Origin of the sequence: Nocardia sp. 2TAF39 (assembly GCF_052114905.1) — a bacterium.
Taxonomy (GTDB): Bacteria; Actinomycetota; Actinomycetes; order Mycobacteriales; family Mycobacteriaceae; genus Nocardia.
On record NZ_JBFRFQ010000008.1, the window covers coordinates 57,672 to 161,734 of the forward strand.

The 104,063-nt window shown below is 65.7% G+C and carries 64 protein-coding genes and 2 pseudogenes (1 of these 66 only partly in view); 30 read left to right on the forward strand and 36 right to left on the reverse strand.

Going from position 1 to position 104,063, the window contains the following annotated elements:
* Positions 1-302 carry the 5' end (the start) of an IclR family transcriptional regulator gene (locus AB4Z47_RS07265; RefSeq protein WP_441948916.1) on the reverse strand. Its footprint begins 478 nt before the window's first position, so the window shows 302 of its 780 coding nt (coding positions 1-302); the start codon lies at positions 300-302; the stop codon falls past the left edge of the window.
* A 263-nt stretch (positions 303-565) separates the two neighbouring features.
* Here AB4Z47_RS07265 and AB4Z47_RS07270 point away from each other — a divergent pair, with 263 nt between their 5' ends.
* On the forward strand, positions 566-1,759 hold the full coding sequence (locus AB4Z47_RS07270) for a 4-hydroxybenzoate 3-monooxygenase (protein WP_441948918.1): 1,194 nt from the start codon (positions 566-568) through the stop codon (positions 1,757-1,759).
* Between the two features lie 197 nt (positions 1,760-1,956).
* Here AB4Z47_RS07270 and AB4Z47_RS07275 read toward each other — a convergent pair whose 3' ends face one another.
* Positions 1,957-2,724 carry an MHYT domain-containing protein gene (locus tag AB4Z47_RS07275; protein ID WP_441948920.1) on the reverse strand — a complete coding sequence of 256 codons (768 nt, stop codon included), beginning with the start codon at positions 2,722-2,724 and terminating at the stop codon, positions 1,957-1,959.
* Positions 2,725-4,552: 1,828 nt separating this feature from the next.
* Here AB4Z47_RS07275 and AB4Z47_RS07280 point away from each other — a divergent pair.
* Positions 4,553-29,029 (forward strand): non-ribosomal peptide synthase/polyketide synthase, encoded by a 24,477-nt coding sequence (locus AB4Z47_RS07280; RefSeq protein WP_441948921.1) that lies wholly within the window; start codon positions 4,553-4,555, stop codon positions 29,027-29,029.
* A gap of 190 nt (positions 29,030-29,219) precedes the next feature.
* Here AB4Z47_RS07280 and AB4Z47_RS07285 read toward each other — a convergent pair whose 3' ends face one another.
* From AB4Z47_RS07285 to AB4Z47_RS07295, 3 genes are all read right to left on the reverse strand, one after another.
* Positions 29,220-30,218, reverse strand: a complete 999-nt coding sequence (locus AB4Z47_RS07285; RefSeq protein WP_441948923.1) for a DUF4185 domain-containing protein — start codon at positions 30,216-30,218, stop codon at positions 29,220-29,222.
* Positions 30,219-30,473: 255 nt separating this feature from the next.
* Positions 30,474-31,784 carry an FAD-dependent oxidoreductase gene (locus tag AB4Z47_RS07290; protein WP_441948925.1) on the reverse strand — a complete coding sequence of 437 codons (1,311 nt, stop codon included), beginning with the start codon at positions 31,782-31,784 and terminating at the stop codon, positions 30,474-30,476.
* Positions 31,785-31,817: 33 nt separating this feature from the next.
* A complete protein-coding gene (locus tag AB4Z47_RS07295; protein WP_441948927.1) occupies positions 31,818-32,303 on the reverse strand; it encodes a MarR family winged helix-turn-helix transcriptional regulator in 486 nt (161 codons plus the stop codon).
* Positions 32,304-32,832: 529 nt separating this feature from the next.
* Here AB4Z47_RS07295 and AB4Z47_RS07300 point away from each other — a divergent pair.
* Together AB4Z47_RS07300 and AB4Z47_RS07305 are read left to right on the forward strand one after the other, a co-directional pair.
* Positions 32,833-33,030: a three-helix bundle dimerization domain-containing protein gene (locus AB4Z47_RS07300; RefSeq protein WP_441948928.1), complete on the forward strand. Its 198-nt coding sequence runs from the start codon at positions 32,833-32,835 to the stop codon at positions 33,028-33,030.
* A 12-nt stretch (positions 33,031-33,042) separates the two neighbouring features.
* Entirely contained in the window at positions 33,043-33,300 is a 258-nt protein-coding gene (locus AB4Z47_RS07305; protein WP_441948929.1) for a hypothetical protein, read from the forward strand.
* A 168-nt stretch (positions 33,301-33,468) separates the two neighbouring features.
* On the opposite strand, the gene AB4Z47_RS07310 is transcribed toward AB4Z47_RS07305, so the two are convergent.
* The 4 genes from AB4Z47_RS07310 to AB4Z47_RS07325 form a co-directional block, all read right to left on the reverse strand.
* A complete protein-coding gene (locus tag AB4Z47_RS07310; protein ID WP_441948931.1) occupies positions 33,469-34,320 on the reverse strand; it encodes a serine/threonine-protein kinase in 852 nt (283 codons plus the stop codon).
* A 98-nt stretch (positions 34,321-34,418) separates the two neighbouring features.
* Positions 34,419-34,817 (reverse strand): rhodanese-like domain-containing protein, encoded by a 399-nt coding sequence (locus AB4Z47_RS07315; protein WP_441948932.1) that lies wholly within the window; start codon positions 34,815-34,817, stop codon positions 34,419-34,421.
* Between the two features lie 348 nt (positions 34,818-35,165).
* Positions 35,166-35,690, reverse strand: coding sequence for a cysteine dioxygenase (locus AB4Z47_RS07320; protein ID WP_441948934.1), 525 nt, complete (start codon positions 35,688-35,690; stop codon positions 35,166-35,168).
* Positions 35,691-36,221: 531 nt separating this feature from the next.
* Entirely contained in the window at positions 36,222-36,947 is a 726-nt protein-coding gene (locus AB4Z47_RS07325) for a L,D-transpeptidase family protein (protein ID WP_441948936.1), read from the reverse strand.
* 157 nt (positions 36,948-37,104) lie between these two features.
* Between AB4Z47_RS07325 and AB4Z47_RS07330 the strand changes: the two genes are divergently transcribed.
* The gene (locus tag AB4Z47_RS07330; RefSeq protein ID WP_441948937.1) at positions 37,105-37,548 is read left to right on the forward strand and encodes a hypothetical protein; all 444 of its coding nucleotides are present in this window, start codon (positions 37,105-37,107) and stop codon (positions 37,546-37,548) included.
* Between the two features lie 316 nt (positions 37,549-37,864).
* Here the strand turns inward: AB4Z47_RS07330 and AB4Z47_RS07335 are convergent, their stop codons facing one another.
* Positions 37,865-38,626, reverse strand: coding sequence for a PP2C family protein-serine/threonine phosphatase (locus AB4Z47_RS07335; RefSeq protein WP_441948939.1), 762 nt, complete (start codon positions 38,624-38,626; stop codon positions 37,865-37,867).
* A gap of 449 nt (positions 38,627-39,075) precedes the next feature.
* On the opposite strand from AB4Z47_RS07335, the gene AB4Z47_RS07340 reads away from it, so the two are divergent.
* The gene (locus AB4Z47_RS07340) at positions 39,076-40,725 is read left to right on the forward strand and encodes a sulfatase-like hydrolase/transferase (protein ID WP_441948941.1); all 1,650 of its coding nucleotides are present in this window, start codon (positions 39,076-39,078) and stop codon (positions 40,723-40,725) included.
* 189 nt (positions 40,726-40,914) lie between these two features.
* Here the strand turns inward: AB4Z47_RS07340 and AB4Z47_RS07345 are convergent, their stop codons facing one another.
* The gene (locus AB4Z47_RS07345; protein WP_441948943.1) at positions 40,915-41,451 is read right to left on the reverse strand and encodes an SMI1/KNR4 family protein; all 537 of its coding nucleotides are present in this window, start codon (positions 41,449-41,451) and stop codon (positions 40,915-40,917) included.
* Positions 41,452-42,054: 603 nt separating this feature from the next.
* Here AB4Z47_RS07345 and AB4Z47_RS07350 point away from each other — a divergent pair.
* From AB4Z47_RS07350 to AB4Z47_RS07380, 7 genes and pseudogenes are all read left to right on the forward strand, one after another.
* Positions 42,055-43,281, forward strand: coding sequence for a hypothetical protein (locus AB4Z47_RS07350; RefSeq protein ID WP_441948944.1), 1,227 nt, complete (start codon positions 42,055-42,057; stop codon positions 43,279-43,281).
* A gap of 105 nt (positions 43,282-43,386) precedes the next feature.
* Entirely contained in the window at positions 43,387-44,367 is a 981-nt protein-coding gene (locus AB4Z47_RS07355) for a glutamate ABC transporter substrate-binding protein (protein ID WP_441948945.1), read from the forward strand.
* 229 nt (positions 44,368-44,596) lie between these two features.
* Positions 44,597-46,831 carry a tetratricopeptide repeat protein gene (locus AB4Z47_RS07360; protein WP_441949020.1) on the forward strand — a complete coding sequence of 745 codons (2,235 nt, stop codon included), beginning with the start codon at positions 44,597-44,599 and terminating at the stop codon, positions 46,829-46,831.
* A pseudogene (locus AB4Z47_RS07365) lies at positions 46,828-47,001 on the forward strand (double zinc ribbon domain-containing protein); the annotation flags it as partial. The gene AB4Z47_RS07360 and the pseudogene AB4Z47_RS07365, both read left to right, overlap by 4 nt.
* 63 nt (positions 47,002-47,064) lie before the next feature.
* Positions 47,065-47,853: a PP2C family protein-serine/threonine phosphatase gene (locus tag AB4Z47_RS07370; protein WP_441949024.1), complete on the forward strand. Its 789-nt coding sequence runs from the start codon at positions 47,065-47,067 to the stop codon at positions 47,851-47,853.
* Positions 47,854-47,877: 24 nt separating this feature from the next.
* The gene (locus AB4Z47_RS07375; RefSeq protein ID WP_441948946.1) at positions 47,878-49,215 is read left to right on the forward strand and encodes a VWA domain-containing protein; all 1,338 of its coding nucleotides are present in this window, start codon (positions 47,878-47,880) and stop codon (positions 49,213-49,215) included.
* A 77-nt stretch (positions 49,216-49,292) separates the two neighbouring features.
* Positions 49,293-50,009, forward strand: coding sequence for an FHA domain-containing protein (locus AB4Z47_RS07380; RefSeq protein ID WP_441948948.1), 717 nt, complete (start codon positions 49,293-49,295; stop codon positions 50,007-50,009).
* A gap of 252 nt (positions 50,010-50,261) precedes the next feature.
* On the opposite strand, the gene AB4Z47_RS07385 is transcribed toward AB4Z47_RS07380, so the two are convergent.
* On the reverse strand, positions 50,262-50,462 hold the full coding sequence (locus AB4Z47_RS07385; protein WP_441948949.1) for a hypothetical protein: 201 nt from the start codon (positions 50,460-50,462) through the stop codon (positions 50,262-50,264).
* A gap of 1,108 nt (positions 50,463-51,570) precedes the next feature.
* Between AB4Z47_RS07385 and AB4Z47_RS07390 the strand changes: the two genes are divergently transcribed.
* Together AB4Z47_RS07390 and AB4Z47_RS07395 are read left to right on the forward strand one after the other, a co-directional pair.
* Positions 51,571-52,725, forward strand: a complete 1,155-nt coding sequence (locus AB4Z47_RS07390; RefSeq protein WP_441948951.1) for an FIST signal transduction protein — start codon at positions 51,571-51,573, stop codon at positions 52,723-52,725.
* The gene (locus tag AB4Z47_RS07395) at positions 52,722-53,471 is read left to right on the forward strand and encodes a Mut7-C RNAse domain-containing protein (protein ID WP_441948953.1); all 750 of its coding nucleotides are present in this window, start codon (positions 52,722-52,724) and stop codon (positions 53,469-53,471) included. Before AB4Z47_RS07390 ends, AB4Z47_RS07395 begins: the two co-directional genes overlap by 4 nt.
* A gap of 342 nt (positions 53,472-53,813) precedes the next feature.
* Here AB4Z47_RS07395 and AB4Z47_RS07400 read toward each other — a convergent pair whose 3' ends face one another.
* Both AB4Z47_RS07400 and AB4Z47_RS07405 read right to left on the reverse strand, forming a co-directional pair.
* A complete protein-coding gene (locus AB4Z47_RS07400) occupies positions 53,814-55,073 on the reverse strand; it encodes a hypothetical protein (RefSeq protein ID WP_441948954.1) in 1,260 nt (419 codons plus the stop codon).
* 736 nt (positions 55,074-55,809) lie between these two features.
* Positions 55,810-56,778 (reverse strand): TIGR03557 family F420-dependent LLM class oxidoreductase, encoded by a 969-nt coding sequence (locus AB4Z47_RS07405; RefSeq protein WP_441948956.1) that lies wholly within the window; start codon positions 56,776-56,778, stop codon positions 55,810-55,812.
* 736 nt (positions 56,779-57,514) lie between these two features.
* On the opposite strand from AB4Z47_RS07405, the gene AB4Z47_RS07410 reads away from it, so the two are divergent.
* Both AB4Z47_RS07410 and AB4Z47_RS07415 read left to right on the forward strand, forming a co-directional pair.
* A complete protein-coding gene (locus AB4Z47_RS07410; RefSeq protein ID WP_441948958.1) occupies positions 57,515-58,066 on the forward strand; it encodes a hypothetical protein in 552 nt (183 codons plus the stop codon).
* 29 nt (positions 58,067-58,095) lie between these two features.
* Positions 58,096-59,658: an MFS transporter gene (locus tag AB4Z47_RS07415; protein WP_441948960.1), complete on the forward strand. Its 1,563-nt coding sequence runs from the start codon at positions 58,096-58,098 to the stop codon at positions 59,656-59,658.
* A 229-nt stretch (positions 59,659-59,887) separates the two neighbouring features.
* Here AB4Z47_RS07415 and AB4Z47_RS07420 read toward each other — a convergent pair whose 3' ends face one another.
* Positions 59,888-60,478: a hypothetical protein gene (locus AB4Z47_RS07420; RefSeq protein ID WP_441948962.1), complete on the reverse strand. Its 591-nt coding sequence runs from the start codon at positions 60,476-60,478 to the stop codon at positions 59,888-59,890.
* Between the two features lie 446 nt (positions 60,479-60,924).
* Here AB4Z47_RS07420 and AB4Z47_RS07425 point away from each other — a divergent pair, with 446 nt between their 5' ends.
* The 6 genes from AB4Z47_RS07425 (at position 60,925) to AB4Z47_RS07450 (ending at position 66,503) form a co-directional block, all read left to right on the forward strand.
* Positions 60,925-61,482: a CAP family protein gene (locus AB4Z47_RS07425; protein ID WP_441948964.1), complete on the forward strand. Its 558-nt coding sequence runs from the start codon at positions 60,925-60,927 to the stop codon at positions 61,480-61,482.
* A 170-nt stretch (positions 61,483-61,652) separates the two neighbouring features.
* Positions 61,653-63,278 carry a hypothetical protein gene (locus AB4Z47_RS07430; protein ID WP_441948965.1) on the forward strand — a complete coding sequence of 542 codons (1,626 nt, stop codon included), beginning with the start codon at positions 61,653-61,655 and terminating at the stop codon, positions 63,276-63,278.
* A 74-nt stretch (positions 63,279-63,352) separates the two neighbouring features.
* Positions 63,353-63,718: a hypothetical protein gene (locus AB4Z47_RS07435; protein ID WP_441948967.1), complete on the forward strand. Its 366-nt coding sequence runs from the start codon at positions 63,353-63,355 to the stop codon at positions 63,716-63,718.
* Between the two features lie 66 nt (positions 63,719-63,784).
* On the forward strand, positions 63,785-64,948 hold the full coding sequence (locus AB4Z47_RS07440; RefSeq protein WP_441948969.1) for a hypothetical protein: 1,164 nt from the start codon (positions 63,785-63,787) through the stop codon (positions 64,946-64,948).
* Positions 64,945-65,490, forward strand: coding sequence for a hypothetical protein (locus AB4Z47_RS07445; RefSeq protein ID WP_441948970.1), 546 nt, complete (start codon positions 64,945-64,947; stop codon positions 65,488-65,490). The genes AB4Z47_RS07440 and AB4Z47_RS07445 overlap by 4 nt, the downstream gene beginning before the upstream one ends.
* Before the next feature lie 392 nt (positions 65,491-65,882).
* On the forward strand, positions 65,883-66,503 hold the full coding sequence (locus AB4Z47_RS07450) for a hypothetical protein (RefSeq protein WP_441948972.1): 621 nt from the start codon (positions 65,883-65,885) through the stop codon (positions 66,501-66,503).
* Positions 66,504-66,902: 399 nt separating this feature from the next.
* Here AB4Z47_RS07450 and AB4Z47_RS07455 read toward each other — a convergent pair whose 3' ends face one another.
* The 15 genes from AB4Z47_RS07455 to AB4Z47_RS07525 form a co-directional block, all read right to left on the reverse strand.
* Positions 66,903-68,060 (reverse strand): CHAP domain-containing protein, encoded by a 1,158-nt coding sequence (locus AB4Z47_RS07455; RefSeq protein ID WP_441948974.1) that lies wholly within the window; start codon positions 68,058-68,060, stop codon positions 66,903-66,905.
* 492 nt (positions 68,061-68,552) lie between these two features.
* Positions 68,553-69,002 carry an ASCH domain-containing protein gene (locus AB4Z47_RS07460; RefSeq protein WP_441948976.1) on the reverse strand — a complete coding sequence of 150 codons (450 nt, stop codon included), beginning with the start codon at positions 69,000-69,002 and terminating at the stop codon, positions 68,553-68,555.
* Positions 69,003-69,251: 249 nt separating this feature from the next.
* The gene (locus AB4Z47_RS07465) at positions 69,252-70,004 is read right to left on the reverse strand and encodes a FadR/GntR family transcriptional regulator (protein ID WP_441948978.1); all 753 of its coding nucleotides are present in this window, start codon (positions 70,002-70,004) and stop codon (positions 69,252-69,254) included.
* A gap of 5 nt (positions 70,005-70,009) precedes the next feature.
* Positions 70,010-71,053 (reverse strand): D-erythronate dehydrogenase, encoded by a 1,044-nt coding sequence (denD, locus tag AB4Z47_RS07470; protein ID WP_441948980.1) that lies wholly within the window; start codon positions 71,051-71,053, stop codon positions 70,010-70,012.
* Positions 71,050-71,853, reverse strand: coding sequence for a 2-oxo-tetronate isomerase (gene otnI / locus AB4Z47_RS07475; protein WP_441948982.1), 804 nt, complete (start codon positions 71,851-71,853; stop codon positions 71,050-71,052). Before otnI ends, denD begins: the two co-directional genes overlap by 4 nt.
* 33 nt (positions 71,854-71,886) lie before the next feature.
* Positions 71,887-73,194 (reverse strand): MFS transporter, encoded by a 1,308-nt coding sequence (locus AB4Z47_RS07480; RefSeq protein WP_441948983.1) that lies wholly within the window; start codon positions 73,192-73,194, stop codon positions 71,887-71,889.
* Between the two features lie 75 nt (positions 73,195-73,269).
* The gene (locus AB4Z47_RS07485) at positions 73,270-73,944 is read right to left on the reverse strand and encodes a class II aldolase/adducin family protein (protein ID WP_441948985.1); all 675 of its coding nucleotides are present in this window, start codon (positions 73,942-73,944) and stop codon (positions 73,270-73,272) included.
* Positions 73,941-75,224: a 3-oxo-tetronate kinase gene (otnK, locus tag AB4Z47_RS07490; protein ID WP_441948987.1), complete on the reverse strand. Its 1,284-nt coding sequence runs from the start codon at positions 75,222-75,224 to the stop codon at positions 73,941-73,943. Before otnK ends, AB4Z47_RS07485 begins: the two co-directional genes overlap by 4 nt.
* A 1-nt stretch (position 75,225) precedes the next feature.
* Positions 75,226-76,155, reverse strand: a complete 930-nt coding sequence (ltnD, locus tag AB4Z47_RS07495) for an L-threonate dehydrogenase (protein ID WP_441948989.1) — start codon at positions 76,153-76,155, stop codon at positions 75,226-75,228.
* Between the two features lie 341 nt (positions 76,156-76,496).
* A complete protein-coding gene (locus AB4Z47_RS07500; RefSeq protein WP_441948990.1) occupies positions 76,497-77,879 on the reverse strand; it encodes a PepSY-associated TM helix domain-containing protein in 1,383 nt (460 codons plus the stop codon).
* Positions 77,880-78,008: 129 nt separating this feature from the next.
* Positions 78,009-78,398: a D-ribose pyranase gene (gene rbsD, locus AB4Z47_RS07505; RefSeq protein WP_441948992.1), complete on the reverse strand. Its 390-nt coding sequence runs from the start codon at positions 78,396-78,398 to the stop codon at positions 78,009-78,011.
* A gap of 27 nt (positions 78,399-78,425) precedes the next feature.
* Complete coding sequence (locus AB4Z47_RS07510) at positions 78,426-79,370, reverse strand: ribokinase (protein WP_441948993.1); 945 nt, start codon at positions 79,368-79,370, stop codon at positions 78,426-78,428.
* Positions 79,367-80,137, reverse strand: coding sequence for an ATP-binding cassette domain-containing protein (locus AB4Z47_RS07515; RefSeq protein ID WP_441948995.1), 771 nt, complete (start codon positions 80,135-80,137; stop codon positions 79,367-79,369). Before AB4Z47_RS07515 ends, AB4Z47_RS07510 begins: the two co-directional genes overlap by 4 nt.
* A gap of 9 nt (positions 80,138-80,146) precedes the next feature.
* Entirely contained in the window at positions 80,147-81,124 is a 978-nt protein-coding gene (locus AB4Z47_RS07520) for an ABC transporter permease (protein WP_441948997.1), read from the reverse strand.
* A complete protein-coding gene (locus AB4Z47_RS07525) occupies positions 81,121-82,116 on the reverse strand; it encodes a sugar ABC transporter substrate-binding protein (protein WP_441948999.1) in 996 nt (331 codons plus the stop codon). Before AB4Z47_RS07525 ends, AB4Z47_RS07520 begins: the two co-directional genes overlap by 4 nt.
* A gap of 165 nt (positions 82,117-82,281) precedes the next feature.
* Here AB4Z47_RS07525 and AB4Z47_RS07530 point away from each other — a divergent pair, with 165 nt between their 5' ends.
* A complete protein-coding gene (locus AB4Z47_RS07530; RefSeq protein ID WP_441949000.1) occupies positions 82,282-83,286 on the forward strand; it encodes a LacI family DNA-binding transcriptional regulator in 1,005 nt (334 codons plus the stop codon).
* A 113-nt stretch (positions 83,287-83,399) separates the two neighbouring features.
* Here AB4Z47_RS07530 and AB4Z47_RS07535 read toward each other — a convergent pair whose 3' ends face one another.
* The 3 genes from AB4Z47_RS07535 to AB4Z47_RS07545 form a co-directional block, all read right to left on the reverse strand.
* Positions 83,400-84,668, reverse strand: coding sequence for a cytochrome P450 (locus AB4Z47_RS07535; RefSeq protein ID WP_441949021.1), 1,269 nt, complete (start codon positions 84,666-84,668; stop codon positions 83,400-83,402).
* Positions 84,669-85,319: 651 nt separating this feature from the next.
* On the reverse strand, positions 85,320-85,499 hold the full coding sequence (locus tag AB4Z47_RS07540) for a hypothetical protein (protein ID WP_441949002.1): 180 nt from the start codon (positions 85,497-85,499) through the stop codon (positions 85,320-85,322).
* Entirely contained in the window at positions 85,496-85,954 is a 459-nt protein-coding gene (locus AB4Z47_RS07545; RefSeq protein WP_441949004.1) for a hypothetical protein, read from the reverse strand. The genes AB4Z47_RS07540 and AB4Z47_RS07545 overlap by 4 nt, the downstream gene beginning before the upstream one ends.
* A gap of 592 nt (positions 85,955-86,546) precedes the next feature.
* Here AB4Z47_RS07545 and AB4Z47_RS07550 point away from each other — a divergent pair.
* From AB4Z47_RS07550 to AB4Z47_RS07560, 3 genes are all read left to right on the forward strand, one after another.
* Positions 86,547-87,119: a GNAT family N-acetyltransferase gene (locus AB4Z47_RS07550; protein ID WP_441949023.1), complete on the forward strand. Its 573-nt coding sequence runs from the start codon at positions 86,547-86,549 to the stop codon at positions 87,117-87,119.
* Positions 87,120-87,193: 74 nt separating this feature from the next.
* Entirely contained in the window at positions 87,194-93,610 is a 6,417-nt protein-coding gene (locus tag AB4Z47_RS07555) for a type I polyketide synthase (protein WP_441949005.1), read from the forward strand.
* Complete coding sequence (locus AB4Z47_RS07560; protein WP_441949006.1) at positions 93,607-94,989, forward strand: aminotransferase class I/II-fold pyridoxal phosphate-dependent enzyme; 1,383 nt, start codon at positions 93,607-93,609, stop codon at positions 94,987-94,989. The genes AB4Z47_RS07555 and AB4Z47_RS07560 overlap by 4 nt, the downstream gene beginning before the upstream one ends.
* A 366-nt stretch (positions 94,990-95,355) precedes the next feature.
* On the opposite strand, the gene AB4Z47_RS07565 is transcribed toward AB4Z47_RS07560, so the two are convergent.
* From AB4Z47_RS07565 to AB4Z47_RS07575, 3 genes are all read right to left on the reverse strand, one after another.
* Positions 95,356-95,682: a hypothetical protein gene (locus tag AB4Z47_RS07565; RefSeq protein ID WP_441949008.1), complete on the reverse strand. Its 327-nt coding sequence runs from the start codon at positions 95,680-95,682 to the stop codon at positions 95,356-95,358.
* Between the two features lie 1,094 nt (positions 95,683-96,776).
* The gene (locus tag AB4Z47_RS07570) at positions 96,777-97,955 is read right to left on the reverse strand and encodes a serpin family protein (RefSeq protein ID WP_441949009.1); all 1,179 of its coding nucleotides are present in this window, start codon (positions 97,953-97,955) and stop codon (positions 96,777-96,779) included.
* Between the two features lie 124 nt (positions 97,956-98,079).
* Positions 98,080-98,967: an MHYT domain-containing protein gene (locus AB4Z47_RS07575; protein WP_441949011.1), complete on the reverse strand. Its 888-nt coding sequence runs from the start codon at positions 98,965-98,967 to the stop codon at positions 98,080-98,082.
* A 466-nt stretch (positions 98,968-99,433) separates the two neighbouring features.
* Between AB4Z47_RS07575 and AB4Z47_RS07580 the strand changes: the two genes are divergently transcribed.
* From AB4Z47_RS07580 to AB4Z47_RS07590, 3 genes and pseudogenes are all read left to right on the forward strand, one after another.
* On the forward strand, positions 99,434-99,634 hold the full coding sequence (locus AB4Z47_RS07580) for a hypothetical protein (protein WP_441949013.1): 201 nt from the start codon (positions 99,434-99,436) through the stop codon (positions 99,632-99,634).
* A 1,779-nt stretch (positions 99,635-101,413) separates the two neighbouring features.
* Positions 101,414-102,217 carry a hypothetical protein gene (locus tag AB4Z47_RS07585; RefSeq protein WP_441949014.1) on the forward strand — a complete coding sequence of 268 codons (804 nt, stop codon included), beginning with the start codon at positions 101,414-101,416 and terminating at the stop codon, positions 102,215-102,217.
* A gap of 119 nt (positions 102,218-102,336) precedes the next feature.
* Positions 102,337-104,063, forward strand: a pseudogene (locus tag AB4Z47_RS07590) (type I polyketide synthase); the annotation flags it as partial.

Below are 104,063 nucleotides of genomic sequence, written 5' to 3' on the forward strand. Positions count from 1 at the left end.
GTTGCCGCGTAAATGTCGTGCAGGAACGGCGAGGCGATCTGGCCCAGCTCGGTCTGTACCGGGGCGAGCAGGCCGAGATTCCAGATCTTTCGGCCGATCACATACTCGCCGTTACTGTTTCGCGTGAGCGCTCCGCCGTCGACCAGTTCCTTCACTTGCCGATACGCAGTTGCCGTCGGAAGGCCGGCGCGATCGGCTAGTTCGGTCAGGGTGAGGCTGCGATGGCGGTCGTCGAACGCGGACAGCAGTGCGAGCGCGCGGGAGATCACACTCGCACCCGGCTGCCCGGTATTCCCGGCCATCGTTCCCTCCATGGATTTCGCTGAGTGAAATCCTACGCTGGACCCGACCGCAACATCATCAATACGGTCCACCACATGAGTGTCCGCCGGCCAGCTGTATCCCGTCCACGTCGGCACCACGGGACATCTCCGCCGCGGCCGCCTTGCGCAACGGCCGCACGCATCTACCGCGGCGTCCCGGCCGCAAATCACGGTTTCGCGCTGGCGCACCGATTCTGGCAACCGACAACCAGATCTGATCATCGACCGAAGGAACCCTCGCCATGGCTCAGCCCAGTGTCGTCCGGACCGCCGTCGGCATCGTCGGGGCCGGTCCAGCCGGACTGATGCTGTCGCACCTGCTCGCCCTGTCCGGCATCGACTCGATCGCGGTCGACACCCGCGCTCGTTCCGAGATCGAACACACACATCGCGCCGGCATCCTCGAATGGGACAGCGTCCGAATGCTGGTGGACAGCGGCGTCTCCGACCGTGTTCTCACCGAGGGGCACGAACACAGAGGAATCGACCTGCGCTTCGGTGGAACCAGTTACCGCATCGACTTCCAATCCCTCGTTGGCGCATCGACGTGGCTCTACCCCCAAACGGACGTCTTCATCGATCTGGCCAACGCGCGACACCGCGACGAAGGCGACATTCGGTTCGGCGTGACTGATACCCAAGTCATCGACATCACGAGCTCCATGCCGGGTATCCGGTTCACCGACGAAGACGGCGGCAGGCGAGAGATTCGTTGCGATTATCTCGTGGGCGCGGACGGCTCCCGCGGAATCTGTCGCCATGAAGTACCGGAAGTCCAACGGCGGCAATACTTTCGGGAATACCCATTCGCGTGGTTCGGAATACTCGCCCAAGCGCCGCACAGCGCGGATGAACTCATCTACGCACGTTCTGACCGCGGATTCGCCCTGATCAGTCAACGCACTGACACGGTGCAGCGGATGTATTTCCAGTGCGACGCAACCGAAGACATCGAGCGATGGTCGGACGACCGAATTTGGAACGAACTGCAGCACAGGCTCGCCGGTGAAGACGGGCTCTGCTTGGCCGAAGGCCCGATCATCGAGAAGACGGTGCTGCCCTTCCGCAGCTTCGTTCAGGAACCGATGAGGCACGGACGCATGCTGCTCGCCGGCGACGCCGCTCACACCGTCCCGCCGACCGGCGCCAAAGGCCTGAACCTTGCCCTCGCCGACGTACGCGTGCTCGCCGAGACGCTGGAGTGCGCGATCTCGAAGAACGATGTCGACGCCCTGGATCAGTACACCGCGCGCGCACTCGAACGAGTCTGGAAGGCGCAGCACTTCTCGTACTGGATGACCACCATGTTGCACCGGCTCGACAACGCCGACGACTTCGACACCCGGCGTCAACTGGGCGAACTACGCTCCGTGGTCGGATCGGAAGCAGGCTCGCGCTACCTCGCCGAGGCTTACACCGGATGGCCGGCTCGATGACGCGCTCGATTGTCGATGCGAGCCCGGTCGCCGTGAATGTCGTCGTCGGCGGGCCGCATGAGGGGCCGCCCATCGTCTCGAGCGGTTCACTGGGCAGCGATCTGCGGATATGGGAGCCGCAGCCGGCCGCCGGCTATCGCGTGATGCGCTACGACCACCGCGTTCCCCGCGGCTCGCTGGTGCCGCCGGGGCCCGATTCACCGAGTCGGCCAATAGGGGACAGAGCCTGGTTCGGGCGCGGGGGCGGCGGGCCGATCCTCGACGTCGGTGATGCCGATGTGCAGGAGCAGCAGCATGGTGACCATGCTGACGCCGACCATGAGCGGGGTAAGCAACTGTGCCGCGCCTGCTCCCACGGGCGAGTGTGCGTGCCCAGGCATCTGCGCGTGCATCGCGAACATACCTGTGTAGTGCATCCCGCACACGGCAATACCCATCACCAATGCCGCGCAGATGGTGACGAAGACGCCCCGAACATGCAGAGCGAACCACAGTGCGGCCGTCGCCGCGACCACTGCGATCACCAATGACAGCGCCACCACTCGACCGTCGTAGTCGATGATCGCGTCCGACTTCATCGCGTACATGCCCGCATAGTGCATGGCAGCCACCCCGAGTCCGGTGATCGCGCCACCGGCGGGTAGGGCGAGTGGGCGCCACGTCGTATTGTTCGCGACGAACAGGCCCAACCAGACCACCGCCATCGCGAGAACCGCGCTCATCAGGGTGATCGGAACGTTGTAGCGAATTGATGCGCCGTGGATGGAGAACCCGAGCATCGCGATGAAATGCATGACCCAGATGCCGGTACCACCGATGGCGACCGCCGCGGCGAGGAGCCATCCGCGGCTCCCTGCTTCCGCCCGGGCGGCACAGCGAAGCCCGAGCAGCGAACCGGTGACGGACATGATGTAGGCGATGGCAGGTGTTAGCCAGCCATAGCTGAAGTGGTCGACTTCTAGCATGCGAACTCCACGATCGAGGGTCTTCAGCGAGCGTTGAGCACGGAGGCTACAGAGATACCAGCAGGTAGGCAATTAAGAGCACAGTTATCCGAGAAATTCGCAGGACGCACCGGATCTCGATCGCTCGATGCGTCGGCCGCTGCTGGCGAGTAGCGGCGGACGGATCGCACGACTCGATCGATCTGGAGGGTGGGAAACCGTCAGTACTGCCAGAAGACCCTCGGCTCACATGCCGAACCGGCCAACGCGCGCTTCGTCGTTACCTGGGCCGACTGCATTGCCCCCGCGGACGTGGTCCGCTCGGGCCGACTGGCACGAAAGGCGGGCCCGAAGCCGTCGATCAAGTCGCGGAAGTCCAGCATGCGCAGAGCCGGACGTGCCCGCCGAACTCCCGCAACCGGGAAGTGAGCGCAGGCAAAGGCGAAACATCTCCGCGCGATCCAGTCGTCCACAGGAGTACGCGCATCGAAACTTCTCCTGGCTACCAAAACTTCAGACGCGGCCGGGCTGAAAACTGTACCGCGCGGGACCGTCTCGCCTCGGGTCACGGCTCAGGCCTGCGATTATCGACACCGTTGGAGGCTTGTCGCAAGTGCGCCCCGGCCAACTTCGCCCAAGTGGGAATGTAATTGGCCGGCATCATTCGACCCGCTCCCGCCTGTCTGGATTGATCGCCTGCCGTGTCACGCATCCATGGGGGTCTGTTTCGTGATCTCGAACGCCTTTGTTCGTAAGTCTCTGTAGGTGGTCCCGGTGGCGGTGTGACACCGCCGGGGCCTTCGGCCGAACCATTCGATCGGTCCAAAAGTGTCGTAGAAACACTGTCCCCCAACGTGGTTGGGCAATGCGCGGCTGATCTACGCGGCGCGTGACGTCCGGTTGTCGCCTGGATCGCACGGGGGGCACCGCCGGTGGTAAATCGCACGACTGTCCCGTTGAAAATGAAACCTCGAACGCATCCGGCCCGAAATTGCCCACTCCATCGTTCCGTCGAATCGGGCCAGTCCCGATCACGTCGCAAGGGATGGTCGGATATCTGGAGAAGATATCCGATGAATTATTGTCGACTAAGCATGGCACACGTCGGTTTCGACGACGGGCATGGCGGTGTCGAATTCACTTCGCGCCCTTGTAGGAATGGGTAACAATTCCTGATTCAGATGACGTAGTTTGCAATTGCCATGCCATTGCCATGCTTCTCTATAGGAACACCTGGGAGGTGGCGCGGCGTGCCTGCGGCCGCCGAAACGTCTGGCGTCGACGGGTGAGCCTGCAGCCGTCTGTAGCCGGATCAGCACCGTAGCCGAGGATGTCCTGCGCATCATCGATGTGTCCAGTTCGGGCAGTTTGCACCGAATCCCTTCGATGGCAGGAACTTTTGCGGAGTTCTCGGCATCCGTGTGACAGGATCGAGCGCGGTCCACGCGGCCGCTTCCTGCGAACCAAAGATCGAAACGCCCGCCTTCCGCAGAGGTTTGAGGGTTTGGTGTGTCTAGACTGAGCGCGAATGCTGTTAGATAGCTGATCGTACGTGGACCTGGACGCTCATCCGCAGTCCAAAAGTCCTGCTTTTCGGATTTGAGATGTTGGAAAACATCGGTAAATGAGAGGTGGGTGGTCGCCGTACAAGGCCGGTCGGCGCTCGGTTCGGCTTCCGGGGCGCGGACGGAGTGGGTTACACGCGGTACATGATCGGCGCGTTCGGGAGCAGGGGTTCGCGCCGCTTCGACGTAGACGAAGTGCATATAACGGCAAATGTCGGACACGGGCAGGGTGGCGTTGTACCGCCGTGCCTCCGTGCCTCCGAGTCTGAATGAGGGGTCATAGGATGAATCTGCAGTCAGCCGGAACCGGCGACCACGATCTGGGTCTGATTCCGCTCTCGAGGGCGCAGTACGGCATGTGGTTCGCGGACAACATGCCCGGCGGACCGGCTGTCAACATCGCGCAGTACGTCGAGATCGAAGGCCCGGTAGACCTCGATGCATTCAGCCGGGCGGTGAACAAGGCCGGGCATGAGACCGAATCCCTGGTGGTACGGGTAGTCGAGTCCGACGGTCGCCCATACCAATTCGTCGACCGCAGCATCGTCTACGACGAGTCTGTGCTGGATGTCAGTGGTGCGGACGATCCGTTCGCGGCGGCGATGGATTGGATGCGCCACGACTACAACACCAAGGCTGTCGACCTCAGCCGTGACCGCCTCACCGCGATGCGGCTCATCCGGCTCGCCGAAAACCGGTACCTCTGGTACGGGCGTGCCCATCACCTCGTGATCGACGGTTACGGCGCGTTCAATGTCGTGAGCCGGATGGCCGAGCACTACAACGCTATCGTCGAGAACAGGCCCCCTGCCCGGTTGGTGGCGGCCGGCTTACGCGACGTCATCGAAGCGGAGCGCGCATATCGCGCCAGCTCCCGGTTCGAAAACGACAAGGCGTACTGGCTCGACAAGGTTGCCGACCTTCCTACGCCGGTGAGTCTGTCCGGCCGCACCGCGCGCGCGAGCAAAGTCGACCGCGTAGCCGGCAATCAGCTTCCGTCGCGGTTGTCCGAACTGCTCGATCGCTTCGCTGACGACCTGGGAGCATCGCCGGCGCAGGTCGTGGTCGCCGCGTTCGGGGCGTTCCTCGCCCGGATGACACGTACCGACGATGTGGTGCTGTCGATGCCGGTGAGCGGGCGAGTAACGAAGCGCCTGCGCAATGCCGCCGCGATGTTGGCGAATATGGTGCCGATTCGATTCACCATCGATGCGACCACGACCGTCGAGGAGTTGGTTCGCGCTTCGGTGTCCGAACTCGTCTCGGCGATGCGGCACCAGCTCTACCGGTTCGAGGATCTGCGCCGCGACTCGAACGCGCTGGACGCGGCAGCGAACTCATTCGGTCCGATCGTCAATATCCTGTTCTTCGACTCGGAGATTCGCCTCGGGTCGGCCGTCGGCCGATACCGGGCACTGACTTCGGGGGCGCTCGACGACCTGCAGCTGAACTTGTACCGCTCCGGTGCCGATGCGCCGCTGCTGATCGAACTGCACGGCAACTCGAATCTGTACGGCCAGGAAGAACTCGAATCGCACGCAGACCGGTTCATCGAGTTCCTGCAGCGGATGATGGTCTCGCCCAGAGAAACCCCTATCGTCGACATCCAGCTCCTCGACCCCGTCGAGCAGCTGCGAATCGTCGAGGAACTCGCAGGCCACGACGGCGAATCGCCCTCCGAGACACTGGTGGATCTGCTCACGCGACAGGCTGCGGCTACACCGTCCGCGGTAGCCGTCACATCGGGCGCGACTGCCCTCACCTACCGTCAGCTGGACGAGCGGTCCAACCGGTTCGCACGCAGGCTCATCGCCCTCGGCGCGGGGCCGGATTCACTGGTAGCCATCGCGATGCCACGGGATGCCGATCTGATCGTCGTCGTGCTGGCCGTGCTGAAGGCGGGCGCAGGGTATCTGCCGTTGGACGCGGCTCATCCGGCCGATCGGCTCGAATACGTCCTGAACGATGCCGATCCGGTCGTTGTCGTGACGAACCGGAGCATGCGCGAGCACGTGCCGGGCGATCGCCGCCGCGTGGTGCTGTTCGACGATGTTATCGCTGACGACCGCGAGGATGCCTCGGGTCCGATCACTGATGCCGATCGGACCGCCTCGCTGGGTTCCGACAACCTCGCCTACGTCATCTACACGTCGGGATCGACCGGTCGACCGAAGGGGGTGTCGATACCCCATCGCGCTGTCGCCAGCTACTTGGTGAACGCGTGTGCCGAGATCGGAGTCCGATCCGACGACGTCTGGACGTTCTTCCATTCGATCGCGTTCGACTATTCGGTGTGGGAAATATTCGGCGCGTTGGTCACTGGTGGCCGTGTCGTCGTCGTGGACAGCCTCACCACGCGTTCACCCGACGACCTCGTGCGCCTCGTGGCCCGCGAGAAGGTGACCCACTTCAACCAGACGCCCTCGGCATTCAATCAATTCGCCTCCGCACAGCAGCGGTACGTGCAGGCAGGCGAGCCCGATGGCGAACTCGTCCTTCGCCTGGTCTACCTCTCGGGCGAAGCTCTCAACCCGGCGGCATTGGCGGACTGGTATGAACACAACCCGAACCTGCCCATGCTGGCCAACAGCTACGGGATCACCGAAACCACGGTCATCCTCACCTATCTCGGCCTGACACCGGACATCGCCGTGCCGGGTGCGCCGAGCACGATCGGCCCGCCATTGCCGGGTGTGCGGATATATGTCCTCGATGAGCAGTTGCGCCCGGCTCCGCTGGGAGCCTGGGGCGAGATCTATGTCGCGGGAGGCCAACTCGCCCGCGGCTATCTCAACCGACCTTCGTTGACCGCGGGACGCTTCGTCGCCGACCCGTTCGGCAAGCCGGGCGAGCGCCTCTATCGCAGCGGCGATGTCGCACGATGGAATCACCGCGGCGAGCTGGAATACCGCGGCCGCGCCGACCAGCAGGTGCAGCTGCGCGGGTTCCGCATCGAGTTGGACGAGATCCGCAACGCGCTGTTGACGCACAGCGCTGTCTCGGCGGCGGTCGTTGTCGTGCATCTCCCTGGCACGGAGGCGGCACGGCTCGTCGGATACGTCGTGCCCGCCGGCGACATGGACTGTGCTGCCGACTCCCTTCGCGCCCACGTCGGAACACTGCTGCCGGAATACATGGTGCCGGCGAGCATTGTCGTGTTGTCGGCGTTGCCGCTGACAGTCAACGGCAAATTGGACCTGCGTGCGCTGCCGGAACCGGTGTTCGATTCGGCCGCGGCGTATGTGGCTCCGCGTACGGTGGTCGAGGAGTCGATCGCCGACGTCTTCGCCGAGGTTCTGGGTACGGAGCGGGTAGGCGTGCTGGACAGTTTCTTCGAACTGGGCGGTAATTCGCTGACCGCGACCAGTGCCGCCGTGCGCATCGCCGAGGTGACCCGATGCGACGTGTCGGTCCGCGATCTGTTCGGTAGACCGACTGTCGCCGAACTCGCCGCGCATATCGAGGATGGGCACCGCCCCAACCGGCCCGCGCTCAGGGCGGCCCAGCGGGTCGAGCCGCTGCTACTGTCGCCCGCGCAGAACAGGATGTGGTTGGTCAATCAGGCCGACCCGGCGTCCGCGGCGTACAACATTCCGCTGGTGGTGCAGTTGACCGGACGCCTCAACGCCGCGGCGTTGCGTGCGTCCCTGACGGACGTGATCGATCGGCACGAGTCGCTGCGCACGTTCTATCCTGCCGTGGACGGGGAAGGGACACAGGTCATTCTGTCGGCCGAGCAGGTTGTCGCCGAACTCGATCTGACCCCGAAGCCGACCGACAGCGACGATATCGTGAACCGGATTCGCGAGCTGGCGTCGATCGGGACCGACGTGCGCGAGCGTCCGCCGATCCGGGTCGCGCTGCTGGCGACAGCCGACCGTCTGCGTCATGTTTTGGTCGTCGTCCTGCACCATATCTGCTGCGACGGATCATCCCTCCGACCACTCGCGGCCGATGTCGCGACCGCCTACGGGGCGAGGTCAGAAGGAAAAACGCTGGACTGGCAGCCATTGACGGTGCAATACGCCGACTACAGCATCTGGCATCGCAGCCTGCTCGGCGACGAGAACGATCCGGACTCGCTCGCGTCACGTCAGTTGCGTTACTGGGCAGAGCAGCTGGCGGGAATGCCGCCGGTGCTGGAACTTCCGGCCGACCGTCCGCGTCCAGCCCGCCAGTCCATGCGCGGCGACGTCGCGGACACCGTGATCCCGGCCGACACCTTCGCGGGGATCGAGCGATTGGCTCGCACGACGCATGTCACGACCTTCATGGTCGTCCATGCCGCGCTGGCTGTTCTGCTTTCTCGCCTGTCGGGCTCATCGGACATCACCATCGGCACGCCGGTCGCGGGGCGGGGCGAACGCGCGCTCGAACCGCTTATCGGTATGTTCGTCAACACTGTGCCACTGCGCACCGAGGTCCGTGTCGACGAATCGTTCACCGCGTTCCTGGCTCGGGTCAAAGAGATCGATGCCGATGCCTTCGCCTGCAGCGACCTGCCGTACGAACGCGTCGTGGAGGAACTCGATCCGAAACGGTCCATGGCGTACGCACCGCTGTGCCAGGTGTATCTCGCTTTCGAGAACATGGACCGCGCGAGCTTGGAGCTGCCTGAACTCACGGTCGAGATTCTGGATCCAGGGCCAGAGCCGGCGAAGGTGGACATCATCGTCACTGTCGCCGAAAACGCCGCCGCCGGTGGCGATGTCGCACTGCGGATCAACTATGCGACGGATCTGTTCGACCGGGGGACGGTCGTGGAGCTTGCCGCCCGATTGAATCGGATCCTCGAGGCGTTCGTGGCAAACCCGCAGGCACCGGTGGGTGGTGCGGACTTGTTGTCGGTGGGTGAGCTGCTGGCGTTGGTGCCTGCGTCAGGTGGTGCGGCGGAGAGCCCGCGGGTGTTGGCGGAGTTGTTGTCGGTGGGGGATCCAGGGGCGACGGCCGTGGTGTCGGGTGAGCACGTGGTGTCGTACGGGGAGTTGGATGCCTGGTCGAATCGTGTGGCGCGGGTCTTGATCGAGAGGGGCGTGGGCCCCGGTGATCAGGTCGCGCTGGCTATGGCGCGGTCGGTGGAGTTCGTGGTCGGATTGTGGGCGGTAACCAAGGCGGGCGCCGCATTCGTGCCGGTCGATCCTCGGAATCCGACCGAGCGGGTCGCGCATATGATCGCGGACGCCGATGTGCGGTTCGCGATCACGGTCGAAGCATCGCGGAACCTGCTTCCTGACCAGGTCCAACAGTTGGTTCTCGATGACCTGGACACCGAGGGCTTTATCGCGGCGCGCTCCTCGGCGGTGGTGACGGATGCGGACCGGGTGCGGGCATGCTATGTCTCGGACACTGCGTATGTGGTGTACACGTCCGGGTCTACAGGCACCCCCAAGGGTGTTGCGGTCACGCACGAGGGGCTGGCGAACTTCGCGGCTGAGCAGCGCGAACGCTACCGGGTCGTGAGTTCCTCGCGGGTGTTGCAGTTGGCGGCCCCGGGCTTCGACGCGGTGGTACTGGAGTTGCTGCTGTCCCATGCGAACGGTGCCGCGTTGGTCGTGTCGCCGCCGGAGGTCTTCGCCGGCGCGAAGTTGGCGGAGTTGATTCGCACACAGCGGGTGTCGCATGCATTCGTGACACCGAGTGTGTTGGCGACGATGTCGCCTGCCGGATTGGCTTCGTTGCAGGTGCTGGTAGCCGGTGGGGAGGCGGTATCGCCGGAGACCGTCGCGGTGTGGGCGCCGGAACGTCGGTTGTTCAATGGATACGGACCGACCGAAACCACGATCATGGTCGCGATCAGTGACCCGCTGCGAGTCGGCGACCCGGTCACGATCGGTGGTCCGATCCGCGGTGTCGAGGCTGTCGTGTTGGATGCTCGGCTGCGGCCGGTCCCGGTCGGGGTGACGGGGGAGCTTTGCTTCTCGGGTACGCAACTGGCCCGTGGATACCTCAACCAACCCGCCGCCACAGCCGCCACGTTCGTCGCCAATCCTTACGGTCCTGCCGGTACTCGCATGTACCGCACCGGTGACCTGGCACGCTGGACACCCGATCACACCCTGGAATACCTCGGGCGCACCGACTTCCAAGTGAAAATCCGCGGTCAACGTATCGAGCTCGGCGAAATCGAAGCCGTCCTCGCCGGTCACCCCGATGTGTCGGCAGCGGTGGCAGTGGGCGTGGCGACGGACGGCGGATCGAGACTGGCCGCGTACGTGGTGCCCGCGAACGGCGCCATCGACAACGGGGAGCTGTTGAACTACGCCGCGCAACGCTTGCCGTCGCACATGGTCCCGGACGCGGTCATGGTGCTCGATACGCTGCCGCTGTCATCGGTGGGCAAGGTCGACCGTGCGGCGTTGCCGGAACCGGTGTTCGCCACCACCACCACAGAGTTCGTCGCGCCGCGTGACGCGGCCGAGCAGGTCGTCGCGGATATCTACGCGGGAGTTCTGGGAATCGAACGAGTCGGCGTGCTCGACAGCTTCTTCGATCTCGGCGGCAACTCGCTATCTGCTACCCGGGCCGCAGCGCGACTGAGCGCCGCCTTCGGCGTCGATGTTCCATTGCGCGCGGTATTCGAGGCGCCGACCATCGCGGCGTTGGCGGAGAATCTTCGGACCGCCAACGCGGTCGAGCGGGAACCTCTTGTGCCGCAGGAGCGCCCGGACCGGATTCCGCTGTCGCCCGCTCAGGCGCGCATGTGGTTCCTCAACCAGTTCGACACCAGCTCGCCGGTGTACAACGTTCCGCTGGTCGTACGCATGTCGGGAAATCTCGAGGTGGCTGCCATGCACGCGGCAATCGCCGATGTGCTCGACCGACATGAATCACTCCGGACCATCTACCCGGACAGCGACACCGGACCGCACCAAATGATCGTCCCGGTGGAAGCGGCCTTGCCCCGGTTGGCCCCGGTCGTGGTCGCGGAGAGCAACGTCGAGGCGTGCATCGCCGCCGAAGTGGCGGTCGGATTCGACGTCACATCCGAGGTTCCGTGTCGGATCACATTGCTGAGCAGCGCACCGGGTGACCACATCCTGATTCTCGTCGTTCATCACATCAGCATCGACGGGTCGTCGCTCGCACCGCTCGCCGCAGACCTGATGACCGCGTACCAGGCCCGCGCTCGGCAGCGGGCGCCGCAGTGGGCGCCGTTGCCGGTGCAATACGCGGATTACGCATTGTGGCAACGAAAGTTGCTGGGCACCGAGGACGACCCGCATAGCCCGACCGTCGCCCAGACCGGGTATTGGCGGGCGGCTCTCGCCGACCTGCCCGAAGTGCTCGACCTGCCCACGGACCGTCCACGGCCGGTGAAGCAGTCGTTCCGCGGCGCGACAGTGTCGGCGGCACTGCCTGCCGATCTCCACCGTGACGTGGTCGCGCTGGCCCGGCGCCACGACGCGACAGTCTTCATGGTGACGCACGCGGCGTTCGCGATCTTGCTCGCGCGGCTGTCGGGGACCGGTGACATCGCGGTCGGCACGCCGATCGCGGGTCGCGGTGAGCCCGGGCTCGACGGCCTGATCGGAATGTTCGTCAACACGCTGGTCCTGAGGTCGCAGATCGAGCCGGGCGCCTCGTTCCTCCACGTTCTGGATCAAGTCCGGGCTGCCGATCTGGCCGCGTTCGAGAACGCCGACATTCCGTTCGAGCGCCTCGTCGAGGTGCTGAATCCGCCGCGCACGACTGCACACGCACCGTTGACGCAGGTGGGATTCTCGTTCCAGAACATCGAGATCCCCACCGTCGAGTTCGATGGCCTGACGGTTTCGGCCCACATGGCCGACCCGAGCGTGGCCAAATACGACCTGCATTTGAATCTCGTCGATGCCACCGAGCCGGGCGGTGAACCCGGCGACATGGCAGTCGAATTCAGTTACGCGACAGACCTGTTCGATGAGGCCACGATCATCTCGATGTTCGACCGCTACCTGCTGCTGTTGCGCGCGGCCGTCACCGATCCCGCGCGCGCCATCGGTGATATGGACCTGCTGACCGCACACGAGGCGCGTGAGCTCACCGCGCGATCGACAGGTGTGACGACCCGAGCGTCGGCCTCGACGATCGCGGACTTGTTCGCCGCGCAGGCAGCGGCGACGCCCGAGAGCACGGCCGTGCTCGACGAGGAGAACGGCGCCCGGCACAGTTACCGTGAGTTTGCGGCGCGGGTGAATTCGCTGGCCAGAGTGTTGATCGGACGCGGGGTAGGCCCGGAAACCGTTGTGGCCGTGGCGATGCGGCGCTCTGTCGACCTGCTGACGACGCTGTACGCGATCCATGCCGCAGGTGCGGCCTATCTGCCCCTGGATCCGGACCACCCGGTCGATCGAGTGCGTGCCGTCCTCGCTGCCGCGCAGCCGACCGCGGTCCTCACTCGCCTGGTCGACATGGCAAATCTGCCCGACAACGTGCCGGTGTGGGTGCTCGAGGAGCTCGACGCCGGGCACGCGGATGCGTCGATGGTGACGGATGCCGATCGGACTCGGCCGCTGCATGCGGATGACCTGGCCTACGTCATCTATACCTCCGGCTCGACAGGTGTGCCGAAGGGCGTGGCGATGCCGCACGCCGCCGTGGTGAATCAACTCCGGTGGATGCGCGATCACTACCGGCTCGCCGACGACGACGTCATGATGCTGCGAACGCCGGTCACCTTCGACCTTTCGGTCTGGGAACTGTTCTCCGCGTTGACATGTGGTGCATCGTTGGTTGTCGCGGGTCCCGACGCGCACAGCGATCCGAGCGCTGTCGCCCGGCTGATGGCCGAGTATCGGGTGACCACAGCGGATTTCGTGCCGTCATTGCTCTCGGCATTTCTCGAGGTGGCCGCCTCTCGCGAGTTCCCGAACCTTCGGCGTGTGATGTGCATCGGCGAGGCGCTTCCCGCCGACACTGTCCGCCGGTTCCGGGACCTCAGCGATGCGCGCATCGACAACCTCTATGGGCCGACCGAGGCCGCGGTCAGCGTGACCGCACACCGAATCGACGCGCTCGACGGCATCGCGGTGCCGATCGGCGTCCCTGAGACGAACGTGGTCGTCCATGTGTTGGATTCGCGGCTGCATCCCGTGCCTATCGGAGTCACTGGTGAGTTGTATCTGGGGGGAGTCCAGCTCGCCCGCGGATACCACGAACATCCCGGTCTGACGGCGGCGGCGTTCGTCGCCGACCCCTTCGGTGGTGCGGCCGGTTCTCGCCTGTATCGCACCGGCGACCTGGTTCGCTGGGACGAGGACGGAAGCCTGCGATATGTCAGCCGCGCCGACTCGCAGGTGAAGGTTCGCGGCCTGCGGATCGAACTCGGCGACATCGAAGCCGCGCTGCTCGCACACGAGCAGGTGAGTGCGGCCGTCGCGCAGGTGCGCACCGATCGCGGCGAGCAGCGCCTGATCGCCTACGTGGTGGCCGAAGAGGCACTCGATGCCAAGCAGGTTCGGGGCTTTCTGCTGGAACGACTGCCTGCCTATATGGTGCCGTCACCGGTGGTCCGGGTCGACTCGATCCCACTCACGGCCAACGGCAAGGTCGACTACAGAGCGTTGCCCGTGCCGGATCCGAGCACCCAGGAGTCGGAGTATCGAGCGCCGCGGGGGCTCGTCGAGCAGACCATCGCCGGGGTTTTCGGCGAGCTGTTCGGTCTGCCCGAGATCGGCGCGGACGACAACTTCTTCGACCTGGGCGGAAATTCGCTCATCGCGACTCGCGCTCTGAGCCGCGTCGGCGACGTCCTCGACGTGTCCATACCGGTGCGAGTGATATTCGAGGCCCCCACCGTCGCCGAGCTGGCCGAGCGTATCTCGCAGTTGCGAGCGGTGCCGAGTCTTCCCGCGCCGACCCGGAATCCGCGGCCCGATCGCCTTCCGCTGTCGCAGGCACAGACCCGGATGTGGTTCCTCAACCAGTTCGATCCCGACTCGGCCGGATACGTTGTGCCGCTCGCGATTCGGCTCGACGGTGTCCTCGAAATCGATGTACTGGCAGCGGCGGTCGGTGATGTCATCGAGCGGCACGAGAGCTTGCGCACCGTCTATCCGGCAGTCGACGGCACGCCCACGCAGGTCGTGCTGGACGCGGCCGACGTCGTCGCGACGTGCGATCTCACGCCGCAGCCGATCGGTGAGCGCGAGCTGACCCGCCGGTTGGCCGAGTTCACGAGCCTCGGATTCGATGTGTCGAAGGGCGTGCCACTGCGCACAGCGCTGTATCAGCTGTCCGACACGACGTGGACAGTGGCGTTGGCCGTGCATCACATCAGTTGCGATGGCTATTCGGTGGCGCCGCTGGCCGCCGATATCGTGACCGCTTATCGGGCGCGGTCCAGCGGGAACCCCCCGGACTGGGCGCCGCTGCCGGTGCAATTCGCCGATTACGCTCTCTGGCAGCGCGAGGTGCTCGGCTCGGCGGACGACCCGGATTCGCACGTGGCCCGCGACATCGCCTACTGGCGAACCCAACTCGCGGGCATACCCGATCTGCTCGAGCTGCCGACCGATCGGCCGCGGCCGATCGAGCAGACCCAACACGGCGCAGTGTTGCACGTCACAATCCCAGGTGAGCTGCAGGGACGGGTGGAGTCGCTGGCGCGTCGAGCCGGCTCCACGACGTTCATGGTGGTGCACACGGCTCTGGCCGTGTTGCTGTCGAGGCTGTCGGGCAGCGACGACATCGCCATCGGTGTGCCCCATGCGGGACGCGGCGACAGATCGCTCGACAACCTCGTCGGAATGTTCGTCAACACCTTGGTGATGCGCACCCGGATCACGCCCGAGCAGACATTCATGAGCTTGCTGAATGAGGTGCGGCGCACCGACATCGAGGCATTCGACCATGCCACCGTTCCGTTCGAGCAGTTGGTGGATGCGCTGAATCCCGCGCGGTCGACAGCGCACACGCCGTTGTTCCAGGTACTGCTCGCCTACCAGAACATGGCGCAGGCTCGCGTCGAACTTCCGAATCTCACCGTGGAGAACGTGGACCCGGGTGACAGCGCCGCGATCTACGACCTGATGCTCATGATGACGGAGGGACACGGCACACACAACGAGCCGACCGGCATGACGCTGCGCCTGACATATGCCACGGACCTGTTCGACGAGGACTCCGTACGGCGCTTCGCCGATCAATTCGTCCGCGTTCTGCATGCCGCCGTGGCCGATGCCGATTCGGCCGTCGGTGAGCTCGAGCTGCTCGATGCCGCAGAGCGGCATCAGGTGCTCGAGCGATGGAACGACACCGCAGGCCCCGCGGTGCAAGGTCGCACCCTTGTCGACGCCTTCGACGAACAGGTCGCACGCACCCCGGACGGTGCAGCGATCCGCTTTCCGGACGGCAGCACGTTGACCTACCAGGATTTCGACACCCGCGTCAATCGTGTGGCCCGGTGGCTCATCGCGCGCGGTGCGGGACCGGACACCGTTGTGGCGGTGGCGATCCGCCGATCGGCCGAGCTCATCACGACGCTCTACGCGGTAGTGAAGGCAGGCGCCGCGTTCCTTCCGATCGACCCGGATCATCCGAGCGTGCGGATCGCCCGCGTGCTGCGCGCGGCGCGGCCGCTGATGGTACTCACGACATCCGCGGACGGCGAGGAACTGCCAGGTGGATTCGAGTCCGCTCGGATCGATCAACTGGACGTGACGGGTCTGTCCGGTGCCCCGATTGCGGATGCGGAACGCCGGACACCGCTTCGGTCCGACAACCTCGCCTACGTCCTGTTCACCTCCGGCTCCACCGGCGTCCCCAAGGGGGTCGCCCTGACCCATTCCGCGACCGTGAGTCAGTTGGCGTGGGCGCAGCAGCAATGGCCGCACGGCGCGTCCGACGCGGTGCTGTACAAGACTCCGATCACGTTCGACATCGCCGTGTGGGAGTTGTTCTGGCCACTGCAGACCGGTGCGCACATCGTCGTCGCCGAACCCGACGGACACCGCGACCCGGTGTACATGGCAGGCGTTATCGCAAGTCATGAGGTCACCACGGTGCACTTCGTCCCGTCGATGCTCGATGTTCTCCTCGAATCCACCGGTGGTGCACAGCTGCCGTCGATCCGGCGGGTATTCGTCGCGGGTGAGGCGCTCGCGCAGCGCACTGTCGATGCTGCGGCGCGCGTGTTCGGGAATGCGGATCTGGTGAACTGGTACGGCCCTGCGGAGGCGGAGGTCGTGACAGCTCAGCGATGCCTGACGGGTGTGACGACCCCCGCGACCGTCCCGATCGGTGCACCGGTGTCCGGCATGAAGGTCTACGTGCTGGACCCGCGGCTGCGACCGGCGCCGGTCGGTGTCGTCGGCGAACTGTACGTGTCGGGTGTCCAGCTGGCGCGCGGTTATCAGGCGCGTGCCGACCTCACCTCTGGTGCCTTTGTCGCGCACCCGTTCGGTGCGCCGGGCGAACGCCTGTATCGCACCGGTGACCTGGTCCGGTGGACGAAAACCGGGGAGCTGGAGTTCGTGGGCCGCAGTGACTTCCAGGTCAAGGTGCGCGGTCAGCGAGTGGAACCGGGTGACGTCGAAGCGGCGCTGTACGCGGTTGCGCACGTCGCGCGTGCTGTGGCTGTCGTGTCGGCGGAACGAATCGTCGGATATGTGACGCTTGTGCCGGGCGCGGTGACCGATGGCCGCGCGATTCGCGACCAGCTCACTCGCTCGCTGCCGTCGTACCTGGTTCCGGCCGGTGTGCAGGTGCTCGATTCGATGCCGCTCACCGCGAACGGCAAGCTCGATCGGGCCGCGTTGCCGCAGCCGGTGTTCGATGACGGCAAGGAATTCGTGTCGCCTCGCACCGATCGCGAAGTGGCACTTGCGAATGTGGTTGCCGAGATCACGGGCGCCGATCGGGTGAGCGTGACGGCGAACGTTTTCGAGATCGGTGTGAACTCGCTTTCCGCCGCGCAGATCGCGGCGCGGGCCGAGGCAGCTCTCGGTGTCGAGGTCGGCATCCGTGACATCTTCGACGAGCCGACAATTGCCGGATTGGCCGAACGGATCGCGATGCGAACCCGTTCTACGGTGAATTCGCTGGCACCGCGTCCACGCCCCGCAGCTGTCCCATTGGCGGCGGCTCAACGCCGGATGTGGTTCCTCAACCAATTCGACACCGCATCGGCGGCATACAACATTTGTTTCGCGGCCCGGTTGACCGGCTCGCTGGACGTCGATGCGTTGCGCGCGGCGTTCCTCGACGTGGTGAACCGGCACGAACCATTGCGGACGGTATATCCCGCTGTCGACGGGGAACCGTGTCAGGTAGTCCAGGATGGCGCGGCGATAGCGGCTGACCTGGTGTTGGATCCAGAGCCGGTCGTCGACGAGACGGAGCTGGCCGACCGGATCCGGAATGCCGTCGGGGCAGGTTTCGATATCGCCGAATCGGCGCCTGTGCGGGCGCGGCTGTATCAGACCGGCGCCCACGATCATGTGCTGGTGCTCGTGGTCCACCACATCGCGGCGGACGGCTCGTCGATGGCGCCGCTCGCCCGCGATGTATTCGCCGCGTACCGGGCTCGTGCGAATGGTCTTGCACCGCAGTGGGAACCGTTGGAAGTCCAGTATGCGGACTACGCGATGTGGCAGCAGGAGATGCTCGGTTCCGAAGACGATCCGACGTCAGTGACCGCGCGGCAGATCGCGTACTGGACCGAGGTGCTCGGCGATGCCCCGGAACTGCTCGGCCTGCCGACCGATCGGCCCCGGCCCGCCACGATGTCGATGGCCGGTGGCAACGTTCGCTTCGGCATGCCGGCGCGGCTGCACGACGACATCGTGCGGCTGGCCCACCGTTCGGGCGTCACTGTGTTCGTCGTGCTGCATGCGGCGTTGGCGATCCTGTTGGCTCGCACCGCGCACAGCGAGGATGTCTCGGTCGGAACCCCCGTCGCCGGTCGTGGCAGGCGGGAGTTGGACGATCTGGTCGGCATGTTCGTCAACACCGTGGTGTTGCGTACGCAGGTCCGCGACGACCGGTCGTTCGCGGAACTTTTGGCGGAGGTGCGCGGCGTCGACCTGGAGGCGCTCGCACACGCGGATGTGCCCTATGAACGGCTGGTCGACGTCCTCGGTCGTCCACGATCGACCGCGTATTCGCCGCTGTTTCAGGTGATGTTCGGCTTGCAGAACACGCGCGCCGCACGGTTCGAGCTGCCCGGTGTCGGTGTCGAAATCCTCGACCCCGGCATTGCGCAAGCCAAGACCGACCTCACCGTGTTGGTGAGCGAACGCATGGACGGCGATCGGCCCGCCGGAATCGACGGCGAGATCATCTACGCCACAGATCTGTTCGTCGAATCGACCGCCGAATCGCTCGCCGAGCGGTTTATCCGCGTCCTCGAAGCGGTCACCTCCGATCCGACCCGGCCGGTAGGGGACATCGGGCTGCTCAGCGCCGAGGAGGCCGAACGCCTGCTTCCGGCACGCGGCGGCGACACCATGCGTCCGTGTCTGCTTCCCGATCTGCTGGCGTCGACCGTGGCAGCAGACCCCTCCGCGATCGCCCTGATCGGGGACACCGAGACCATCACGTACGGGGAGCTCGACCGTCGAGCCAACCAGCTGGCCCGTCACCTGCTCGCCGGGGAGGTCGGACCGGGAGCGTTTGTTGCGCTGGCCGTGCCGCGGTCGGTCGACTATCACGTCGCCATGTGGGCGATAGCGAAGACCGGCGCCACGTTCGTCCCGGTGGATCTGCGGTATCCCGCGGAGCGGATCGCGCACATGGTGAACGATTCCGGTGTCGAAGTCGGGATTACGCTCGCGGCTGCCCGCACATCGCTGCCGGGCGGTGTCCGATGGCTTGTGCTCGACGACCCGCGTTCGGCCGCCGGGACCGCAGCCCATCCCGGCGGCACGGTCACGGATGCGGATCGCCCACGCGCACTGCAGATACAGGATGCGGCGTATGTGGTGTACACGTCCGGATCGACCGGAACCCCGAAGGGTGTCGTGGTCACGCACGAGGGGCTGGCGAACTTCGCGGCCGAGCAGCGTGATCATTATCGGGTGGACCGCACATCGCGTGTGCTGCAAGTAGCGGCGCCCGCCTTCGATGCGGTCCTGCTCGAGGCGTTGATGGCGCATGCGGCCTGCGCGTCGTTGGTGGTGTCGCCACCGGACGTGTTCGGCGGCCAGGAGCTGGCCGAGTTGATTCGGACGCATCAGGTGTCGCATGCGTTCCTGACACCGAGTGTGTTGGCGACGATGTCGCCGGCCGACCTCGAGTCGGTGCGGATGCTCGCCGTCGGCGGCGAAATGGTGGCTCCGGATCTCGTCGCCGCCTGGGCACCGGGCCGGCGGTTGCACAATATCTACGGCCCGACGGAGACGACGATCGTGATCACGATGAGTGATCCGGTCGAGGCCACCGACGTGATCACGATCGGCGGTCCGATCCGCGGTGCGGAGGCTATGGTCCTGGACGGCCGGTTGCGGCCGGTCCCGGTCGGAACAGCGGGCGAACTGTACCTGTCGGGTGCCCAGTTGGCGCGCGGGTACCTGAATCGGCCTGCGACGACCGCAGGTGCGTTCGTGGCGAATCCATACGGTGGTCCGGGTTCCCGGATGTACCGTACCGGCGACATCGTCCGCTGGACCGCAGAGCGCACGCTCGAATACATCGGTCGTATCGATTTCCAGGTCAAGATTCGTGGCCAGCGGATCGAACTCGGCGAGATCGACGCCGCGCTGCTCGCGCATCCGAGGGTGGCCTCCGCTGTGACGGTGAGTCGCAGCGGACCGGGCGGGCAACCTGTGCTCGCCGCGTACATCGTGCCGGAACTCGGAACGGTCGTCGAACCGAGCACCGTACTCGATCATGTGGCTGCCGTGTTGCCCACGCACATGGTGCCCTCCACAATCACGGTGCTCGACCGCATGCCGCTCTCCTCGACCGGCAAGGTGGATCGAAAAGCGCTGCCGGAACCCGTCTTCGAGATCGCCGGAGATGATGCCGTCGCGCCGTCGACCGACCTGGAACGCACTATCGCCACCGTCTTCGCGGACGTACTCGGAATTACGTCGGTCGGCGCGACAACCTCGTTCTTCGCCCTCGGCGGTGATTCCATCATGTCGATCCAGTTGGCGTCCCGACTGAAGTCCGCAGGTGTCATCGTCACTGCTCGGGACATCTTCGAGCGCAAGACCGTTCGCGGGCTGGCGCGAGTGGCCGAAGCCGCTGAACGGGTGTCGCTCGAGGAGTTGCCCGGGGGTGGTGTCGGCGAAATCCCGTTGACGCCGATCGTGTCCTTCTTCACCGATCGACTCGGGGCCGCCGATCGGTTCGCCCAGTCGATGCTGGTGCGCTTGCCGCGGGCCGCGCGAGTCGAGGACGTGACCGCGACTGTGCAGGCGATCCTCGAACGGCACGGCATGCTGCGCTCGAGGCTGCGTGAACGACGGCTGGACGTGCTGCCCGAAAGCGCCGCCGATGCCGCGGGTTCGGTGTCGAGCCGCACATTCCGTGCGGACCAGGTTCCAGGCAGCGACGGTTTCACCGCCGTGGTGGAAGCGGCATTGGCCGAGGCATCCGACCGTCTCGATCCAGCCGAGGGCCGAATGCTGCAGGTCGTGTGTCTGCTTCCCGGATCGGGCGTCGATGCCGATGCCCGTGCCCTCATCGTGATTCATCACCTGGCTGTCGACGGTGTGTCATGGCGAATCCTGATCCCCGACTTCGTGGCCGCCTGGCAGCAGATCACGCAGGGGCGACCGGTGGAGTTGCCCGCGGAGGGCACATCCATGCGCCGGTGGGCGCACGCGTTGGCGACTGCCGCTGCGGGTCGCGTGGACGAGTTCGAGCTGTGGCATCGGATGAGCGCGGGGGCCGATCCACTGCTCGGCCGTGCGGTGTTGGATCCCGCCGTCGACACCCAGTCGACTGTGCGGCATCTGGCGGTGTCCATCCCGCCGGAGGTGACCTCGGCGTTGCTCGTCGCGCTGCCCGACGCTGTTCGCGGCAGCGTCGACGATGCGCTACTGGCCGGTCTCGCCGTGGCGGTGACACGCTGGCGCAGGCGGCGCGGTGTCGCACATGCGGGCGTGAAAGTCATGCTCGAGGGCCATGGCCGTGAGGAGCAGATTGCCGCGGGAGCAGACGTCTCACGCACCGTGGGTTGGTTCACCAACGCGTATCCGGTTGCGCTCGACCTGAGCGGAATCGAGGACGCTGACCTGTGCGCGGCGGTGAAGTCTGTGAAAGACCAGTTGCGCGACATCCCCGACAAGGGGATTGGTTACGGTCTGCTGCGCTATCTGAACACCGACACGGCCGACCGGCTCGCAGCGTCGCCGGAGCCGCAGATCAGCTTCAACAATCTCGGCCGCGTCGGTGTCGATCTCACAACGCTGTCGGATGTCGCGTGGATTCCGACCGACGAGCAGTTCGATCGACGGGCGGCATTCGATCCGGAAATGCCTGCGGCAGCCGCCATCACGATCGACGTGAACCTCGTGGACGCGGAGGCCGGACCTGAGCTGTCGGCGCACGTGGGCTACGCCTCGCGGTTGCTCGACCACGATGACGTGGCCGAACTCGTCGGCGAATGGGTAGACGCCGTGACCGGGATCGCCACAGCGGCCCGCGCGAACGATGACTGGGGACTCTCCCGAGCAGACGTTCCGCTCGTCGATGTCACCCAGTCCGACCTGGACGCGTTCGCCGACCGGTACGGACCGCTGTCCGACGTGTGGTCGCTGGCGCCGTTGCAGGCGGGGCTGCTGTTCCACGCCGAACTCGCCGCAGGCGAACTCGACGTTTACACGGCACAATCGGTGCTGGCCCTGGCCGGCGAAGTCGACGAGAGCCGGTTCGAGCGTTCTGCGACAGCCTTGCTCGAGCGCCATCTCAACCTGCGCGCCGCCTTCACCCGCACGGCCGACGGCGTTCCTGTGCAGGTTGTTCCCGCCGACACCGCCGTGTGCTGGCGCAGCGTCGATTTGACCGACAGCCCGATGGAACTGGATGAGCTGATCGCGGCCGAGCGGGCGGTCACATTCGATCCCGCGGATCCGCCGCTGTTGCGATTCCTGATCGTTGCTATAGCGCCGCAAGACTTCCGGCTGGTGTTGACGGCACACCACCTCCTGCTGGACGGCTGGTCGTTGCCTCTGCTGTGGCGTGAGCTGATCGGCCTGTACGCGGTGGACACTCAGGCGGATCTGTTGCCTGCGGTGGCGTCGTACCGTGATTACCTGGAATGGCTGGACCGGCGCGAGTGGTCCACAGGCATCGAAGCCTGGCGAGATGTGCTGCGCGATTTCACCGAACCCACGCTGATCGCGGACTCGCGTACGGACACGACCGTAGATATACCGATCGATCTCGCGATTGTTCTCGATCGCGCCGTCACGGCGGAGTTGGTGGAGTTCGCTCGGGCACAAGCGGTGACGATGGCGACGATTGTGCAGTTCGCCTGGGCGGTGGTCCTGGGGAACCTGCTCGGCGTCGAACGTGTGGTGTTCGGTAGCACGGTCTCCGGGCGTCCCGCCGAACTGCCGGGCGTGGAGTCGATGATCGGCCTGTTCATCAACACGGTTCCGATTGGTGTGAACGTGTGCCGGGACTGGACCATCGAGGACGCGCTGAACCGATTGCAGGCGGACAACACCCGTCTGCTCGACCATCACTACGTCGAACTGTCGCAGATCATGTCGGCCGTGGGCGCTGCCCAGTTGTTCGACACGCTTGTCGTCTTCGAGTCGTATCCAGTCGACAGTAGCGGCCTCGGCGACGCCGACATCGACGGTATGCGGGTGGTCTCGGCGGAAGGAAGTGACGCTGCGCACTACCCGATCACCGTTCAGGCGCACCAGACCGACGAGTTGCACGTCCGAATCCGCTACCAGCAGTCCCGTATCGATGCGGTGACGGCGTCCGGTCTTGCCGCCCGCGTCGAAACCGTTCTGCGCGCTATCACGACCGATCCGCAAGCGCGGCTCGGCGCGGTCGACCTGTTGTCGGCTGGTGAGCGGTGTGAATTGGTGCCGGCCTCGGGTGGTAGTGCCGAGGCGCCGCGCGTGCTGCCGGAGTTGCTGTCTGCCGGCGTGGATGTGAACCCTGCTGCGGTGGCATTGATTTCGGGCGAGCGCACGGTGTCCTACGCCGAGTTGGACGAGTGGTCGAACCGGGTGGCGCGCGAGTTGATCGGTTGGGGTGTCGGCCCGGGGGATCAGGTTGCGCTGGCGATCCCGCGTTCGTTGGAGTTCGCGGTCGGGGTGTGGGCCGTGACCAAGGCGGGCGCTGCGATCGTGCCGGTCGATCCTCGGAACCCGGCCGAGCGCGTCGCACACATGATTGCGGACTCCGGCGTGCGGGTCGCGATGACGATCGAGACATCGCGGAACCTGCTTCCTGACCGGGTCCGGCCGATGGTTCTCGACGATCCGGACACCGAGGCGTCGATCTCGTCTCGATCGTCGGCGATTGTTACCGATGCGGATCGCGTGCGTGCGCTGCATGTTCGGGATGCGGCATACGTGATCTACACCTCGGGTTCGACCGGGACGCCGAAGGGCGTTGTGGTCCCGCACGAGGGGTTGGCCAATTTCTCGGCCGAGCAGCGTGACCGTTTCCGGCTGGACAGTGGGTCGCGGGTGCTGCAGGTGGCGGCTCCGGGTTTCGACGTGATGGTTCTCGAGGTGCTGTGGGCCCACGCGAATGGCGCTTCGCTGGTGGTGCCGCCGGCGGATGTGTTCGCCGGCGCGGAGTTGGCGGAGTTGATACGCACGCATCAGGTATCGCACGCGTTCGTGACACCGAGTGTGTTGGCGACGATGTCGCCTGCCGGATTGGATTCGTTGCAGGTGCTCGTGGCCGGTGGGGAGGCGGTATCGGCCGATACGGTCGCGGTGTGGGCGCCGGGGCGGCGGCTGTTCAACGGGTACGGGCCGACCGAGACCACGATCCTGGTCGGAATCAGCGGCCCGTTGCGTGTCGGCGAGCTGGTCACCATCGGTGGGCCGATCCGTGGTGTCGAAGCTGTCGTGCTGGATGCATGGTTGCGGCCGGTGCCGGTCGGGGTAGTGGGGGAGCTGTACGTCGCAGGTGTGCAGCTGGCACGTGGATATGTGAACCGGCCTGCGACAACGGCGGTGGCGTTCGTGGCGAATCCGTTCGGTGCGGCGGGCGCACGGATGTACCGCACCGGCGACCTGGCACGCTGGACCACCGATCACACCCTCGAATACCTCGGCCGCACCGACTTCCAAGTCAAAATCCGCGGTCAACGTATCGAACTCGGCGAAATCGAAGCCGTCCTCGCCGGACATCCCGGGGTAGAACACGCGGTCGTCGCGTTGCGGAAGGACGAGCGCGGCATCGACCGCCTCGTCGGCTACCTCGTCAGCGACGAGGATGTGGATCCAAGCGACGTCAGGGTTACCGCACGGTTGCGGTTGCCCTCGCACATGGTGCCCGACGCGTTCATGGTTCTCGCCGAACTCCCGCTCACCACGACCGGCAAGCTCGACCGCCTGGCGCTTCCCAAGCCGGAATTCTCGGACGGCCGGGAGTGGATCGCCCCGCGCGACGATACCGAGCGGCGCGTCGCGGAGGTGTTCGGGAACGTCTTGGGCATCGAAAGGATAGGAGCAACCGACAGCTTCTTCGACCTCGGTGGCAATTCGCTGTCGGCAACGCGGGCGATTGCCCAGTTGAGCACGGCACTCGAAGTGAGCATCGGTGTCCGGGACCTGTTCGAAGCATCTACTGTCGCCGAGCTCGCCGCTCGTCTGGCTACTTTCGATCGGAGCGTTCGAGTACCGCTGATACCACGAACTCGGCCTGCTCTTGTGCCGCTTTCGCCTGCACAACAGCGGATGTGGTTCCTCAATCAGTTCGACACCTCGGTCGGCGCATACAACATCCCGCTGGTGATTCGGCTCAAAGGCGAGCTCGACATCGATGCGTTGCGGCGTGCGTGCGAACTGGTCATCGACCGGCACGAGTCGCTTCGCACCAAGTTCCCGATGACCGACGGAACGCCTCATCAGGTCGTGGTGCCGGTCGAAGACGTCGCACCGGTACTGACTCCGGTCGGGGTTGACGAAGAGAATGTCATGGAGCGGGCCGCCGCCGCCGTCTCGGCGAGCTTCGATGTGACACAGGCGCCTCCGTTGTCTGTCGAGGTGTTCGCCCTCGGTGCCCGTGATCACGTTTTGGTGATCACTGTGCATCACATCTGCGCCGACGGACAGTCGATGATGCCGCTCGCACGGGACGTGGCAGCGGCCTACCAGGCGAGTAGGGAAGGGACAGAGCCGATGTGGCCGGTCCTTCCGGTCCAGTACGCGGACTACTCGTTGTGGCAGCGCGAGGTGCTCGGCGATGAGCACGATCCCGACTCGCTGATGTCCCGACAGCTGCGATTCTGGAAAGACACGCTCGGCGGGCTGGCCGAGTTGCTCGAGTTGCCGACCGACCTGCCTCGACCACCGGTCGCGTCCATGCGCGGCGCCGCAGTCGAATTCGAGATTTCTGCCCAGTTGCGGGCGCGGATCGACGCGGTCGCGCGCGAGGCGAACGTGACGGCTTTCATGGTCTTGCACGCCGCGTTGACCGTCCTGCTGTCCAGGCTGGCAGGCGTCGACGACGTCGCGGTGGGCACACCGGTGGCCGGCCGCGGGGAGCGCGAACTCGACGATCTGATCGGCATGTTCGTCAACACGGTCGTGTTGCGGTCGCGGGTGTTGTCGCAGCAGCCGTTCGCTGAATTGCTCGTCGCGACGCGTGAGACGGACCTGGCCGCGTTCGCACATGCGGATGTGCCCTTCGAGCAGATCGTCGAGGCACTGAATCCGCCACGGTCCACCGCGCATCTTCCGGTGTACCAGGTGATTCTCGACGTCCAGAATCTGAGTAAGGCCGCGTTGGAGCTGCCGGGCCTCACCGTCGAGCCCGTCGAGAACGGTTTCGAGCAGGCGCAGGCGGACCTGAGCGTGAAGCTTGTCGAACGGTTCACCGACCAGGGGCGTCCGGCCGGCATGATAGGACGACTGACCTTTGCCACCGACCTCTTCGTCGAGGAGACGATCAGTCGGTTCGCGCATGCGTATGTGCGGATCCTGGAGGAGGTGACCGCGAATCCGCGGGTCGTGGTCGGCGATATCGATCTCGTGGATCCGGTGCAGCGGGGCGAATTGCTGGCTGCGGCCGGGGACGACGGCGTCGGGGTCACGGACGCGACGCTCGCGGAGCTGTTCGCTGCCCGCGCGGTCGCACAGCCGAATGCGGTTGCGGTTACTCATGGTGAGTCGCAGCTGACCTACGCGGAGCTGGATCAGCGCTCCGCCGTGGTGGCCGCTCGGCTGACCGAGCACGGCGTGGGACCGGAATCGCTGGTGGCAGTGGCCTTGCCGCGGTCGATCGAGCTGATCGTGGGCCTGCTCGGAGTGCTGCGAGCGGGCGCGGGGTATCTGCCGCTGGACGTGGCCTATCCGCAGGAGCGATTGCAGTTCATGCTCGACGACGCAGGCCCGGCAGCCGTATTGACGTCGGCTGACATGGTGTCGGCGGTACCGGAGTACGCGGCGCCGGTGGTGCTCGTCGAGGATTGCGTGGACGCCGTCGCTAATAGTTCCGATCCGGTGGTGTCGGGTGTACGCCCGGACAATGTCGCCTACGTGATCTACACCTCGGGGTCCACAGGCCGCCCGAAGGGGGTCGCGGTGAGCCATCGAGAAGTGGTCACGTTGTTCACCAACGCGGCCGAGCGATTCGACGTCGGCGCCGGTGACGTGTGGACGATGTTCCATTCGTACGCTTTCGATTTCACGGTCTGGGAAATCTGGGGCGCATTGCTGTCCGGCGGCAAACTGGTCGTTGTCGATTACGACACGTCCAGGTCGCCGGAGGCGTTGGTGGACGTCGTGGCGCGGGAGCGCGTGACGGTGTTGAGTCAGACCCCGTCGGCGTTCTACGGGTTCGCCGAGGCAGAGCGTGTGTATCAGGAATCCGGTTGCCCTGCTGGCGATCTCGCTTTGCGATATGTCGTTTTCGGTGGTGAAGCGTTGGATGCGTCGCGGTTGACCGGCTGGTTCGCGGCGCACGAGCCGAAATCGCCGCGATTGGTGAACATGTACGGGATCACCGAGACGACTGTGCATGTGACATTCTGCGAGGTCGGTGCGGCGGGTGTGGCCGGGATCGGATCGCCGCTGCCAGGATTGCAGGTGTATGTGCTCGACGACCGGCTGCATCCGGTGCCGATCGGCGTCGCTGGGGAAATCTATGTGGCAGGTGGCCAACTTTCGCGTGGCTACCTGGGAGCTCCGGCGTTGACGGCGGGTCGATTCGTGGCGAACCCGTTCGATCCGGATGGTGTCCGGTTGTATCGGTCAGGGGATGTCGGCCGGTGGCGGAAGACCGCGACCGGGCTGGAGCTGCTGTACGTCGGCCGGGCCGACGCGCAGGTGCAGTTGCGCGGTTTCCGGATCGAAATGGGAGAGGTGGAGTCGGCGCTGCTCCGCCATCCGCTCGTCACACGGGCGGCGGTGGCAGTGCATCGTCATGATCGTGGCGTGGATCAGCTGATCGGTTATGTCGTGGGTGTCGACGGTCAGCAGGTCGATCCGGGCGAGGTCCGGGAGACCGCTGCTCAGGTGTTGACGAGCTACATGGTGCCGTCGGCGATCATGGTCTTGCCTGAACTGCCGTTGACGGTCAACGGCAAACTCGACCGAAAGGCATTGCCCGCTCCCGATTTCGACGTACCGGCGCATGAGTTCGTCGCGCCCCGGACTCATACGGAGAAAGTGATCAGCGACGTTTACGCCCAGGTCCTGGGAGTCCAGCGGGTCGGGGCATCGGACGGGTTCTTCGACCTGGGTGGCAATTCGCTGCTGGCCACAATGGTGGTGACCGAGCTGCGTGCTCGCGGTGTGACGATCGCATTGCCGTGGATGTTCGACGATGCGACGCCGAAGGCGTTGGCGGTCAGAGCCGACGACGCTGAGGGCGGCTCCGGTCTGCAAGTGTTGCTTCCGCTGCGTGCGAGCGGCCCGAAGCCCGCGGTATTCGGCGTGCACCCTGCGGGCGGGTTGGCGTGGTCCTACGGCGGCGTGGTCGAACATCTGCACAAGGATCGGCCGATCTACGGCTTGCAGGATCCGCACGTGGTCGAGGGCGAACCACCTGCGGACTCCGTGGACGAACTGGCCGAACGCTATGTGGCCGAGATTCGCCGAGCACAGCCGAGCGGCCCGTATCACCTGCTCGGATGGTCGTTGGGCGGTGCGATCGCGCATGCCATGGCGGTACGACTCCAGCGCGATGGTGAGCAGGTCGGCATGCTGGCCATGCTGGACAGCGCCGCCGGTTCCGAGGAGGAGCTGGCCGCGTCGACGATCACCACCGAGGAGGAGGCCGCGCCCGGACAGTTGATGGCCGACCTGCTCGGCGGCTGGCGAGAGCTGTTCGACCTCGGCGACGAGGTGACGGCGGAGACCCCCGAGCAAGCATGGGCGGTCATTCGTGACCAGGTGACCGGAACCGGAATGTTCACCGCCGACCAGGCCGATCGGGTGATGGAGAGCTTCGAGACCGCGAGCGGCATCGCGCACGACTACCGGCCGGGAGTCTTCGACGGAGACCTGGTCTTCTTTACGGCAGGAAAAGACCGCGTAGACCACGATGCTGTGGCACAGACGTGGCGACCTTACATCGCGGGCGATATTCACAACATGGTCGTCGACGCTCGTCACCTCGAGATGACCCACCCGTACGCACTGTCCGTCGTTTGCCCGATCCTCGAAAGGTTCATGAACGAATGCTGACGACTCTTCGGCAACTCCGGCTCGACAACCGCAGGACAGTCGCCTGCACAAGCCCGGCTGAGGCACGGATGCTGTGGGGCGAGATATCGCGGTGATGACCCCGGCCATGGCTTGATGCCGGTCGCGGGCGGCGCGATGGGAGGCGCGCCGCCCGACAGTCGTCACTCGGGCCGGGTCGGATCTGATGGGTCTAGGCGATCGGAACGGCCGACCAGATGCCGAAGATTCGAAATTGCATTGCGCGATAGGGGTTACCGGATTCAGCCCACTCGCTCACGATCATGCAAAATGCGCCGTCGAACCTGCTGTCAGGGTGGACATAACAGCCGTAGAGGCGGGGCACGATATCTGGGCCGCCCAGTACCCACGGCGACCCCTTCACCGGCCGGTACGTCCTGGCCGTCCGCCAATTGTCGGTGATGTTCCCGGCCACCTTCACGAAGGCACTGTAAGCGCCGGCGTCGAAACCGGACATCACCCAGTTCCCCTGTATCCGGCGAAGCCCGATCTCACCGAGCCTGGTGCCATCGGCCAGGATGCCCAGTCGCGGATCGCTGCCCGGATCTCGGCCCCAGCCCCAGTTCTGGCCGTTCCAGCCCCACCCCTGCCAGGCGGCCGGATTGGTGAGGTCGGCATGATTCTCGCGCACCCGCCACAACAGCATGTTCTTGTTGCGGGCAAGCCCTCCGGTGGAGATGATGTAGACGTAACCGTCACCACCGCGCTCCCAGGAAATCATGGTGCGTTTGCCACCGAACGCACTGGTCGACCATCGAACTGCGGTGTCGGCCCAGCTCTCCCCGTTGTCGTCGGAATAGTGGATCTCGCACCACCGCTCATTCCCCAGGCCCTGGGTTACCATCACCCACAAATAGATTCGGCTACCGATGGTTATGGCGTCACAGGGCAATACGGTCGAGAATTCCGGGTTGTCGTGGACGTAATCCCACAGCTGTCGAGCGCCGCGTGCGGCCGATTGGAACTCGATCGGTTCGGCCATGTCGTGGGTGTTGCTTCGCAGCAGCATCGGCGAACGCCAGTTCGGGCCGCCTACCGCGGGCTCGGTGCCCGCGAACGTGTCACCAGGGATGAACCCGACGTCACCGCTCGGCATCCTGAACGGGATGAAGAGATCCGAGCCGCCGATGTCTGCCATCGGAAGCGGATTCAGATTCTTGATCTTGGTCATCGCCGGACCCCCCCTTGATTCACGTTGCGTCGCGTCCCGGACAGCTCGTACGGAGCATCGAGACAGCAGGCCTACACGACCAGTATCGGGTTCGGTGCCTGGAGCGTTGCCCGTTCGACCTGATCTCCTCGCGAGACACGCCGCCGGGACGGCACTCGGGCCTGCAACTGCAGATCCGGATGATCCCCGAGATTCACCTGGTTCGGAAGTGGAGTGCCCCCGACTCCCGCGGCCGATTCCTCGATACGGAGACTGTCAGTCGGTGCCCAGCTCGGCGAACATCTTTCGCCTCAGCGCCGGAACCGATCGGGCGACGCGGAACACCGCCCTCGCCATGACCCGCGCGACGCGACTGTCGGACACCGTCTGGTTCGCCGTGGTGAGCGAAGCGCGTACCGCTGCGAATCCGTAGTCGATCATCTGGGCCTCGTACCCGTGGATGGCCCGGAGCACCGGCAGCTCGCCACGGTCGGCGGCGACGAGGTTCGCGCACAGCAGCTGGGCATCGCGCAGTGCGATATTGGCGCCGATACCGCGGAACGGGGTCATGCTGTGCACGGCGTCGCCGAGCAGGGTGACCGCGGTCGTCTCCCACGGCTCGACCGGAACCGAGGTGCGGATCGGGATGAGGGTGACCGTGTCGGTGGCGGATTCGCCGACCAGTCGACGCAACTGCGGCGACCAACCCGCGATCATTCGGTCGACGAGCTCGTGCAGTTCCTGCCCGCTGAGCGATTCCAGCTCACGGTCGGTGGCGTAGTCCGCGCGTTTGGCAGCGAACGCCCAGAACACGTAGGGCTCGGTGTTGTCGAAGAGAGCGCCGGGGACCAGCTCGGCGGCACCGTCGTTGCCACCGATCCGCTCGGCCGCAGGCCGCTCGAATTCGTGTGGGGCGATGAACATACCGCAGCTCTTCGGCGGCAGGACAGACAGCGGCGAATTCACGAACTCAGGTGCGATTTTCGCCCGGCTTTCCGCGGTGAGCGCGAACTTACCGGCCACAGTGGCGATTCCGGTGTCCACCCGCTCGGCATGCGGCAGTAGTTGTGCTCGCACGCGAGAGGTTCCACCGTCGGCGCCGACCAGTACGTCACCGATTGCCGAAGTGCCGTCGGCGAAGTGGGTCTCGACCCGGCCGTCGCGCAGCTGCCGGTATCCGGTGACGGCCTTGTCGTACTGCACGAGGTCGCCGAGTTCGGCGAGCAGGATCTGTCGCAAAGTGATCCGGCTGATGCCGTAGTGCCCGCCCTCGCCCGGGCCGGCGGCGGCCTCAGGGGCGAGGCTGACCAGCTCCTTCATCTGCTCAGTGACGAAGCCGAATCCGTTGCCGCCCTTGCCTGAGCTCTCGGTGAACGCTCGGTACAGCTCGGGCGAGAGGAGTTCCTGCAGCGCGCGGCTACCAGCTGGATTGATGTGGATGCGGAATCCTTGGATCCGGTCGGTCCGATGCCGGTCGCGCTCGTAGACCGCAACGCTGACACCTGCTTTGCGCAGCCCGTTGGCAAGGGCGAGGCCGCCGATCCCGCCACCTGCGACGAGTACATGCAGCGGAGTTCTGGTGGACATCAGTATTTCCTTTCGATGGCGACGCGGATGTCGTCAGCCCCGGCTCCAGCCGAAGGGGTTGCCGCGCCGGGTGTTTGCCCGGTCTTGGTGTTCGGTCCCGAGCCGGGCCCAGGATTCGATCAGCCGGTCGAGCAGGCCAGTGAGAGCGACGACGTCCTCGGCGCTCCAGTCGGCGACCACCGCGCCGAAAACCTGGTCACCGATCTGCAGGAACTGCCGCAGCTCGGCTCGGCCCGCCTCGGTCGCCTCGACCAGGACTGCCCGCCGGTCGGCCGGATCCGGGGTGGTGGTCACCAGCCCCGCGTCGGCGAGTGCCTTGACATGCCGGGTGACCGAGGACGGCAACGCATCCAGTCGCTCGGCGACCTCACCGGCCCGCAGCGGGCCGTCCTCGGCGGCCGACTGGAGCACCCCGACCCGGACTGGGTCATAGGCCCTGGAAGTCCCCTGGCGCATTGCCTCCGCGAAGCGGCTGGTCGTGCGAGCCAGCTCGGATACCTGTTCTTTGTTTGCTTCCATGAAACAATTTTATATTATTTGCTTCTGGGAAACAAGAAATTTGTGTCGAGCGTTGGCTCTGACTCGAGCCTGTGGCATGGCGTGGGGGTGCCAGGGGATGCCCGCGGCCGGATTCCGCTGCGTGCCAGCCATGTTGATGGTCCATCACGTTCGCCGTCGCAAAATTTGAAGGCCGCATGGGGTCGGCGGCAGCTATCCGCTTGCGGCGCAGCCGGATTCGCGCATATCTGTTCGGGCATTGCTGCGATGGTTGCCGGTGGTCTCAGCTCGGCCAGCAGTTGGGGCTCGTGCGCCGCCATTGATCGTACCGTCAAGCAACGGTACATTTTATAGCGTGACGGTCTAGCAGTTCAGCGCACGCCGGTCCGTCACGAAGTCACTGTCTTGCCGTGCGACTCAGGGCGTACAGCAAGACAGTGCCGCAGAGCATCGAGACGCCCCGTCAAGGCCGTGCGGTCGCTGCCGGGGGAAGCCATGATGCAGGTCGGCGTGCTTGTTTGCATACAAACCACCGAGCAGGGACCGAGCCATGCAAAACGACGAGGCTACACAGATCCGGTATGTCGTCGCGCGACTCACGACATGCCATCCAGAGCTAACCGCTGACACCATCGCGTCGGTTGTCCAACGAATCCACAAACGCTTCGTGGGCGCGCCGGTGCGCGAGTTCGTCCCGCTACTCGTCGAACGCCGCGCCGGACGAGAACTGTCCGAAACCTCGAGGTGACATGAGCCGACAGTGAACGACTACGCTGACAAGGCCCAGGCCACAGTGTTTTTCAACCTGCTGGTCGCGGAAGCAGACGAGTTGGCCTACTTCATCGAAGCGATGAAACGTGCAGGACCATCCGGTCCTGCAGGACGCACTACGGAGTTGCGTCGACTCCGGACCGAACTGCATGAGGTCCTCCGCTGCATCACCCAGATCCGCCGAAGATTCCCCGGCGTCTCCGCGGTGGGATCAGTATCCGGGCGGGAATTGGCGGACCGACCCTGACTGCGGAACGGAAAGAACCGCTGCCGGCGCGGATCAGCCAGGCCACCCCGGCGAGCCGGAGGCCACCGCGACGCCACCGTCGAATTCGAGGACGACCCCGAGCCCGGTGTACGAACTCTCGCGTCCTTCGCCGTTCGGGATCTGTATCGGCCCGCACTACGCTCGGGGTCATTCGGATGGCTCGATCCCACGCAACGCGTGCGCGATCAGCCGGATCGGCTCCGCGCAGGTGGCATATCGCGCGAACGGATCCTTGGCCAGCGACTTGTCCAGGATCGAGTCGACCGCGTGCGGGATCCAGCGTCGACGCCACGAGACGTCGGGCGGATGCTTATGCAACTGCGCTTCTGCGATCGCGAACCGAGTCGACCGTAAGAACGGCGGGCGACCGGTGAGCAATTCGACCGCCGAGCACGCGAGCGAGTACTGATCCGTCGCCGGATACAGCTTCTCGCCCCGCAACAATTCCGGCGCCGCATAGGGAACCGACCCCACCACGAAGCCACCGGGGGCCACCGGCTCGACCCCCTCCCATCGGCGAGCCGTCCCGAAATCGGTAAGCAGCACGGTCACCGGATCGCCACGGCCAACAAGGATGTTCGACGGTTTGACATCGAGGTGAACCACACCCCGCGCGTGCGCGTAGTCCAGACCCTCCGCGATACCGGTGAGCACATCCAGCACCAGCGCGAGATCCGGACTCTCATGTGGCGCCGGGTCCAGCGCAGCTGCGGTTACACCATCGACGTACTCGGCCGCGAGCCATAACAAGCCTTCGGACTCACCATGCGCATACACCTGCACGATATTCGGGTGATGCAACGCATGCGCGATATCGAACTCGTCGCGAAACCGGCCCCTCGCCGCCTCCGACCGGCTGTCGGCGCCACGCAGGACCTTCAGCGCCACCGCCCTCGACCGTTCCGGATCCTCTGCGAGGTACACCTCGCTGCTGCCGCCACGTCCCAGTGGCGCTCGGACGACATATTCCGCGAACCGGGCTCCTGGCCTGAGTAACACCGGCACAGCCTAGAGCCACCGCAACAACCTCGCCGACCAGAGGAGGTCACCGAGGCGACCGGGTCGAGTCGGCGGTCGTGCCTGTCGGGAACCGTTCACTACGGCACCGCTTGCGTTCCTCCCGGCGCTACTGGCAACCCGGCTGCCTTCCACGCCCGGAATCCACCGATGAGGTCGGTGACGTGACGCAAGCCGAGGCGGCGTGCGTCGGCCGCGGCGAGACTGGACGCGTAGCCCTCGTTGCACATAATCACCACCGGAGTATCCGCGGTGATACTCGGTAGCCGGTGCTCGCCGGCCGGGTCGAGGCGCCACTCCAGCACGATCCGCTCGACCACCACCGCACCAGGAATCTCTCCCTCGGCAAGTCGGTTCGCGTACGGCCGAATATCCACCACGAGTGCTCCGTCGGTCTGCAACGCCGCCGCCTGCTCCGGGGCGACCCGATCCAGCTGTGCCCGGGCCAGGGCGACCATCTCCTGGGCGCCTGTGCTCATCGTTCGCTCCGCTCACTCATAACTCCGCCTCGCCGGCGCTCGACTCCATCATGACCGAGCGGTGCTCGGCTGTACCTGTTGTTCGCTCGCTGCGCTCGCTCATGACTCCGCCTCGCTGGCGCTCGACTCCATCATGACCGAGCGGTGCTCGGCTGTACCTGTTGTTCGCTCGCTGCGCTCGCTCATGACTCCGCCTCGCTGGCGCTCGACTCCATCATGACCGAGCGATGCTCGGCTGTGCTCATCGTTCGCTCGCTGCGCTCGCTCATGACTCCGCCTCGCTGGCGCTCGACTCCATCATGACCGAGCGATGCTCGGCTGTACTCATCGTTCGCTCGCTGCGCTCGCTCATGCACCCGCGAAGTCTGTGAGACTGCGGTACTCACGGACCGGCCGCAGCGGTGGGGAGTACGCATGCACTGACGCTGCGGGGCGCGCGCTGCGGTTGCGGAGCTGGTGCGCCCGATCGGGTCCGAATGCGACCGTGTCGCCGGCTTGCCATTCCGCGGTCCGGACCGGCCCACCGGTGTGCAGGTATTCCTCGCTGAGTTCGCCGATGGAGACGGTGAACGCACCGGCTGCGCCGCCATGGTCATGCGGTTCGGTGCCCTGTCCCGGAGCCCACGACAGCAGCCACAGTTCGACGCCCATGGTCAGTGCCAGTCGGGTCCACCAGCGTTCCTGGGCGCCGAACCGCACGATATCCAGCAGCGGCGTCGCCAATTCACCGGCCACCTCGCTGGTCAGCTTGTGCAGTTCCGCGGGTGACCACAGCGCTCGGTCCGGATGGATGGCATCCCGAATGAGCGGCACATCGATGTCGGGATGGATTTCGCGGGTGTGCTTGAGATTCACCGCGAGGGAAGTGGTCACATGTGCTCCTGACGTGGTCGTGCGGACAATCCGGTGTAGCTACAGCACCGTGGCGAGCCCGGCGCGGAGGCCGAAAAGGATGTCGTCTACCGCGCCGTGCCGACCGCGCCCCGAACGAGTCCGTAGTGGCACCGGGCGGATGCTGGTGGCTCCGTCGGCGCCGAACGGCCATCCAGGTGCGGTCGTGCCGCATGGATTATCCGCCATCCCGGCGCGTCTGCCACCAAACACAATCAGCGCGAGCAAAATTCGACGGCCTGATCAGAGGACGTAATCGCCACTTCGCTGTCCAGCCAGGCGGTGAGCCGTCGATGCCGCAGGGTCGCCGCCGGACACCCTGTGGCGCATCCGTTCTATGCCCAGCGATTCAGCGATGTCTTTCGGCGCCGGAAAGAGCTGACTACTAGAGGATCCGGCTGAACGGGCTGCCGTTGGACGTGATCATCGATGAGTCGTAGCCATTCGTCGATCACCCTCTGGTCAGGCAAGCTCTTCGCCGCCCGAATGCGAATCCGGCCTGCCCAAGGGTGATCAGGTGGAGTACATGCCGATGACCGGCTTCCTCGAGGGTTGGAGGGTGGTCAGGAGGCTACGCATGACTTCGTCGGCGACCGCGACGCAGCCTGCGGTTGCCTTACCGGCTTCGACGTGGACGAAGAAGGCCGAGCCCTTCTTCGGCACGACAGGGAAGCGGTTGTAGTCGATGACCAGCGCGTAGTTGTATTGCGGCTCGGTTCTCCCGAGGTTCTCGCTCAAAGTGGTGTCGAACGGGCAGTCGGCCTCGGCGCATTGGAATTTCTGGTTGTACAGCGGACTTTTCGTGTCGGATACCCACCACCAGGTGTTCGACGAGTCGACCGACAGGTAGGGTAGTTTCGCGTCCACGTCGGGCAACCGGCCGAAACCTTCGGTCAACGCGAACGTACCCTCCGGTGTGTAGCTGGCGCCTTCCTCGGCTTCCTTCGAAATCCCTTCCGCGCCGACCCATGCCGGCACCGTGAACGTGCGTTCCCAGTGCCGGAGCCTGTTTCGCTGCCACAGTTGCAACGTCCCATGGTCGGCGCCGACCGGCGCGGTCACCCAAACAACCTGAGTGCCGGGAACGGCGGCCGGGTCGAACGGCGGCCGGTCGCCGGTGATTCTGGGCAGCAACACGATGCCGAGCACCACAACGACCACCGTCACGGTCGCCAGAGTGATCGTGACGGTCCACCGCCGCGCCGCCGCGTCTCGGACACCACCATCCGCCAACTCCATTCACGCTCCTGCGATTCAGGCTTCGATGTGCACGCCCAGGACATGCTGCCGCGAAACAACTCGTAGAGCAGGTTATAGAAGAGGGAGCCGTCAGCCGGCCGGTTCCCGCCGGATCGCTAGCGGCTCGATCTCGGGCGCACGGCCCCGAAGGACTTGAATGCCTTCAGTGGGGCCGCTGGGCCACCCGAGAGAGCAGCTCGCATCGGAACACCTCGCCCTTGTCGCGAATCCGACCGGCGATCCCGCCGACCAGCGCGAACTCACCTGCAGCCCGGCATGTCGAGCTGATCCGCTCGACACAGCCGAACGGCCCTACCACCTACTCGGCTGGTTGTTCGGCCGCGTCACCGCGTACGAAATCGTGGTGCAGTTGCGGCGCGACGGAGAGCACGTCGCGCTGCTCGCAATGATGGACAGCTACATAGCGGACCCACCCGGAACGGCGACCGGCGATGCCGAGCAGGTACCGGGCCGGGCTGATCGGCGGTCTCCTCGGCGAACGAGCCGGCGACCACGGCAACGTCTCGGACGTGGATCGGTCGCGGTCCCGCAGAAAATGACCGATGTCCCCGAGCCGTTCGCCTCCTTCGGCGCCCGATAGGGTCACCCGAATCCTCGACGGGGCAGCGCGCTTGGTGCTGCTGCGCAGCGCCTACCAGCCGAGGATGTACCGCGGCGATGTCATCTATTTCACCGCCGGCCTAGACGCCTGACCGGCTGCGCTGGCGCGTCGATCTGGAGCAACGTCGTCGACGGCACGGTGCGCAACCACGCCGTATCGACTACGCACCGGCAGATGACGATGGCTTCCGGGCCCGGCCAAATCGCCGAAGTGCAGACGGAGCTGTGGCGAGACGGCGAGGTGGGCAGAGATCGAGCTCTACGCCGGACCGCGCCGACGGGCGGGTGGGAATGGCTCATGAGATGTTCGGCACCGGGGGACGGTAGTCCGCGACAAGGGCGGTGGCGTTGTCGGTTCCTCCGGTGCGGAGGGCGGTGTCAACCAAGGTGTTCGCGATGGTCCCGGTTGTGTTGCCGTCCGCGAGTAAGGATTTGATCGTAGCGATGCCGAGCGGCTTGTGCACGCCATCGGTGCTCAGCAGCAGTCTGCCCGTGCTCGATCCGGTCGCGGCGTAACCGATATCGGCCGGACGCACGGTGCGCGCCGAAGTGGTGACGAGATGGTTCATCCGTGGTGGAGGAACGAGCCCACGGGCTCGCCATAACTCGGCGACGGTGTGGTCGGTGGTGATCTGGTGCAGCACCCGCCCGTTCCACCGATACGCGCGACAATCACCGACCCACGCCACCTCGCAGGGCCGATCCGGCTGACCTGCGGCGGGCAGCACCGCGACGACGAGCACACTGTCGGCCGACGGCTCCGGAAACTCGTCCAGCAATTCCTGTTGCGCCACAAGAATTCCCGCTCGAGCCCCGTCGCGCGCACCTACCCGCGCCGCGGTCGAGGCAACCATGCGCGCCGCTCTTGCGGCAAGCAGATGATCCCCGACACCGTCGGCGACGACGAACGCTGTCGCCCCGGTCACCGCGTCGGTCGCGACGGCCACCGCATCAGCGTTGATCGACCGCAACCCACGCCGGCTCGCCGAATCCCCCAACGCCCCGGCGAGCCCCAGCATCTCGATCCGCGGCATGCTCGATGTAGTGGCAGTGTGCATTGCTGACCTCCTCGGGGCCGGATCATGCTCCATGAGCACCCTCCCAATACATCGCCCCACTCCGTGTGCTTCACCAGAATCACCCGTGTATTTGCTGTGAAGTCGCTTTCGATCAGGTCACAGCGCGCGTACTGAGTAATCCACAGGATCTGGTCGGCGGGTCCACAGCACCGCGCTGCCTATGGCCGGCACCAGATGGCGTGCCACGCCTGGGATGCGAGACCGCCAACCGGACCGCTGGCGTACGTGGGCTCGGGGTAGTCGACGCGATCGCGCTCGTGGCCACCTTGAACCCTTTCGCGGGACTACTCACTTATAGTGCCGATTGCGATGGAGTTCGGCATCAGATGGGCTTCCCCGGATCTGTAGCGACACTTCCGACGGATGCCGACTGATCGACCAGATTCCAGACAACCGAGATGTGCAAAATTCCGTGAATGGAGTAGAGCGTGTCGATCAACAGGCGTCGGTTCTTTGCCCGCGGTGCCGCGGCCGCAACGGCCGCCACTGCGATGCCGGGCGCGACAGGGACCGGCAAAGCCCGCGCCGATGTCGACCCTGACAAGCCGAACATCCTCGTGGTGCTGGTGGACGAGATGCGCGCGCCGATGTGGTTTCCCGACCAGGAAGCGTTGGACGGGATACTGCCGAATATCGCTCGAATCCGCCGAGCCGCTGTGTCATTCGAGCAGCACTACACCGCGGCGAACGACTGCACACCGTCGCGTGGGGTCCTGCTCACCGGCTTGTACTCTCATCAGACCGGCTGCATGATGACCTCGCAGTCGACATTGTCGCCGCTGTTCCCCACTTGGGGCTCGATGATCCGCGAATATGGATACGAGACGGTGTGGTGGGGTAAATGGCATCTCGGGCACGACTCGGACACTGATCCGGGTTCGCTGGCGAATTACGGATTCGCGGGCGGCACCTATCCGTCGCCCAACGGGGCGCCCGGACAGGGCTTGCAGATGGACCCTACGATCGTCGACCAATTCCTCGCTTGGCTGGATGCGGAAGCAGGTCGAGGACCGTGGTGCTGCACGGTGTCGTTGGTCAATCCGCACGACATCCAGTGGTGGCCCCGGTGGACTCGACGCCTTCAAGCGCAGCTCGACATTCCACGTTGGATGAACGACCTGCCCGCGAACTACGAAACTCTCGAGCAACTGGCCGAGAAGCCACGCCTGCAGATGGCGTTGGTGGAAGCCTCGGCGGTCGCGTTCGGGATGGCACCCTACGGAACTCCCGGTGCCGAGCAACAGTGGATCGACATGCGCAACCTCTACCTGTGGCTGCAGCAGCAGGTCGACATCCAGATCGGGCGGGTGCTCGACGGGCTGTACCAGCGCCTGGATGTCGCCGCCAACACTGTCATCGTCTTCACCTCCGACCACGGGGACTATGCGGGCTCGCACGGGCTGCACGGTAAAGGTGGCGCGGCCTATGACGAGGCGATCCGAGTGCCGCTGTATGTGCACGATCCCCGCGGCCTGCTGAGCCCAACGTCTTCCACCAGGACCCGCGGACAGCTCACGTCCAGCGTCGATATCACCCCGCTGCTGCTGACGATCGCCACCGGCGGCAGCGCATGGCGGGGGGACGCAAGATACACACACCTCGCCGATCGCCTCGACATCGCCGCCCTGTGCCGCGATAGGGGCACTCCCGGGCGGCCCTGGATCGTCCATGCCACCGATGAACCCACCATCGAAGAGGCAGCCGTCTTGTTCAACCAGAATGCGCCCGCACACGTCGCAGCGGTACGCACCGCCGACGCGAAATACGTGTCCTATTCACACTTCGTCAACGGACGTATAGAAATCGATCCGGCTCAGCAACAAGAATACGAGCTCTACGACTACGCTGCGTCGGGCGGACAACTCGAACTCGACAACCAAGCAGCCCGCAACGGTGAGCTGAGCGCCCACATGGAGCCGCTACTGCAACAAGCCATTGTCGAACTGAACCAGCCGCTTCCACCTTACCTGCGCCAAGCACAGGAACAAGGCTGGGCCGATTACCTGGCACAGGAACACAACATTCTCGCAATTGCACAGCACGCGCTGGGCGAACTGCAAAACGTGCTCCCCAAATAGTCCCGACCGATGTCCACTATGCCGGCCGATCCCGACACCACCGCGGCCGGCTTCTGGTCCGCCGGTCGCTGAAACGGACGGCGCGCGCGAACACGAACATCAGCCTTCTTCACGGCTGCGACAGAAGGGTGAGCCGGATGACCTCGACCTTTGTCCCGCGATAGCCGCACTCCGTTACTTCGCTGCCGGCTAGCGGGCGTCTTCCTCTGCCCAGAAATCTTCGGCTGCGGTGAGCTTTTCGACAAAGGATTCAAAATCTACTGCGAGGAGACGTGACGCACCATCCTCCGAGTCGAACAACGCTACAGACGGTTCACCATGTGGGCCGCTGTTGCGGTAATCGAGTGCGATCCAGTAATGCCCGTCGCCATCGAGCAACACGATAGGGGAGGGGAGTTCCCACTCCCGCACCAGGTACGGTGTGAGGAGAATGGAGTCGTCCTCGTCGCGGTGCCCGATTCCCCTCAGCATGTCGAATTGTTCGTATTTCTCACCCGGATCGGACCACTCGCCGTCCCCGTCCGGGCAGTCGAGGGGAACCGCGTTCCAGCGGTCGCCGACCGACCCGCCGTTGCGTACCCGCAGCAGACGCAAGAGCGATTCGGGAAGCGTGACACCGAGCAGCTCTTCGGCCTCGCGGACCGCTTCGTCGGTCAGCGGTTCCTGAACACCGGTGTCGAAGGTGTAGTCCCAGAACGACGCCATGACCTCTTCGAACGCCGCCATGATCAGAACCCGCTCCGCGGCATCAGACTGTGTGTTGCCCTCTCGACTGCGACCACCTCCGCAAACTTCGCCCCGCCTATCGTCGCCACGCACCACCGGCTCGCAATGGAGATCAGCATCTCCATCCCCTTCTCTCCGATCCGCTTTTTCCTCGCCGGAGCATGCCAGCTGGGTAGGACAAACTCGCCCGAATCCACGGTGACGAACCGATCGACGGAGGAGAGTCTGCCCGCACAGGCGCTGGTCAGTGCGTACACCACCGCGGCGAAGGCACAGTTCGCACAGGATGGTCGCAAGGAGCGGACGGACCTGCGAACACGGCCAGTGGGTGAGTTGGCGCCGAGTATTGTGTCGAGCCATTGTCGAAGGAGCTGTTGCGGCGGGTCCGGCGAACGGCCGCCGATTCATCCGACTGCGAGGGGGACAATCGAATTCGCCGGGGGGCGCACCAGTGCACGGCTGGGTTCACGCACTTCCGCGATTCCCGGCGAACTGCATCCGCCTCCCGTACACTGTCGCGATCGGAGACACCCGCTGGCAATCGGATTGGGGAACGGTGTGGGACCTCGCGTACCGGCGAGCATCCGCAACGGAGGATTGTGGGTGCGACGCTTCGCCGGGACGACGCCCGGGGCGATCGGCGCGATCGTCGTCGTCGCGGCTGTGCTCTGCCTGCTCGCCGGACTCACTTGCGCGAATCAATTGAATGGCAAGGTGACCCGACGCGATGCGGTACTCGAGCGTACCGAGCCGGTGGCCTACGCGGCACAGAGTCTGTATGTCGCACTGTCAGCGGCCGACGCGCTGGCGGCCGCGGCGTTCCTGTCCGGCGGTATCGAATCACCGGAGGTGCGCACCGGATACCAGCAGGCGCTGGCCGATGCGGCGGCCGCGCTGGCGGAGGCGACGACAGGCGCCTCGGATGACCTGACCCGCCGGATCGTCGCACAGATTTCCGCTGAACTGCCCGCGTACACCGGGCTGGTCGAGGCAGCGCGTGCGAACAACCGCCAGGGCTTTCCGGTCGGCTCGGCATACCTACGAGAGGCGTCGAGTCTGATGCAGCGGTCACTGCTGCCGAACGCCGAACGGCTCAGCAGCCAACGCTTGGCGGCGGTTCGTGCCGATCAGCGGGATATCGGGGACCTGCCACTGACCAGTGTCGTGCTGCTGCTGTCGGTACTGATCGCCTGCGGCGCAGGCTCGTTCGTGCTGTTGCGGCTGACCAATCGTCGCCTGAACGTGGGGTTGGCCGTTGCCGGTGGCGCGGCGGCAATCGCGCTGGTGTGGACGGTCGGGGCGACCCTGATCGCCGCGGCGTCCGTCGAGACCGGCCGGTCCAGCGTGACCAGCCGGTTCGAGGCGTTGGCCCAGGCCAGGATTCTGGCTCAGCAGGCCAGGACCGACGAGACGCTGCAGTTGGTCACTCGCGGCGATATCTCGGCGGGCGAGCACGATTTCGTCACCCACACGACAGCGCTGCGGGATCGCCTTGCGGACGCGACCGGCCCGGATTCCGCGGCGTTGCAGGGATTCTCGAGATGGATCGCCGGGCATCGCAGGCAGCTCGAGGCGTACGAGGCGGCGAACTATTCAGCGGCGGTGAGGCAGGCGATCGGTGCCGGTGTGGACAGTTCGGCCACGAGATTCGCGGATCTCGATCGCGAAGTGCGCGACCAACTCGCCGTCACTCGGGCCGAACTGCGTGAGGGAGTCGACTCCGCGGGGGATGCGCTGGCCTGGAGTCCCGCGGGCACGTTGGTGCTGCTGTTGGTTGCCGGGGGTGCGGTCGTCGTCGGGTTGTGGCCGCGACTGCAGGAGTTCTTGTGAGTGTGCGAAAGACGGAATGAGGCCACCCCGATGCAGATCCGCGGCTGGATACGAGACCGACCGAGAACCGGAGGTCATCGGAGGATCACGCGTGAGTCGGTTCTGGTGAGCAGGCGACTGTCGCCGTTCGGAGCGGCGGTTCTGATCGGTGTGGTGGCGCTGGTGACCGCGTGCGGTTCGGGCACCTCCAATCGCGCGCCGATGGTGCTGGGCCGGGTGAACCCGCTGCCGCCCGGCGCAGCGGAGATCACCAGTGCACCGCACCAGCGCGGTGACAAAACCTGCGATGCAACAGCGAGTCTGCGGCCCGGCCCGCTGCCGCCACCCGGCTCTATGCCACCCGGTTCGGCGATGGCGAAGATCGTCGCGAACGGCCGGGTCCGGGTCGGGGTGGAGCAGAACACCTACCTGTTCGGGTTCCGCAATCCGCAGACCGGTCAGGTGGAGGGTTTCGATATCGACCTCGCGCGGGAGATCGCCCGTGCCCTGTTCGGCGACCCGGAGCGGATCGAGCTGCGTACGGTCCCCTCGGCCGAACGTATCGACGCGCTGCGCGACAACGAGGTCGATGTGATCGTGAACACCTTCTCTGCCACCTGCGAACGTGCGAAGGACGTCGACTTCTCCAGCGTGTACTACGTTTCGGCGCAACGTATTCTGGTGGCCAAGAACTCCGGTATCCGTTCCCCGGACGACCTCGCGGGCAAACGTGTCTGCGCCGCGCACGGTAGCACCTCGGCCGAGCCGCTGTTCGCCCTTCCTGCGCGGCCGACGGTCATCGGTACGACCAGCTGGACCGACTGCCTGGCGGCGATACAGCAGGGACACGCCGACGCGGTCAGCACCGACGAGACGATCCTGCACGGACTCGCAATGCAGGACGCCAACCTCGAAGTCGTCGGCGATCCGCTGGGGCGGGACAACTATGCGATCGGTCTGCCGAAAGGAAACTCCGAACTCGTCCGCTTCGTCAACGGGGTGCTCGACCGGATCCGCTCCGACGGCACCTGGGATCGGATGTACCGCACCCGGCTCGGCGTGCTCGGCCCATCGCCGGGACCACCGGCCCCGCGGTACCGGGACTGAGCTCGACCATCATGCGAGTTCCTTCACTCGGCGAGGATCGTGACTTTCCCACCTCGAATCGGGTCGCGGCGGGCCGGCTTTCGTGGAAACTATAGGAGCTGACGGCGGTCGCCCGCCCGGTCCTGGACTGTCGGCAAATCATGGCGGAGAAAGCGGGGAAGAGCGCATGACCTGCGGCGAGCCCGGGTGTGGCGGAACCGTCGAGGCCGGCTACTGCGTGGTGTGTGGCATGGCGCCCATCAAGGACAGCGTGGTGGCGGAGCGGTTCGTGCCGCCGGCGGGCGGTGCGTGCACCGAGCCGGGTTGTGCCGGAACGATTGTCGACGGATACTGCGACGCTTGCGGCGCCGCGCCCACCGCGGCGGCCGTCGTGGGCACCCGCCCCGTCGGCAGATCGGCGCGGACCAGCCGGTCCTCGACGTCCAGCGCTACGGCGCGTGGCAGGCTCGGCGCGGGCATGGTGGATGTGCCGCGGGTGCCGCGGATCGACCCGTTGAGAGCGGTCATGGCTGCACCGCACGTTGCCGAGAGCAAGCGCTACTGCGGGAAATGCGAGCAGCCGGTCGGTCGTGCCCGCGACGGAAAGCCTGGGCGCAGCGAGGGTTTCTGCGCCAACTGCGGCACCAGATTCTCGTTTACTCCGAAGCTGGTCAAGGGTGACCTGATCGGCGGCCAGTACGAGGTGGCCGGATGCCTGGCGCACGGCGGCCTCGGCTGGATCTACCTGGCGACCGATCACCGGGTCAACGACCGCTGGGTGGTGCTGAAGGGCTTGTTGAACTCAGGCGATTCGGACGCCCTGCGAGCCGCGATGGCCGAGCGTCGCTTCCTCGCGGAGGTCGACCATCCGAATATCGTCAAGATCCACAACTTCACCGAGCACACCGGATCCGACGGCGCCGCCGTCGGCTACATCGTGATGGAGTACGTCGGCGGAACCTCGCTGAAGCAGATCCTGCGCGACCGGCGCGAACTGGATGGCTCACATCTGCCGCCCGCTCAGGCCATCGCCTACATCCTGGAGATGCTGCCCGCACTCGGCTACCTGCATTCGCGCGGGCGCGCGTACTGCGATTTCAAACCGGACAACGTGATGCAGACCGATGAGCAGCTGAAGCTCATCGACCTGGGCGCGGTGATCGAGATGGACGACAACGACAGCCCCATCTACGGCACCATCGGCTATCAGGCTCCCGAGATCGCCGAGACCGGGCCGACGGTCGCTACCGAGGTGTACTCGATCGGTCGCACACTCGCAGTACTGATCATGCCCGTGCCGCTGCAGGACGAGTACGTGGGCACGCTGCCCGGCCCGGACACCGAGCCGCTGCTGGCCTCCTACGAGTCGCTGCACCGGTTCCTGCTGCGCGCTACCGATCCCGACCCGCAGGCCCGGTTCTCCTCGACGGAGGAGATGTCCGATCAGCTCGTCGGCGTGCTGCGCGAGGTGCTGTCGACCGATGATGGTATTCCTCGCCCGGGTATGTCGAACTGCTTCGGGCCGCCGCGGGCGGTGTTCGGGCTCGGTGGTGTGCCGCTGGACCCGCGGGCAGTCATCGCCGCACTGCCGGTGCCGTTGGTGGATGCCGCGGACAGCGGCGCCACCCTGTTGGCGACGACGAACGGCACCGATCCCAGCGAACTGGAGCTTGCCTTCGCCGCTGGGCTGCGGTCGGTTGTCACCGGCGGCGCCGAATCTGTGGAGATCCCGCTGCGCCTGGTGCGTGCGGGCCTGGAAGTGGGCGCGGTGGAGTACGCCCATCGGCGGCTCGACGAGCTCTCCTCGATCTTGTCCAGCGACTGGCGGTTGGCCTGGTACCGCGGTCAGGCGTGGCTTCTGGAAGGCGATTTCGACAGGGCTACAAAGGAGTTCGATGCCGTGTACGCTGCCCTACCCGGTGAGCCCGCACCGAAGCTGGCCCTCGCCGCGGTCACGGAACTGTCCGGCCGCGATCCGGGACGCGCGGCGCGGCGCTACGCGACGGTCTGGCACACCGATCACACGTTCGTCAGCGCCGTCTTCGGTCTCGCGCGACTGCGTACTTCCGTCGGTGACCATGCGGGCGCGGTGGCGGTGCTCGATCAAGTGGATCCGACCTCCGCATTGTTCACCGAGGCCAGAATCGCCGCGGTGGAAGCCCTGCTCGCTGATCGGGACCCCGCGCAGCTGACCGAATGGGTGCTGCGCGAAGCAGGTAGTCGAGTGGAGCGACTGGCCCTGGACTCGAAACATCGCGTGGCACAGATACGGATGCGGGTGCTGGCCGCCGCGCTCGGCTGGTTGCGTGCCGGCAAGGCTCCCTCATATCCGGCTCCGCTGTTGGGCGCCGAGCTGAATCAGGACGGCGTGCGCACCGGTCTCGAGCAGTGCTATCGCGAGCTGGCCCGCGGAACCGACGACTTGTGGGCGCGGATCGAGCTGGTCGACAAGGCGAACGCGATCCGCCCGAGGACCACGCTGTGACAGCGGCCGAATGCCCCGCCTGCGCCGCGGAAGTCGACGCCGCGGACAAATACTGTGAAGCCTGCGGACGCGAGCTCGGCATTCGAAGGGTTGCTCTGCCGCGCAATGACATTCCATCGACAGCGTGCGTCGGTTGCGGCGCAAGGCGGTACGACGCCGACCGTTACTGCGTCCGATGCGGCGAACTGAGCCGTGCACCCGATCGCTTCGAGGCAGACCTGGGTGCGGTGTGTGTGCTGACCGATCGCGGCATCGCGCACGCGCATAACGAGGACGCCGTGGCCGCCGCGGTGCTCGACGGCGATGTCCCCGGTCGGCCTGCAGCCCTGGTGATCGTCGTCTGTGACGGAGTTTCCACATCGGAGAACCCGCAGGCGGCTTCGGGTGCGGCGGCGCGCGCCGGCGTCGCCGCCGCAGTGGCCGCGCTGGCCGGYGAACGGCCCGCCGACGCGGCGGTGATGGCAGGGCTCGAGGCAGCGGCGCGGGCTGTCCGCGCCACCGCGGCGCACGAAAGGCATTCCCCCTCTTGCACTTACGTCTCGGCCGTCGTGCGCGACCGCGGCGTCGCAGGGGTGGAGATCGCGGTTGCCAACGTGGGGGACAGCCGCGCGTATTGGCTGCGTACCGAGACGCCTCCGACCGCGCACGACGACGGCAACCCGCCCTCACAGCGCCTGACAGTGGACGACTCGTGGGCGCAGGCCCTCGTTGACGCTGGTGCCATGGATGAGGAGTCCGCAATGAATGATCAACGGGCGCATACGCTGCTACGCTGGCTCGGCGCGGACGGCGGGTCGCAACCCTGGTCGGACAACTGCGTGCGGACATTCCGCACAACGGGTCCTGGGATATTGCTGTTGTGCACCGACGGACTGTGGAACTACCAGTCTGATGCCGCATCGCTTGCCTCCATGGCCACTGGCGCCGTCCCACTGTCCGCCGCGCGTGAACTGGCCGAGTTCGCCCTGCGTAGCGGAGGCAGCGACAACATCACCGTCGCGCTCGCCCCCGTTCGCCCGTGACCGGTCCGACCGAGCAGGAGATGTATGTTGGGTTCTACTGGCAGCAAAGGGATTTCGGTTGCCGTCGACCAGAACGAGTACTTGGGCGCCGGAGCCGGCACAGTAGATGCCGTGGTTACCGTCGAGGCGGGCAGCGACCTGATGGTGACCGCTCCGCCGCAGGAGCGAGTGGAGATCCTGATCATCGATTGCTCCGGTTCGATGGGTACGGGCCACAAGTTCGAGGGCGCGCGCAGCGCGACCCTGGCCGCGCTGGAGGAAGTGGCCGATGGCACGCAGTTCGCCATCGTCGAGGGAACCCATGTGGCGCGCTCGGTGTTTCCGACCAAGATTCCCTCGGTGCGCGCCGATCGCCGCTCCCGAGCCGCCGCGCGCCGCGCGCTGAACCGGTTGCGTCCGCACGGCGGTACGGCGATGGGCACCTGGCTCGGTCAGGCCAGACAGCTGGCGACGCAGCATCCCGGCGCGATGGTGCACGCCATCCTGCTGACCGACGGCAAGAACGAACACGAGGAGCCGGAAACGCTGGCTGGACAGATCAAGCTGTCGGAGGGAATGTTCACCTGCGACTGCCGCGGTGTCGGAACCGATTGGCGGGTGGACGAAGTGCGCTCCATCTCCTCGGCCCTGCACGGGACGGTGGACATCGTCAGGGATCCGGCGAACCTCGCGGCCGACTTCGCGGCCATGATGCAGACCTCGATGGCGAAGACGATTCGGGAGCTGACGCTGCGGGTGTGGACACCGCGGGGTGCGCGGGTGCAATTCCTCAAGCAGGTCGCGCCGGCGATCGAGGACTTGACCGGACGCCGCGCCGAGTTCGGTCCGCAGGTCGGACAGTACTCGCTGGGCGCGTGGGGCGTGGAGAACCGCGACTATCACCTCCAGGTCTGGGTGGAGCCCGCGGCACCGGGGCGGGAGAAGCTCGCGGCCCGGATCAGCGTGCTCGCGGGGGAGCAGATTCTCGGCCAGGGGCTGGTCCGGGCGCTGTGGACCACCGACACCGCGTTGTCGGCCCGGATCAGCAGACGCGTCGCGCACTACACCGGGCAGGCCGAGTTGGCGCAGGCGGTGCGGGACGGGCTGGCGGCGCGCAAGAACGGCGACACCGCGATCGCGACCGTGAAGCTGCGCCGGGCAGTGGAGTTGGCCGCGGAGTCCGGCAACGTGGGCACAGCGAAGCTGCTGCGCGGCGTGGTCGAGGTCGACGAACGCACGGGGACCGTGCGGCTGCGGTCGCACGTGGACGCGGCAGACGAGATGGCCTTGGATGCTCGGTCGACCAAGACGGCGCGGATACGAGAGGGGCTGCCCGTAGCGGCTGGCTCGACCAAGACCGCTCGGGTATGGAAGGAAATGTAGATGAGCGACCTGTATGGAGCCTTGCTCGCTGGAACCGACCAGACTAAGGCACTTGCGATCAGATGGCAGGAGTGGTGATGGACATCTGTCCGGACGGTCATCTGTCCCTTGCGCCGTACCACTGCGACGTCTGCGGAAAGCCGGTCGGTGCACAGGCATCCGTCCCGGATGTGAACGAGTCGGCCGCGCTGTGTCCCTCCTGTGGTGCGGTGCGCACCGGTCGATTCTGTGAAGTGTGCGGGCGTGATTCGGCCCTTGCCCGTCCGGTGCAGCGCTCTGCGGAGCCGGCGCCACCCGAACCGGCCGCCGCGGAACCGGCTACATCCGAACCGGCCGCCGCGGAACCGGCTACATCCGAACCGGCTGCCGCGGAACGGCCGCGCCCGGTCGCCTGGATCGCCACGATCGTCGCCGACCGACAGTTCTACGACCGGGTCATCGCCCGCAAGGGCCCCGACGCCGAGCAGGTCGGCTTCCCCACCTACTATCCGGAGCGTCGAATCGTCTTGCACGGCAGCGAGATTTTGATTGGCAAGCGTAGCGTCTCGCAAGGTATCGCGCCAGGAATTGATCTCGGCATCGCCCCCGCCGATATCGGTGTATCGCGCGCGCATGCCATGCTCCACATCGATGACCGCGGCCTGACCATTACCGACCTCGGCTCAACCAACGGCACCAGCCTGAACGGCAGCGAGGACCTACTACCACCCAAGGTCGCCGTTTCGCTGCGCAGCGGCGACCGCATCCACCTCGGCGGCTGGACCACCATCACGCTGTCCGCCGAACCCGCCTGAACGGAGTGACGTTCGGGCAGGAAACCGAGCGGTTTGGTGTGCCCGGACGGAAGTCGTTTCGCGATCCGGCCACGTGATATGACCCTACGGCCGGCAGATATTTGTACGGTCCAGCCGCTGCGCGATCGTGGGTGCGTTTCATCCCAGGCTGAGCAAGTTCAGCCTGGTTGCCGCAGGCGCCGGTGTCGCCGCGTGTCGTTCCCACACTATCTACCGCGCGTGTATTCGCGAAAGGCGTTGTGTTCGTACCACCTACGGGCTGGGCTGGGGCACATTGCAATCCGCGATCTTCGGATTCAGGCCCATGTAGTTCAGCGGACCGGCGAGCACTGTCAGCGCGGTCGTGCCGAAGCCCGCGCAGTTGATCGGACCGCTGTCGAAGTAGTCGCGCTGGCCAGCCGCGATCAAACCGACGATCAGCCAGGACAGGATCAGCAGACTTCCAAGACTCATGTTCTTCACGTGCATTATTCGGGTCCTTCTCGCGCCGCCGACCCGATTATCCGTCTCGGTGTGCGACGCGCCCGCAACTTCGACACCGATCGCGCGGCGCGTACTTCACCACGCCTTCAGCAGGGACGGATAGGTGACGCCTACGACCGGGCGGCCCGCTGCGGGTACACATATGTATGCACGCCGCCGTGCAGGAGTCACCGTTGAGCCCACAGTGGGCGTCGACTCGGCTGACGGTCCGATGCGAACGGAGACCGGTCGCATTCAGCGATGAAATCGCCGGGAAGACCGAGTTCGCACGGGACCACCGTCTCGAACGTGCGTACCGCGTCCGCCGGTAACGACAGGTCGACAGCGCCCAGATTTGCCGCGAACTGCAGTTCGGCGGAAACAATCGGCATCGCATCATGCGAGCAGTCTGCAGCGCACACCGACGCGCAGGGCGGCCGTGCCAGGTCACGTTCGCTGCGCTCGCTGCCGGCATGGGCGCGGCCGACGCCGACTGGAAGTGCTCGGATCTACGCCGACAGGCCGGCGGACTCGGCTCGCGTCATTTTCCCAACGCTCCGTGCGGTGCCTTCGCCAACTCTCCAGCAGACTGTGATCGACACTTCCGCCGCCACGAAGTCACTCTGCGCTCAGCGTTCCCAAGCCTCTTGGCGGCTGGAAGCCGTCCGCGATGTCGAGTGCCCTGGCGTATTCGCGAATTATCGCCGCGCGCACCAGCCGCCCTGGGGGCCGCGTCTGCGCGCTCTACTTCGGGTTCCCAGGTGCCGACCCAACCAGCGGGATCGACTTTCGCCACGGTGGCTCCCTCTAGAACGATCCATACCTCTGGGCCTCCGACACCTTCCCAGGTTGGGAAGATTCGAAGGCAGGGTGGACAGTGAGCGTGCCAGAGACGCACCGGACAGCTACCGGGTCGCTACTTTCAAGCGTTCATGCTGGTGGATGGCAACGCCGGGCTTTGGTGTGTGTGACCGCTACGTTCGACGACGACGCCACCATCATTCGCGCCGTCGCTGGCTGAAGTACCACTCCCTCACCTGCGGAAATACATTGTGCAGCAACAACGAGTGTGTTCGCGCAGGTTGGCTACGATGGAAGGGTGCGGATCGGAGTCGGGCTCTCCACTGCGCCCGAGGCGCGGCAGGCCGGCGTGGAAGCCGCAACGGATGCGCGCGATCAGCTCGCGGGCGAGACGTTGTCGCTTGCCGTGCTGCTCACATCACGGGCACACACTGACGAGGCCTCGGCCGTACTCGCCGGTGTCAACCAGACTGTCCGGGTGCCCGCACTCATCGGATGCGTGGCGCAGGCGGTGGTGGCAGGCCGCCGCGAGATAGAGGACGAGCCCGCGGTGGCAGTGTGGCTGGCATCCGGGTTGCCTGGCGCCGAGACCTTCCATTTGGACTTCGTCCGCACGGCGACCGGGGGGGTGCTGGCCGGCTACCGCTTCGACAAAGCCGCACGCGACTTTCATCTGCTGCTGCCAGACCCGTACTCGTTTCCGGCCGATCTGCTGCTCGAGCACTTGAATGCCGATCTGCCCGGCACCATCGTGATGGGCGGGCTGGTGAGCGGAGCGCAGGGTGCGACCGGCAGCAGGCTGTTTCGCGACCGTGATGTTTCGACGTCCGGCGCGGTCGGGGTGCGGCTTCCCGGCTTGCGCGGTGTCCCGATCGTGTCGCAGGGCTGTCGGCCGATCGGGTACCCCTATATCGTCACCGGCGCACGTGGCGCGCTGATTACCGAGCTCGGTGGTCAGCCGCCGATCGAACGGTTGCGGGAGGTCGTCGACATCCTGCCACCCGATCAGCAGGAACTGTTGACGCACGGCCTGCAGATCGGAATCGTGGTCGATGAGCATTTGGCAGCGCCCGGGCAGGGCGATTTCCTGATCCGTGGGCTCCTCGGGGCCGACCTGTCGAGCGGCGCGATCGAGATCGGCGAGGCCGTCGAGGTCGGCACTACCGTACAGTTCCAGGTCCGCGACGCGGTCGGCGCGGACAGAGATCTGCGTACGGCCCTCGAGCGTGCCAGCGCGGACCTACCCGGGCGTCCGGCCGGTGCGTTGCTGTTCACATGCAACGGACGCGGCAGGCAGATGTTCGGGGTCGCGAATCACGACGCCGCGACCATCGAGGACTTGCTCGGTGGCATTCCGCTGGCGGGTTTCTTCGCCGCCGGCGAGATCGGACCCATCGCGGGCCGCAATGCGCTGCACGGGTTCACGGCATCGATGGCGCTGTTCGTCGAATGAGCGTCGATATCCGGGCCTACGCCGAGCTGAACGATTTCCTGCGGCCTGACGAGCGATACACGGTGCTGCACCGACTGTTCCGCCCGCACCAGACTGTGAAGGACGTCGTCGAGGCCGCCGGCATCCCGCACACCGAGGTCGACCTGATTCTGGTCAACGGGCAACCGGTGGACTTCGACCATCACCCGCAGGTCGGCGACCGTATCACGGCGTATCCCGTGTTCGAGACCCTCGACATCGGTCGGGTTACCAGGGTGCGCCCACGCCCGCTGCGCGAGCCGCGCTTTGTCGCCGACGTCAATCTCGGCGGACTCGCCAAACTGATGCGGCTGATGGGCCTCGACGTTCACTGCCGCTGGGACGCCGACGACGCCCAGCTCGCCGAGGTGTCGGCCGACGAGCACCGGATCCTGCTCACCCGCGACCGCGGACTGCTGAAGCGGCGCAACGTCACTCACGGCGTATATGTCCGGTCGGACCAGCCGGTCGACCAAGTCGTCGAGGTAATCCGGCGGCTCGACCTCGTCGAGTGCTTGGCGCCGTTCACCCGGTGCCTGCGCTGCGGCGGCGCCGTCGTCGCGGTCGCAAAAGCCGAGATCGAAGATCGCCTGGAACCGCTTACCCGCCGCTATTACGACACGTTCCGGCAGTGTCGCGACTGCGGTCGGATCTACTGGCAGGGTTCGCACCAGGTCCGGCTCAACGCTACAGTGGAGGCGATCCGCGCTGGGCTGGATCAATTCTGACCGGTGTGCCGAGGAGGCCTTGGTGGCCGACGTCTCTCGACTCCCGCAGCGCCCGACTGCCCGGTCGGGGACACCTTCTCCTTCGCGCAGCGCCTGGAGCCGGTGAGCGCGCACAGGTGAATGATGCACCGGTCTCGATCACTCGTTCGTCAGCCACAGTCAGGTCTCGTGTGTGACGACCGGTCAGGTGGCGCCAGTCCTCGATCGGCCGGTCCGGACCACGGTCTGCGTCAGCCCATTTCGGAACGTCTGGGCGGCCGCCGGTCGGGCGGTGTGGTGAGAATCTGCTGATCCGCACGTGCGGCGCGGATGTTTCGGCGCATGCGCGTCGGATCAGATTTCTCATCTTCGTTGGCGTGCGCGGCGCCGGCGAGGCCGTTGGACGAGCTTCAGACCGAACAGAAGATCGGTGTTGCGAACGGGTGATGGTTGCTCGGACATGCGGAGAAGCCCAGCTTGTCGAATCCAACTGTGGTGCCAGTGGTACAGGTCAGGGATGGTCAGCCCGCAGGCTGCGGCGATCTTGCGCAGGCGGAAGCCTGCTCCGCCGATAGCTCCGGCGAACAGTTTGCTGTCGGATGTGTCGCGCATTTCCCGGTAGACGCGGGCGGAGTGGAGCAGCGGCCGTGCCAATGGCGGTATCACCCACACGTACAGGTCGGATGCATGTGTGTAGCCGATCGGGCCGTTGAAGATCAGCGCATCTGCGGTGAGCGCGACGCAAGGAACCGCGTTGAGTTCGATCGCGGTGGCGCCGGTGAACAGCACGGTGGCGATTGCCGCTGCGTCGGCCACGTTGGCAGTCCCAGCATGGATACGGGAGATGACCTCGTGATCGATCGGGATGGTGGTCAGCCCCGGCCCGACTGAGTACGCCAGATCCGGAGGCAGGTCCAACCGCAAACCGTGCAGGAGGAACGCTGCTTGAGCGCCGCGAAGGCGGGTGATGGTATGTCCGCGGCTGGGACTATCAGCGACGAGACCGCCGAGGAACCGGTACAGGCCCAGGATGTCGTTCCATTCTTCGACCAAACCGGCGCCGCGACCGCTATGCAGGTGATCTGCGACGGTGAGACGGGGTTGAAGAACCGTGAGCATGTACTGGGCGAGGTCGGCATGCGCACCGAGTCCGCTCCAATCGCCGTTCTGGTCCAGGTCGTGGTGGCACGGCTGGCCGCTGTTTTCAGCAAGCCATCGGCAGGTCGCTCGGATTCCTTGGGTGTAGACGGCATCGATACGTGCGAACTCGGCCGGCGGGAAGCTGCGGTAGGCATCCGCTCGAAACGTCGTGACGTCACCATCGGAGATCTGCGGCAACGGCTCGTCTCCGGTCGTCTCCGGCAAGGTGACAATGCGGGACTGTCGCATTCTGATTTGTCGATAGCCGACCTGCCTGGTGGGTGCGTCGGTGAGCTCGTCGGGTTCGGCCGGCGCGGAACCCGCGCGGCGGGCCTCCAGCCACCGCCATAGGGTTTGCTCGGACACACCCAGCTTCTGCGACGTCGATCGCACTTGGTCGGCAGACAGAATTTTGTGCTCGTCGAGCTGACCCAGTCTGTCCAGCTCGGACAGACGCAGCGTGGGTACGCTTGCGTCGACCACAACTACAACCTCCTGGATCCATGGACCCGCAACCTATTCGAGGGTTTCGCCATCAGTTGGAACGGGTTCCTGAGCATTCGATCACGTACCCAGCGGTAGGGACGCAAAATTTACCGAGTTTTGATGTTGCCTACCTCACCCTTCGGCTCCGGGGTCGACGGAATCTTCGGTGAACTATAGATAACCATCGGGCGTCTCATGCCGTGGGTGATCCGACTCTGCTGTCGGTGGAGGCGACAGCGTGAGCTACGCTCGTCCGCCGACTACCGACATACCGAGCCGAGGTTGTTGTCGGTGACGACGTTCACCGTGGTCGAGCCTTCCGATTCCAGCGTGTAGTTGTTGCTGCCGCCCCGGATCACTTTCACCGTCGCGCCCCCGCCGCAACTTTTCCAATTCAATGAGTAAGCCGACACTGCCGTCTGTTCTCAATCTCCGCGCGAACACAGAGCAGTTCGCCGCCGCCGAGGTCAGCGCGAATACTGTCAATGCCCCTGGCGGTCCAGACTTCCGAGTCGGTCGAAGGCGGTGGGTGATCTGAGCGGCCAGCTGCCATCGGCGGACGGTATCGGGGTCGGCCCGGCTGGGGAAGGTCGGCCCGGCTGGGGAAGAAGGACTGGGGGCCGACTCCAGGTGGCACCCCTCTGTCGCCGTAGCCGAATCCAGCGGTGTTCGGCGGCCATGGTCAGGCCGGCTATGTGCATCGCGGTGGCGACTCGGCGCCATCGCTCGGCGCTCAGGCCCTCGGGGTGAGTGCGCGGAGGGGCTCGTCGAGTTCGCGGCGGTAGAAGTCCAGGAAGCCGTCGGGGTCGGGCCCAGCGTTCTGCATGACGAGATGATCGAAGCCGGCATCGGTGTACTGCTTCGCGGCGTCCAGATAGCGCGCCGGGTCGGGGCCACAGGCGAAGTTGTCGTAGATGTCCTCCAGACGAACCGTGGTGGTCGCCGCGGCGAAATTGACGGGGTTCGGCAGTTCGCTCATCACCTTCCACCCGGTAACCGCCCAACGCGTCGTGTCCAGCACCGCCTGTGCTGCCGTCTCCTCGTCCGGAGCCCAGGCAATGCCGACCTCGGCGTAGCGAGGGCCCACGCCGCCGGCTGCGCGATAACGGTCGACGATGTCGGATTTCGGTTCTGTGGCGAACAGGCCGTCACCGAGTTCGGCGGCGATCCGGGCCGCCTCCGGTCCACCCCCGGCGACGGCGATCGGCGGAAGGGCGTCGGGCAGGTCGAATACCCGAGCCTCGGAGACGGTCAGAAACTCGCCGTCGTAGGAGTGATAGCCGCCCCGCCAGAGCAGCCGGATGATCTCGAGCGCCTCGCGCAGCATTCGCTGCCGGACGCGCACGGGCGGGAACTCACGGCCGATAACATGCTCGTTGAGGCGTTCGCCCGAGCCGACACCAAGGGTGAACCGGCTATCGGACACGATCGCGAGGGTGGCTGCGGCCTGAGCGATGATCGCGGGGTGATACCGCAGGATGGGGCAGGTCACGCCGGTGGCAAGACCGATCCGCTCGGTCTTTGCGGCGATCGCGCCGAGCACTGTCCAGGCGAACGGTGAATGTCCCTGGTTATCCAACCACGGATGGAAGTGATCGCTGATCTCGACGAAGTCGAATCCGACCTGTTCCGCCCGAATCGCTTGGCGGACAAGTTCGTTCGGACCGAATGCCTCGGCCGCCAGTTTGTATCCGACACGCATCGCCACCTCCCGGCTCGCCACGATAGGCCGGTCGCCTCGGAAGACCGGCTGTTGGCGGGCGTACCCGGCATCCGGCATGGAAAACCGACTCAGCGAATCCGCGCCGGCTCGGTGACCCGTTCTCCGAGAGCCGCGACCGTTCGACTGCCGCGATCACGACTTTGCTACATGCTGGACCATCCACCGGGACGTTGCGCTCTGATGTCGAGTCCGACGACGGATCGGTCGGTCTCAGCGCGGGCGCGTCACTGGCCATCGACGGCCTGGACCCCCGCGCTGAGGCCGGCCGTCTACTGGATCTGCTCATCGACGGGCACGGGCACGGGCACGTCCCCCCTGGTGGGGAGATGCCTAGCCCCGGCCGCCGCGGGAAGCTGCGACGGTACACGTTACGCTGCGAAACATTGAACTCCCAAGTAACGGCACGTTAAATAGTGAGCCAATGCACACGTAACATAAATAACCGGTTCCAGTGATCGCGGCGGGGTGATGACGGATGCGACTGCACGTGTCGAGCCTTGCCCTGGACTCCTGGCTTTGCTGGTCCAAGATGTGGGGCACGGCGTTTCGGGCGCCGCGCGCCGTGCTGGTGCGATGTCCCGACTGGGTCGACTCCACTGTCACGCGGCGGATCGCCGTTCGGCGTCGGGTCGGCACGCAGGTTCTGCCGGTGGTTCGGACCGCCCCCGAAGGGGTGACCATTGGCGACACCGACGCGGTCGCCCGGGGTGGAAGCATGTCCGCGATCGACGGGCTCGCCTGGACGGGTGTGCAGGACTCGTCCGGGATTCGCTTGTCGGACTATATGTTCGCCACCGGCCACGGCAGTCTCCTCGCACCGCAGGACACGGCGTTGTCGTTGGTGTTGAGCCTGGAATTCACGGTGTTCATGGTCATCGTGATGAGTGCGAGCTGGCCGATCGGCCTCGTGGCGAGCTTCCGCCGGCTCGACTGGCTCGGCAAGCCGTCGAATGAGGTCGCCGACGCCCCCACCGATCGGGTGGCCACACCGATCATCCTCGTCGTTGCTGCGTCGAGCGGCGCGTTCTTTGTGGCGGTGTTCGTTGTGCGGGGATACCGTGTCGGGGCCGTCCCGCAGGTCGTCGTCGACGACGACACCCGCGGGTACATCGGAAGCAATCTCGAAAGCGATCTGCGCCAAGCGGCCTTGCGCTATTCGAAAGACATGTCCGACCGAAATATCGCCGATGCGATGAGGATCAAGAACAGGGCGGTGAATATTGGCATGATTCTATCGAAGACCCATGCGGGCCAGTGGACGAACTAGCATTCTTACGAAAATGAGGTGATCACAAGGTGTCGACAGCGCAAACAAAGGTAATTCGAAGTCTGGTCCCCGCCAGGATGGACAGGCTTCCGTGGACGAAGTTCCACTGGCTCATCGTCGTCGGTCTGGGCGTCTCCTGGATTCTGGACGGAATCGAGATCCAGATCGTAAGCAGCATGGCCGGACCGCTGCAGGACGCCGGAACCCTGCATCTGACGAGTGGTCAGGTCGGCGCGATGGCGTCGTGGTATCTGGCCGGCCAAGTCGTCGGTGCGCTCGTCTTCGGTCGGCTCACCGACAGGCTCGGTCGCAAGAAGCTGTTCATCCTGACCCTGGCGATCTATCTGATCGGCAGTGGATTGGCTGGATTCGCCTGGAGCGCCTGGTCACTCTACTTTTTCCGCTTCATCGCCGGCACCGGAATCGGTGGGGAGTACACAGCGATCAATTCGGCGATCGACGAAATAATGCCATCCAAGTATCGGGGCCGGGTCGACATCGCGATCAACGGCACCTATTGGGGCGGCGCGGCGTTGGGAGCGGCGGCCAGCCTGGTCCTGTTCAACGAACGTTTCATACCGACCGGCTGGGGATGGCGGATCGGCTTCTTCATAGGACCCGTCCTCGGGCTCGTCATTATTTTCTTGCGCAGGCACATCCCCGAAAGTCCACGGTGGCTGCTCACCCATGGGCGGGCCGCGGAAGCCGATCGGACCGTCGACGAGATCGAAGCGCAGGTTCGAAGTCAAGGAGTCGAACTCCCCCCGGTCGACGAGAGTAAAGCTCTGGATATCGTGGACACGGATCGGCTCTCTTATCTGCAGATGGGTCGAATATTCTTCGGCCAATATCCTTCTCGTTCCTTCCTCGGATTTACGATGATGGCCACACAGGCCTTTCTGTACAACGCGATATTCTTCACCGTAGGATTGGTGCTGATCCACTTCTACAACGTGCCGGACGATCACACGGGTTACTATTTCTTCCCGTTTGCCGTCGGCAATCTGATCGGCCCATTGGTACTCGGTCCACTCTTCGACAGCATCGGCCGTCGGAAGATGATCTGCGCGACGTACATAGGATCGGGTTTTCTGCTTTTCGTCTCCGCATGGGCGTTCAACGCGGGCATCCTGAATGCCACCACTCAGACTTTGTTCTGGTGTGTCATCTTCTTCTTCGCCTCGGCCGGTGCGTCCTCCGCCTATCTCACGGTCAGCGAAATCTTCCCGCTGGAACTGCGCGGTCAAGCCATCTCGTTCTTCTTCGCCATCTCGCAAGGCGTCGGCGGCGTCATCGCACCGTTCCTCTTCGGTCATCTGGTCGGCGGTGCCGACAACCCGAGTCCCGACCGGCTCCCGCTCACGGTGGGGTACCTCATCGGCGCCGGGTTCATGATCTTCGGTGGCGTGGTCGCCTGGTTCTTCGGCGTGAACGCCGAAGGCCAGTCCCTGGAGGACATCGCGGATCCACTGTCCAAGGCGGAATCTCCGGAAGCCACTCCCGTGTCGGCGGAATCGCCACAAGCGGCTCCCGTGCCCGAACTCGGGGTGACCGAACCTCTCGGAGAGGAAAGTTCTGCCAGCACACTATGAGTGGACACTCCCGGCTGCGGCAGGCTCCGAAGGTCTCGGATTCCTCCACTGTGCGGGAACGTCAAAACCACGTCGAGAACCGTCGGGCCGCGGTATCCGTCCCGGCGGTTCGCCATCCAGATGGTCCGACCGCACCGACACCGGTCGCCACCAGGCCGGCCGGGGCGATGCACCGGATGGTCGTCGCGAGTGACGATTCTCGGCGCGGTCGGTCGATGATGCAGATTTTTCAGAACTTGCCCATTTGATGGCTGATTCGGTGTCCCAGTCGTGCACCGAACTCGGTGATGAAGCTATCGGTGAGCGGTGGCCAGCCCCAGAAGTCGAAGGCGAGCGCGCCGAGGGCGAACCCGGACGGCCAGTGCCACTCGGTGACCGGAACGGCAACGGCACAGGTATTACAGCCGGCAGCCCCGACACCGGTCTGCTTCCACGCGTCGATACCGTCACGGAATGGCTGCCAAGCCTCGGGATCGGCCTCCCACCGTTGCGGGTAGTCGATGATCAGAGTCTTCGCCTGGCAATGCGGGCACACGGCCGAGTCCGGCTCGATCGCGCCTTGTCCGCCGAAATGATCGGCGCGCCCGACAATCACAGCTACCGGACCAGGAATCCAATCTCCCCATTCCTGGGTGATCTGCGCCCAATCCGGTCCGGGCGCATAACCGTTGTCCACGCTGAGGCTGTACATCGCCTCGCCGGACATCTCCCGCGAGAGCAGCCGTCGGGAAACCATCCAATCCAGCATCCGTGCCGCCAGCACGTCCGCCTCCGCAGCGGTCACCTCGACGTCGACGATTCGTTCGAAGTAGTCACCCACGATTGTCGAGCACCTCCTAGAGCAGTCGTGCACACTCTGCCAGCGCTGTTCGACAGCGTTATCTGGCGGTGGACCCGTACGGCGGTCAGGGCGTTTATTCGAGCGGTCGTCGAACACCTGCTCCCAGACCCCGCGCTGGGAAGGAGGCGCACCGGGAACCGCTTCGCCGTTCCGTCCAGCGGGCTCGCCGTCCTGGACAGCCACGCATTATCGAGGGGCCAACTGCCCTTGTACATCCCACTCCACCACGGACCGGGAGACCGATCCGCGCCGGAAGTGCAGACGCATCTGTACACTGACCGCCCGATATCCGCTCCATCCCAACAACTTCCGCTACCCCTGCCGCCGGTTCCACCCGGGTTGGCACGGAGGGTTCGCGGGGCCGGGATGCAGCTGAGGTATCCGTTCCGACCGGTTCCACTCGCGCAATATCCAGGGAGATCGCTATGCATTCTGGCCGGTTCGTCTCAGTCGCTGTCGCGCTGGCGGTCGTGGCCGCCATGACCGGCGCGGGCACAACCTCCGCGCAGCAGGAACCGAACTACCTATGCACCGACAATGCGTTTCGAGACGAAATGCTTGCCCTCCACAACACGTTCCGGGCCCGTCACCAGGCGCCGGGGCTCGACCTCGACCAGACACTGAACAAGGTCGCCGAGGAATGGGCACAGCACTTGGCTCGGACCCACAGCTTCGAGCATCGACCGAACTCCGAGTACGGCGAAAACTTGTACATGATGACAAGCGGTGGTTCCGGCCACGCCGGGGCTGCTGAAGCGTTCCGCTCTTGGGCGGACGAAGAGACTGTCTACGACTACGGCAATCCCGGGTTTGCCTCGAAAACCGGGCATTTCACGCAGGTCGTCTGGAAAAGTACCGAACGTCTGGGGGTGGCGCGCGCCTGTGCGCCGGATTCGTCGGAGACCTACGTGGTCGCCAACTACGACCCGCCCGGGAACAACCAGGGCCGTTTTCCCGACAACGTGCGTCCACCGGCTCGGTAGGCGCCAGATGCGCCCAGAGATCAGGCGGTGACTCATCTTCGGTCGGCTCTCGGGGAGTGCAGCTCAGGGATTATCCGGAACTTCGGGTATCACGGCAGCACGCCAGCGAGGGAGGCGGAATCCCCTCTGGAGGTGATGATCTCGTAGATCCTGCCTCTAACATGTCCGTCGTGACTGTTGTCGCCGGTCCTGTCCGCTGCCGCGCCCTGCTCGTCGCGGGCCTGGGTGCCCTGTTCCTGGCGGTCGGGTTCGCTCCTGCGTTCGCCGACTCGCCGTCCTCCGGCGCGGATGTTTCGGTCGCACAGACCCTCGGTGATCGTGAACTCACGGTCGTGCTGCGCCGGGTGACCAGCGTCCCTGGGCCGCTGCGCGTGGATGTCGTCACCCATGCCGATACCGCCGCCGGGCAGCTCAGGCTCGCGGCGACACCGACGGGGGTGACGGCTCAGCCGGCAATACCCGCACCGGGGGCATCCACTGCTGAGGCCATTGTCGAGCTCGGTGGCACCCCCGGGATGTACTCGACCACCTTGACGATGGACCGGGCCGGGCCATGGGAACTGGCCATCGGTGACGGCGCGCGGGTGGCTCGGCTTCCGTTCATCGTGTCCAAACAGGTCACCTCTCCACCGGAGCGTTTGGTTTACGGCGGGTTCCTGGTGGCAGGTGTGCTGCTGCTGGTCTCGGTGCTGATAGCACTGCGCGCCCGGCGCAGCGTGTGGGCGTTGCTTCCGGCCGGGGGGATGGTGGCGGGAATTGCCGTCTCGGTGACCGCGGCGTTGCTGTCGGCATCATTGCCGCTGCCCCCGCAGCCCGGTAACCAGCTCGACCCCACGGTGGACAACGTCACAGATCCGTACACCCTGAACCAGCCGTTGATCTCGGACTTCTCCCGTCCACCTGTCCTGATCACGGTCGAGGGTGTACCCGTAACCACCGGGCAGCCAAGCGATCTCGATCTCGCCCTGATCGACACGGCCACCGGCGCACCCGTCGACGATCTCCTCATCCACGACAGTGCCCTGATGCATCTGCTCGTGATCGGACCGACGGGCCGCTTGTCGCATCTGCACCCGATCCGGACCGGGCCGGGTCACTACCAGGTCCATTTGGCATCACCCGAGCCGGGACGCCATGCGCTGTCCGCCGAGTTGGCCCGGCGCGGCGGCGGGGTCCAAATGGTGCGCGTCGTCACCGGTTTCTCTGTCGCGCCCGATCAAGTGGCTGGCATTGCGCCGGCGCCGCCGGGCGTACCGCTGTATCTCGGTGCCGGCGCCAAATCCGCGTCAACCGTCATCGAGGCAATTCCCGTCACCATCAGGACGACGGTCCCGTTGGCCGGAGTACCCACCACCATCACCGCCGAAGTCGGTGACACCCCCGACCTGCAACCGTGGCTCGGCATGGTCGGGCATATGATCACGGCAGGTCCGCTGCCGGACAGCAGCGACGCGGATATCGCTGTGGCCGTGCAGAACTCGCCCATCTGGGGGCACGCCCACTCGATGGGTTCCACATCGACGCACGGCATGTCCGACATGCCGGGGATGAGCATGCCGGAGATGCATGGCATGACCGACGCCGTAGCGGGCCGAGGAGTCATGCTCATGCCGCCGGTCAACGGCGACAGTGCCCCCGACGAGACCGTGGCCGCGTACGGACCCGATGTTCCTTTCACCTACACCTTCCCCATCGCGGGCCGGTACCGGCTCTGGATCCAAGTCGAACGGCATTACACCGTGCTCACCGTTCCCGTCGTTCTCGACGTCGCGGCGGCACCGGGGGCGCATCGATGAGCGCGTCGACCTCCGCTGGACGGGCCACCGATCGCGGCTCGCGTCTCCTTCGTGTTCTCGTCGCAGGGAGCGTAGTGATCGCCGTCATCTTCTGGGTGGTATGGCCGAGCCCACCCGGCCCGCTCGTGTTGAACACCGGTACGTCCCACCACCTCGTCACCGTCACCATCGACAGCCTTCGGATCGGCAACACCGACATCGACATCGACATCACCGACCGCGCCGGTACCTCGATAGGCCATGCGGCAGTGCAGATTCAGGCGAACCAGCCGATCATGGGCTACGCCGGACAGCCCGTCGCGGCGGTCCCCGCCGGGCGGCATCGCTTCCACGCCGTAGCGCTGCCTTTGATGATGACCGGACCGTGGGAGCTTCGACTGTCGATCGAAGCGCACGACGGCGTCGACCAACTCACGCTACCGCTCTGGGTCGGTGGCTGAGACCAGGCCCGCCCGTACGCATCAGCAAGAACCGTCGGAGCACGACCAGAGGAAGGACCGCCCCTGATGAGCACTCCAGCACCGTCCGACGCGACCGAAGACCGCGCCGGGCCGGCCACCGAAGGCGAAGCGGTATCCGCGTCCGACAACGGCACAGCGGCACGCTTCGGCGCCTGGGTCGTGTTACTCGGCACCGCAGTCACTTTGGTGGGCCTCAGTTGGGATATCCAGTGGCACAACGAAGTCGGTCCCGACACCTTCTTCACCTTGCCGCACCTGTTCCTGTATTCCGGCAGCGCCATATCGGGGTTCGCCAGCCTCGCCATGGTTCTCATCACCACCTCCGCCCAACGTGCCGGGCGGCCCGTGCCCCGGATGGGCGGCACACCCATCCGAGTGTTCGGCGGTACCCTCACCGCCCCGCTCGGCTACATGATCGCTGGAGCGGGCGCCGCATTGTTCCTGCTCTACGGCCTGCTCGATCTGGAATGGCATTCGATCTACGGCTTCGACGCGGTGCTGAACACCCCGTCGCACGTGGCACTGTTCCTGTCGATCATGCTCACTATGATCGGCAGCATCATCGTCTTCGCAGCCCACCGCGATCATCTCTGGGGCCGGATCGGCATTGTCCTCGCGATCCCGATCCTGATCACCTTCGCGCCGATTCCCACCAACGCATTGAACAACCTGCACCTGCCCGCCGACCCGACCATCCTCGGGATCGTCCTGTTCGGGCCGATGCTGCTCATCCTCGGCGGGGCGTTGCTGGCCCGCTCCGGCGCCATCATCGCCATCGCGGCGGCGCTCGGCGCCATGCAGGCCATCCTGTGGTGGTTTTCGCCGTGGGCCGCGGAAACCTACGCCTCGGCAATCGGGCTCCCGCTGCGTGACGGTCTCACGTCACGCCCACCGGAACTGCCCGCCATCATGCCGATGTTCCTGATCGTCGCGGCCGTCGCCGTCGAGGGTTTGTTCTGGCTGGTCCGCGTCCGCGGTTTCGACGCCAGGAAGATCGTGTTGGTGGCGGGTGTAGTGACCGGCGTCATCGTCGGCGTGACGTTCCCGTTGCAAATGAACCTCACTCATGCGATGCCGCACATCGCATTAGGCGACGTCGTGACAATCACGATTCTCGGGGTGCCGTTGGGGCTGCTCGCCGGGTTCCTCGGTAGCCGATTCGCCACCATGCTGCCCACGTTCGCACCCGCGACGAAGGCGGTCCGATGACGGTGCTGCGCAGGCTCGCCTTCACTGTGCTGGCGATGGTCACACTCTCCCTGGTGGCGATCGCCCCCGCATCCGCATACGCGCCGGTCGACATCGTCCACACCGAGCGTGTCCAGGCCGGTCCCTATGGCATCACCGTCGGGTTCTCCACGTGGCCCATCCGCGCGATGAAGTCGCTGGACTTCACCTTCATGCCCGACGCAGGCATCGCCGAGAAGTCCGGGACGCTACGGTTGACCGGACCGGGGATCAAACCCGGCAGACGCGTCAGGCCGCTGGTGCGCCATCCCCGCAAGCGCGACTCCTGGGGCCTGGATGTCAAGGCCCTCGACGACCCGGGCGTCTACACCTTCACCTTCGCGATCGACGGCCCGCTCGGACACGGGGAGGGGACCCTGGGCAATGTAGAGGTACTCGACCAGCCCGGACCGCCGCTGCCGCTGAGTTGGACGATCGGCACCCTGCCGCTGCTCGGCCTTGTCGTATTCCTTGCCGTGGCGTGGCGTCGGACCCGGCCCGGTCGACAGCCACTGATTCTCTGAACGCGGCACGGCGATCTTGCCGTCGCACGCCTGAAGTCGTGCTGGCAGGTCTTCCGAGGGCGAGCGCCTGCCGTACTCCGGGCCCGGGTGTCGTGGAGGCGGAAGATCATGCAGCCCAGGAAGCGCTGAGGCTCTACCTGGCGATGGTCGATCGTCCGCGGTGCGTGCCGGGCTTCGCAACGACTTGCCTGTCCGACGGTTCGCCGCCCCAGCCGCCGGATCGCCTGGTCGCCGGCGTTGCCGGTGCGGAGTGAGCCCATTGCCACAGTGGGTGTGATGTAGCGCACATCGCGATGATGGTGCATCGGGTGAACCGGTGGTCGCGGCAGTTCGTAGTACGGGTGACGAGATGCACTGTGCGCCTCATCGAACAGCGACGGAAGGTCCGAAACATGAGTTCAGCCAAACGATTCCAGCGTGCCGCAGTGCCGGTCGCGGCGACCGCGGTGGTTCTCGCGGGCCTGCTGAGCGCCTGTGGTGGCGACAAAGGGGGCCAGCCCGAGCCGGCTGCCGCGTCGGCGTCGCAGGTGGCGTCGACCACCGCCACCGCTGCGCTGGCACCCGTCGCCAAGCAGGCCCCCGCAGTGGCGAAGACGCAGGGCTGGCTGAAGATCTACGGCGGAGCAGCCCCGGCCGGGACCGCGAATGCGGTGCAGCTCGAGGTGACCAGCAACCCGAGTGTCGGACAGTATGTGTCGGACGGGCCGGGCCGGTCGCTGTACCGGTTCGACAAGGACACCGCGAAGCCGTCGGTATCCAACTGTGCCGGGCAGTGCGCCGTGACTTGGCCGCCGCTGACCGTGGCCCGTGACCAGTCGGTGTACGCGTCGGGTGTCGACCCTCAGCTCGTCGGGTTCATCGAACGTGCCGACGGTACCTGCCAAATCACCATCGGGGGTTGGCCGGTGTACTACTTCTCGAAGGACCAGAAGCCGGGGGATCTGCTCGGCCAGGGTGTCGGCGGGACATGGTTCGCGGTGGCTCCGAATGGCGGCAAGGCTCTCACGAAGTGATCCGAATGCCGCTGGAGCAGCGATAGGCTGTTCGGTCGGTGGGCGATGTGTTCGGCGATGACCTCGTCGCCGCCAAGATCGACCGGCTGGTCCGCTACGCCGAAGTCATTTCCCTCTGAGGCGACGGCTTCCATCTCGAGGCCCGCGAATCTCGGCCGAGCCCGGCGGCCGAGACCAACGACTGACCGAACGCGCGATCCACGGCATCCGAGTGCGTTGCCCCGAGATACGGATCACCGGGCAGATACCTTGTCGGACAAGTCATCAGCGGCAGTTCGTGCCATCAGTCGAGTAATGCCTCTCGCAGCAGTTCGTTGCATCGAGCTCCGATATCAACACGAAGTCGACAGTTGCCGCAGCCCGCCGGTGTCGACCGGCGGGGACGCAGTTCGAACTCCGCTAGACCGCGACGTTTTGCGTCTGGGTCTCCGTGGGCGGCCTTACGGCACCGGTGAGGCGGGGGTCGCCCATACGATAGTTGTTGCGCCTTACCGCGTCGCTGGAGTTGCCTTCGATGGTAGTGATCGAATTGCCGTTGACGGATTCCACGATTCCGATGTGGTCCGGTGTCCCATCGCGCTCCCAGTCGAAGATGATCATGTCGCCGGGTTGAGCTTCCGACACGTTTGTCCGCCTCAATCCCATCTTATAGGCGTCGTTCCAGATGGCGGCCACACCGTCCGGGTAGGTCCAGTGGACCTTGTAACCGGCCTTCTCCCACACCCAGGTGGCGAAGGAGGCGCACCAGGGGCCGTTGATGTTGTAGTCCGCCGTCCCGACGAGGTTGCCTTTCTCGTCGTAGTACCCGGCAACGTTGTTGCGGCCACTTTCATGAACATTAAGACCCAGCTCGCGCCGAGCGTTGTTGAGGATATCGTCGACAGTGCCGTTCCCGGTCGGGTCATAGCTGGCATTGCTCGCGGTCCACGGTGTCGACAGGGTCGACGGCGCAAAAGAACCGTTAGCGCGCGGTGCGCTCGAGAAGGACGGGCGCGAGTCATGGATGCCGGCCGCCTGATTCTGGATCTGGTCGGACGCACCTTCGACCGCGTCGTGCACGTCATCGACGGCTTGCAGTACGTAGCGCAGCGCACGTATTTCTTCCGCGGCCGTGAGCGGCAGATACGCTCCTTCCTCGTCCTTGCGCTGGTTGATATCACGGAGATCGTTGTCGAGTTTGCCGACCCTTTCCTTGATCGACATGTACGTCTCGTTCGAGAGACTGAAAGTCTTGAAGGATGAGTCCTTGACTTTGTGACTCTGCCGATCCATTTCTTCTTTTTTCGCATCGACTTCGGACTGGCGGGAGCTGTAGCTCTCGGCCATCACAGACTTACCCGGTGGTTCGTCGAGTCCGTCATCGCTGAGCAGGTTCCGCTTGTCCATCCAACCCACCAGATCCGGTTGCTCGCTACCTTCGCCGGAGGCGAACAGCAGGATCGACGCCTCCATGGCCTCTTGCGCTGCGCGGATCACGGACGTCAGGCCGCCACTGGCGATCTTGGGAATGTACAGGTCTTCGACGAACCCGATCAGCTCATCGCGGGTAGTGGCCATTCGTGCCCCTTCCTGCGACCGCCCTGGGATCGCGTGCCAGCGGGCTTACGCGCACCATCCGTAACCTCACTCGGTCAGGACCGCCGAATGCTGAGGCGGCACGTTTCCTCTCTACCGCCGTAGTATCGGGCATTCCCGACATTGGTAACTCGTGTCGCACCCTGTCGCCCTCGGTCGAGCACCGCGCCGCTCGCTGCGGCACCGGGCGGCAGCGCCGACCAGCTGCCGAAATTTTCGTCGTGCCTGCGCATTTCACGCGAAGCCAGCGAGTCCGTCGGCTGCGGAAACGGCAGCGGGGATGGCTGAGTTGGATCGAGTCGAGTTCACCGCGCTGCGGTATGTCGCACCGGCGACACCGACCATCAAAGCCATGTCGAACAGGACGAGACCGCCCACCACTGGCGCGACCAGCACACCGAACCAAAACCGACTTCGCCGCCAACTTCAAGCGCCGGCTGCCCGATTACCTGCCGGACGCCGCCGGACGGGCCACTATCCACTCACCTGAACTCGGGCAGGGCGAACGACGCGGAAGCGTTCGGCAACGACGAGGGTGTTCCGATCGATCGGCTCAGCGGTACCCGAGGCGGAGTGCCAGTATGCGATATGGTCGGCGCGCCATTGTTCGATGTCGGTGTGGCCCAATCCTTCTGCGGCGGCATGCGCGAGATCGACGTCTCCAAGTGCGATTACGGTGGCGTCGGTGATCTCGACGATGGCGACGGCGCGTTCAGTGGAATCCGAGACCACAAGCCGATCCCCGGCGACCGGATATTCGAGGTTCCCCGACTCGCTATCACGCAGCAGATGAGTACGTGCGGTCTTTGCGCCGTCGAGAACAGCGGCTGCGAGGCGATCTCGCATCGGTCCGGGAGGGCCGAGGAACAACGTGGGCAAATCGATAGTGCCGCCCGCAAGTTCGAAGTCGGTTTCGTCGTTCATCTGAACACCGTACCGGCCTGATCAACGACCCACATCGGCCACGACGAGGCATCAAGGTCGACAAGGAATACAGCACCACCTATCCGGGCAATGCACTGGCTCGACTTTCGACCTCGGGGTGCGCGCTTCGGCACACCCTGGAGGGACGTTGGGCATCAAGGTGATTCAGCGATGTACCGGCTGATCCGGAAGCCAGGGGTCTGGTGGAATGGGCGAACGGATATCTGGATCGAAACCGGGCTGTGAGCTTCAGGGAGTGGTGTCGAGATCGACGTCGAGCTCATCGGTTTCGGTCCAGAACCGATCATCCGCATCCTGGAGTCGGGCGGCGGCATGCTTCATGTGGCGGCGCGCGGCGGCGCGTGCCGCCCCGGTGTCGCCGGCCTCGATGGCGGCCAGGATGGCGTGATGCTCCTGCCGGACGGCAGCGATGAAATCGGCCCGGCGCGCCTCGTTCGCGCGTGTCACGCGGATACCGCCGTGCATCAGATCGCCCAAGTACCGCACCGTCGAGGCCATCACCGCGTTCCCGGTCGACTCGGCGATAGCGCGGTGGAATGCGAGATCCTCGTCCACGCCGTCACCGCCCGCCGTGACCGCCTCGTCGATGGCGTCCAGCGCCTGACGGATCCGGGCAACGGTACCCGGCGTGGCTCGGGTGGCCGCGAGACCGGCGGCCTCGGCCTCCAGCGCGCGGCGAACCTCGACGATCTGCAAAACCTTCGACTTTGTGTCGGCGGCCTCCGCCGCCAAGTCGAGTGGGCGGGTTCGCCGCGATGTGACGAACACGCCGAGACCCTGGCGCGGTTCGACGAGCCCCGCGTTACGCAGCCGAGACACAGCCTCGCGCACTACTGTGCGACTGACCCCCAACTGCTTGACCAGCTCCACCTCGGTCGGTAGCCGGTCGCCCTCGGAGAGCTGCCCCGAAACGATCTCCTCCGAGAGGATCGCGGCAACCCGATCCGCGAGCCGGACCGGGCCGCGCACCTTGGAAAGCATGGTTGTCAGTCTATCGGCGCACCGTCGGCCGCTGCCGCAAGGGAATACGTGATCGCGTCGGCATTGTCGGCGAGGTAGTCCCGTACCACCGACTCGAAGTCCGGGTCGGCTTCCAGCCCTAGCGCAGCGGCGCGCGTGTTGTCGAAGACCGCGGGCCATGAACCCACGAGTGTCTGCACATCAGGATCAGGCGATACCGTCACCAGGTCGGCGACGGTATCGCCGGCCACTCTCCGCAGCGTAGCCAGCATGTCGGCGACCGAGACCGTGAGCGCCGGAAGGTTGACCGGCCCTGCGCTGTCGAGCCGGCCGGGCCCGGTGCCGCGTTCGACTTCCGCGACGCGCAGGATTCCCTCGACCGTCCGACGCGGCGAGGCCAAGGCCACTCGCAGACCCGGATCGACGGGGCAGATCGTTGGGAGGCCGGCGAGCGGCTCCCGGACGATGCCGGACAGAAAGCCGGAGGCTGCCGCATTAGGCGTGCCCGGCCGCACCGACACGGTCATCAGCCGGGCGACGCGTCCGTCGATGAAGCCGCGGCGGGTGTAGTCCGCGATCAGCAGCTCGCAGACAAACTTCTGCGTTCCGTAGCTCGACCGCGGCGCGGGCAAGGTCGCTTCACTGACTGTCGGCGGTAGCGGCGCCACCGGGTCGGACCCGTAGACGGCGACACTGCTGGAGAACACGATCCTCGGCGTCGGCCCTCCGGTATCCGACTGTGCCCGGGCGGCCTCGAGCAGCGCGCGCGTCGTATCCAGGTTGGCGCTCATGCCGAGGTCGAAATCGGCCTCGCACTCGGCCGAGACGGCAGAGGCCAGGTGGATCACCGCATCCACCGGCTCGGCGAACAGTTCAGCGAGGCCATCGATCAGATCGCCCCGGACGGTGTCGACGAGGGGATCGGTCGCCACCGACGAGTCGGGCGGTACGAAACGGTCGGCGAGCACCAGGTGTTCGATCGGGGCGCCGCGGAATGTCCGCCTGTCGAGTAGCGCGGCGGCGACTTGTCGGCCCAGGAACCCGAAGCCGCCCGTGATGACGATCCTCATGCGTGTGCTCCTCGGTATGCGTCCAGCCAGCCGAGCCCCGCGCTCGTTTCGGCCAGGGGGTGGTACTCGCAGCCGATCCACCCGTCGAAGCCCAGGTCGTCGATGACGCGGAATAGGTGGTGGATGTCGAGCTCACCGCGGTCCGGCTCGTGGCGCTCGGGTACGCCCGCGACTTGCAGATGACCGACCCCGCCGGTCGGAATGTCTCGACGTAGGGTCGCGGTGAGGTCCCCCTCGACGATCTGGCAGTGGTAGAGGTCGAGCTGCACCTTCAGATTCGCCGCTCCCACGTCCCGCAACAGGGCGTGGGCCTCGGCCTGTGTGGTCAGGAAATAGCCCGGCATGTCGCGGCGGTTGATCGGTTCGATCAGGATGTCGACTCCCGCGGAGGCTGCCCGCTCCGCCGCCCAGGTGAGGTTGGCCAGGTAGGTGTCACGGTGCCCGGCCAGCTGCGCGGGAGTGGCGTTCGGCCGGACCAGCCCGGCCATCACGTGCACCCGCGGGCAGTCCAGTGCCGCCGCATACTCCAGCGCCCGGCCGATCCCGGAGCGCACTTGCCCCTCGCGCCCGGGTAGTGCCGCGATCCCGCGGTCCCCGGCTTGCCATGCCCCGGGAGGCGCGTTGAAGAGCACCTGTCGCAGTCCGTGGTCCTCGAGTCGGCGGCGCAACTCGGTGGCAGCGTATTCGTAGGGAAAGAGGTACTCGACGGCCTCGAAGCCGTCCGCGGCCGCCGCGGCGAAGCGGTCGAGAAAGTCGTGTTCGGTGTACATCGTGGACAGGTTCGCGGCGAACCTCGGCATGGTGGCTCCTGTGCTCGGATACTGACCGTCCGGTCAGCGGTTGACGGCCTGCTTCTTGGTGGTGAGCACCGCACCGGCGCCGATGACCAGGGCGAACGCCAGGACGTACATCGGGATCGACGTCGAGCCGGTGGCGTCTTTGAGTGCGCCGATCATGTAGGGGCTGACGAAGCCGGCCAGGTTGCCCACCGAATTGATCGCGGCGATGCCGGCCGCGGCCGCCGCGCCGCCCAGGAATCCGGTGGGCAGCGACCAGAACAGCGGCGCGCAGGTGAGCACCCCGGCGGCTGCGACGGCCAGCGCCACGAGGGACAGCGTGGTCGAACCGGTCCAGCTTGCCGCGAGCGTGAAACCGACGGCCCCCATGAGGGATGGGATGACCAGATGCCAGCGGCGCTCGCGGCGCTTGTCGGCCGAACGGCCGAACAGGTTCATCGCGACGAGTGCGGCCAGGAACGGTACGGCGCTGAGCACCCCGACCGCGAGGCCACCCTTGACCCCGGTGGACTTGACGAAGGTGGGCATCCAGAAAGTCAGGGCGTACTGGCCCATCACGAAGCAGAAGTAGATGATGCTCATCAGCCATACCTTGGGTTCGCGGAATGCGTCCCACACCCGGCCGTGCACTGTCTGGTGTGCGGCATCGGCGGCGACGGCCCGCTCGACGATCGACTTCTCCTCGTCGGTGAGCCACTTCGCACTCCGCACACTGTTGTCGAGGTAGAGCAGCGTGATCACGCCGACGAGCACCGCGGGCAGCGCCTCGAGCAGGAACATCCACTGCCAGCCCTGCCAGCCGTGCACACCCTGGAACCGATCCATGATCCAGCCGGAGAGCGGGTTGCCGAAGATGCCGGCCACCGGGATGGCGGACATGAACATCGCGATCACCCTGGCCCGGCGGTGGGACGGGAACCAGTAGGTGCAGTAAAGGATCACCCCCGGATAGAACCCCGCCTCTGCGGCGCCGAGGAGGAACCTGAGCACGTAGAACATCGTCTCGTCGGTGACGAACACGAACAGCGCCGAGACCAGGCCCCAGCTGATCATGATCCGGGCTATCCAGACGCGTGCGCCGATGCGTTGCAGCAGCAGATTCGAGGGGACCTCGAAGAGGAAGTACCCGATGAAGAACAGGCCGGCACCGAGACCGAACGCCGCCTCACTGAACCCGAGGTCGTCGGACATCTGCAGTTTCGCGAAGCCGACATTGACTCGGTCCAGGTAGGACACGACATAGCAGAGGATGAGGAACGGAACGATGCGGCGCACGACCTTGCGGAAGACGGCGTCCTCGCGGGCGAGGTCGGGCGTCTCGGTCGTCGTGATGGGCAGGGACATGATGGAACTTTCTCGGCGTTGAGGAGGGTACCGGGCGTGCCCGGCGAGGTGATTTCAGGACTGCGTCGGCGCCGGTCACCAGGCGGCGTCGAAGGTGGACCTCAGCTCGTCGAGGGCTGAGGCGTGCAGCGGCTCAGGGCGGCGGCCGGTCAGCAGCCACAGGCGTGCGGTCTCCTCGAGTTCTTCGAGGACGGCGAGGGTGGTGGCCGCGTCGGGGCCCCAAACGACAGGGCCGAGCCGGTCCAGCAGGACGGCTCTGATCGGCGTGCCGCGTGCCGCACGATCGGCGATCCGAGCGGTCACCAGGTCGGCCACACGCGGGTCGCCGGGCCGGTGGTAGGGGATGAGCGGGACGTGTCCGACTTTCATCACGTAGTAGGGCGTGAGGGGCGGGAGGACGTCGTCGGGGTTCCAGACGCCAGAGAGGGTGAGCGCGACCAGGTGTGTGGAATGGGTGTGGACGACGAAGCGGGCTGCGGGGTCGGCGGCGTAGATGCGCTGATGCAGGGCCAGCGTCTTGCTGGCGCGGTCCCCGGCGATCTGCTCGCCATCCGCGTCGTTCAGCGCGAGCCGGTCGGATTGTAGGAAGCCGAGCGCGGCGTCGGTGGGGGTGATCAGGTAGTCGTCGCCCACTCTGGCGCTGATGTTGCCAGCGCTGGCGTGGACGTAGCCGCGGGCGAACAGGCTTGTGCCCATCCGGACGATGTCCGCGCGCGCATCGTCCACCGCGGTGCCGAGCAGCTGTGTCATGCGCCAGCCTCCCGGTCCAGCAAGGCGAATGCAGCAGTGAAGAACTCTGGGCTGCCGAAATTTCCGGATTTGAGCGTGATGTGGAGGGTTTCTCCATCGGGAAGGGTTGCCGCGCACCACGGCACGCCGGGGTCGATCTGCGGTCCGATCCGGAGCCCGGTGATGCCGAGGGCCTGCACCACCGCTCCCGAGGTTTCGCCACCGGCGACGACGAGCTGGCGAACGCCCCGCCCGACGAGCCCCTGCGCGACGCGGGAAAGGGTGCGCTCCACGAGTTCACCGGCCTCGGCGGCGCCGAGGCGGCCCTGGACGTCGCGGACCACCTGCGGTGACTCGGTGGAGTAGACCAGGACAGGCCCGTCCGTCAGGTGATCCTCGGCGAAGGCCAATGCCTGGCCGACGACGTCCGTGCCCGCCGCGACGCGCAACGGGTCCACGCTGAACGCGGGGCGCCCGCTGCGCAGGTGCTCGTAGACCTGGCGGTTCGTCGCCGTGGAGACCGAACCGGAGACGATGGCCCGGTGGCCGTCGGGGGGTGGCAGCTGCGTGGCGGCCCGGGACGGTGTGAACCCCCAGTTCGCGGGCAGGCCGATCGCCAGACCCGAGCCGGCGGTCACCAGCGGCATTCCCCGCACCGCCGCGGCCAAGTGCACAAGGTCGTCGTTGGAGAGGGCGTCGATGACCGCTACTGTTACGCCTTCCCGGCGCAGGGCGTCGATGCGCGACCGGATCGCCTTCGCGCCGTCCGCGACGACCGTGTAGTCGATGAGGCCGACCGCTCGGGTCGTCTGCGCGCCGAGGACCGAGACCAGATTCGAGTCGGTCATCGGTGTGAGCGGGTGCTGACGCATACTGCTCTCGCTGAGCAGCACATCGCCGACGAACAGGTGGCCTTTGAAGACCGTTCGCCCATTGTCGGGGAATGCCGGGGTAGCGATGGTGAAGTCGGCGCCCACCGCCTCCATCAGGGCCTCGGTCACCGGACCGATGTTTCCTTCCGGCGTCGAGTCGAAAGTGGAGCAGTACTTGAAGTAGATCTGGTCGGCACCCGCGGACCGCAACCAGGCGAGCGCCCGGAGCGAGGCGGCGACGGCGTCGGCGGCGGGGATCGTGCGCGATTTGAGCGCGATGACCACGGCGTCGGCGTCGATCTCTTGCTCCGTATCGGCGGGTGGCACCCCGATCAGCTGGACCACACGCATGCCCGCGCGCACCAGGTTGTTGGCCAGGTCCGTGGCGCCGGTGTGGTCGTCGGCGATGCAGCCGAGTCGTATTCCCATGTCAGACCTCGGCCGGCTCGGGAAGCTCGATGCCCGGGAAGATCTTGATGACCGCGCTGTCGTCCTCGGCTCCCAGACCGGAGGCCGATGCCTGGCGGAACATCGCGTGCGCCGTTTCGGCGAGCGGGAGCGGGAATTGTTGCGGCCGTGCGGACTCGAGCACGATGCCCAGGTCTTTGACGAAGATGTCGACCGCGGACAGCGGAGTGAAGTCGCCGGCCAGCACATGCGCCATGCGATTCTCGAACATCCACGAGTTGCCGGCGCTGTGCGTGATGACCTCGTAGAGCGCCTCGGCCGGTACGCCTGCCTGAATGCCGAGCGCCATCGCCTCGGCCGCGGCGGCGATGTGCACGCCCGCCAGCAGCTGGTTCACGATCTTGACCTGTGAGCCGAGTCCGGCATGGTCACCAAGGCGGTAGACCCTGCTGCTCATGGCCTCGAGTACCGGGTCGGCGACCGCGTATGCCGCGGCGGAGCCCGACGTCATCATGGTGAGCTCGCCGGCCGCGGCGCGCACGGCACCACCAGAGATGGGTGCGTCCAGGTAGAGCACACCCTTTTCGGCCAGGCGCCCTTCGAGTTCGGCGGACCAGTCGGGGGCGACGGTGGAGCACATCACGAAGACAGCGCCTGGGCCGAGCTTGTCTGCCACCCCATCGGCGAACAGGACCGATTCGACCTGAGCCGCGTTGACTACCACACCGACGAGGACATCGACCCTGGCCGCCAGCTCCACGGTGGAAGCGAATGCTGTCCCGCCGTCCTGGGCGAAGGCCTCGGCCACTTCCGATCGCAGGTCGTGGACGCCGACGTCGTACCCGGCGTTCCGCAGGCTGCGGGCCATGCCGAGCCCCATGGCTCCGAGTCCGATCACGCCCACGCGCGGCCGCGCCGGCCTGTCCTCTGCTGGTCTGTGCTGGCCGTCCATCGCCCATCCTCTGTGTGTGCGGTGCAATGCCACGCCAGGCGCGGCCTCCTAATGTGATCAGGTCATATGATGACCTGATTTGTGACCACAGTCACTGTGGTGCTTGTCACATTCATCGCGGGACCGGTTTCCTGAGCCGTGTCGCGTCACTCGGAATCCGATCGCAAGCGCCTACGTGTGCGGTTGGGCTCTACTGCGAGGGGGGCCGCTGGATTCGCGTCCGGCTCAACGCCTGGCAGTCAATACACTTTCGACTCCCGCGAGGAAGTCCTGGGATATCTCCCCATGGGTTCGGTACCGTCTTCGGCGGACCCGCGCCGAACGGAGGTAGCGGCGCGTATTCAGCCATCAGCCGACGGATGCGGCATAGCGCTGATCACGTCGGCGCCGGTGACGCGGTTCCGGTCTACGGCCACATGCGAATCACCACGATGCTGAGCGGCTCGTTTGCCGTGCTTGGTAGCGCGCTTGAAAAGCCAGGTGGAGAGGCCGGTGACGGCGAGGGCCAATGGGGTGAGGCCGAAGAGGAACCAGATCAGGCGCCACCAGCTGTTGACGAGCCAGCCGAAATGGGCAGGTTGGAAGACCTGGTCGTAGAAGCTGTTGGCGAAGGGGCGCGCCTGGCTGGAGTCGACGGTCTTTGTGTCCGTCGGGTCGTTGGCGTTGATGTAGACGAAGACGTCGCCGCTGTAAAATGCTCGGTTTTCGAAGGGGGAGTAGGCGTCGGCGGCGGCGATGGCGGCGCGGTAGTAGTTGGTGGTTTCGGCGGGCAGCATGAGGTAGGCAAGTCTGCCGGGGACTTGTTGCAGGGCAATGCCGGAGGCTTCGGTGATGGAAACCTTCGGGCTCTCGGGGGGCGTTTGCCTGGGGATGAAGCTGTCTTGGGGCAACGTGGTGACGGCTTCGCCGCCGGTCATGGCCAGCCAGGCTCGCTCCACCGCGGGAAATTCGAACGCGGCACCGGTGATTCCCCACATGAGCAGGAAAGGAACGCTGACGATACCGATGACGTTGTGCAGGTCGCGGTCGCGGGCGAAGCGGCCCTTGTGGGTTCGGACCCGGAAGCCGTGGCGCCAGCGCTTCAAGGACGGCCACCATATGATGGCGCCCGATACTGCGAGCAGCACCAGAAGCAGGCCCAAAGTGCTGAGAATCAGCGCCGCCCAGGTGAAGTCGAGAATCGGTGCGCGTCCGTTGACGGCAGGCACGGTACCCGCGTAGCGGAAGCAGCCGAAGGCGCAGTTGTGCAGGTTTTGCAATAAACCGAGTGCACCGCCGGTGATGCTGGCGTGTTCGTTGATTCGTCCGGTACCAGGGTCCACCGAGTAGGCCGCGGTGCGGTCGCGGTTGCCGACGGCGATCACGCCGCCGTCCGAACCGACCCAGCCGACCTCGAAGTCGGGGTCGGCGGTTCGTACCATGTCCACTGCCTGCGCGGTGGTCACGACCGGCGGGGTGTCGGTGTGGTGGTAGAACGACGGGTGGCTCGCACGGAAGAGTTCCGCGTGATACAGCAGGACCGCTCCGGAGGTCGACTGGATCACCAACAGGAGCCCGAGAATCAGCGACGACCAGCGGTGGGACACGATCAGCGCCCGGCGCACCGGCTTTCGTTTGCGGAAGCGAGTCACGGACCTGCTGCCGCGATCTGCGGCCTCGTCTGTCGATCGACGGCTGGATGTGGTGTCGTCGACACCACCCGCCCGCTCCCTGACCCCAGTCATAGAGGCAAGGCTAACCTAATTGCCGGTGCCTGTGCTCCGTCGCCATGCCATTTGCGGGCTTCATCGGATCCAGATCGCCGTGAAAGGCATAGGGCCCTGGGGATTTGCCTGCGCCGGGCCTTCCGGTCACTACACCCAGGGCACCCCCGCCCGCAGTAATACATTCGCATAAGGCTGGGCCTCTCCGGTGCGTACTACAAAGCGACAGTGCCCGATGTGCCGCTTGAAGTCGTCGTGGTCGATGAGTTCGGCCCGCAGGCGATCCGTGAGCAGCGCTGCCGCCTCCGGGTTCTGGTCGGCGACGTCACGGCTACCCCAGGCGGCCTCGACGGTGACCTCGCGCAGGATCAGGTCGAGCACCGGCTCGAATCGAGGGAATCCGTAACTGATTCCCAGATCGATGACCGGCACGCCGACCGGCACCGGAAGCCCGGAGTCGCTGACGGCGAACAGGTCGGTGTGGCGCAGGGCGGTGAGCGCCGAAAGTAGTTCGGCGTGAATGAGTCCGCTGGTCCGCAAGTTCGGTTCCTTTTCGAAGAGAGGGGTTCAGTCGAGCCGCTGGGCCGGGGGAAGGGCCGCGAGCGCGGTGACTATCTGATCTCGGGTGGGGTAGGAGGCGTGGGTCCCGGGTGACTGCACCGCGACGGCCGCGGCCGCGGTGGCGAAGGCCACACAGGTGCCCAGGTCCGATCCGTCGGCGAGTGCTGTAGCCAGCGCGCCGACGAACGCGTCGCCGGCTCCGGTGGAATCCACTGCATTCACCTGTGGTGTGGGTTGATACGTCCCGACAACGGTCGCCGATTCCTCGATGCGGCGGGCCCAGACCGAACCAGCGGCACCCAGCGTGGCAACCACGGACGGTATCCCGCGCAGGCATAGGGCGCGGGCCTGATCGAATGCCTCCTCGGGTGTCTCGGCCGTCGCACCGTTGAACGTCGACAGCTCGGATTCGTTGACGATCAGCGGGTCACAGCGTCGCAGTAGTTCGTCCGCCAGCGGCGCGGCCGGGGCGGCGTTGAGCACGAACCGGCGCGCGCGGCGCGCCGCCCAAGCCACCACCGGCACCGGCACTTCCAGTTGGGCGACAACGACATCCGCCGATCCGAGCAGCTCGGCCTCGGCCAGAGTGCCGAGCTCGGTCTCCAACTCCCAGTGGAAGTTGGCGCCAGGATCGACGACGATCTGGTTCTCGCCGTCGGCGACGGTGATGTAGGCCCTCCCGGTCCGCGCGCCGGGGACCTCCCGTAGCGCAGTGAGTCCGATGCCGTATTCGCGCAACGATTTCCGCAGCTCCGGGTCCGCATCCTGGCCGATCCTGGCCACGAATTCGACCCGGCCGCCGGCGCGCGCCGCCGCAACGGCCTGATTGGATCCCTTGCCGCCCAGGTTGGTTCGCGACCGGAGCGACAGCACCGTTTCTCCTGGTCCGGGCAGCCGCTCCACCTCGCACACCACGTCCTGGTTGACCGATCCCAGGACGACGACCTTCACGAGGCTCCCTCGGCCGCGGCGACCTCGAGGTTGCCGGGCGCTGCACCGGTGATCAGCGCGACCAGCCGGTCGCCGTCGACCTCGTCGATCCGGTGCGCCGCAACGGATCTGCCGCGGCGCAGCACCACCACGTTGTCGCAGATGCGCATCACCTGCGCCAGGTCGTGGCTGATGATCAGCACCGTGACACCGCGGTCCCGCAGGCCACGCACCAGCTTCTCCACCGCGGCGGTCTCGCGCACGCCCAGTGCCGCGGTCGGCTCGTCCATGATCACCATCGATTTGCCCCAGGCCACAGCCCTGGCGATGGCGATGCTCTGGCGCTGGCCGCCGCTCATCCGGCGCACGGTGGTGCGGACCGAGGGCACATCGACATCGAGATCGCGCAGGATCTCGCCGCTGCGGGCGATCATCCCCTTGCGGTTGACGATACCGAGCGGATACACCAGTTCCCGGTTGAGAAACAGGTTCTGCCATACGGCCAGATCATCGATGAGCGCGAGGTCCTGGTAGACGGTCTCGATGCCCATTTTGCGCGCGTCCTCGGGGGAGCGCAGCCGCACCGATTCGCCCCGGAACAGAATCTGTCCGGAATCCGGCGGCTGCACCCCGGTGAGGCAGCGCACCAGTGTGGACTTGCCTGCGCCGTTGTCGCCGACTAGTGCCGTCACCTCTCCTTCCGGAATCGTCATCGTGACTCCGGCCAGCGCGCGGACCGAGTCGAACGACTTGGTGAGGTCGCGGGCCTCGAGCAATGGAATCGACATGACGTCGGCCTACTTTCGGAATCGGGAGATCCCGGCGGCCAGCAGCAGCACGGCGCCGACGGCGACCGGCTGGTAGTACTGCGAGATGCCGAGAATGGTGAACCCGTTGATCAGCGAGGTGAAAAGCACCGCACCGCACACAGTGCCGAGCACCGACGCCTTGCCGCCGCTGAGCGACGAGCCGCCCAGCACGACCGCCGCAATCGAGCTCAACAGGTAAGTGGTCTGCACGGACGGATCGGCGCCGCCGTTGCGGGCGACAAGCATGACGCCTGCGACGCCGCACAGCAGCCCGGCCATCGCGTAGGCGAACAGCCGGATGCGGTCCACCGAGATACCGGTGTCGCGCGCGGCTTCCAGCCGCCCGCCGGTGGCGAGCAGATGGGTGCCGATCCGGGTACGGAAGATGATGCCGGCCACGACGAGCGCCGCCACCAGCGCCAGCAGCCAGAACCAGCGCACCGGGCCGATCCCGTCCAGCGCGAGCCGTTGGAGGAAGCGGGAATTCACCGCCACCGTGTTCCCGTGCGTCAGCAGCAGGGTGCAGCCGCTGAGTACGCTCAGCATGCCGAGCGTGACCACGAAATCGGTCATGTGCAGCCGCCCGACCAGCAGGCCATTGACCACTCCGACCGCAAGGCCGCCGAGAATCGACACAACTATGCCGACCGTCACCGAATGCCCGTGGCTGGTCGTGTAGCCGAGCAGGGCGGCTGACCAGGGCAGGTTGGCGCCGACCGACAGATCGATGCCGCCGACGGTGATCGCGAACTGCTGGCCCAGCGCCAGCACGGTCAGGATCGTCGAGGCGACCAGCAGATCGCCGATATTGTCGAGAGTCAGGAAGTTCGGGGTCGCGATGAAGAACGCCACCCACAGCACGACCAAGGCGAGCGGAGCCGCGAATTCGGCGACCTTGGCAAGGATACCCGTGCGCCCCTCACGCGCACGGGGATCCGCCGATGCGATGTTTGCAGCGGCCGTCACTTGTTCAGCAGTCCTTCCAGCGGGCTGTCGAACGCGACGATCGGGCGCGGGAACGCGGAGATCTGCTGATCGACGTTTTCCTTGCCGATGAACGCGATCGGCGAGACCACTCGCTCGGGCAGCTTCTTGCCCTGATGCTGGGCCAGGCAACCCTGGATCGCGAGTTGGCCTTCGGCATAGGGGTATTGGGTCACCGTGCCGTAGAGAGTGCCTGCCTTGACCGCGTCGAGAGCCGCCTGAATGCCGTCGACGGAGATCACCTTGATCTGGTCGGTCTTGCCGGCGTTCTTGATCGCCTGCGCGGCGCCGAGGCCCATGGTGTCGTTGGCGGCGAAGATGCCGGTGACATCGGGGTGCGCCTTTAGGATTGCCTCGGTGACCTGCAGTCCTTTGTCCTGTTCATAGTCGGCGGGCGCCTTCTGTACGACGTCCAGCTTGCCTGCGACGGTGTCGCTGAAGCCCTGGTCGCGGTTGATTCCGTTCTGCTCGCCGGCAATACCCTGCAGAATGGCCACCTTGCCGGCGCCGCCGAGCGCTTCCAGCATCTTCTGGCCCGCGATCCGGCCGGCGTCGAGATTGTCCGAACCGATGAAGCCGGCGTAGGATACCCCCGCTTGCTCGGAGGCCTTCGGGTCGATCTGGGTGTCGAGGTTGAGGATCGGGATGTTCTTGCGGGCCACCGCCGTGAGTGGGGTGATCACGTTGGTGCTGTTGACCGGGACCACTCCGAAGCAGTCGTAGCCCTGCGCAGCCATGGTGGAGATCTGGGCGTTCTCGCCATCGGCGTCCGTCTCGGACTGACCGGCCTGCACGGTCACCTTGACCCCGCGCTTCGCCCCCTCCGCGAGCGCGCCCTCCCGCAGCGCAGCCCAGTAGGGGTTGGTGAAGTTGCGGGTGACGATTGCGATCTTGAAATCCCCCGAGCTCCCGTCATCGCCACCGCGACCGCAGGCAGCCGCGGCGAGCGCGCCGACGAGGACAAGCGGCGCCATTGCACGCCTGAATCGAGCATTCATGGTGTGTTCGACCTATCCGTATCCGATCATCAACTCGTGTTGATCAACTCGAGTTGATGAGTAGTCTGTGACCCGAGTAACCAACTGTCAAGAGGCGGGTGCGAAATGCTCGCCCGGGCGGTCGAACAAGGAGAGATCTCGATGGCAGTCACACGAGCCGACGTGGCCCGCTTGGCGGGCACGTCCCCTGCCCTGGTGAGCTACGTGCTCAACGGCGGACCGCGGCAGGTCGCGCCCGCGACCCGGGCCCGGATCGAGGCTGCCATCGCCGAACTCGGTTACCGCCCCAATATGTCCGCGCGCAACCTGCGCATGAACCGCGGTCACGCGCTCGGCATGGTGATCCCCGACGGGGCCAACCCGTTCTTCGCCGAACTGTCTGCGGTCATCGAGGCGGCCGCGTTCGCCAAGGGGTATCCGCTGTTCGTCGGCAATGCCGCCGGGGACGAGGCGCGCGAACGCGCCTACGTGCGCACGTTCATCGACCGGCGCGTCGAAGGAATGCTGGCCATCTCCTCCTCGTGGGGGACCGGCATCGCCGACGCGTGCGAGGAGGCCGGCATGGTGCTGGTCGCCTTGGACCGCATCATCGATCCAGCGCGCTGCGCCCACGTGATGTGCGATTCCGTGACCGGCGCGCAAGAGGCCGTCGCGCATCTCATCTGGCACGGCCACCGCGACATCGCCTGCCTGAGCGGTCCGCATGTCTCCACCGCCGAGGACCGCGTGCGGGGTTACCGGAACGCGCTGGCGGCCGCCGGATTGCCCGAAGGTTCCATCGTGCGAACCGATTTCGGCGGTGCTGCCGGGTATCGGGGCCTGACCGAACTCATGGCCGGCCCAGGCAAACCGACCGCGGTGTTCGTCACCAGCGACCTGCAGGCTATGGGCATGCTCCGTGCGGCGTACGACGCCGGGCTGCGGGTGCCCGACGATCTTGCGGTGATCGGGTTCGACGGCATCGAGTACTCCCGCTACACCCGGCCGGGACTGACCACGATGGCGCAGCCCGCGCGGCGCATCGCCGAGATGGCGGTCGACCTGCTGTTGGAACAGATCGAGAACCGCTCGCCCAGGCCCGGTGTGGTGAATCTCGCTGCGGAACTGATGACCCGCGGCTCATGCGGCTGTCCCGACGAGTTCTGAAAGCCCTTGGTTCGCAGGCAATTCGGCCTGGCCGGTGGCTCGTAGAACGCGGCATGTCCGCAGCGGTCGGCCGAGTCGAACGCCACGTTGTGGACGAGTCGACCTGCGGCAGATCACGAACGTGGGGTAGATCCAGGAACCGATTCGCCGTGCGTGTTCAACGGAGAAGAGGGAGGGAATGTGACCGGCAGTGCCGTCAACGCCCGGTGGAAGGGGCCAGGCCGCCAGGTCGGTGCGCCGTCCGGTAGATCCAGCCGCATCTCGGGCAACGCATCGAGAAGCTGATCGATGGCGTCCTGAGCGACCAGGTAGGACAGGGATTGCGCGGGGCAGGCGTGTGGGCCGAGGCCCCATGCCAGATGCGAGCGATTGCCCGTCTGCTCCTCCGTCCGGATCGCGGGGTCGTTGTTGCAGGCGGCCATGCTGATGACGACCGGCTGATGTGCGGGCAACCAGACGCCGTCGACGAGGATCGGCTGACGAGGGTAGGTGATCAGAAGGTTCGCGAGGGGTGGGTCGTTGAACAAGACCTCGTCCAGGGCGTCGCGGGTGGACAGGTTTCCACCGAGGACACTTCCGCCGAACCGATCGTCGGTGAGGATCAGCAGCAGCGTGTTGACGATCAAGTTCAGCTGGAACTCGATCCCCGTGCCGTAGACCTGTGACACATGGTGGGAGACTTCCACGTCGTCCAGCTCGGAAGGATGCTGCAACAGCACCGAGGTGATATCGCTTCGGGGTTCGGACCGTTTGAGCGTCACGAGGTTCATCAGGGCCTCGCCGAGCATCTGGTTGCCTTTTTCGGCATCGACACCTTCGAGCAACGCCGCAGTACCGGCGGCGACCTGCTGCCCTATCTCCGGCGGGCAGCCGAGCAGAGCATTGACGACTTCGAACACCAGTGGAAACACATACTGGCGGATCAGATCCACGCTGCCGTCCTGGCAGAAGGAGTTGATCAGTGGGATAGCGATCTCCTCCACGGTGTCGTGGAGTGCATACAGATCTACCTCATCGATGCTTGCGGTAATAGCCTGCCGGTATCGTACGAAGTCCGCCCCGGTACTTCTGCTGGCCATGGGCCGCCACTCCAGCAGGGGGAGGATGGGGCAATCCGCGGGGACGTTCTTCTGCCAGGTGCGCGGATCGGCAGGGAAGTGCTCGGGATCGTTGAGGATCCGCACCGCGGTGCTGTAGCCGATCACCAATGTGGCCGGCACGCCCGGTGCGAGCTCCACCGGTGCCAAAGAGCCGTACATTGTTCGCATTTGCCGGTAGGTGTGGTGCGGATCGGCGGCGAATTCCGGCGAATGCAGCGGCACCCGTGGGTCGTCGGAATCGATCGGTGAGCCGTGGAAGACCGGGCAGGATTGGGCCTGCATTCGGGACAGCGGCGTACTCAAGGATGGAACTCCATACTGTTCGTGGGCACTGTACGTGGTGGAGCACGGCTTCCGTGCCGAGTCACTGCTCCGGAGAGCGCATTACCTGGTTCCGGCGGGAACCGGTTGATGGTACAGCGCCGGGCGCGATGTCGAACGTCCGCTGCGCGCCATGGTGTTTCGACCGACTCGGCCGGTACGACCGACGGCCGGTGTGCGGTGATCGCTTCGGTTGTACTGACGAGCCACCTCGACGTGGACTCGGTCGCGTGCAGCATCCGGCGCCGCCGCGCACTGCTCTCGACAATGACCGGCGGTTCGTCAGATGCCCAGGGCGCCAGACCGCCACGATGACGCCGAGCACACCGATCGGGGCCAGCGCGGCCGCGCCGATGAGGCAGCCGGTGAGCGGGCCTGCGCCGAAAAGCGTTGCCGGCGGGCCGGTGAGGGCCGATGCCCGCCGCACCGCTGAGTAGACATCCGATGGTAGTGATGGTCGAGGTGAATCGGGTCCAGGCTGCCACCTCCCGGTCGTAGGGGGTCATCCACGGCGCTGTGTCCTCGAATGGAAGGGCGACGGGGTTGTAATGTGCGCGGTCCCTATGGACCGCGGAGGTGAGTCCGGCGGTGTTTCCCTCGATATCGGCGTGCCTACTTCCACACCATCCGAACAGCCACGTCGGTGACGGTTTCGGTGATCTGAGCCAGGGTGAGATCACCGTCGGGCCGATACCAACGCCATACGCTGATGACCACGCCGAGCACCGGTCGCCCCAGAATGCGGGGATCTCCGCCGGTGAAGGCCCCGGCGTCGATTCCCCGGGCGATCAACTCGGCGGCGGGTGCCCGCAGCTCGGGCAGTGCAGCGCTGCGTCGATCACCTGCCAGCCGTGTCGGTTGAGCCATCGACGGACGGTGCCGGGCAGCTCACCGGATTCGTCGGCCACGGCTGGGTCCCCGTAGAGCAGTGGACCGTCGCCGCAGATGACGCAGTCGAGCCCGATCGGGCGCCGGGTGGGCTGGCATCGCGCGCAATGCTGGTGGGTGAGCAGTTCCTCGGGTCTGCCTGGGTGCGGGTAGAGCCAGGTGACCATGAGGTCTTGGCGTTGCCTGGCTCGTTGCCGTTCGTCGTCGGGCAGCCATCCGCAGCTCGGGCAGCCGGTCGGGTCCCGGCTGTCCTTGCGCCGCAGCAATCCCGGATGGCCTTGGTTCACCGCGAGTTCGGCGCGCGCGAACATTTCGCCGGGTTGGCCCGTCGGGGGCGGATGCGGGTCGAGCAACGCCATGGCTCGCTCCTTCGTGCAGGCAATGCGTCGCCGTGCCGCGGACCCGCTCCGCCCTCCCGCCGTCCCGTGACGCCGGTTGGCGGAGCGAGGATCCGCTGGACGTGGACCGACCATAATCCGCAGAACCGCGATTCCGGCGAGGGCGCGCCGCGACATCCTGGACGGTATCCATGGGGTAGGCAGTCAGTGCGGCGAAATAGGGGTGAGCGCTGTCGCGGTGGACTCGCCCAGCTGCGGGGCGGAGGCGGTCTGCCGCGACGAATTGATAGCACTTCGTTTTGGTCTGAAATGCCCGATTCGTCGGAAAGTGCTGGTAGGAATGGATTTGATGTTCCCATATGTGGAAAGCCGGAGGCTTGCGGTGTGACGCACCGTACTCAAGACTGCCGCGCAGGGCAACATTGGAACCTGTTGCACATATCGCACTACCGATCAGTAGTGCGATTTGTGGATTCATGTAGTCTGCTGGACGGTAGCTCACATGTGTGCGGCCGGTGAAGTCGGGTAATCGAGATGACGTGAGGGACAAACAACTTTGGAGCAGCCGAACAGGCTGGTCGTGCGGCCGGCCACACGCAACGATGTGACCGATATGGTGCGTGTGCTCAGTGCCGCCTTCGCCCATGACGATCCGATCGAGGACTTCGTCTTCCCGGATGAGAGATCGCGTCACCGTCGTGCTCCGCGGATGTTGCGGCTGTTGATCGAGCACCGTTTCCTGCCTACGGGCGGCGCTGAGGTGGCCATCGTCGACAACAAATTGGCCGGTGTGTTGCTGTGGTATCCGGCCGGATACCGGACAAATGCCTGGCGCGAGCTCGTCTTGGGTGTGCAGCTGCTGTTCGCCATGGGCACCGCGACACGACGCGGGATTGCCGTTGACACCGCCCTCGAGCAGGCGGCACCCGCGGAACCTCATTTGTGCTGTGTCTACCTCGGCTGCGACCCCGGGTTGCAGCGCAGCGGTGTCGGGCGGGCGTTGTTCGGATCGTTCGTGGACAAGTCCGACGCGCAATCGGTTCCGTTGTATGGACTGTGTAAGGACGCGAATGTCGACTACTACCGTGCCTTCGGCGTCGAGCCGGTGGCGACGACGGTCTTGGGCCGCAATGGTCCCGTGATGAACGTGGTGGCTCGTCAGCCACTGCGCTGCGGCGACCCGTAACGGGGGCCAGTAGCGCGATTCGCATTCCCATTCTCCTCGGGGGGAGAAGTTCGAGTTCGACCGAGGAAGTTGTTGTGTCCGATATTGCAATCATCGGTATCGGCTGCCGGTACGCCGGCGGCATTGATTCCCCCGAATCCTTCTGGGAATTCATCGTCGGCAAGGGCGACGGCGTAACGGAAATCCCGTCGAGCCGTTGGGATTACCGTCGCTTCTACGATCCGGATCGGCGCACACCCGGCCGGATGTACACCAAGCGTGCGGCTTTCATGACCGGTGACCCGTGGGCATTCGACCCGGACTTCTTCGGCATCTCACCGCGTGAGGCGGCGGCGATGGATCCACAGCAGCGCCTTGTCCTGGAGGTCACCTGGGAGGCCTTCGACGACGCAGGCATCGCCGGGCGGGTCAACGGCGCACCGCTGGGCGTCTATGTGGGCGCGTTCACCATGGACCAGCTGGGCGTTTCGGTCGGCGGCCCGGCGCTGCCGTTCGTCGACATGCATACCGCCGTCGGTGCCTCGTACACGATGATCTCGAACCGGATCGCATACGCGCTCAACCTCGTCGGCCCCGCGATCACCGTCGACACCGCATGCTCGTCATCGCTGGTCGCGTTGCATCTGGCCTGCCAGGCCCTGGACAACGGCGACTGCGAGGTCGCCATCGCGGGTGGTGTGACCGTGCTGGCCGAGCCCGAGCCGTTCGTCTCCATGTGCAAGGGCGGCTTCCTGGCCGCCGACGGCCGGAGCAAGCCCTTCGACGCCGCCGCCGACGGTTACGGCCGCGGTGAGGGCGCCGGCATGGTGGTGCTCAAGAAGCTGGCCGATGCCGAACGCGATGGTGACCGAGTCTATGCGGTGATCAAGGCGACCGGATCCAACCAGGATGGCCGCACCACAGCGATCACGGTGCCGAATGCCGATTCGCAGGAGGCCTTGGCGAAGCGGGTGACCCGCCGCGCCGGCATCCGGCCGCACGAGGTCACCTATGTGGAGGCGCACGGAACCGGCACGCCGGTCGGAGACCCGTTGGAGCTGCGGGCCATCGGCCGTGCCTACGGTGCCGTCGAGGGCCGCACCACACCGCTGGGCGTCGGCTCGGTCAAGGCTCAGCTCGGCCACACCGAGGCCGCCTCCGGTATCGCGAGTGTCATCAAATCGGCCCTGGCCGTGTCCAAACGGACGATCGCACCGCAGGGTTGGCTGGAAACCCCGAACCCGGAAATCCCCTTCGACGAACTCGGCATCCGGCTGCAGTTGGAGGCCGAGGAGGTCGGTCCCGAGGTCGAGCGGTTGACCATCGCGGTCAACGGATTCGGCTACGGCGGCACCAACGCGCACGCGATCCTGCAGGAGTACCGTGCGCAGGAGCCGTCCGCGCGGCAGCCGAAGCACTATGGGGTGCTGCCGATTTCCGCCCGCAGCGAACAGGCCGCGCGAGATCTCGCCCGTGGTTTCGCCGAGCGAATCGCCGACGGTGCCGACCCGGGGCGCCTCGCCGAGGCGGCGTGGACCCGGCGCAATCACCATCTGTTCCGAGCGGGGATCACTTTCGGCGACGACATCGAATTGGTGTGCGGGTTGGTCGAATTCGCGGGCGGTGCGGGCCGGGTGAGCCGGACCGTCGCCCGCAAGGTGCCCGAGCCGGTGTTCGTCTTCACTGGGATGGGCCCGCAGTGGTGGGCGATGGGTCGCGATCTCCTACAGGCCGGTGGCACTTTCGCCGCGGAGGCCGAGCGCATCGATGCAGTGTTCCAGGAGGTCGCCGGCTGGTCGATCGTCGAGGAACTGCTGCGGCCTGAAGAGGAGTCGCGCGTCACCACCACCGCGGTGGCACAGCCCGCGAACTTTCTCGTGCAGGTGTCGCTTTACACCATGCTGGAAGAGTTCGGCGTAAAGCCTGCTGCGATTGTCGGGCACAGCGTCGGTGAGGTGTCTGCCGCGTATGTGACCGGTATGCTGTCGTTGCGCGATGCGCTGCTGGTCAGCTATCACCGTGCCCGGCTGCAAGCCACGACCGCCGGATCCGGCGGTATGCTCGCGGTGGGCCTGACGTTCGCCCGAGCTCAGGAACTCACCGAGGGTGACGCCCGGGTGGACATCGCGGCCATCAACAGTCCGTCGGCGGTCACCATCGCAGGTGATGTGTCCTGCTTGGACGAGATCGCGGAGTCACTCACGGAACAAGGCGTTTTTGCCCGTCGATTACACGTCGAGGTGCCCTACCACAGTCATTTGATGGATCCCATCCTGGACGAGCTGCGCTCTGTTTTGGCAGATCTGCGCCTGTCGCCGCCGCGACTTCCGTTGTACTCCACCGTCTCCGGTGCGCGCGTCACCGACGCGGATTGGGATGCCGAATACTGGTGCGGAAACGTCCGGCAAACGGTGCGCTTTGCCGACGCGATTACCGAACTCGTGCGTGCGGGCAGTCGCGTGTTCCTCGAGGTCGGCCCGCATCCGGTGCTGGGCGCAAACATCCGCGAAATCCTCATCGGCGCAGGTGAAACCGGATCGACGGTAGCCACCCTCAACCGCAAGCAGTCCGATGCCGACAGCATCCGACAGGTCATCGGCGGCCTGTACAGCGCCGGAGTGCTCGATATCGATGCGTTGTTCGCCGATCTGCCGTCCCCGACACGGCATATCGATCTGCCCGTCTACCCCTGGCAGCGGACCCATCTTCGCAGTGACATTCCGGCGTACCAGCTCAAGCGGCACGGCACGCCGAACGCGTATCCGATGCTGGGCGACCAGGATCCGGCCGACACCTCGACCTGGCGGCTCGAGCTGGGCATCGAATCGCTGCCGTGGCTGGCCGACCATGTGGTCGGCGGATCGCGGATCCTGCCCGGAGCTGCCTATGTGGATGCGGCACTCAGCGCGGCGGTGCTGCGTACCGAGTCCCCGTGCGTGGCGGTCGAAGATGTGCGCTTCGTCGCACCGCTTGTCATCGATGAGGGCGAGACGCCGATCATGGAGTTCGACCTCGAGGAGTCGACCCGGCGCTTCACCATTCGCTCACGCGGTGTGGCGGGTCCGGTCTGGACGATCAATGCCGTCGGACGGCTCGTGGAGGGAGTTTACGAGCCGGCCAAGATCGATGTACCCGCGGACGATTCGATGCTCGAGATCGATCCCGTCGATTTCTATGCCGGCCTTGCGTCGCACGGACTCGACTACGGGCCCACCTTCCGCCGCGCGACCTCGATCCGAATCTCCGGCTCCACGGTGGTCAGCACCCTGGACGGCACCATCGCCCGCCACACCCGACATCCAGCGCACCCTGCGGTCGTCGACGCCGCGCTGCAGAGCGTGGCCGCTTTGCTTGCGGGTACCGGCGGTAAGCAGGACGGTGCGATGGTTCCGGTCGCGGTCGGTGCGGTGCGGTTGTTCGCATCGCTCCCCGAGAGGGTCACCGTGGTGGCCCGCCTCGACACGACGGATGAGCCGAGGGCGGATATCGACCTGCTCGACGCCGACCACAACCTGTGCATGCAGATCGTCGGGATGAAATTCGGATCGATCGCCCCGCGACCCGGTCCGATGCAGCGCATGATCGACTTCTTCTACGAAGACCGCTGGGAGATGCGTAATGCTATCGATCATGCCGCGCTCCCGGCGACGGCCGGTCTGTTCACCGTGGTCGTCGCGATGGACTCCGCAGCCACTGCGCGAGCCGAGCAGATCGTCCGGATTACCAGCTCCGACGTCGCAGCCGAGGTTCCGGCGCTGATCGTCACCGGTGATCCATCCCGCGAGGATCTGGAATCGGTAGTATCCGAAGGCCTTCGGGCGGCAATGGCGCTCCCGGGCGTCGATCGTCTGCATCTTGTGGTAGTCGCCGGCTCGAGCTACGACGATATGGACAACCTGTGGACTCTGCGCCGGATTGCGCTGGCAGCGGAACATTTCCTCGACTCGACCGCTGAGAATTTCCTCGACGCCTGGCTGATCGAGCAGGGTTCGGACCGGGATGTCCTGGGCGACGGCAGCTTCTATGCCTCTTTGGTGACTGAGCACGCCTACACGCACCCCGAGGGTGACGTCGCACCGAATCCGAGCCATGCCGCGCTGGCCGGCGCCCGGCGCGCGCTGCTCAATGAGCAGACTCGGTTGCGGTGGCGGCTGATCGATGTCGAATCCGACATCGCCGACACGGATCTCGGAGCGGAACTGACCATTCCTGGAGCCTTCAGTCTCGACCATGCCGATGAGGTATTTCTGCGCAACGGTGTGCGCTGGACCACCGTGGTGAGCCGGACGCTGCAGGATCGTCTGGACGTGTTGGACGAGGCCGAGCCGTTGACCGATCCTGAGGCCGATTTCCGGCTGGAAATCCCCAAGGCCAAGTCGTTCTCGCGGCTGGGGTGGCGGCGAAGCGAGCGGCGCGAGCCCGGTCCGGGCGAGGTCGAGGTGCGTATGGCGGCTGTCGGTCTCAACTACAAGGATTCGCTGCGAGTTCTCGGCTTGCTCGGCGAGCGCGAACTCGGCGACACCTTCTTCGGCACCGTGCCCGGAATGGAGGGTGACGGCACCGTCGTCCGCCTCGGACCGGGTGTCACCGGATTCGAGATCGGTGACAAGGTCAGCTTGGCATGCAAGGGGATGGTCGGCCGATTCAACACTCTCAGTGTGGATCTGGTCTGGCGCGTCGGTGACGGTTTCGAACCCGGTCGGTGCAGCAGTTCGACCTCGTTCGTCGCCGCCGAGCACGCGCTGCTGGAGCTGGCCCGGCTGCAGCCGGGGGAGACGGTGCTCGTGCACGGCGCGGCCGGCGGTGTCGGTTCGGCGGCCGTGCAGATCGCGAAACTCCATGGCGCACAGGTGATCGGCACCGCGAGCACACCCGAGCGCCGTGCCTACGTGCTGGCTCGAGGCGCGGACTATGCGCTGCAGTCACGATCGCTGAACTTCGTCGACGACGTCCTCGAACTCACCGGCGGCCGCGGCGCGGACGTGGTGATCAGCTCGGCGCCCGGCGAGATCGTGGTCAAGAACTTCGCCGCGGTCGCGGAATTCGGGCGCATCATCGAGGTCGGCAAGGCGGACATCTACTTCGGCGGGGTCCTGGAGCTGCGGCACTTCGACAAGAATGTGGCGTACTTCTCGTTCGACCTCGACCGGATGATGAAGCTGCGGCAGCACAAGGTCTTCGATTTCGTCAAGGCGGTCAACGGCAGACTCTACGACGGCACCTATCGGCCGCTGCCCTTCGATACGTTCGGCACCGCCGATGTCGCCCAGGCGTTCGAGGAGGTGGCGCGATCCACTCGGATCGGCCGCGTCGTATTGCGGATGGACGAGCAGGCGCCGCGGGTGCGCCCGCAGATCCCCGATGTCGTCATCCACCCAGATGCTCAATACCTGATCACCGGCGGTTTCGGTGGGTTCGGGCTGTCGATCGGCCGCTGGCTGGTCGGCAAGGGTGCTCGGCGCCTTACGCTGCTGGGACGCGCAGGCGCCACCACGGAGGAGGCCCGGCAGCAGCTGGTCGTCTGGGAGCAGCAGGGAGTCGAGGTGACCACGGAGCTGGTCGATGTGACCGATGCGGTGGCCGTGCGTGAGGTGATAGCGCGGGCGCACCGGCCCGAGCATCCGCTGAAGGGCATCTTCCATACGGCGGGCGCGGTAGACGACAAGCGGATCGGCGCGATGGATCGCAGCAGCTTGGCCACAGTGTTCCGGCCTAAGCTCGAGGGCGCGCGAGCCTTGCACGCCGGTGTCGTGTCCGCCGGTGCAGAGCTCGACCAGTTCGTCTTGTTCTCTTCGGGCAGCGCCATATTCGGTGGTATCGGCCACTACTCCTATACCGCGGCCAATATCGCGGTGAACGCGTATGCGGAGGCCCTCGCCCGCGAGGGGGTCAACGCGCTGGCGGTCGGCTGGGGCCATATGACCGGCGCCGGCATGGCCGCGGCCGACGAGAATCTCGCTCGGTACCTGGTCAACACGGGATTCGACACAATCGAGATGGACGAAGGGCCGCAATATCTGGAGGAGGCACTGCGACTCGGCGTCACCCGGGTCGACATCTTCCCGATCAATTGGCCACGGGTCGCGGCTACGGGACCTCAGCTGGCACTGACCGGCCGGATCGAGGCCATGATCGCGGCGGCGGCGCAGAGCGATTCCGCCGCGGCACGGTTGCGGTCCGAGCTCGCCGCCCTGGACGAGGCCAAACGCAACGAGGTGGTCGCGCACATGCTCGCCGAGCAGTTGGCCTCGGTGATGGGTGTGGCCGCCGAATCGATCGACCTGACCGTGCCCTTGCCCGAGCTCGGCCTGGATTCGCTCATGGCGGTCGAATTCGGTTCGCTGGTCACACAAATTCTTGGTGTCGAGCTGATTTCACTGAAACTCGGGCGGACGTTCAGCCTGGAGCAAGCAGGCGCCAAGGCCGCCGAGGCAATCGTCGAGGGCGCCGGATCGCGCGGAGTCCCACACACACCGGTCGACGCTGCGACGGTGACCGAGGTGCCGGCATGACCGAGTCGGCACGTGACTTGGCGCGAAAGCTGCTGGCAGGAACCGGCTCCGGAAGTCCAGCGGCTTCGACGCTGACGCAGCAGGTGAGGCCGGTAGCGCAGTCCCGTTCGCGTCGCGGGCCGGGACGCCAGTTCGCCGATCATCCGGACGTGGTAGCGGCAGTGCAGAAGCGGGCGATGATTGCGGCACTGTATGAGCAGACTCGGCTGGTGAATCCGCTTTTCCTGCCCCGAACGGGTCCGAATGACACGGTGATCCACGTCGCGGAGCCGAGGCTGGCAGACGTCGATCTGGTGAACTTCAGCGCCTACAACTACCTGGGGTTGGCCAACCATCCCCAGGTGGTCGCGGGCGCCAAGCGGGCCCTGGATCAGTTCGGTGCGTCGGCGTCGGCCAGTCGTATCGTCGCCGGAGAGATCCCGCTTTACCAGGAGCTGGAACGCCGCCTCGCCGACATCTACGGTGTCGGCGACGCCATGGTGACCACCAGCGGTTACCTCACCAACGCTGGTGTCATCGGATTTCTGCTCAGACAGGGAGATGTCGCGATCTGCGACTCGCTCATCCACGGCAGCGTCATCTCCGGCACCCAGTGGTCCGGGGCGCGGCGAATCAACTTCCGCCACAACGACCCCGAGTCGCTGCAGTCGGTACTGCGCACCTCGCGCGCCGGATTCGATCGTGCGCTGGTAGTGCTCGAAGGCCACTACAGCATGGACGGCACCGTCGGCCGCATCGACGAATTAGCCGCCATCGCACGAGAATACGACTGTGCGGTGATGGTGGACGAGGCCCACTCGTTCGCAGTCTTCGGCGACAAAGGGCATGGTATGCGCGAGCATTACGGTCTTCCCGGTGATGCCGTGGACATTTGGATGGCCACGCTGTCCAAGGCTTTGGGCAGCACCGGCGGATTCGTCGCGGCCGATGCGGATCTCATCGGCGCGATGAAGTCGTCTGCCCCGGGCGTCGCAATGCTCACCGGTGCGCCCGCACCGTCGGCCATCGGCGCCGCCCTGGCGGCGCTCGATGTGCTGGAGGAGGAGCCACAACGCCTCGCCCGCCTGTGGGCGAATTCCCGCTTGTTTCATGGTGCGCTGTCCGAACGTGGCGTGAATCTCGGTGTCTCCCAAGGCACCCCGATCGTGCCCGTCATTGTCCCTAGCGAGATTCGCGCCGGCTACGTCTCCTCCACGCTGCTGGAGAACGGTGTCTACTCCGGCCTGATCTCCTCGCCGGCGGTCCCCGCCGGTCAGGAACGCCTCCGCTTCTTCATCACCTCGGAACACACCGAGGAGCAACTGACGAGGACGGTGGATCTGCTCACGGAGACGATCGCCCAGGCCGAGAAGATCCCGGACATCACGGTCGACGGATGACTTCCATCGGCCGTGCCCTTCGCGGCTCGTCGACTGCACGCGGTCGGCGGGCCGCGAGCTTCTCTCCTGCCGCGAAGTCGTATTTCTGGCTATCGTGTGCTTTCGAACCCGACACGGTGGCGTGCCGTCGCGGTCAGGTCCGCTCGCAATCGGTCGAGGCGCTGGCCTCGCCGGATGGGGTACTGGTGGTCGATGGCATGAAGTCGGATCGGCGCGGTGGCGCCGCACCAGGTGCTTCGGCCGAGAGTGCCGTGTAGTCCACCGGGCCCGATCGAGGCTCAGGCTGGAATGGTATGCGGCACAAAGGATTCCAGGCGAACCGCTGGACGTCGAGATCGTGAAGCAGCAGCTGGGAGGGAATGAGACCTACGCCCAGATCTGCGATAATACCGACCGCGAGAAAGTCTGTACCGGCGTCACCGTGATCAGGTCGCACACCTCCACCAATTCATTCGGCACCGCATCGTCGAAGTGATGCAGATCCGGTGAGATGACTGCATCGACATCACAGTCCCGGACGGCGTCGATAAGTCGGCCCACCGGCCGGTCGGTGCCTGCGCCGAACGTCAGGGTCTTGGTCAGCTCGTAGCCCAGTCGTTTCGCCAAGCTCCGCATCTGCGCCTCGTCCCAATCCTGGGACACACCTGACACGTCTTTGCGGAGATATCCCAGCGCGGATGGTTTCGCCCTCATCGGTACTCCTTTGCCACGGACGTTGCTGAATTGGTCAAAGCGCCTGTATGCCCACAGCTCTCGCGGTGTTGTATGCACCGAGTCGATCGGGCCGAACAAGGTGTTGACATCATATGTTGTCAACAGCAGGCGATGTCAACATTGGGAGTGGTCACGGCCAAAACGCGCGACTCCTGTTTCGCGTGCTGCGGCGTGGTCGTGAATTTCGGCCAGTTCTGCGGCCCGACAACCTATTCCGAGTGCCGACCGGCCCACTCGTCCCCGCGTGCAGGCGCGCACCGTCGTGCCGCCGGATGCGCGGAGCGGCATCGTGGGCGATGGCGTCGTATGGGCCGTTCTCCGCTGGCCGATCACTCGGACGCGGATCACTGGGCGGTGGGCCCGAGAAGTACGGGTAGAGCGAGGGGCCCGCAGGTAACGAACTGCGGGCTGTGGGGGATCGTGCCGGGGTCGCACGCCAGGCTCAGGCGAGGAAAGGTGTTGAACAACGTGGACAACGCTCTGCGACTTGCCAGTCGAGCCAAAGGTGCGCCGAGGCAGAAGTCCGGTCCGCGACCGAAAGCCACGTGCTCCCGGTGATCGTGATCGATGTCGAAGATGCGGACTCGGTCATGCTGTCTCCCATAGTGCGAACAGTTGGGCCGCACGCAGCCGGGCCGGATGCGGTGCCAACTGAGTGTGGACCACCACCGCCCGCCGCTTCGCCGGAACCGGGATCCTCTGCCCCGGAACAGAACTCGGCGGCACAAAACCGATCGAAACCGGTCCCCGAGAATGAGTGGTGGTGGTGTCGGCGGGGACTACCCGCTCGCCGGTTATCGGAGCGGGTGGTGGTCACCGTGCTTCCAATCGGAAGCGCTGCGGTGGTGACGTGTTGTAGTCGGCGGGCGAGGTAGCCGCGCCGGGGCAGACGCCGCGCAGCAGGTTCGATGACGGCGCTGCCATTCCCGGTCGAGGTGGCCTGGCTGGCTGGCGTGGTGCACATGCTTCGGCGATGACGGGTGTTCCCGTGCTCCGTCGGGGCGCCGATCCGGGCAAGGAGGTATCGGCAGCGGACTTCGCTGGGACGGTGCGCTCGTGATGGCGCCAACTCGTCACCGCATGGGGAGCGCTGGGGCTGGTGCCTCGGCCGGGTTGGCGACCCAGCCCGCGGCCACAGCCAACCCGGTCGGGCGGTGGACGGCGAGGAAGCCGAACGGGCGGTCGAAGGACGCCTCCAGCACGGTGGTGTGGCGCTGCGAAGGGATCGCCGGCGCCGCACCTGGTGCCGCCATCAGCGCGGTGACGGCTGTGGCCTCGAACCCATCGCGCGTGAACTGCGCGAGCACATCCTGCGCGCCCTGCTCGATCGACAGTGGGACCGGCGAGATTCGAGGGAAGTGGCCCCGGTCGGCGTCGGTGGCCGTCAGCAGTCCGAACAGTTCAGCATGCGCGATGAGGTCGTGCTTCGATCGAATCGCGAACGGTGGCAGGCGAACATGCAGGGTGTCGCGCTGTGCGTAGCCGAACTTCTGCCGCATCGTCAGCCCCGGCGCGACAGGCCCTGCGTCGAGCCCGGTGCGGTAGGGCACCAACCCACCGAGCGCCGCCAGTCCGCTGGCCAGCACATCGGCGGGGCTGTCGGAGCCGACCAGTAGATGCACATCGACGTCGGCCCGCCCGGTGACGATCACCCGGGTCACCGGCCGCGGTCCGTCCAAGACGGCGACATCGGTCGGTTCGGTGTCGACGCGGGTAAGCGCGACGAGCCGGCGTCCTTGCCACGGACCGGTTTCCGGCACCATGACGGTGTCGTGGAACGGAACCCGCCAGCTCGTCCGGGCGGCCAGCGCTGTGGCCAGGACCAGCAGCGTGTCGGAGGTGACGGAAAGGGGAAACCGATCGATCAGCCCGTCGGTGTACCGCTGCGTCCACTCGTCCAGTGCAGCCTGGCAGGTCAGCAGATCGACCGCGCCGGTGGGCACTGCGTGGAGCCAATCATCGTGCAGCGGGAGATCTCTGCGGATCCAGATGCCGAGTGCGGCCGATATGTCGACGGCATGGGCGAGGATGTCCAGCGTCCGCAGCGCCGCCGCGTGCGCCGCGTCGGCGGACACACCGACCGCGGCCTCCAGTTGGGACCGCGCGGGCCCGTCGGCGGCGGCGGCAAGCAGGGCCAGTAGTGGCCACACCCCGGCGCCGGAGACGACGAAGTCGTCCTCGCCCGCGACGGCGCACCACCGCGCGGTCAACTCGTTGACGGCGCCGACGTGCGGCGTCAAAAATGTCTGCACTGCCTCACGATACGGACCGCCCCCAGCTCGGTTGACTGCTCGACCTGCCGCAGCCTTCGGTTCGAAGAACTCGATGATGCCCGGCGCGAGTATCCGTCGAAGACCGGCAGCGGGAGAAGAGGAGTCAGCGCTGGTCCGGCGCCTCTCGCCGCGGCCACTCGCGGCCGCTTCGGGGCAGATCGGCGGGAGCGGTTGTCAGCGTGGTGGATTTACGCTGGGTAGACCTGAACCAGGCAGATCCGGGCTGGGCTGGCGCGGGCTGGGCAGGCGCGGGGAGTGGATCGGTCTTGCCGAGTTCGTCGAGTTCGGCCAGGCCAACCAGGATGACCAGCATGATGGTGACCACGGTGACGGTCATGATCAGCGGTGTGAGCAGCTGCATGGGGTCGGCACCGTCGGGCATGACGTGGTGACCGGCGTGCTCGGCGCGCATCGATGCCATTCCGGTGTAATGCATGCCGCACACCGCGAGGCCCATGATCAGCGCCGCGCCGATAGTCGCGCGGATGCCGTGCACGTGCAGCATGAACCACAGCGCCGCGGTTGCCGCGACCACAGCGATCACGAGCGACAGCACCACAGTTCCGAGCTTGTATCCGACGATCGCGTCGGTGTTCATCGCATGCATGCCCAGGTAGTGCATGGCGGCAACGCCGAGCCCGGTGATCGCACCGCCGATCGGCAGCGCCAGGACTTCCCGTCGCCAGCGCACGACGACAGACAGCCCGATCCACACCACCACAATCGCCACGGCCGCGCTGAGCAGTGTCATCGGCACGTTGTAACGAATGGTCCCACCGTGGATGGAGAAGCCGAGCATCGCGGTGAAATGCATGACCCAGATCCCGGCGCCACCCAGCGAAACGGCCGCCGCGATGAGCCAGCCGGCGGGCCAGTGCGACGATCGGGCGTGCACCGCACACCGAAGGCCGAGCATCGATCCGACGACGGACATGATGTAAGCCAGGACGGGGGTTACCCACCCGTAGCTGAAGTGATCGAGTTCCAGCACGCACACGCTCCGCAGCTAGTAACCGGCTTCTTGCCAGCAAATCGAACTGCGACGATAGCGCAACTCGCCGAGAGTTGCCTAATGCACAGTTCGCATCATGTGATTCACTGCCTGCACCCTGGTCGGATTCACAACTCGGATTGCAGCAACGGAGGTAAGTTTCCTGGGAGATCACTCGATCTTGTGGCCGTAGCGGTGTCAGGGATCGTTCTGAAGCGCACCACCCGGCTGGGCGGCGGCTGGCACATTACCGCCGCGGTCCGCGTCGGCCGTACCAATGGGCAACCGCATCAGAGTGCTGCGGCAGATCCGTGCGCTAAGTACTGGCAAAACGATACCGAGGGCGGCGGCGGATCCAGGCGCAAGGCAGCAGCAAATCCGCAACCAAACCCATGCACATGATCGGGAAGTCCCTGCGCGCCTTCGTCTTCGATGGGTCGCCCACCGGCAACGACATTGCCCAGTCGTGGACGACGGGATCGGCATCAAAATCGCCGATTGGTTGCACCGGTCCGGTTCTGGTTGGGCGAAGGAACTGCCGGCGGCGTGTCCGTCATCGGCTGGGAGGTCGGCGGCCGTCGACGCGCTGAGCCTGCGGTTGAAGAGGATCGGCGTCGACAGCGCCGATACCACCAATGCGGCGGTCATGCGGTTGTCGATGGAGTAGCCGATGATCCGGTGGGAACAGCAGTCATTGATCGCGCATGCGCATGGATAGAGCTTGCCCTCGCCTGCTGGAATCCAAGCTGTGCGGGGCTCGGTTGTATCGCTCAGCGCATCTCGTTCGGTGCCTGTGTGGTGAATTCACGCCTGACGAATTCATCGTCGACCGGCGGGCTCGGAGACCTGCTCGAGGCCGCGCCTGCGGGCGAAGCCGACCAGATGCGCCGCTGTGAACACAATCGGTGCGCTCAATTCTTCCCGGCATGGATCTCGCGGTCATCCAATTCGTCCGCGATGTACCGGTATCCGAACGTGGGGTCGCGATCGTGTGGACCGCGAGCCGCGTCGTCACGCGTGCATCAACCCGGAGTGGATACCAGGTTGTCGCGCGACACGTAGAAGTCTTGCGTGGTGAAAGCCCGGCGCCAGGCAGGTCACGACCACGGCGATACCGCCGGCGGCAAGATCGAGGACCAGCGGGTAGGTCATTCCAGGGGGAGTTCGCAGGCGAAGGACGCCGCGGCCAGGCGCAGGATTTCGGTCCCTTGCTACAACTGCTGCTCGAGTTTGTGTAGCTCGCGAAGCTCGACTGCGCGGCTGTGGTCCCGGGCGGTACGCCGTCTTCGATGTCGGCGGCTCCGAATCGGCTGCGCAAACACCCCCCGGAGGCCCCGAAATCCTTCGCGACCTGACGCAAAGGGGGCTCACCCTCGCAGGGCGACGTCCTTCCGGTGAGAACGAATCCGCACAGATCATGAGTCGGCCGAGCTGGGGAATGCCCTTTGATTTCTCTGCAAATGAGCCGTGCAGCCTTCATGGTCCTGTACATCGAGCTTCCTGGATATAAGGTGAAATAGGACTTCGAATAGAAAATTGCGATAGTGAAACCGTCGCCATATGCTGTGAACAATCTGCGGATCGAAAATCCGTCCTGTCCGACGGAGACGGGCTGCCACCCGGTGCCGGCCGGCCCGCCAACACCTCCGATGCCGTCGGCGCACTATCCGATACGAACACCATGCCCCCTCCTGTGCTTCCGCACACTTGTGGCAACACTCATTGGCTCGGAAGGGACTCGCGAACAACGGCACATGAGACATGGTCTGAACGGACTGGACAGTCGACAATTGTCAATCTCACGCGGGAGCCGTCGTGCCGGCCAAAGGGTAAGCTATGGTATCCGCTTCTCGTCGTGCCTACCGAGACTGGATGACCGATCGGTTCTACGGAGTCGAGTTCGGTGTGATTCCGGGGCCGAAGGTGGCAGATCTGCCTGTCGAGGACGGTAATGGCGGCCGCAGCGAAGGAGGAGGGGCCTCGTTCGGATGGTCCCGAGCGTCGGTGGTTCACGATGACACTGCGGTCGCGACCCCGGCCGAGTACGGCACGGTCCGGGCCGCCGCCTGCGCCCGCGAACCGGCCCCGATTCGGGCGTCGGCCAACTCGGCCCGAGCTCCGGACCGCCGCCTGGATCAATGAGCCACCGTAGGGCGGTACATCGGTTGCGAGAAACCGATTCGGCTGGCAGGCTACTCCTCAGCAGGGAACCTGGGCGACCGCCCAGCATGCACGCTGTCGTGTGAGCGTATTTCTTGCGACTTGCTTGGCGAAGAGAGATATCGAATGAGTGCAGATTTCGTCTTCTGGACGGGGGAAGCAGGGTACTGGCCTAGGGCGTCGAGTCGGGTAATGCCGATGATGTTATCGGTATACCTATGACATTGCGGGTAATACCTATGGCGTCGTCGGTAGACCTTTCACCGCAGTGAAAGGAAACGTTCGGGTGGACTACGTCTCAGTAACTGTTGAGCAACCGGTTCCTGTCGAGCTACGTGGTCCAGCTGCTATTCGTCAAGGACTGTTCGAGCTCAACAGTGCCCGCGGACGCCCGTTGCCGTTGGCGGACCGCAAAGCTGCGGACGTACGGATGCTCGCGGATTTTCCCGGATGGTCGAACAGACGGCTTGGTGAGGTAGCCGGACTGTCCGACAAGAACATCGCCGCGGTGCGACGGCGGTCGGATGCGGAAGTCCCGCACCCGGCCATGTGGCGGATAGGGCGAGACTGCGCGGTGTACCCGGTAGCGGCGCGGGAGCGCCGCCGGAGGGCGCGAGAATTCCTGGAGGCAAACCCGGCGGCGTCGACCCGGGAAATCGCATTGGCCCCCCGGATCTCGCCCACTACGGCAAAGGACGTGCGGGGACGTCTGCGGGCGCAAGGTGGCGCCATGGCGGAACATCGACAGGATGGGGGCGAGACCCCGGCCAGAGCCTGTCTCGGTGATGTTTTGGCCGGGAGCGCGCCAGGGCAGGTGGCAAGACCGGAGTTCCCGGCCTTCGCCGAGTCGACCGATCTCACAAAAGTGCGCCGGTTGCGCGCCGATCCTTCGCTGCGCTTCACCGAAGTCGGACGAAAGGTGTTGCGATTGTTGGAGATATCCGGACCCGAGTCGGTCGAATGGCAAACGATGGCCGAATGTCTGCCGATACACCACGCGCCTGCGGTAGCCGAGTTGGCGAGACATTACGCAGAGAACGGGCTATTGCCGGCCGACTCGTCGAGTCGCCGACTCGTCACCGACACCTAGCCGAAACATGTTGGTAGCTCACTGTGCCCGCGTCGCCGCTTGCCGCCGGGCTGGTTCGACAACTTTGAATACCCTGGATGTGAAACGTGGATACAAGCACTGGTGATTCGTCCGACCGCATGTTGCAGTACCTGAAAAAGGTCACTGTTGAGCTCATGACGACTCGCGACGATCTGACACAGCTGCGGGAACGGATCGACGAGCCGATTGCGATCGTCGGTATGAGCTGCCGCTACCCGGGTGGCGTCGAGTCGCCGGGACAGTTGTGGGATCTGGTCGCGTCCGGTTCGGATGCCGTGAGCGAGTTTCCGGTGGATCGGGGTTGGGATGTGGAGGGGTTGTTCGATCCCGATCCGGATCGGTTCGGGAAGGTGTATACGCGGGAAGGTGGCTTTCTGCGCGGTGTCGGTGATTTCGATGCGGGATTTTTCGGTATCGGCCCGCGTGAGGCGTCGGCGATGGATCCGCAGCAGCGGTTGTTGTTGGAGGCGTCGTGGGAAGCGTTGGAGGACGCGGGTATTGATCCGTCGTCGTTGCGGGGCAGCGACACGGGCGTTATCGCCGGGGTGATGTACGAAGACTACGAGCACACGGCCCGAGCTGCCGGTCCGGTCGCCGAGGGATATGCGGGAACCGGTTCGGCGGGCAGTGTGGTGTCGGGGCGGGTCGCGTACACGTTGGGTTTGGAAGGCCCCGCGGTGACGGTGGACACAGCGTGCTCGTCGTCGCTGGTGGCGATCCATCTGGGCTGTCAGGCACTGCGGCGCGGGGAGGCGTCAATGGTGTTGGCGGGCGGTGTGACCGTGATGTCGACGCCGTTCTTGTTCATCGAGTTCTCGCGGCAGCGGGGTTTGTCGCGGGATGGGCGGTGCAAGGCGTTTTCGGCGTCGGCGGATGGTGTGGGCTGGGCCGAGGGTGTGGGGGTGTTGGTCCTCGAGCGGTTGTCGGATGCTTGACCGCGCCGAATGGTCCGTCGCAGGAGCGGGTGATCGCCTCTGCGTTGGCGGCTGCCGGGTTGGAGCCGGCTGATGTGGATGTGGTGGAGGCGCATGGGACGGGCACACCGTTGGGTGACCCGATCGAGGCGCAGGCGTTGATTGCCACATACGGCCAGGGTCGTGCAGAGCCGTTGCGGATCGGGTCGTTGAAGTCGAACATCGGCCATTCACAGGCGGCTGCGGGTGTGGGTGGGGTGATCAAGATCGTGCAGGCGTTGCGGCACGGGATGTTGCCGCGGACGTTGCATGTGGATGCGCCGTCGCCGCATGTGGATTGGTCGGCGGGGTCGGTGCAATTGCTGACCGAGGCGGAGCCCTGGCTCGCGGGTGAGCGGGTGCGTCGGGCGGGGGTGTCGTCGTTCGGGATCAGCGGCACCAACGCGCATCTCATTCTCGAGGAAGCACCCGCACCCGTTGTCCCGTCGGTTGAGGAGACCGCCGCGGGTGATGCGGGACCCGATTCCACGGCGGGCGTGGTGCCGTTGCTGGTGTCGGCCAAGTCCGGCGAGGCGCTGCACGCCCAGGCGAATCGGTTGCGACAGTGGCTGGTCGACCATCCGGATACGGACGTGTGGAGTGTGGCGTCCTCGCTGATCCACACCAGGACGCAGTGGGACTGGCGCGGCGCGGTGGTGGGGCGCGATCGGGAGCAGTTGCTGGCCGGGTTGGCGGATTTGGCGTCGGGGTCGGTGTCGTCGTCGGTGATGTCCGGCGTGCCGGTCAAGGGGCGGACGGCATTCCTGTTCACGGGGCAGGGCGCGCAGCGTGTGGGTATGGGGGCGCGGCTGTACGAAGCGTTCCCGGTGTTCGCGTCGGCGTTGGACGAGCTGTGTGCGGAGTTCGACCGT

Excerpts from the sequence above, each read along its gene's own strand:
- AB4Z47_RS07270 (WP_441948918.1), top strand. The coding sequence starts at position 566 with ATGGCTCAGCCCAGTGTCGTCCGGACCGCCGTCGGCATCGTCGGGGCC.
- AB4Z47_RS07275 (WP_441948920.1), bottom strand. The coding sequence starts at position 2,724 with ATGCTAGAAGTCGACCACTTCAGCTATGGCTGGCTAACACCTGCCATC.
- AB4Z47_RS07280 (WP_441948921.1), top strand. The coding sequence starts at position 4,553 with ATGAATCTGCAGTCAGCCGGAACCGGCGACCACGATCTGGGTCTGATT.
- AB4Z47_RS07285 (WP_441948923.1), bottom strand. The coding sequence starts at position 30,218 with ATGACCAAGATCAAGAATCTGAATCCGCTTCCGATGGCAGACATCGGC.
- AB4Z47_RS07290 (WP_441948925.1), bottom strand. The coding sequence starts at position 31,784 with ATGTCCACCAGAACTCCGCTGCATGTACTCGTCGCAGGTGGCGGGATC.
- AB4Z47_RS07295 (WP_441948927.1), bottom strand. The coding sequence starts at position 32,303 with ATGGAAGCAAACAAAGAACAGGTATCCGAGCTGGCTCGCACGACCAGC.
- AB4Z47_RS07300 (WP_441948928.1), top strand. The coding sequence starts at position 32,833 with ATGCAAAACGACGAGGCTACACAGATCCGGTATGTCGTCGCGCGACTC.
- AB4Z47_RS07315 (WP_441948932.1), bottom strand. The coding sequence starts at position 34,817 with ATGAGCACAGGCGCCCAGGAGATGGTCGCCCTGGCCCGGGCACAGCTG.
- AB4Z47_RS07325 (WP_441948936.1), bottom strand. The coding sequence starts at position 36,947 with ATGGAGTTGGCGGATGGTGGTGTCCGAGACGCGGCGGCGCGGCGGTGG.
- AB4Z47_RS07330 (WP_441948937.1), top strand. The coding sequence starts at position 37,105 with ATGCCTTCAGTGGGGCCGCTGGGCCACCCGAGAGAGCAGCTCGCATCG.
- AB4Z47_RS07335 (WP_441948939.1), bottom strand. The coding sequence starts at position 38,626 with ATGCACACTGCCACTACATCGAGCATGCCGCGGATCGAGATGCTGGGG.
- AB4Z47_RS07345 (WP_441948943.1), bottom strand. The coding sequence starts at position 41,451 with ATGGCGGCGTTCGAAGAGGTCATGGCGTCGTTCTGGGACTACACCTTC.
- AB4Z47_RS07360 (WP_441949020.1), top strand. The coding sequence starts at position 44,597 with ATGGCGCCCATCAAGGACAGCGTGGTGGCGGAGCGGTTCGTGCCGCCG.
- AB4Z47_RS07375 (WP_441948946.1), top strand. The coding sequence starts at position 47,878 with ATGTTGGGTTCTACTGGCAGCAAAGGGATTTCGGTTGCCGTCGACCAG.
- AB4Z47_RS07380 (WP_441948948.1), top strand. The coding sequence starts at position 49,293 with ATGGACATCTGTCCGGACGGTCATCTGTCCCTTGCGCCGTACCACTGC.
- AB4Z47_RS07385 (WP_441948949.1), bottom strand. The coding sequence starts at position 50,462 with ATGAGTCTTGGAAGTCTGCTGATCCTGTCCTGGCTGATCGTCGGTTTG.
- AB4Z47_RS07395 (WP_441948953.1), top strand. The coding sequence starts at position 52,722 with ATGAGCGTCGATATCCGGGCCTACGCCGAGCTGAACGATTTCCTGCGG.
- AB4Z47_RS07405 (WP_441948956.1), bottom strand. The coding sequence starts at position 56,778 with ATGCGTGTCGGATACAAACTGGCGGCCGAGGCATTCGGTCCGAACGAA.
- AB4Z47_RS07410 (WP_441948958.1), top strand. The coding sequence starts at position 57,515 with ATGTCCGCGATCGACGGGCTCGCCTGGACGGGTGTGCAGGACTCGTCC.
- AB4Z47_RS07425 (WP_441948964.1), top strand. The coding sequence starts at position 60,925 with ATGCATTCTGGCCGGTTCGTCTCAGTCGCTGTCGCGCTGGCGGTCGTG.
- AB4Z47_RS07440 (WP_441948969.1), top strand. The coding sequence starts at position 63,785 with ATGAGCACTCCAGCACCGTCCGACGCGACCGAAGACCGCGCCGGGCCG.
- AB4Z47_RS07445 (WP_441948970.1), top strand. The coding sequence starts at position 64,945 with ATGACGGTGCTGCGCAGGCTCGCCTTCACTGTGCTGGCGATGGTCACA.
- AB4Z47_RS07450 (WP_441948972.1), top strand. The coding sequence starts at position 65,883 with ATGAGTTCAGCCAAACGATTCCAGCGTGCCGCAGTGCCGGTCGCGGCG.
- AB4Z47_RS07455 (WP_441948974.1), bottom strand. The coding sequence starts at position 68,060 with ATGGCCACTACCCGCGATGAGCTGATCGGGTTCGTCGAAGACCTGTAC.
- AB4Z47_RS07460 (WP_441948976.1), bottom strand. The coding sequence starts at position 69,002 with ATGAACGACGAAACCGACTTCGAACTTGCGGGCGGCACTATCGATTTG.
- AB4Z47_RS07465 (WP_441948978.1), bottom strand. The coding sequence starts at position 70,004 with ATGCTTTCCAAGGTGCGCGGCCCGGTCCGGCTCGCGGATCGGGTTGCC.
- denD (WP_441948980.1), bottom strand. The coding sequence starts at position 71,053 with ATGAGGATCGTCATCACGGGCGGCTTCGGGTTCCTGGGCCGACAAGTC.
- otnI (WP_441948982.1), bottom strand. The coding sequence starts at position 71,853 with ATGCCGAGGTTCGCCGCGAACCTGTCCACGATGTACACCGAACACGAC.
- AB4Z47_RS07480 (WP_441948983.1), bottom strand. The coding sequence starts at position 73,194 with ATGTCCCTGCCCATCACGACGACCGAGACGCCCGACCTCGCCCGCGAG.
- AB4Z47_RS07485 (WP_441948985.1), bottom strand. The coding sequence starts at position 73,944 with ATGACACAGCTGCTCGGCACCGCGGTGGACGATGCGCGCGCGGACATC.
- otnK (WP_441948987.1), bottom strand. The coding sequence starts at position 75,224 with ATGGGAATACGACTCGGCTGCATCGCCGACGACCACACCGGCGCCACG.
- ltnD (WP_441948989.1), bottom strand. The coding sequence starts at position 76,155 with ATGGACGGCCAGCACAGACCAGCAGAGGACAGGCCGGCGCGGCCGCGC.
- AB4Z47_RS07500 (WP_441948990.1), bottom strand. The coding sequence starts at position 77,879 with ATGACTGGGGTCAGGGAGCGGGCGGGTGGTGTCGACGACACCACATCC.
- AB4Z47_RS07515 (WP_441948995.1), bottom strand. The coding sequence starts at position 80,137 with ATGTCGATTCCATTGCTCGAGGCCCGCGACCTCACCAAGTCGTTCGAC.
- AB4Z47_RS07525 (WP_441948999.1), bottom strand. The coding sequence starts at position 82,116 with ATGGCGCCGCTTGTCCTCGTCGGCGCGCTCGCCGCGGCTGCCTGCGGT.
- AB4Z47_RS07530 (WP_441949000.1), top strand. The coding sequence starts at position 82,282 with ATGGCAGTCACACGAGCCGACGTGGCCCGCTTGGCGGGCACGTCCCCT.
- AB4Z47_RS07535 (WP_441949021.1), bottom strand. The coding sequence starts at position 84,668 with ATGCAGGCCCAATCCTGCCCGGTCTTCCACGGCTCACCGATCGATTCC.
- AB4Z47_RS07545 (WP_441949004.1), bottom strand. The coding sequence starts at position 85,954 with ATGGCGTTGCTCGACCCGCATCCGCCCCCGACGGGCCAACCCGGCGAA.
- AB4Z47_RS07550 (WP_441949023.1), top strand. The coding sequence starts at position 86,547 with ATGGTGCGTGTGCTCAGTGCCGCCTTCGCCCATGACGATCCGATCGAG.
- AB4Z47_RS07560 (WP_441949006.1), top strand. The coding sequence starts at position 93,607 with ATGACCGAGTCGGCACGTGACTTGGCGCGAAAGCTGCTGGCAGGAACC.
- AB4Z47_RS07565 (WP_441949008.1), bottom strand. The coding sequence starts at position 95,682 with ATGAGGGCGAAACCATCCGCGCTGGGATATCTCCGCAAAGACGTGTCA.